The following is a 115,343-nucleotide window of genomic DNA, read 5'->3' as shown; positions in this document are numbered from 1 at the left end:
ATAAGCTGTTAATTCATTTGCTAAAAATGGTTTTGCATTCAAAAGTGTTACAAAGGCATCATACTTAGCACGTTGTTGTGCGCTCGGTTTTTTGCCAGTATAATACGCGCGAATTAGAATGTTTTTCGGTGTGTTCTCCATATCTATAAATTCCAACAACTGTGCTTCATAACCAACAAGTGATAAAATCTCAGCGCGAATTGAATCAGTCGCGAGAGCTGCAAAACGTTCTCGGACAAGACCGTGCTGTAACATGACATCGAGTGCCGGTGTATCAAGTTGACGGTTTAGCTCATGTTGACAACAAGGGACACTTAAAATAACACTTGCGCCCCATTTCACTGCGCGCGATAATGCCATATCTGTTGCAACATCACACGCATGTAGAGTTACGACCATGTCTACATTCGATTCATCGTTATAGTCATTAATATCCCCAACTAAAAATTCAAGTTGCTCGTAGCCTAAATCTTGTGCAATACGAGAGCATTCCTCGATTACCTCTTTTTTCAAATCTAAGCCAGTAACGCGAATATCCAACCCTTTTTCAATTTTTAAGTAATGATACAAGGCAAACGTCAAATAGGATTTTCCTGAACCAAAATCTAAAATACGGACTTGGCGATTTTTTGGTAAATAGGCTAAGGCATCGTCGATAAATTCAATGAAGCGATTAATTTGCTTGAATTTATCGTATTTTTGTTTTTTTACTTTTCCTTCTTCGCTTTGTACACCTAAACGAATTAAAAAAGGATAAGGCGTGGACTCATCAAGTAAATAGTTTTTCTTACGATTATGTGATAAGTTTACTTGCTTCGGAGTAGCGGCTTTATCTGATTTCCATAAAACTTTATTTTTTTTCGATAGTTGCACGTGTACTTTTTCTTCTTTAAAGTCGATATGTGCTTGACGGAAGTCAGTAAAAAATAGGTCAAGTTTAGGCGGGAAATCGGCTAATAGGACATTCTCATGTTTTAAAATACGCTCATATTGGTATTCAATTTGTATATGATAAGCTTCTTTCAACATGATGGGCTTTAGTTTAATACGCTTTATTTCATTGGACTTCATTCGTGGTTGACTAATTGTAGCCGCAACGAGTTGTTGTTGCGAAATCTGGTCTAGAAGCAGTGTTTTCATTTCTTCAAATGTCATTTGTTTCGCCTTCTTTGTTGTGTAATAGATGGCATTAGTGTAACACAATTTTCTTCACGTTGTTTCCATTTCAAATATTCGGTAAATCGAATATTCAGAAAATGGATTTTCGTTTTTGAACATTTTACGGTATATTAATAGTGAAAAGTATTCTATGTAAAAAAAGTGGTGAAAAGGAGGAATGCTTATGTCAGATAATACTTATCAGCTTATTGCTATTATCATTTATATGATTGTCATGCTCGGAATCGGGTGGTATGCATTCGTTAAAACTTCAAATTTAACAGATTATATGCTAGGTGGTCGATCATTAGGGCCTGCTGTTACAGCGTTGAGTGCAGGTGCTGCAGATATGTCAGGTTGGCTTTTAATGGGGCTTCCAGGGGCAATTTATGCTTCAGGACTTGTTGAAGCATGGATCGCCATTGGGTTAACAATAGGAGCTTATTTAAATTGGATGTTTGTCGCACCAAGATTACGGGTTTATACGCAAGTTTCAAATGACTCGATTACAATACCGAGTTATTTAGATAATCGCTTACGTGATCATACAAGATTAATCAGAATTGCTTCAGGACTCATTATTTTATTGTTTTTCACATTCTATGTTTCCTCAGGTATGGTAGCTGGCGGTAAGTTTTTTGACAGCTCATTTGGCTACGAATATCATACTGGTTTATTGATTGTATCAGGCGTAGTTGTTGCCTATACATTGTTTGGTGGTTTCCTAGCGGTGAGTTATACGGACTTTTTACAAGGTCTTATTATGTTTTTAGCACTGATTACAGTACCTTTATTTGGGTTATTTTTAACGGGTGGTCTTAGTGAAACAGTAGAATCCATTAAAACGGTAAACCCAGAACATTTAAGTTTATTACCAGCATCAGCGACAGCTGCAGCGATTATTTCATCGCTTGCATGGGGGTTAGGATACTTTGGGCAACCCCATATAATCGTGCGTTTTATGGCGATTAGTTCTGTAAAGGAAACGAAACAGGCTCGTCGCATCGGTATTGGTTGGATGATTTTAAGTCTTGCTGGTGCCCTTGCAACGGCATTAGTAGGTGTAGCGTACTATCAACAAAATGCAGGGGAATTAAAAGACGCTGAAACGGTCTTTATTGTACTTGGTCAAATTTTATTCCATCCATTTATCGCAGGTATTATGTTGGCTGCTATTCTTGCTGCAATTATGAGTACCATTTCATCGCAATTAATTGTCACTTCTTCAGCACTTGTTGAAGATATTTACAAGGCGTTATTTAATAAAACAGCAAACGATAAACATTATGTGTTTATTGGGCGTATGGCAGTTTTAGTAGTAGCCATTATTGCAGCAATTTTAGCTTGGAACCCTGAAAACTCCATTTTAAATTTAGTAGGGTTTGCTTGGGCTGGCTTTGGGGCTGCGTTTGGTCCAATAATTTTATTATCATTATATTGGAAGAAATTGACGAATTACGGAGCGCTTAGTGGAATGGTGACAGGTGCGGCAACAGCCTTTATATGGGGCAAAATAAAGCTGCTTTCAACTACTTTATACGAAATCGTTCCAGGATTCTTTGTTTGTTTAATAGTAGCCGTTGTTGTAAGTATGGTGACATATAAGAGAAATGCTGAAATTGAGGAAGAATTCGATCGTACCGAAACATTGTTAAAAAAAGAGCAAGGATAAGTCGATAAGAGTAAGCGAATGTTCGTTTACTCATTTCTAAATAAACATAGTTTATTTACATTAAAGCATGCGCCCAATTTTCTAGTCTAGGGCGCATTTGTTTTTTTATAATGAGCAGACTATTTTTGATGATTCGACTTTGAAGTATGTGCTATATAAATAACGCTGCGGTGGAAGGAATCCTTGCCGACTAAAAGACACAGTTTCGGGTATTATATGGTAAGATGAAGAAAATTTGTTATAGCAACACCAAGGCGTTGGTGGGAGGATTGTGAATGGATAAATTGAAAGAAGTAGATGTATTGTTAGAAAAGGCCATATTAGTTGGTGTTAATTTACGTAATGATAAACATTTTGAGTATTCGATGGAGGAGCTTACTAATTTAGCTGAAGCTTTAAATGTGGAAGTGATGGGTATCGTCACGCAAAATTTAGAGCGAGTCACACCATCTCATTATGTCGGGACAGGTAAAATCGAAGAGATAAAAAGTTTTTATGAAGAAGCACAAGCTAATCTTGTGATTTTTAATGATGAATTATCACCTTCACAAATCCGTAATTTAGAGCGCGATTTAGAGACAAAAGTCATTGATCGGACGATGTTAATTTTAGATATTTTTGGACGCCGTGCCAAAACACGTGAAGCACAAATGCAAGTTGAGCTGGCGCAACTTCAATATATGCTTCCGCGTTTAGTCGGTTTACATGCTTCCCTAAGCCGCCAAGGTGGTGGTACTGGTGGCGGTTTTAAAAACCGTGGAGCAGGTGAGACCAAACTTGAGTTAGATCGACGAAAAATTGAAGATCAAATTTCTAAAATAAAAAAAGAGCTCGAGCAAGTAAAGGAGCAACGAGAAACTCAACGAAAACAAAGAAGAAAAAATGCTGTACCCGTTGTGTCCATTGTGGGCTATACGAATGCTGGCAAATCAACGATCATGAACCAGCTGCTTGCTAAAATTGGACAAGAGGATCATAAACAAGTATTTGAGAAGGATATGCTATTTGCTACACTCGAAACGTCTGTCCGTTATATTGAATTACATGATAAGAAATCGTTTTTATTAACAGATACAGTTGGCTTTGTTAGTAAGTTACCGCATCATCTAGTAAAAGCGTTTCGTTCAACATTAGAAGAAGCGCGGGATGCAGATTTATTGCTCCACGTTGTAGATGTTTCAAATGCGGAGCATGGCTTTATGATGGATGTTACAAATGAAACGTTAAAAGCGGTTGGAGTGGAGGGAATCCCTACTATTTATGTATATAATAAGGCGGACTTAGCAAATGTGCCGTATCCTGTTATCAGTGGGGACAATATTTGGATTTCTGCAAAGCAAGGCAATGGTTTAGACGAACTTTTACAAATTATACGTCAGCATATTTTTTCCGATTATGTAACTTGTAAAATGCTTATTCCATATGAGCAAGGAAATGTTGTTTCTTATTTAAATGAAAATGCGACGATTTATGAAACGGCATATGAAGAAGCAGGCACATTATTAAAGCTTGAAGCAAAAGAAGCCGATTACGCAAAATATCAACATTTTGTAGTTAAATAACATAGAATTAAATGTAAGTGAGCTAACACGTAGCTAGAAAAGGGGCTTAGCTTATTTCTATGGAAGTGACACAGATAACGGAATAAAGCTTGTGCGTTGAGATAAAGTCGCAAAGCACTTGTTATAACTTCTATTAATTGGTAATAATGCATTTTGAAATAATGAACAATCAATGGTGATTATCGCCATTGATTTTTTATTTGCATAAAAAAATATTTTCTGATTATATAATATTTTGAAATATTATATTAATATTTTATTCTTTTATAAAGCAAAAAGTGCGAAAACGTAGATATTTCAATATATTTAAGAAAATATCTTCTAATCAATCTGAATATAGAGAAAACTGATAAATTTTCAACATTTTTTAAAACTCTTGATAAAGTGACTAAAACGCTTTAGTATGGTGAAACATAGTTTTTTATCCTTACTAATGGGTAATAATATTTTTAAGGAATAATAAAATGGGAGAGGATATTGTTATGTCTACTAAAGATGAAATTGTAAAATCCGTCCCTCAAAATGGTTTTGTCGGACACCCTAAGGGGCTCTTTACATTATTTTTCACAGAATTTTGGGAACGTTTTTCATACTATGGGATGCGAGCGATTCTAATTTTCTTCATGTATTATGAATTAAATGAAGGTGGATTAGGTCTTGATCGCGGTACAGCGAACTCCATTATGGCCATATATGGTTCCCTTGTTTATATGTCGGGTATTATTGGTGGCTGGATAGCCGATCGACTTTTAGGTACACGTAAAACGATTTTTTATGGTGGCGTGTTAATTATGATAGGTCACTTCCTGCTAGCATTCCCTGGCGGTGTGACAATGTTATTTGCGTCGATGGCGTTTATTGTTATCGGTACTGGTTTATTAAAACCGAATGTCTCAAGTATTGTAGGGGATATTTATGCTGAAACAGATAGTCGTCGTGATGCAGGGTTCTCGATTTTCTATATGGGCATTAATATGGGTGCATTCATTGCGCCGTTTATTGTCGGAACAATTGGACAAAAGTATAGTTTCCATTTAGGCTTTAGTTTAGCAGCCGTTGGTATGTTAATTGGTTTAATTGTTTTTAAAGTAACAGAGAAAAAATATCTAGGATTAGCGGGCTTACAAGTAAATAACCCGTTACAACCAGAAGAACGTAAAAAAGTCTTTACACAATTCGCTATTGTAGCGCTAATTATTCTTGTCTTAGGTGGCATCGGTATTAAAACTGGTATGCTAACGATGAATGTCTTTAGTTTACTTATTACTATTCTTGGGGTGCTTATTCCAACAGCTTTCTTTATTTATATGTACCGTAGTAAGAAAACAACGAAAGATGAGAAATCTCGTCTTCTTGCATACATTCCGCTGTTTTTAGCGGCAGTTATGTTTTGGGCTATTCAAGAGCAAGGTGCAACAATCCTTGCGACGTATGCAGATGAGCGTACACAGTTAAATCTTGGTGGCTTCCAGTTGGAATCATCTTGGTTCCAATCACTAAATCCTTTATTTGTTATTACATTATCACCACTATTTGCGATGTTGTGGCTAAAATGGGGCGATAAGCAACCATCCACACCACGTAAATTTTCTTATTCACTATTCTTTGCAGGATTATCATTTTTAGTGATGATGATTCCGGCACATCTATCTGGTGGACAAGCTTTAGTTAGTCCGTTGTGGTTAGTATTATCATTCTTTTTAGTAGTAGTTGGGGAATTATTATTATCTCCTGTAGGTCTGTCTGCAACAACGAAATTAGCTCCACAAGCTTTTGCTGCACAAACAATGTCACTGTGGTTTTTAACTAGTGCTGCGGCTCAAGCGATTAACGCTCAACTAGTTAAGGTATATGAGGTTGTAAGTGAATTCACATATTTCGGATTTTTAGGATCATTGTCAATTCTTATTGGCATACTCTTATTAGTACTTTCACCGATTATTTCTAAAGCGATGCGAGGCATTAATTAGTTGAATATGCTGGGATAATAGAGAAAAGTGTTAGATTGACTGTCATCAATCTAGCACTTTTTTGCTATGGCGTTTTGTCCGCTACGGTGGTGCTTTCCGCGGGCACACACGTAAGCCGCAACCCTCGCTAGCGCGCGGTTCGTTGCGTCTTACGCTACGTGCATTCCCACAGGAGTCACCGCCTCCGCTCCCAACAACTAGTACACGATTCTATTTATTGTTTACTGCAAAAGAATAAACAGCTAAGGTTTCGTTTATTTTGCATAATAGAGAAAAGTGTTGTTGTCCGCTAAAATGGTGTTTTCCGCGGATGCATCGTCAGTCGCAACAAAACTAAAAGACATTGCTACGCATCTTTTTTGTCTTTTGTGTAGTCTATTAGCTAGAAGATAATTTAATTCTCTGTAGAATAGCACTATTTTTCGTTATAATAATCTTACTAGTAACAATTTTAAGGGGGTGGTTGTCATGAAAGAAGCATTGGATCGTTTGAGGCCAAGATTAATGGAGATTTTCACGTATTTACATGCACACCCAGAAATAAGCTGGAAAGAGGTAGAGACAACAAATTATATTGTTGATTTGTTGACACGTGAAGGATTTTCCCCACAACGCTTTAAAAATTGTACAGGGCTTTATGTTGATATCGGCAAGGGAAATCCCAAAGTGGGCTTACGTACGGATATTGATGCATTATGGCAAGAAGTAGATGGTGAGTTTAGAGCGAATCATTCCTGTGGACATGATGGTCATATGACAATGGCAATTGGTGCACTCTTACTATTGAAAGAGCAATCTCAATTATTAAAAGGAACAGTACGTGTTATTTTTCAACCAGCTGAAGAAAAAGGAACGGGCGCATTAGCTGTTCTAGAAGAAGGTATTATTGATGATTTAGATTATTTATTTGGTGTCCATTTAAGACCTGTCCATGAGCTTGAAGATGGTACATACTGTGCAGCGTTGTATCACGGCGCATCCCGTTTGCTGGAAGGGGAAATCATAGGCGAGGACGCCCATGCAGCAAGGCCGCATCTCGGTGTAAATGCAATTGAAGTAGGGGCAACGATAATAGAGGATTTACGTACAATTCATACAGATCCAATGGTGCCTGTCTCCGTTAAGATGACAAAATTTCAAGCAGGAGGAGCTTCAGGCAATATAATTCCGGGAAAAGCCGCCTTTACTATTGATATACGAGCACAACGCAACGATGTTATGGAGACACTCGCTCTAGGTGTAAAGCGCGTAATTGATTCTTCAAAAATATTGCATAAAGTGCAAATTGAATTACGAACAGTTGCTAATATTGTTGCTGCTGAGGTAGATACGACGGCTCAATATATTATGGAGCAAGCTATTGTAAAGGCTGCTGGATTGTCTAATTTACGTAAGCCTGTACATACCCCAGGAGGAGAGGATTTTCATCATTATGCGGTGCAACGTCCGCACTTAAAATCAACTATGCTTGGTCTAGGTTGCGGATTAACACCAGGGCTACATCATCCAAAAATGAAATTTAAACAGGCAAGACTTGTAACAGGAGTCGAAATTCTGACAAACGCTGTGTTAGGAGCATTAGAACTAGAACCATAAAGGAGGCATCAGAACATGTTAAAAAACGTTGTTATTAAAAAAATGATGACACCTGCGGAGATTGCTGAGGTGCAATGCTTAAATGCTGAAATTTGGGGGAGTCAGGCAATTCCATCGCATCAAATTTTAGCGGCTGTACAAAACGGTGGATTATTGTTGGGTGCTTTTCTTGAAAGTCGGCTAATTGGTTTTAATTACTGCTTTGTAGGCTATTTGGACGGAAAAATGTATTTACACTCACACATGATTGGTGTTGACAAAACATATCGTGAACAAGGTGTGGGAGAACTATTGAAGCATGCCCAACAAGAGTATGCAAGAGAGAACGGATTTCAACTTGTTCGCTGGTTAATTGATCCATTAGAAGCGCGTTTAGCAAATTTAACGTTCTTAAAGCTTAGTGCTTTTAGTAATCAGTATGAGGTGGATTATTACGGTCCACTGCAAGATGATTTTAATGATGGACTACCTTCGGATAGGATTGCAGTCGAATGGTGGATTGAGCGCAATCATGCAGACGATTGTTTAGATGAGCTAGAAGAAGTGGCAGAACAAATAGCATCGTGGTCGCTGACAGTCGACGGATTACCTGTGCTCGATCAAGATGGTGAATTCGATAGTAAGCAACAATTTTATAAGGATGCTTATTTAGTGCCAATTCCACAGCATTTGCAAAAGATGAAAGTGGAGAGTCCTAAATTAGCGGAGGACTGGCGTTATAAGATTCGTACGATTTTAACAACCTTTTTTGAGCAAGAATATGCAATTGTTCGTGTGAAAAAGCACAAAGAATACGTTCATTTTTATCTGTTGGTCAGACGCTCTTTATTGGCTTTATAATATGGATAAGGAGTGACGTTTGTGAGAATAGAAGAAATTACGATTAGGCATTTAAAAATGCCAATGAAGGCACCGTTTACAACGAGCTTTGGTACTGTTGCCGAAAAAGAGCTATTGCTTTTAGAGGTGAAGGATGCAAGTGGCACAATTGGATGGGGTGAGACAGTTGCTTTTGTAGCACCTTGGTATACAGAGGAAACACTAAAAACGACGTGGCATATGTTAGAGGACTTTTTAATGCCTGCTTTGCTACATAAAGACATTGCACATCCAGATGAGGTTAGTACCTTGTTCGCCTCTATTCGGCGTAATGGCATGGCTAAAGCCTCGATTGAAGGTGCAGTGTGGGACATTTATGCTCAGCAAACAAAGCAATCTCTCGCCCATGCATTAGGTGGAAGCAAGGACCTTATTGATGTAGGCATTAGTGTAGGCATTCAATCTAGTACTGAAAAGCTATTAGAGCTAATAAAGGACTATGTGGAAAAAGGCTATAAACGAGTAAAGGTAAAAATAAAACCGGGCTACGATGTCGAAGTCATTAGGGCTATTCGTGCCGCATTTCCTAATTTGCCGTTAATGGCGGATGCAAACTCAGCGTATACATTAAATGATATCGAAGTGCTACAGCAGCTGGATGCATTTAATCTGCTAATGATTGAGCAACCACTTGCAGCAGACGATATTATCGATCATGCCAAGCTTCAAAAGCAGTTGAAAACACCAATCTGCTTAGATGAAAGCATTACATCACTAGAAGATGCTAGGAAAGCAATTGAGCTAGGTAGCTGTGGTGTAATCAACATAAAAATTGGGCGTGTAGGCGGCTTAACAGAAGCCAAAAAAATACATGACTATTGCCAACAACATGCTATTCCTGTTTGGTGTGGGGGTATGTTAGAAGCGGGCATCGGACGAGCACATAATATCGCTTTAACAGCGCTTTCTAATTTTGTACTGCCTGGTGATACCGCAGGTTCTAGCCATTATTGGTACGAGGATATTGTTACACCAGAAATCATAGTAGAAGATGGGCATATTCGTGTGCCACAGAGCATCGGTATCGGCTATAAGCCGAATTTAGATATTATTGAAAAATTAACAATTAGCAAAAAAGTCTATAAAGGGTAATAGAGCTTGGCATATTTTCCATCATGATTGTTAGTATTGCATAAATAGTCGAGGAGAGAAGTGATTGAAAAAGAGCTTACAAATCGGCGGTGCTTATGTAGGAATTATCGTCGGTGCGGGGTTTGCATCAGGACAAGAAATCATTCAATATTTCACGAGTTATGGCAATAAGGGGATTTTAGGTGCTCTTTTGGCGACACTGTGGTTTGCCTTTGTAGGAATGTGTACAGCACAAATAAGTTCGAGATTGCAGACAACGTCTCATAAGGATTTGATTTATCAAATTTCAGGTAATACGATCGGCTTTTTAATGGACTTTGTGTTATCGCTATTTTTGTTTGGTGTATCAGTCATTATGTTTGCTGGTGCTGGCGCTACCTTTGAGCAAATGTTTGGACTACCTGTATGGCTAGGGAGCATTTGTATGATTGCCCTTACCATGATGACAGTAATGATGAATGTAAAAAGCATTATTAATATTATTGCAATTGCAACGCCTTATTTATTAGCTGTTGTAACGATTATTGCAGTCTATTCAATAGCTACGATGGATTTATCGTTTGCGGAGCAAGCAACAATAGCAGAACAGCAGTTACAAACATCCTCTAAAAGCTGGTGGGTAACGGCTTTGCTCTATATGTCTTTTAATATCGGCGTATGCTTCTCGCTCCTTACAGTGATGTGTGGTGCAATCCGTAATGAACGAATTGCAGGTATGGGTGGCATTATTGGTGGACTGTTGTTAGGCGCGCTCATTCTACTTATTCATTTTTCTCTTCTTGCTAAAATGAACGTTATTGTCGGGGTAGATATTCCAATGTTAGCGTTGGCAAATGAAATTCATCCAATCGTAGGGTTATTAATGTCATTTTCATTATTAGGAATGATTTACAATACAGCGGTAGGAATGTTTTATTCATTTACGGTACGATTTTTTAAACCGACAAAGCCTAGCTTTAAGGTTGCTGTAATTTTTATGGGTGGTTTAGGATTTTTGGCAAGCTTAGTGGGCTTTACGACACTTGTATCAAAACTATATGCAGTGATGGGCTATGTAGGGTTTATTTTGGTGGGGTCTATTATTTTTGCATGGCTAAGAGGTATAAGACGAGTAGTGTAATTAAAAGGTAATTGAGAAGGAAAAGCTACACCATTCTCAATTACCTTTTTATTTTGGAAGAACTTGCGGGTTTGGGAGCGCATTGAAATGCAATAAAAAATAAGTCGTTTAGCCAATATTATTGTTGAAAAATCAAAGTTTTCAAGTATTTCCACTTAAAACGAGAACAATTCTCAATAGTTGGTTGACTGATAATAGAAAGATGCTTATAATGAGAATCGTGAGTAATGATAATCATTTTCATCCGATAATTAATTACAAGCAAAAATGAATCTACCGGGGATTACAATGAAAATAAGATATCTTTTAACAGCAACTGTTGTGTTGTCTATTGTGTCGCTATTCATTGGTGTAGTAAATATTAAGCCAAGTGACTTATTAGACTTCGGTTCAGAAGAAACTAGACTATTTATTATTAGTCGTGTACCAAGACTTGTAGCAATTTTGCTAGCAGGTGCAGGTATGAGTATTGCTGGTTTAATTATGCAAAGCTTAAGTAGGAATAAGTTCGTGTCACCAACTACAGCAGGAACTTTAGATGCTACGAAATTAGGCGTCCTAATTTCAATGATGTTATTTACAAATGTCACGTACTTCCAAAAAATTTCCTTCGCTTTCATATTTGCTTTAGCCGGCACATTATTGTTTATGCAAATATTAAATCGAATAAAGTTTAAAGATGCGATTTTTATACCGCTTATTGGCTTAATGTTCGGAAATATTCTTTCGTCGATTACAACATTCTTTGCGTATAAGGCAGATATAATCCAAAACATTACTGCATGGTTACAAGGAGATTTCTCTTTAATAATGAAAGGTCGTTATGAGCTTTTATACATAAGTGTACCTGTTCTAATTTTAGCTTACATTTATGCGAATCGTTTCACAGTGGCTGGCATGGGTGAAGATTTTGCAAAAAATCTTGGTCTTTCCTATAAATTCGTTGTGAATTTAGGTCTAGTGTTAGTAGCACTCGTAACAACTACAGTGGTATTAACTGTTGGTGTGATTCCTTTCCTTGGATTAATTATTCCAAATATCATATCGCTATTCAAAGGGGATAACCTTGCAAAGACATTACCACATACAGCATTACTCGGAATGTCATTCCTATTATTATGTGATATTTTAGGACGCGTCTTGATTTTCCCTTATGAAATTCCGATTAGTATGACGGTCGGCGTCATCGGAAGTGCCATCTTCCTATTTATGTTGTTTAGGGGGAGAGCATATGCGTAACCGTACCAAAATGTTGATATTACTAGGTTTAGCAGTAATTGCTATGTTACTGTATGTCTTTTATGAACTAAATGGGAACTATCATTATGCGTTCCCTCGTCGCCTCATTAAAGTGGTGGCGATGGCATTAACGGGAATTGCCATTGCATATTCTACAGTGGTATTCCAAACGATTACACATAATCGTATATTAACACCAAGTGTTATGGGACTTGATGCGTTATATATGATGGTGCAAACAATTATTTATTACTTCTTTGGTTCTATGTCCATATTCGTTATTAACGCGCAATATAATTTCTTGTTAGCTGTTACAGCTATGGTAATTTTTGCACTGATTTTCTATCGGGTATTGTTCAAAGAAGGGAAACGACCGATTTACTTCCTGCTGCTAGTCGGAATGATTGTCGGAACGTTTTTAGGAAGTGTCACAACATTCTTCCAAGTATTAATTGATCCTAACGAGTTCTTAAGCTTACAAAGTAAAATGTTCGCTAGCTTTAATAATGTGAATTCAGATTTAGTATGGTTAGCAGGTTTTGTAATTGTCGGAACTTTTGTATACGGATGGCGTCATATGAGCCAACTTGATGTGATGTCCCTTGGTCGTGATACAGCGATAAATCTAGGAGTACCTTATGATAAGCTTGTACAGCGCATGCTTATTCTATCTTCTATATTAATTGCCGTTTCTACAGCTCTTGTTGGGCCTATTACATTCTTTGGCTTAATCGTAGCGAATTTATCGTATCAGTTTTTCAAGACGTACAAGCACTCTGTGTTAATCGCAGGCTCTTGTGTGATGAGTATTGTTGCTTTAGTCGGTGGACAGTGGATGGTCGAACGTATTTTTAACTTCGATACAACACTTAGCGTCATTATCAACTTTGTAGGTGGTGTGTACTTCATCTACTTATTATTGAAGGAAAGTAGGTCAGCAGGATGATCCAAGTAAAAGAAATTTCTAAGTTTTTTGGGAAAAAGCCTGTCATTCAAGATGTTAGTGTAGACGTTGCGCCAGGGAAAATTACGTCTTTTATCGGACCGAATGGTGCAGGTAAATCAACATTGCTTTCAATGGTAAGCCGTTTACTGAATGCAGACACTGGAGAAGTACTACTGGATAAGTCGGATGTGCGTCGCTGGAAATCCGATGACTTTGCAAAACGCGTATCGATTTTAAAGCAGTCAAACTACATGAATGTACGTCTAACCATACGCGAACTCGTATCATTTGGTCGTTTTCCTTATTCAAAAGGGAATCTAAAACCAGAGGATGAGCAAAAAGTAGATGAGGCAATACAATATATGAATTTAGACGATATTCAGCATAACTACTTGGATGAATTATCGGGTGGTCAGCGTCAACGGGCATTTATTGCAATGGTCATTGCACAGGACACCGACTATATTCTATTAGATGAGCCACTTAACAATTTGGACATGAAGCATTCCGTGCAAATCATGAAAATATTGCGTAAGTTGGTCGATGAGTTAGGAAAAACGGTTGTCATTGTTTTACATGATATTAACTTTGCCTCTGTCTATTCTGATTATATCGTCGCTTTAAAAAATGGACGTGTTGTAAAAGATGGTCCAACGAATGACATTATTAACTCAGATGCGCTAAAGGAAATCTATGATATGGATATCCCTGTTCAAGAGCAGAATGGCTGTCGCATTTGTGTGTATTTTAACTCATAGTAATAATAGATAGTCATACCTATCTAAAAATATAAAAACCATTAAAGGAGCATTTCACAATGAAGAATTGGAAATTACTTACTGTACTAATGGCAATGATGCTTTTAGTATTAGCTGCTTGTAGTTCGAAAGAAGAATCAAAAGAAGACGATAAAGGTTCAACAGATAATAAACCCGCTGAAGAGCAAAGTGAAGCGGCTGCTGCTTACCCAATCACAATCCCAGGTAGTACAATGGGCGAAGATACATTTGAAGAAGTAACACTTAAAGAACAACCAAAAAATATTGTTGTATTTGACTATGGTTTCCTTGATACTTTAGATGCTTTAGGCGTTGAAGTTGCAGGTGTGCCACAACAAGCAGTACCAAGTTATTTAAGCAAATATGCTGACACTACGTATGTAAATGTTGGTTCTTTAAAAGAGCCTGATTTTGAAGCAATTTCTTCTATGAGCCCAGACATTATTTTTATTTCTGGTCGTCAAGCGGCTGCTTACGCAGAATTATCTAAAATTGCGCCAACTGTATTCGTTGGTGTAGATAACACGAATTTCATGGAATCATTCAAAACAAACACTGAATTAGCTGGTAAAATTTTCGGTAAAGAAAAAGAAGCGGCTGATGCATTTGCTGCATATGAAGCGAAAGTAGAAGAGATCAAAGCAAAAACTGCTTCATCTGAAGACAAAGCTTTAATCGTTTTAGGTAGTGAAGGTTCATTATCTGCATATGGTCCTGGTTCACGTTTTGGTGTTATTCATGATGTATTTGGTGTAAAAGCTGTTGATGACACAATTAAAGTTGATACACATGGTGATAACGTAAGCTTTGAGTACGTACGTGAGAAAAACCCAGATATGTTATTCGTAGTTGACCGTGATGCAGCAGTTAACCCTGAAGGTGAGTCTGGTACGAAAGCTGCTATTGAAAATGAAATCGTTAGTGCTACTAACGCTGCTAAGAACGGTAAAATTTTCTATCTAAATCCAGAATATTGGTACCTATCAGGTGGCGGTTTATTATCAGAAACTGCAAAAGCTGATGATATTTTAAAGGCGTTTAACTAATATGTTTGTTCAAATTAAACGTATGGTCGTTACAGAAGGCAATGCCAATAAGGTTGTAGAGCGTTTTGGAGCAAAAAAGGATGGTCCATCACTACTTGAACAACAACCAGGTTTTATCGACAAGCAAGTCCTTGTAAAAAAAGTACGTCGTGGCGATGAAGAAGTGCTTATTATGGTTCGTTGGGAATCAGAAGAAGCATGGAAAAATTGGGAGAAGAGCCCTGAGCATATTGCTGGTCATAAAGCAAATGCAGGTAAGCCTAAACCTGACTTTATCATTGAAAGCGGACAAGATGTTTATTATGTAAAAGGTTAAAACAATGGGAGGTGTCACAAGTCATTTGTGGCACCTCTTTTTGCTTTATATATCAATATTGGGTGCGAAGGAGAGGTAGGCAAGAGGGTGATTCTGTTTGTGTCACACCACACCTCGCCGTTTTTTAATTGAAGGGTGAAATGATAAGGTAAGCAATAAAAATCGATTCATTATGAAGCCTAATGAAGGTTGTAATTACTAGAAATAGCCGTTTAATGTTTGATGGAGGTTTTATTCCAGCTGTTGAAAGCCGAAGTAATATTAAAAGAAATACCGCTCTCATTAATGCATAATCCAGTAAAATTAGTTGGGCAGTAATAATAAGCTTCACTTGCCTTCGTAACAGAATTGAAAGTCTTTGTAGAGGCAATATAATCTGTATTTTGAACATCAGTTGGTAAGTCTGCATTTTTCACGGTATTACTGCCGATGCTATGGCTATTAAGAGATTGTATTTGCTTTCCTCGAGCATACATAATGCTACAATGAGGAGCTTTATATATCATTGGTGTATGAAGATTCAAACCAGAAGTTAAAGGGCTCACTAAAGACAATAATAACAAATCGTCATCTGATACTTTTACAATCTTATATTGCGCCATATAAGCATCCATTTTTTGCTGAAAAGTATCTTCAAAACCAGATGTATCACAAATGGAGTCGTATAGAGTGGATTTAAGTTTGTATACTGCTAAAGTTTCTTGATAAGCTCGTTGCTCTGCTTGAATAATTAGTTGTTCAATAGATTGTTGTTCGTGTGAAGGTTTTTTAATAGTGATTTCTTCTGCTGATACATAAATTGTGCAGGAAAAAGTTTCTGTAAGTATTAGTATAGTGTTATTTACTCCATTAGCCATTTCAATCACTCCTAATTTGGAGAATTTAAATTTTACCTAACTTAAGCGTAACATCAGTCTGGACGCCATTTCAATGGTCAGTTAACGCCAAAAAAATGGCGGTCTCTGTAAATATACCGCCATTTTTTTTACTACTTTTTAACAAAAAACTGGCGTGCTATTCTCAAATACCGCCATTATTTGGCGGTATTTTTGTTTTTATTATTAGTGATAAGTAGAAAAGGTGACATTAATTCATTTAACTTGTAAATACTAGAATTAATTACCAATAATATATATAATATTTGATAATATAATTAAGGAGGAAGAGGGCTATTGAAGGATATAGATGGACGCATTAATGAATCTTTAGACATGCTTATTGAAAATGATGCAATGCTTGGTGATGAATTAAAGACAATGCTTAAAAGATTTAAAGCAGAAAAAGTAGATACAGGCTATTCGTTTGGCAAACTATGTTTTTGGCATTATGAAGCATTTGTAGATTGTTTGAATGATGATATTTATAAAGTCGCTGCAGCTATTGAACTTCTAATTTTGTCCTATGATATTATTGATGATTTACAGGATAAGGATTCTGATTATATTTGGAGCAAAACACCCGAACTTGCATTAAATGTTGCATTAGCCATGCTCGTTATGTCATCTAAGGCTATACATAACACTACGTTTGAACATAAAAATATGGCCCTTCGATTATTACAAGAATATGCTTTGCGAAGTATTAGTGGCCAGCAGTTAGATGTACTCAATGATTGCCAAGATGAGCAATCCTATTTACAAATGATTGATCAAAAATCAGGTTCCCTAACAGCAATGAGTTGTGTTATCGGCGAAGCACTTGCCAAAGGAGAAATGACCACTGAAGTAGAAGAGTATGGAAAATATATAGGTATTATTCAACAAATAAAAAATGATATTCAAGGTTTAAAAACATGGGGTCCTAAGAATGACCTTTTAAATAAAAAATATTCGTTACCAATTATTTATCTAATGTCACAAAATAATAGTGTTTCAAAATATGTGATAAACTATTATAATAAAGATATAGTTACATTTTTGGATAAAAATGCTATAGAAAATGAGTTGCAAAATGGTGGCGCAATACGTTATGCCATTACGATTAAAAACCTCTATAAGCTAAAAGCATTGAATAATCTCGAAAATGTTGCTATAAACAAAGTAGGTAAAGAATACCTAATAAAACTAATGAGATGAGGAGAGATTTTTATGATTAATGTAATTCAGTATCTAGAACAAAACCCAGCACTAGTATCACTGTTAAAAGAACAGAAAGTCGCATTAATTGGTTTTTCAGCAACTGAACAACAGGCTATACTTGACTCATTCGAAGAAGAACTATGTCTACAACATACAATCTGGAACTAAATATAATTATACGAAAATGGTTTATGCTTGCTATAAGTGTATACATTCTGCTAGGTTTCTACCTGCTATATGTTACTTATAGCAAGCCTTATTTGGGTATAGATATTAAAGAAATAAATGGAAACTGGGTAGTAGAAAATTCATATGGACCATTATTGAATGGGCAAGAGATTTCGACGAATGATATGATTTTAAAAATAGATAATGTTCCAATCGACGCAATTCCTTATGTCAAAGATGATTTTGTTATTAGGGCTGCAAATACGTTAACTATTTTGAAGCCTGATGGTCAAACAATCGACGTAGAAGTAAGTAGTTTAGATTTTACTGAGCATTTTTATTTTGTATTGGTAATTCCAGGGTGTTACTATTTTTTAACATTTTTTATTGTCCTTTATTTGTATTGTAAACAAAAAAACACTTCGCTATTAAGATTGCTTATTTTATTTATGCTATCTGTCTCCATAGCTTATCTTAGTAGCGGCGCATCAGGCAGTCTAAACAGTATAGGCATTATCGTCAATCGAGGAAGTATGTTATTATGTTTAGTATTGTTTTTACATTTTTTGAGAGATTATTTTGTTTTTTTAAAGGCAAATTGGATACTTTCTAACAATATCAAACTATTTTATCTACTACCTATTATAGCGATGCTATTTGGCTACATTGGCATTATTTATTATGACTTGCATGGTTTCCTTTCAAATATTGTGTTAACTGTTTTCTTACTTTTTCTTATTACTATACTTGGCATTTTATTGCTAAGCTATTTTAAATATAAATCACCTCAGTTAAAAATTTTGTTAAATGGCGTAATGATTCCTTTTCTTCCATTCTTGTTTCTTTATGCATTTCCACTTATATTTTTTAATCAATATATACTTTCCGCTGAAATCAGTGCTTTATTTTTACTGTTGATCCCATTTAGCTTTATTTTTACTCAACTAGCGGAACGATTATTTGATATTGAATATCACATTACAAGACTTCGGTACTATGTAATATTTTCTTTAATATTTACTTTGTGGTTTGCTTTTGGTTTGTATTGGATCGCTGGAAAATTTTTAACGATGACTGTGATATCAGGTATTTCATTGTTTACTTTTTTATCGTTAGTTGTTCTTTTCTACATAAAAGAGAAGGTAGATTATCGCAAGCGCAAAATATTATTTTCTACTAAAGGTGATTATATACATCAGTTATATATTGCTGTAGATAGAATTGGTAAAACGATTAAATTAGATGAGCTTTTAGAAAGGTTTGCACAGGAAGTTTCACTGCACCTTGAGCTTGAGCATGTATTTGTATTAACCTATGACTATGACACAAATCAATTTACTTCAATGGTTGAGGGAAAGATTCCTATAAATCCTATGTTAATGGAAGATTTAAAACTAGGAGAAATACGGAAACTTGACAAAGTCTATCTAGCTTTCCTCCATCAAGATGCTCATTACAAAAGAGCCTTAGTATTGGGGCATAATAATTCAATTCATTTAAAAGAAGAAGAGCTACTATGGCTCGAGTTGCTTCTGTTATATGTAAATAATTTTATAGAAAATACAAAAATGGTGGAAGAACTGTTAGAGGAACTAAAGCATATGAAGCAAGCAGATGATGGTCAATTACCTTGGCTAAACAAACTACTGTGGTTAAGGTTTGAAGAGGAAAAATATCAATTAGCTCAAGAATTGCATGATACGAATTTACAAGAGCAACTCCATATTGCTCGAGAAATAGATGTCTTAATAAATGCAAAAGATACATTAGAAATTCAACAAAAACTTGTAAAGATTCATCAACAAATGGTTACATCTTTACATGATTTAAGAGCTTATTGTGAAAATCTAAAACCCCCACTATTAGACACACTAGGGCTAAATGCTGCCTTAGAAAAACTCATTCGAAAAGTAACAGAAAGAGCTAGCTTTTTGTTAATCTATACAATTGATCGTCTCTATCTAGAGGATGAGCGAATGAACTTAATGATTTACCGTCTATTTCAAGAATTACTTAACAATGCGCTGAAACATTCCTACGCGACAACAGTTGAGATTCACCTTAAGGAAATGGACAATGGATTTGAAATCATTTATCAGGATGATGGGGTAGGCTGTAATGTAAATGATATTATAGTAGCAGAGTCGATGGGGATTCGTGGTATGCAAGAGCGTGTCAAAGCCTTTAATGGACACTTTTACATGGATACCCATATTAATAAAGGGATGTTTATTAGAATTACAGTAAAAGAAGGAAGTGACACACTTGATAACGATGCTCATAGTGGATGATCACCCTATTGTGTTAGAGGGAACAAAAAATTTATTTAAAGAAAATGAAGATATTTTAGTTGATACGGAAAGTGATGCAACTTCTGTCATTCCAAAAATAAAAAATAAGCCATATGATATTTATCTTATTGATATTAATATGCCTTTGGAAAATGGCATTCATTTAGCTCGAAATATTAAAGCTATACAGGTTGACGCGTCGATTATCCTTTATACAGGGGATGATATTACGGATTATTATCCACTCATTTTGGAAAGAAAGATAGAGGGGATTTTAGCGAAGACAGCATCTAAAGAACAAATATTACGGACGGTCCGAGCCATTGCCAATGGTGAAATTGTGTTACCCAAAAATTTCTTAGATTTTCTTGATAATCGCTTTAAATTGCAGGATGCAAAGCTCGATATACATTTAAATGAAAAAGAAAAGAAAATTTTAAGGTTGATTGCTAAAGGGCATACAAATAAAGCAATAGCGATCGAATTAAATATTCCTCAACGAACAACTGAAAGATATTTAACACAGTTGTTTTCCCTACTCAATGTAGATTCACGTACAGAAGCAGTAAACCTTGCGGAACGAATGAATTTACTCTAGTTTTAGAATATGCTACAATTGATAAAAATTGTTATATTTTACTGCAAAAGGATGTATTTTAGGGTGTCTTAAGACACCTATAGTATACTTAGGGTAATTTACTATATTTATAATTCTATATACCTATTAGGTGTATTAAACACCGCCATATTTTGGCGGTGTTTTTTTGTATTACCGCCAAATCACGCCAAAAAATCAGTGAAGTCCGCCAAAAAAGTGGCGTAAACACAACATTGAAATGGTGGTATAAGTACTGGTACGCTTAACTTAATCGTAGTTAAGTTTATTTGCCATAGTGAGTATTAATGTAAGTGTAGGATTTATTAATTAGTAAATTTCTATTTTATTTATATAGTAGAATGTGGATTTTTTTGTAATGTTACTAGCTAGACAGCATATTCATGATAAAACTTTAATAAAGGTAGGCGTATAATTTGAAAGTAGAACTTGAAAATTTAATCTCTATAGATGAATCTAATAAAGATCAAGTCATTAAAGTTTATAATCGCTATGGTATTGTGGTAGGTGCGCCTGAAATCAGAAAAAGAAATTTGAAGGCATCTTTTAATCCTATTTTTACTTTAAATGAAGATGTGACGTATGAGCAGGTGGCAGCATTATATAAATCATTGGAACATGAATTAGGGATTGTCTCTATTGGAGAACGTTTTTACTTTGATTTTTCGGATAGCGAATATCAACAAGCGCCATTATTTACTTTAAATTCTACGGGTAACTCCCCAGAGATGTTTGTAGATGATAAAGGCACTTTATTTTCTATCAGTACGTATTGTAAGAAGTGTGGTCTTATGGAAAAAGAGCAACTATCACCATTAGTCATTGATACATCGCAAATGAAGGATCGTCATTTAGTCCATGTAAGTGGGTATTGGGTAGCCTCCGAAGAATTAGTGGCACTAATGGAGCAAGCTAAAATTGAAGGCTATGAACTATTAGAAGTAATTCATAGCGGATCAGAAGTTGGGAAACAGCCGGCATATCAAATAATCCCAACACAGATTATGCCTGTAAGTAGTGCAGAAAGAATTAAACTGTATTTTGCTACTGAACAACCGCCTTGCAAATGTGGGTTAAGCGGTGTCATTAATGGTCCTGATATTTATGATCGTAACGATATAATAAAATTAAATGGTGATGTATTTTATTCTTCTGAATGGAGCCATGATGGCAGATATCTGTACAGAAAAACATTGTTTAGTAGAAAGTTCAGAGAGTTAATTATTAATAATCGTATTTCTAGAGAAGTGAGAGGGGAAAAAGACCAAAACTTTGGACCGAAGGATTGGTTATTTGATCCTGTATTATTAAAATAGTCTGAAGAATTAAATATCAGAGGTTAGGAGAGTGCTGGTGTTGTTTAGAAAAATACTACCTATAATAGCTATTTTATTTATTGTTGCATTAGCACTTTCAAATTACTTCAATAAACCGAATGAAGCATCTATTCGGCTAGCTTATGATATTAAGTGCTTACTAATGCTATAAATGCCGAAATATATGCATATACTCCTCTATTTCACGTAATTATGGTATGATGTGAAAAAACAAATCGTGAATGTATTTTTGAGGTGAAATTTTGATAAAAAAATGGGCATTTCCATTAGCAATAGTAACACTAATAGCTTTTTTTATGTTGCGGTTAACATACCAAGGTGAGACGATTTTCAATTTTGATTCAAAAGTGGCAGACGTATTATTTGGCAATCCGTTTATCGAAGCTTTTCATTATATTGGTGAGCCGAGTTTTGTAATTACAGTTGCACTTATATTGATGGTGTATTTAGCATGGAGGGTAAAAAATTACCGAGGCATGCTATTTGTTTTGTTAACATTTGCTGGAGGTAATGTACTGAATCAATTGCTAAAAAAATGGATTCAACGACCTCGACCAGAAATAGAAGATCAATTAACATCGTTTAGTTTCCCATCAGGACATGCCATGTCAGGAATTTTATATTTGTTTACGGTTGCTTATTTGTTATCTGAAAATAACAGCAAAGCACGTCAAATACAGCTGTGGGTAGGGGCAATTGTACTAACAATACTGATTGGTCTATCACGTATAGCAGGTGCGCGTCATTTTGCTTCCGATGTACTGGCTGGCTGGTGCGTCGGTTACACATGGTTTATCATTTGTGTACTTTGGTATGAGCGACGTAAACGATTATATAAAAAGAATACTATAAAACAATAGTGCTAATGTGAGGCTGGGACATAACTAAAAAAATTTAAGAAACAGACGAAAGATGTTCATAATTTTTTGCTATATGGAGACCTTAGCTATTCTTGCTTTTGCAATTAAAAAAATTAGAAGTGTTCACTAGTTGTTGGTAGCGAAGGCGGTGACTCCAGCTCAGAACAGCACACAATGTTAGACGCAACAGACCGCGCGTTAGCGAGGGTTGCGGCTTACGGTGTGCCCGCGGAAAGCACCGCCGTAGCGGACAACAACGGCATAGCAAAAAAGTGTTAGATTGATTGGGTTCAATCTAACACTTTTTCTCTTTTGTCCCAGCCTCTTTTTAGTAGTGCCAGTCGAAAGACGTGCCCATGGAAAGTGAAGTGGATTTTACGTAATAGAATAGCGCATGATGGTATGCACTTTTTCAGACAGTCCTTTATATGAGCTACTTCCTTTAAATGAAAATTTTATTAAGTTTTTGTATAGAATATTTACCTAGTAAAAAAGAATTGCTTCTAGGAAACTTTTAAGCTAAGATGAGTACAATAAGAAAAAGAGAAAAGGAAGAAGGACTTGGAAGGATCAATATTATTCGCCTTAGGGTTAACCCTTTTTGCTGGACTTGCAACAGGAGTAGGGAGCTTAATAGCATTTTTTACATCACGCACAAATACAAAATTTTTATCAATAGCCCTTGGATTTTCCGCTGGTGTTATGATTTATGTATCACTTGTGGAAATATTCGTAAAAGCAAAAGATGCTTTAACGAATGCTTTAGGTACAACTAACGGTTATTGGTTAACGATTGCAGGTTTCTTTGGCGGAATGTTATTTATAGCATTGATTGATAAATTTATTCCTAAATCGACTAATCCACATGAGGTTAAGCTTGTTGAAGATGTTAATGCCGTAAAACCACAGGTAGATGAAAACCATCTGATGAAGATGGGCGTTTTCACGGCTCTTGCCATTGGGATTCATAATTTCCCTGAAGGTATTGCGACATTTATGTCCGCCATAAACGATCCGAATGTTGGTATTGCTATTGCAATTGCTGTAGCCATTCATAATATTCCAGAGGGAATTGCTGTATCAGTACCTATTTTTTTTGCTACAGGGAATCGTAGAAAAGCGTTTAAACTATCATTTTTATCCGGGTTAGCAGAGCCTGTTGGTGCGCTAGTAGCGTATTTGCTATTAATGCCTTTTTTAACAGACGTCATGTTTGGGATTGTATTTGCCGGTGTTGCCGGAATTATGGTCTTTATATCATTAGATGAGCTACTCCCCGCTGCACAGCGCTACGATGAAACACATTTATCGATGTATGGATTAGTTGCAGGAATGGCTGTAATGGCTATGAGTCTAGTATTATTAGCATAATTAAATGAAAAAGGAATCTAGTCAATGGATATCGGCTAGATTCCTTTTTTTATACTTCTATTAATTTTTTAACTGTTTCCAAGCAATCATAAAAAGTGTTAAATGGCTCGTAAGGAACTTGTAAATCTTTACAGCGGTCGATTAACTGTTCTCTAGCTAATACTAAATCCGCTTGTTTAGCAGCTTCAAAATCAGAAATAGAGTCACCAATAACAATTTTGAAATGATCGGGCTGTGCCATTTGACGCATAACAGTTGGTTTACAGCATCCGCAACTTTGTGTTGTAAACTTTGCGCATTGTGCATCGCAGCTATTTGGATAAACTATAGTAATTTGCTCTCCAGAAAAGTCAGCACTATTGCAATAAACCCCTGAAAATGGACCAAACTTTTCAAGCATTGGTTGTATGAAAAAATCCACCCCTCCACTGACAATGTAAAAGGGAATATGGTGTTCCTGGGCATAGTGAACGAATTCTCTAAAGCCTTCACGAATAACAGCGGTCTCCAATAAATATTGAATGATGTCGTCTTTTTGGTTAGTTGATAATAGTTCAAACATAGCTGTAATACCGTCTTTAAAGCTTATTGTTTGGGCCATCATCGCCTTTGCAATTTTCTCAGATTGTTCAGGGACAAAATGCGTCATAAGTGAGACGATATTATCCGTTTCAGTTATAGTGCCGTCAAAGTCGCAAAATATAATTGGTTTCAAGTTACAGCCTCCTTCAAGAAAAAACGCCTACTTTGAAGTAGACGTTGTAAATTTATATTACTTGTACACCATGCTCATCGGCCTTCGTTAGAATGATATGATGTTCTGGGAATTTTGCTTGCATTGTTGCAACAAAGTCTTCGGCAATAGCAGTAGGAATGATGGAAATTAGGGTCGGACCAGCGCCACTTAACGCTGTACCATATGCACCATTTGCTTTAGCAGCTTCTTTAATCTCCGCATACTGTGGTATTAATGTTGAACGGAAAGGCTCATGGAACAAATCAGCTTCCATATAGTGCCCAGCACGTTCAAAATCTCGAACCATTAATGATGCAGCTAGCATATTTGCATTTGCAGAAGCACGTACTGCATACGCCCGATCAAATTGTTTTGGTAATACCGAGCGAGACTCACTCGTTTTCAACTCCACATCAGGGACATAAACAACAAATGAAGCATTGATATCATTGACATGGAAAGTATCTACAATACCGTTTTCATCCATTGAAGATATAGTTAAGCCTCCAAGTACTGAGGCAGTAGCATTATCAGGATGCCCTTCAATCTGAGAAGATAGATTTAACTTATCTTGCACAGTTAACTTCAAATCACATAATTGGTTGGCTAGTTCAATACCCGCAACAATAACGGCTGCACTACTGCCCAAACCACGAGCTAAAGGAAGTTCGCTTGCCATTTCAACACGGCAAGTAGGTAAATTCTTCTTATACTGATCAGCGATTTTTTTGGCAATAATGTATAGTAAATGTTGTTCAAGCTCAAATTCACTAGGACCGTTGTCATCGAGATGTATAATCTCCCAACTATCCTGTAGGGAAACATCTAATTTCAAGTAAAGAGACAAGCCGAGTCCAATAGAATCAAAGCCAGGACCTAAATTGGCTGTGCTCCCAGGAACGGTGATTTGCCACTTTTTACTCATAGTACGCCCTCAATGTATTTACGGATTTCTTCTTCATCATTTTTTAGAGCAACAACGTCTACTGTTGAAACGTTCATTGCCGTGTCAGGATCTTTTAAGCCGTTACCTGTAAAGACTGTCACGACTTTTGAGCCTTTGGCAATTTTACCGTTTTCAACAGATTTAATAACACCTGCTAATGATGCAGCTGAACCAGGCTCAACAAAAATGCCTTCAGTTCCTGCAATTAGCTTATAAGCTGCTAAAATTTCTTCGTCTGTTACAGAGTCAATAATGCCGCCAGACTCATCTCGTGCTGCTTCAGCATACTGCCAGCTAGCAGGGTTACCGATACGGATAGCTGTTGCAACTGTTTCTGGGTTAGCGATTGGTTCACCTTTTACAATTGCTGCGGCACCTTCTGCTTCAAAGCCGTACATTTTTGGTAAACCTGAAGCTTTGACATCATTATATTCTTTAAAGCCTTTCCAGTAAGCAGTAATATTACCTGCGTTACCAACTGGAATGCATAAATAGTCTGGAGCAGATCCCAAAGCATCTACAATTTCAAAAGAAGCTGTTTTTTGCCCTTCGATGCGATATGGGTTAACTGAGTTAACAAGTGCTACAGGTGTTGTTTCACTCACTTGACGCACGATGTTTAAAGCATCATCGAAATTACCATCAATTTCAATAATTTTTGCACCATACATTGTCGCTTGTGCTAATTTACCAAGGGCTACTTTCCCTTTAGGAATAACAACAATAGATTGAATACCTGCACGTGTTGCATAAGCTGCAGCTGCAGCTGAAGTATTGCCTGTTGAGGCACAAATAACACATTTACTACCGTCTTCAATAGCTTTTGCTACGGCAAATACCATACCACGATCTTTGAAAGAACCAGTTGGATTTGCACCTTCTATTTTACCATACAGCTCAATACCAAGCTGTTTAGAAAGATTAACTAAATGTATAAGAGGCGTATTGCCTTCGTTTAATGTTAGAGCAGGTGTATTTTCTGTTACGGGTAAAAATTGTTTATATTCTTCAATAAGGCCTTTCCACATAACGTAACGATCTCCTTTTGTTCTTATAGAAAGAACAGTTGTTTTTGTATAAGAGACATTTTAACGCAAATGACCATATATTTTCAATAGCAATTAATAAATTGTCTAAACAATTCGGTCATTTGAATTTTACTTGTCACTTTCTTGAAACAACTGTATAGTAAACTTGAAATGTAAAGTCAAGTGTAAAGACAGGTGGTTAAGATGACAATAATTAAGCAAGAACAATCTATATCACGTAACAAGCTTTTGGGTGTAGCAGGTGTTGGCTGGCTCTTTGATGCAATGGACGTCGGTATTTTATCTTTCGTTATTACAGCGCTCGCGGTAGATTGGGATTTAACTAAGAGCCAGATGGGCTGGATTGGTAGTATCAATTCTATAGGAATGGCAGTTGGTGCACTCCTCTTTGGTATTTTTGCAGATAAAGTTGGTCGTAAGCAAGTGTTTATGTGGACGCTTATATTATTTTCTGTGGCAAGTGGTATTTCGGCATTTACAACAACTTTAATCGCATTTATGGCATTACGTTTTTTAGTAGGGATGGGACTCGGTGGAGAGCTACCGGTAGCATCTACGCTTGTTTCTGAAAGTGTGGAGGCAAAGGAACGTGGAAGAGTAGTGGTATTACTAGAGAGCTTTTGGGCAGCAGGCTGGCTTATTGCCGCACTGATTTCTTATTTTGTTATCCCGACATGGGGCTGGCGTGTCGCTTTGTTGTTAACAGCAATTCCAGCAGTGTACGCTATATACCTGCGTTGGCATTTACCAGATTCACCACAGTTTACTGCGAAGGCTGAATCTAAAAAACGTAGCATCTTTCTCAACATACGTGATGTATGGTCGAAAAAATATGCCCGCTCGACACTTATGTTATGGGTGCTATGGTTTACAGTAGTATTCTCGTATTACGGTATGTTTTTATGGTTACCGAGTGTAATGGTCGGCAAAGGTTTTGATATGATTACTAGCTTTAAGTATGTGTTGATTATGACTTTAGCACAGCTTCCGGGTTACTTTACAGCGGCATGGTTTATTGAAAAATTTGGACGTAAATTTGTACTTGTTTCCTATTTAATTGGAACCGCTGTAAGTGCTTTCATTTTTGGTAATGCAGAAACAATGGCAGTGCTATTAACATCAGGAATGCTACTATCATTCTTTAATTTAGGCGCATGGGGAGCACTCTATGCATATACACCAGAACAGTACCCAGCCGTTATTCGTGGTACAGGTGCAGGAATGGCTGCCGCAGTTGGGCGAATTGGCGGTATTTTTGGCCCATTATTGGTTGGATCATTGCTAACGGCAGGCTATGATATCGGTTTTATTTTTGCAATTTTTTGTGGTGCCATCATTATAGGGGTTATTGGTGTCATATTTTTAGGTACAGAAACGAAACAAATGGAACTGGAATAGTAAACATAAGGAAAGTCTTGGGTTCAATTTGAATCCAAGACTTTTTTAAAATCTCCTTTATTAAATACATAAAAATTATGTTTTATTTATTTTTATGCACTTTTTTCTAAAATATGTTAAAATTTCAATTCGTAGATTACTTGTTATCCAGCTACTAAGTTGATAAAGATACTTTGGATATGATAAATATAGAGATTTTATGTCATTTTATTATGAACTAGCGCGTTAGTGTGTTAATACATTAAAGATTTTTCTGAAAAGTCATTGTATTCAAATTGCAATCATGATACTGTATTTTTAATCGAATTTAGAGTCAGTAGGGAATAATCTCCATTCGTGATAATTTCTTTGAAAGAAAGGTTGTTAGGAATGAGTATAAATGAAAATATAAAGAAAAGATTTGTAAGACTGTCAAAAGGACAACGTAAAGTTGCGCAATTTGTTATGAGTAATCCAACGGTTGTTATTGCCAATGGGGCAGCTGAAGTGGGTAGACAGGCAAATGTTAGTGAATCAACCGTTATTCGTTTTTGTTATGCAATGGATTTGTCAGGTTATGTGGAGCTACAAGAAGAGATTAGAAGTTATTTAAACTCACAACATGAAAGTGTTCCTCCTCAACAAACATATACAGCGAGCAAGCAAAGAACTTCAAGCTTTGCTAAAATCATGCAACGTGATATGCAAAACATTCAAGATACAATACATCTGGTGAACGATAAGGTGCTTCAAAAAAGCTCTAAATGGATGCATGAAGCGGATACAATTTATATTTTGGGTACAAGACAAGCAGCCTCTATTGCTAATTGGTTATCGTATACGTTGAAAACTTTACGACCAAATGTAAAGCAACTACGTACAGATTCAGATGATCTTGTTCAACAAATCAACAGCATGGGCGAACGTACTACATTAATTGTTTTTTCGTGTGATAAACACTCCAATGATGTGAAAACGATTGTTGAAATAGCGAAAATGAAAAAAGTGAAAATTATTGCTATTACAGGATCGGCGTTGTCATCAATAAGAGACTATGCAAGTGCCTTATTTGCATTAGGTTTAAAAAATCAATCCTCTTTAGATATGGTACCTGTCCTATTTTCATTTATGCATGCTCTTATTGAGGAAATGGTTAGTCATGATAAAGAGCGATATGCTCAATATCAACAATCTTATGAACAAGTAGAAAATAATTTATTATTTTTAGATGTAGCAAGAGAAAAGCAAGTATTTTGATAAAGTATAGCGTATAGATGGAGTAATATGCTCATCTATACGTTTTTAGTTCTCAAGGTAGAGAAAAGTAAAAAGATGTCCAACTAAAATATTAGACATCCTTGAAAAACAATTTATAAAATTTTACTTAAACTATATTCGGCCTTGAATGTATCATTTAGTTTAATAGCATTGACGCGAGTTCCTTCGTGTTCGTAACCAAGTTTTTTAAATAACTGTAATGCGGCATCATTATGCTCCATAACGGATAATTCGAGGCGAGAGATATTTCTTTGGCTAGCCCAATCTTCCACTGCTTTCATAAGTGCTGAGCCGATACCTTTTCGTTGGTGCTCTTCTTTCACAGCCAAGTGGATTGAGGCAACATGTTTGGCTTTAGAGTGCTTATAACCATGAATTACTGCATAACCTGCAAACGTGCCATTTAAAATGCAAAGCAAAATTGTACGGTTTTTTAATTGCTTCCAATAAGCTAGGTTTTTTCTAAGTTGTTGTACAGTTAGCTCTAACTCATTTTCGACATTATACAAAAAGTCAGTTTGTTGAAGGATTTCTTCCTGTAAAAGAATAAATGCTCTAGCATCTGATGCTTCAATCGCTCGGATTATGTACGCAGAAGTATTTTCGTTATTTTCAGAAATATGATCCGTCGATTTTTTCTCCTGTGTGCGAGAAAATGTGACACTTGTACCTAATTTGACATCTATGACATAATAACCTGCATTTGTCCAAGATAAAAAATGCGTAAGAGGGGGCTTAGTTTTTTTCCACCAGCTCTTATTTAAATAAGCAGCATTGGGTAAGGCTTGTCCCATAATGTTTTCTAATGCGCTAAAGGATAAAGTAATTTCACTTTGCGAAGCCACGTCAAAATAGCTTGCCAAAGGAATATACTTTTTTTCCATCTTCTTTGTCATCACAATCCCCATTCCTGTAATTCCTAAAAATTTTGACTACATGATAATAGCATAAAATTATCGTTTCTTGTATAAAAATCACAACTATCTATCTATCTAAAATAAGGAAATTTATGTTTAACATAGGAAATCAAAAAAATCCATGGTAAAAAATAGATAAACTATTAAATGGAGTGAAATACTTTTATTATAGTATAGTGTAGCGTGAATGAACAACAACATAGTTTTCAAAAGACGCGTATGATGAAAGTTTTACTTTATATCATGTTCTTTCATAAATTATGTTAAAATAAATGAAAATGTAGAAGTCATTTAGGAGGAAAAGTATTAATGAGCAAAGTTTTAGTTTTCGGACATAAAAACCCTGATACAGATACAATTACATCTGCAATTGTATACGCATATTTAAAGCAACAAATTGGAGTAGAAGCTGAAGCAGTACGTCTTGGCGAATTAAACAATGAAACAAAATATGCACTAGACAAATTTGGCTTTGAGGCACCGCGTTTTATTTCTTCTGTAGTAGGAGAAGCGGAAAAGGTGATCCTTGTAGACCATAATGAATTCCAACAATCGGCTGATGGGATTGAGGAAGTACAAATTACAGAGGTAATTGATCACCATCGTATTGCAAACTTCCAAACAGCTGACCCATTGTATTACCGTGCAGAGCCAGTTGGTTGTACAGCGACTATTTTAAATAAAATTTTCAAAGAAAATGATGTTGTAATACCAGCAAATATTGCAGGGTTAATGTTATCAGCTATTATTTCTGACACATTACTGTTCAAATCACCAACTTGTACACAACAGGATGTAAAAGCTGCGGAGGAACTTGCAAAAATCGCCGGTGTTGATGCTGCGGACTATGGACTAGCCATGTTAAAAGCAGGTGCTGATCTTTCAGATAAATCTTTAGAGGATCTTTTGTCTTTAGATGCAAAAGAGTTCCAGTTTGGTGAATATAAATCTGTTGTTGCCCAAGTGAATGCTGTTGATATTAACGATGTGCTTGGTCGACAAGAGGAATTAGAAATTCTTTTAAATAAAAATGTTGCTGACAATGGTTTAGATTTATTCTTCTTCGTTGTAACAGATATTTTAAATAATGATTCAACAGCTGTTGCAATAGGACAAGTAGCAGAAGCGGCAGCAAAAGCATTTGGTGCAGAGCTGACAAACAACCGTGTTGTTTTACCAGGTGTTGTATCTCGTAAAAAACAAATCGTTCCAGTATTAACGGATGCATTAAAATAAAATCGTGTAGTATTGCCCAAACTGAAGAATTAGGTTGGGCTAAAATGGGAAAAAGTGTTAGATTGACTACCATCAATCTAACACTTTTTTTGCTATGTCATTTCATTGATGTTTGCGTCTTGTGCGTTCCTGCTTGCATCACTAGTTACGCTATCATCAACCAGTGCCTTATTAATCAAGCTTTAATGGTTGAACTGCTGGACCTTCTAACACTTCACCTTGGGCATTAAAACGGGAACCGTGGCAGGGGCAATCCCATGTCTCATCCGCTTCATTCCACTTTGTTTTACAGCCTAAATGCGTACAAGTCGGGGCGTTTCCATTTTTAATATAGCCTGTGACTAGTTCCTTTGCCACGAAGCCTCCGACTTTCAGCATTTGCATAAACTGCGCACCAAATTTTGTGCGTGCAGGCGAATAAAGCATACTTGCATCGTTGTTCTTCGCAGTACCTGTAATAAGTGAAGACAGTAAATCTCCAGCGACGAATGAATTAGAAATCCCCCATTTGCGATATCCTGTTGCGATAAAGACATTTGGTAAGGACTGCGTAATTTTGCCGACATAAGGCACCATATCGGGTGTTTCGATATCTTGAGCCGACCATCTATAAAGTGGTTCCTGCCCAAAATGTACTTTCATTTCATTTTGAATGGCATCGTAAAAGGGCTTCGTATTGGCCGTTTCACCTGCGATATGATTAGCCCCTCCAAGAAGTAAATAGTGCTCATCGTTTATAGTAGTCGTTCGAATAGAACGTGAAGGAAAATCAACTGATAAATACTGTCCTTGGTATGTTTCCGTTATTTTACTGGCAACCATATAAGAACGGTTATTAGAAAGTTTGATAAGTTGTAAACCTTTGAATGCTTCAATTGGGTAATGTGTGCACAAAATTAGCTTATTATATTGAACCGATATATTTTTTTCGGTATGTAAGTCATTTTGTGCTATCCGTAATTGCTGGACACGTGTGTTTGCATATAGTTTCGCGCCCATTGATAATGCCTCTTTTATAAGAAAGTTACTTACAATTACAGGGTTTATTTGAGCTTGCTGCGATATGCTAAGTGCCTTTGTAATAGGGAAAGGGAGCTCCGTTTCAGAAGTAATCTTTGCCTTTACATTTAATACTTTATAGGCATTCCACTCTTTTAATAATTGTGAGTAGCCTTCTTTTGTTTGACAATACAGGTATGAGTCAACTGGCTGAATGGACTCTTTAGGCAGGAATTGTAAAGCTTTCTCTACAGCATGTTGATTTAAATGATAGTAGAGCCTAGCATCATTTACAGAAAGCTTTTCGAGAAGATTTGCGTAGACTAAGCCATGCTGTGCAGTTAATTTACCTGTTGAATGACCAGTCGTACCATGACTTAGCTTTGAATTGGCCTCTAGTAGTACAACATCGACACCTGCTTTTGCTAATACATAAGCGGTATATAATCCAGTCAATCCTCCTCCAATAATACAAACATCACATTTAGTCGAAGCTGTTAAAGATGGCAAGGAAACCGAGTCGGTTGTTGCAAGCCAAAGAGATTGTGTCATACATAACCCTCACAGTGTTTTTACGTTCAGTATGGAGATAGCTTTGAAAATTTATGCAATGAAGCATAAAAATTGCTTGAAGAGAGGATGTGTCGTTACAATGTAGCAAAAGGAGCGTGTTTTTATGAAAATTGAAATTTGGTCAGATTATGTTTGTCCTTTTTGCTACATTGGCAAAAAACAATTGGAAAAGGCAATACAGGATACAGGCTTTGAAGGCCAAGTGGAGCTTGTTTATAAAAGCTATCAACTTGACCCGACAACACCAGAAGATACGAATGAGTCGATCTATGAATCTTTGTCTCAGAAATATAGTATGACATTAGAAAAAGCGAAAGAAATGACACAAGGTGTGACAGCTCGCGCAAAAGAAGTAGGCTTACATTATAATTTTGATCAGATGATGGCAGAAAACACATTAAAGGCACATCGACTTGTGAAATGGGCTGAACAACAAGGTGACGCTAGTGAATTAGTTGAAGCGCTGTTACATGGCTATTTTATCGATGGAAAGCGCATAAGTCATGATGAGGTATTAGTGGCAATCGCAGAACAAGTTGGTTTTAAGCGTGCAGATATTGAAAAAGTTCTTGCTAGTGATGAATTTAAAGGTGATGTCGAAGTAGATATACAAGAAGGGCTTCAACTTGGTGTACGAGGCGTTCCATTCTTTGTACTAAATCGTAAATATGGTATTTCTGGAGCACAACCGCAAGAAGTGTTTGAAAATACTTTGCGTAAAGTAGCGGAGGAAGAAGGCTTACAACCAGGGTTAAAGATGGAAGGCTCTGGAGACGCAGGCGTTTGTACAGATGATAGCTGTCAGATTTAACTTGCTTCTGTAACCTTTATAAATGTTGAATTGGCACAATCAAGTTAAATAGCTCCGGCGGATGTTCAAGATTTGAAAGATGAGCGATTCGAGCAAGTGTGAAAAAAATTTGGACGCAATTACGCCGAGGCGTAATTGCGTTTGTGCATTTTACTTACAATGATTCAGTCAAAAGTCTGAGGCTCCTAACATTGACTTTTTATCGGAATTTTTTTATTATAAGGATATATCTTGAATTCGAGATATTAATTTAGGAAACTCAAGGGAGAAATTATATAATGAACGTATTAGTAGTAAAAGCTAACAACCGCCCAGACGGAATTTCAACAAAAATGTACGACACTTTCATGGAAAACGTACAAAATGTAAACGTAACAACATTCGATGTATTTGCTGAAGATATGCCTTATTTCGGTCAAGATCTTTTCAATGCATTCGGTAAAGTTCAAAATGGTGAAGAATTATCTGACATTGAATCTCGTCTATTAGCTGCAAAACAAAAAGCGATGGATGCACTAACTGCAGCAGATGTAGTTGTATTTGCTTTCCCATTATGGAACTTAACAATTCCAGCGACATTACAAACTTTCATTGACTATGTATATCAAGCTGGTTTCACGTTTAAATATGATGAAAACGGTCAATTAGTTAGCCTAATGACTGATAAAAAAGCTGTAATTTTAAACGCTCGTGGTGGTTACTATTCTGCACCAGAAGCACAACCTATGGAAATGTCTGTAAACTACATTAAAAATGTAGTAGGTGGCGTATTCGGTATGGAAATTATTGAAGAAGTTATAATTGAAGGTCATAATGCTTCACAAGATAAAGCAGGAGAGATTATTGCAAACGGCCTAGAAGCAGTAAAAAAAGTAGCAAAATCTCTACAAACTGTAACTGCGTAAGTAATTATTTTTTATTAAAAGTCCTCTCTTAATAGAGAGGACTTTTTTATTGGTCTTTTAGAGGTATGGCAGATGTATGAAGGTCTGACATATTGGTGTTACACGCTTATTAAGAATTTACATAAAATAACATACTGTGAAAAATTAAGTTTAAAATGGTAAGAATATATGAATTGGTTGTAAAGTGTTCAGCTATTAGTTTAAAAGTACATGCAATTAGGTCTAAATGTTCAGTGAAATTAATGATTAGTATAATATAATAGAAATCGTAGGAAAATATTAGATTTATAAGGAGGTTGTTACATGAATAAGAAAATAATTACTACAGTATTTGCCTTGTTATTTGTTCTTTTTACGGTTATTCCATTTAACGTTTCCGCTAGTGCTGCATCCAATGATGTAACGCGTGGAGATTATGTAAAAGAACTAGTAGACAGCTTGAACATCGAGCTTGGTGACGGGTCATCACTTGCTTTTACGGATGTTCCTAAGGATTTAGCACCTTATGTGGAAAAAGCGGTAGAACTAAAGCTAATTAAAGGTAAAACTGCGACATTATTTGGCCCGAACGATAAATTAACACGCCAACAAGCTTTTGTAATTTCTGCCCGTGGATTAGTAACAAACAATGCGCCACTTAGTGACTTAGATAAATTCAAGGACGCAGATCAAGTAGCTGAAACACATAAGCAAGATTTAGCCAATGCTGTAGCAGCAAATCTATTACAAGGCTTCGAAGATAATACCATTCGTCCTCGTGACTATGTAACAACTGAACAGATGCAAAGTATTGTTGACCGTTTTGTAGCTGAATACAAAGCACCTGCAACTTCAACAACGGTAGCTCTTCAAATTTTAGGTACAACAGATATTCATACTAACTTAGCAAACTATAACTACTACTTAGATGCTGAATCTGCTGACGTCGGTTTAGCGAACACGGCTTCACTAATAGAACAAGCACGTACAGAAAATCCGAATACATTATTATTTGATAATGGTGATTTAATTCAAGGTACGCCTCTAGGTTCTTATAAAGCATTAGAAAATGTGTTAAAGCCAGGTGAGGTTCATCCAGCTATTGCCGCTTTAAATGCACTAAAATATGATGGTGGTACTTTAGGTAATCACGAATTCAACTATGGCTTAGATTTTTTAACAGAAGTATTAAATGATGCGCAATATCCAGTAGTGAATGCCAACACGTATGATGCAAAAACAAAAAAACATATGTTCACACCATTTGTTCTGCTTGATAAAGAAGTTGTAGACAATACAGGTAAAAAACATACACTTAAAGTGGGTGTAACGGGTATTGTACCAACGAAAATTATTGAATGGGATGCTATTCATCTAGAAGGTAAAGTAGAAATGCAGGAGCCTGTAGAGGCAATAAAAGAAGTTGTTCCTGAAATGCAAAAAGCAGGTGCAGATGTCATTGTAGTCCTTTCTCATTCCGGTATCGGTGAAGATACGAATGTGCAAGGTGCTGAAAATGTAGGATACCAAATTTCTGAAATCGAAGGTATTGATGCTTTAATTACAGGTCACTCTCATTTGACATTCCCAGGCGACTACAAGGACCTTAAAAATGTCGATCAAGAAAAAGGGTCCATTAATGGTGTGCCTACTGTTATGGCAGGTAGTTATGGTAGTCACCTTGGCGTGATTGATTTAACACTAGAACAACAAGGTTCGAAGTGGGTTGTGACAGATGGACAAGGTTCCATTCGCTCTATTAAACAAGAAGGATTGAAACCATCGCAAACAGTGTTAAACGCTATTAATGAAGCGCATGAAGGGACATTAACTTACATTCGTCAAGCTGTTGGTGAAACAACTGCACCAATTCACAGTTATTTCTCAATGGTTCAAGATGATCCTTCTATTCAAATCGTAACACAAGCTCAAAAGTGGTTTATTGAAAAAGAATTAAAAGGGACTGCAGATGAAAATACACCAATCCTATCTGCGGGCGCTCCTTTCAAAGCGGGCTCTCGCAATAACCCTGCGGACTTCACCAATATTCCTGTAGGCCCACTTGCTATTAAAAACATGGCGGATATCTATCATTACGATAACACTGTTGCAACAATTAAGGTAACTGGTGCGCAAGCTATTGAATGGTTAGAAATGGCTGCTGGTATTTTTGCAACAATTGATCCGAAGAAAACGGAAGAACAAAATATTATTGATGCTGAGGCACGTTCTTACAACTTTGATGTATTAGATGGTTTAACATATCAAATTGATGTAACATCACCAGCAAAATACGATCGTCGTGGTAATGTTGTAGACAGCAAAGCAAACCGTATTAAAAATGTACAATATAATGGCAAGCCAATTGATTTAGAGCAAGAATTCATTATCATCACAAATAATTATCGTGTTGGCGGCTCTTATGGGGCAACATTTAAAAATGCAGAAGGCACAAATGTGACAAACTATGCTTATGAAAACCGTCAAGCAGTAGTGGACTATATTATGGCAAACAAAACGATTAACCCTGCTGCTGATAATAATTGGTCATTTGTACCATTCCCAGCTAATACGAAGATTATTTATCATTCAGCGAAGGAAGCCCAAAAAGTTATTCCAGCAGGTAGCAACATTGAGTACCTTGGTGATACAGAAGGCGGCTTTGGTAAATATTTAATTAAATAATGCTGCATACCAAAAGGAGAGCACGATTATTCATCGTAGCTCTCCCTTTTTTGGCGTTCAAATGCTTTGAAGCGAGTACCTTGGAACGGTAGTATGCCAAAGTCATGTTCAGCTAGCTGTCCATAGTTCCGACCATTGAGCTTTAACTCTAAACGTTCCCCACTTTGAACTTCAAAAGTTACATAGTAGGAGGTGTGAGCACTAGTATAACCTGAACCGCCACGTGTGTCTGTCCTTTTTGTAACAATTTTGTATGGTACTGTTAATTCAGGTGAATTATTATTTTTGCCCATTGTCTAATGCCGTTAAGTATAACGAAGGCAAATGTACCGAAGACGATGAAAAAAATTAAGGAAAACGAATAGTGGTTGTCGTGTCATTGATGTGCAGCATGCTAATTTTGAAAGTATTTTAAGTAGTATTTACCGTCTAACTGCTTATGACATGGCAATCTAAAAAGGACTTTAAACATCTAAGTAAACATCAGAATTTGGCTCAAAACGCTGTTATATCAACGTCGAATGTAGAGGTGTCTCACGCGCGATTAGAAGTGATTATGTATCAATTATTAGATGCAGCGATTTCAGTGAGCAGTCAATACATCAAAACGAATCGTCTAGCGTTGTTAAGTAGAGATAAAGAAAGCTTATTTTGCAAAAGAACGATTATAGACCTCCTGCAAATAGTGTTTTCTACTAATATTCTGTAACAAAATCTTTACAAAATATTATTACTTTTTTAATATTCTCATGTTACCTTTTTAAAAAAAGGAGATTCAATAAAAAGGGAGGTAGTAATGATAAGAAAGATTTGGTCTTTAATTATTGCGACAACTTTGATATTCACTGTATTTGGATCACTTAATATTGCTAAAGCAGAAACAAATTTCATGGATAACAAAATTCCAGATAATGAAATTGAGTTTCTGACAGGAAGCACTCTAGATGGTTATAACTATATTGAACTTTCGGAACCCGTAACAGAAAACTATGATGGAGTTTACGAAGTATTAATTGGATACTACATAGAAGAGAACTTAGATGAAATCAAAAAACTCGACAATTATAGGGAATATGACACGTATTTAGTTTATGATCAGGGTATAACTCAAAGCTGGTCTTGGTTATCAAGACCATATTTTATTATGAGTGTTGCAAGAGGTATGTCTTATGAAAGTTCAATAGAGGTATCAGCTACTATTTCAGGCACATTTAGTAGTGATATTCCGAGTAAGGCTTTACCAACAGTTAAATCTTCTTTCGGTTTCAGTGCATCGGGCAGCAAAAAAATAACTGAAAAAGTTGTTTTATCGGGTCCTAACGCAGGTTATTCTAGTAGAGATTTTTACTATAAGCAAGGAAGACACACACATAGAGTAAAAATTGTACAAGAACGCAGATCCAATTGGGATGGTGTGTTATGGACTAAAACATACTACGGTAGTGTAGGAAAACCAGCTATAAAACATTATTCAGTTGATAGAAAGTAGGTTCTTAAAGTGATTCAACAGATTGTTAAATGGTTTTTGCTTACTATACTCATAATTTCATCGATCAGTTTTATAATTGTTATTCAATCAAATTATATAGCAGATGCATTAGCCGCTCGTTCGATTCCAATAGCTATTGTAGTAGGTTTATCTTCATTAGCTGTTGCTATCATGTTTCGAAAATAATATTTACTAGAGTGTCGACAAACTAAATTTCAAGTAGAAAATGAGTAAGGTCTGACACTCTTTTATTTTCTTAAAAGCATTTCTTAATGTAAAACACCTCAAGAAACACGGATATTAAAGAGTTTTTAAAATGACCGTTCAATGGCTGTATATTTGATTCAAACCAAAGAAGTAGACAAAGTCAATTTTTTCGACTTTGTTTACATAAGAAATGAACCCCTATCAAAACAAAAAGAGAGCGGCTTTTGCTACTCTCAATCTTTTTTTATTTACTTAATTTTTTACTGGCGCTTTTTCCAAAACGCCTATAATTCTTTTATATCGTTTTCCTGTGTTTTCTAATTCTTCCTGAAAAACTTCTGCTACTAAAAAGGGTGACTTCACTTTTCCAACAACAACAATATCACCAGGTTAAATATTAAATTCACGTAAATGTTTAGGGATATGCCACGTATATTTCTTTGGATATAATTTCAATGCCTCTGATATGAAATCCAGAAAGTGTATTATTCTCCATCTACATTCTCTCCAATCATCAACTTTTATTGATTTTCCTAACGCATGTGCTGATTATACGAACTATCTTTTTTTATTGGCGGTACTTCTGTTGATCGAATGAAGTCAATCATATTTTGAGATACTTTTTTATATTTCATTAATCGATTTCAACCTTGTGCCATTGCTTTCAAACGCTTCTCCAATGTTTCACCATCAAATACGTTTTGTACAAGCTAGCTTTTAGTTTTTGACGAATCATTATATAAAAAGCGCTACTCTTTTTTTTCGTGAAATGGGTGCATTTCACGGAGAAAAGTAATAGTATTATTAGTTAACTAATATATTATCACCTATTAGGAGAGTGAATAGTATGTTAGAGCTTACAAAAAAACGGCAATATTTCTGAGCTTATTGCAAGTAAAAAGTCGTTAAAAGAGCTTAGGAAACTTTTAAATACACGTGATACATCCATATGAGAAGTATTTAATTCATTAGGGTACTTCTATAATAAATCGCAACATGACGCCAATTTTCCTAATAAAGATATGACTTTTAATGAAAATCTTTCGTTTTATTATAATTTGAAATCATTAACGAACGTAGAAAATCATTGCATCTTCATTGTTATCTACAACGACTAACTGTTCATTTTCAAATGTATAGGGGATTTGTTTGTCATTCAAATTAGCCAGTAGCTTCTGTAATTCATCTTGTGAAGAAAGAGATAATGTATAGCTAAGCAAACCCGTTGTTTTTTTTGCTGGTACTGGTGCACCGACACCTTGCCAGATGTTTACCGCAATATGATGGTGATAACCTCCAGCAGACATGAATAGTGCGCTATCATGGAAGTTAGTCATAATATCAAAACCAAGTGCATCTATATAGAAGTAAGTTGTTGCATCATTAATATTGCTCACATTTAAATGCATATGACCTAATACAGTTCCTTTAGGGAAACCTGTCCAAGGACGCTGACGGTCATATAATGCCATCAAACCTTCTATATCAACAGCCTCTGTTCCGGTTATCAGTCCACCATGACCATCACTTAGCCATTCAGCACGAGGGCGATCATGATAGATTTCTATACCGTTACCTTCCGGATCATTTAAGTAAAACGCTTCTGAATAAATATGATCACCAGCCCCTGTTATAGGTATACCTGTATTCAATAAGTTGCCAATCACATAAGCTAAGTCTTGTCGAGAAGGAACTAAAATAGCAAAATGGAATAGACCAGTCGTACGAGGTGGACGAATCTTCACTCCTTCTCCTGTTGACAATACTAAAATAGGTTTTGTATTACCTGGGATAGAAAATGACACTTGTGTTGGTGTGTGATGAAGTATTTGAAGCCCTAGTTTTTTATAGAAATCAGTCATTGTCTCTAATGATTGTACAAGTAAATGTAAATGCTCTAACTCTAATTGTGCATCAATTTTATAGGTCATTGTCAATAAATCCTCCAATTTTAAGTTACTTTTTGTAATTAAATATAAAATAGTAAATATGTTACGTCAAGTAAATAAGTTACTTTAAATTTACTTTTGCTAAATTAATCGTTACAATAGAATACATAAGAGGTGAAAAAATATGAATGAGACAACTTTATGTCCTCGTTTAGCTAAGGCAATGGATTTAATCGGAAAACGCTGGACTGGGCTAATTTTATATCAACTATTAGACGGATCACAGCGCTTTAATGAGATTGAATCGGCATTGCCTGTAAGTGGTCGTTTATTATCTGAGCGTTTAAAGGAACTTGAAAAAGAGGGGCTTGTTGAACGAAAAGTATATTCAGAGGTGCCTGTACGTGTAGAATATTCTTTAACAGATAAAGGCCGAGCGTTAGAAGGCGCTATACGAAATATTGAGTCATGGGCAACTAACTGGCTATAGTAATGGAAAGATTATTTACAAAGTTAATTTTTGTGCAGTGATTTCAGTGTGAAAGCGTCATAAGATGCAGCTCCATCCTATGAAAGTCGTATCTTTCATAGATGATTTTATTGAAATAATCGGGTAGCTAGAAGGTTCTGGATATACTGATTATTGCAGCGTATAACTGAATAGGACATGATGCTGCCCGAAAATGCGCAAAAAATACCCTTCATTTTACTTGTCAAAACGAGGTTCTAAATCCATACTAGTGTAGAGTAAGAAGGACGGTAGAAAGGAATTAGCTCTCATGACAAAAGAACAATGGGCTGCGGATTTAGCACAAAATATAAATCCAGCCAATATTAAGCTAGATGAATCATTACAGCATTATACAATGACAAAATTAGGTGGTAAAGCGGATGTTTTTGTTCTCCCTGAAACAGAGGAAGAAGCAATTGCAGTTATTCGCTATGCACATATAAATAATATTCCATTATTGATGTTAGGGAATGGATCCAACATGGTTGTCCGGGATGGAGGCATGCGCGGGATTGTTGTGACATTTGCACATTTAGATGAAATTCATATAAATGGTGATCATGTTTACGCACAAAGCGGAGCACTAATTAAGGACGTATCAAAACTAGCCGCTGCTGCATCTCTAACCGGTTTTGAATTTGCGTGTGGTATCCCAGGCTCCATTGGTGGAGCGATGGCGATGAATGCAGGCGCTTATGGTGGCGAAATAAAGGATATTATTATTTCTTCTAAAGTACTAACTAAAGAGGGAAATATTTTAATACTATCAAAAGAAGAGCTTGAATTAGGTTACCGTCAAAGTAGCATTGCCAAAAAAGGTTATTATGTACTGTCTTCAGAGTTCCAATTAGCTCAAGGTGTACAGGAAGAAATTGATGCAAAGATTGCTGATTTAACGTTTCAACGTGAATCAAAGCAACCATTAGAGTACCCTTCAGCAGGCAGTGTTTTTAAACGCCCGCCAGGACACTTTGCAGGCAAGCTTATTCAGGATAGCGGTCTACAAGGTAAAGGGGTCGGTGATGCAGAAGTGTCCACAAAACATGCCGGCTTCATTGTCAATAAAGGAAATGCTACAGCTTCTGACTATATCGCAACGATTGAAATGGTACAACGAGTGGTAAAAGAAAAGTTCGGTATTGATTTAGAAACAGAAGTGAAAATTGTCGGTGACGACTTATAAAAAATAATGCCGCTCTTCGCTAATGGCGAAGGGCGTTTTTTTGAGGAGTGTGAACAAATGAAATTTATATCTTGGAATGTTAATGGTATACGTGCTTGTTTAGGGAAAGGTTTTTTAGATTTTTTTAAAAGCATGGATGCGGATTTTTTCTGTATTCAAGAAACAAAATGCCAAGCAGGGCAGGTTGAACTAGCACTCGAAGGGTATGAGCAATATTGGAATTACGCGCAAAAGAAAGGCTATTCTGGTACTGCAATTTTTACAAAGCATACTCCACTAGCTGTGCACTACGGTGTGGGTGAGGATGAATCGCAGGACGAGGGGCGAATTATTACATTGGAGTATGACAACTTTTATGTAGTAAATGTTTATACACCAAATGCTCAACGCGATTTAGCAAGATTACCGCTTCGGCTAGAGTGGGAGGAGCGATTAGCGCTGTATTTAAAAGAACTTGATGCCAAAAAACCAATTATTTATGGCGGTGATTTAAATGTCGCACATGCTGAGATTGATTTGAAAAATGCCAAGTCGAATGTAGGCAATTCTGGATTTACATATGAGGAACGTGCCAAAATGTCTGAGTTATTAGCAAGTGGCTTTGTTGATTCTTTCCGTTATAAGCATCCTGAAGTGACTGATCATTATACATGGTGGTCCTATATGAATAAAGTCCGTGAACGAAATATTGGATGGCGCATTGACTATTTTATTGTATCAGCCCGTTTAAAGGACCAAATTGAAGTAGCTACTATTCATCCGCATATAATGGGTAGTGATCATTGCCCAATCGAGCTTCAACTAACTATTTAATTGTTTGCGTGCCTGACACCGAACTATGTGAGCCGTATGTCTATTAGGACATACGGTTTTTACTGTTGTCCAAAAGGTTTATATGTAGAAAAATGATGTGTAATACAGCAAAATTCGCAAAAAAATGGAGGTTATTCAGATGTGAGGAAAGGATTTGATGCGTCAAATAAAGAATATATTGCATAAGAGGGGGTTGTAAGGTGAGAAAGTTTAAGTGGAAAAAGTGGTTAATGATAATCGCTAGTGTGTTGGCTGTAGTCGCCATAACATCTTTCATTGTCTTTACATGGTTTATGAATAAATCAAAACCGATTATTGATGGAGAGCTCACGGTTAACATGCTTGATAAAGATGTGACGGTGACAAGGGATGACAAAGGAGTTCCACATATATTTGCCGAGACAGATGCAGATTTATATCGTGCTCAAGGCTATGTACAGGCGCAGGATCGGCTGTTTCAAATGGATTTAGCGCGTAGGCAGGCAAGTGGCCGTCTGTCAGAAATTATTGGTGAGGCAACGATTAATACAGATAAGTATTTCCGTACCTTTAGTTTACGAAATGCGGCTGAAAAATCATTGGCAGCGTACGATGCCGAAAGCAAGCAAGTGCTTGAATGGTTTGCAGAGGGCGTGAACACCTTTATTGAACAGGCAAAGAGCACGAATACGTTAAGTTATGAATTTGCGTTACTAGGTTACGAGCCAGAAGAGTGGACGGTTGTAGACTCTTTAACCATCGGAAAATATATGGCATACGATTTAGGGGGCAATTGGAATACACTCGCTTTCCGACATTGGGCTTTACAAAACTTCGATGAAGAAAAGGCGAAGGAATTATTTATTACGTATCCTGAAAATGCGTCATCGATTATAGAAGCAAATAAAGAAAATCCTGTTTCAGTGGCAGGGCAATTTAATCCTGCATTATTGCCAAATGAATTTAATGGCAGTAATAACTGGGTTGTATCTGGCGATAAAACGAAATCAGGTAAGCCGATACTAGCAGATGATCCGCATTTGGGGCTAAGTACACCATCTATTTGGTATCAAATGCATTTACAATCGCCAGAGCAAAATGTAAGCGGTGTTATATTTGCAGGTATTCCAGGAATTATTTTAGGTCATAACGATGAAATTGCATGGGGTGTAACGAATGTAGGCCCTGATGTACAAGATTTATATATTGAAATGCCAAACCCAGATAATCCAACGCAATTCCGTTATGACGGTGAGTGGGAACAAGCAGAGGTGCGCAAAGAACCGATAAAGGTAAAGGATGGCGAAACGATAGATTTTGAAGTCCTTGTTACACGGCATGGCCCGATTATAACAGACCTAGTATTTAAAGAAACGAAGCCTTCAGCCCAGTTTTCAATGCAGTGGACAGCACTACAGCCAACCGCTGAATTACGAGCAGTGCTCGGTTTTAATAAGTCTTCCTCTTGGCATGAGTTTGAGCAAGCATTAGAAGATTTTAAAGCGCCTGCCCAAAATTTTGTTTTTGCATCTAAGGATGGCACAATCGCTTATAAAGCTAATGGGCAAATTCCATTAAGAAAGCAAGGGGATGGACAATTACCTGTGCCAGGTGATTCAAGTGACTATGGTTGGGAAGGCTTTATTCCGTGGGATGAGTTACCGACTGTTGTTAATCCAGAGGAGGGCTTTATTGCTACCGCCAATAATGAAGTAATTGGTGAGGAATATCCGTATCATATTACGGATTTTTGGGCGCAGCCATATCGCTTTGAACGAATTAAGGAAGTGCTAGAGGCTAATGATTCATTAACGGTTAAAGATATGATGAACTTACAAATGGATCAACATAATTTATATGCTCGTGAATTTTTACCGGATTTATTAGCATCTATCAAAACGATGGATAAGAACGGAAAATATGCAAAGGTCATTGCGTTATTAGAAGATTGGAATATGGTAGATGCAAAAGAGTTGGGAGCCCCGTTAGTCTTCCATACGTTAATGGTACAAATACAAGAGGTATTGTTTAAGGAACAGATGCCAGAGGATATGTATAACATGATGTACGGGAAATTCAATATTACGGATCAACTTCTACGTAAAGCATATGCAGGCGAGAAAAGTGTTTGGATTGAAGAGCAAGGCGGTGTTGATGCCACAGTCTTTGAGGCGTTTGAGCGTACTGTTGCAAAAATTGAGGGACAGTTCGGAAAAAATGTGTCGAAGTGGCAATGGGGTGACTTCCACCAATTAACGTTTGATCACACATTAGGTAGTGCTTCTCCGATATTTGCCGCATACTTTAATGCGAAGAAGGTGCCAATTGGTGGCTCGAAGGTGACGGTACAGGCTGCCGATAATGATTTAGCCGGCAACGTAAATCATGGAGCATCGTGGCGTTTTGTTGCGGATGTCGGTAATTTGAGCTCTGCTTACCATATTGTCGGACCGGGTCAAAGCGGTCATGTCAAATCGGACTGGTATCAAGATCAGGTGATGGACTGGGCAAATGGAAATTATCACGAAACCTTTGTTAACAAGGAAGCGATTAAAGGTAAAACAGTATTATTAAAGGCACAATAAAATGCCAGCGCAAGAAAAGCTTGCGCTGGTTTTTTATTGTGCCAGTCACCCAAACAATTTAAAACATATTTAAATTATATTTTCGTGATAGTAATCATATACATTCAAATGCCTGTTTGAATATGATGGAATAATATGCTATATTAAAAACAGTCAAACGAGTATTTGAATGAGGTGAGGGAATGGCAAAAGAAGTCTGTGAAGTGACGCATATTAATGAGCAAGCGGTGACAAGGGTTCAACAGCAAATGCCTGACTTATCAGGTGTAGCAAAATTCTTGAAGGCATTATCTGATGAAACAAGACTCAAAATAGCGTATGCCTTAACTGTAGAGAATGAATTATGTGTTTGTGATGTGGCGACAATAATTGGGTCATCTGTAGCGACTGCATCACACCATTTACGTTATTTAAAAGATCATAGTTTAGCGAAATCGCATCGTAAGGGAAAGCAAATGTATTACGCTTTAGCTGACGAACACGTATACCAAATTGTAACGATTGCTTATGAACATGCGAAAGAAGGGATTTCGAATGGCAGTAACACCGATTAAGCAAGAATACCGATTGCAAAACTTGTCCTGTGCTAGTTGTGCAGCTAAATTCGAAAAAAATGTCAAAGCGATACCTGACGTACAAGATGCACAAGTCAATTTTGGAGCTTCCAAAATCACGATTGTAGGAGCAGTTAGCGTCGATCAAATTGAAGAAGCAGGAGCATTTGACGGCATTAAAGTTTCACAATCTACGGCTAAAGCAAGTGAAGCAAGCATTCCTTTTTATAAAAAAACCGAGAACATATTAGCTAGCGTATCCCTGCTATTCGTTGTAGTTGGCTATCTATTATCTTCTGTTCGTGGAGAAGAAGACTTGTGGACGATTGCTATGTTTATCATTGCGATTTTTGTTGGGGGCGTAAAGATATTTAAAACAGGCTTACGCAATCTTGCACGATTTGAGTTTGATATGAAGACGCTTATGACCATTGCAATAATTGGTGCTGCGATTATTGGGGAGTGGGAAGAAGCGGCTGTTGTAGTCTTTCTATTTGCAGTAAGTGAAGCGCTTGAAGCGTATTCAATGGATAAAGCACGACAATCAATTCGTCAATTGATGGATATTGCTCCGCCAACTGCCACGATTAAACGAGCGCATGGCGAGCATTACCATGAGATGGAATTAGCAACGGACCAGATTGAAATTGGCGATATTTTAGTCGTGAAACCAGGCCAAAAAATTGCAATGGATGGCATTGTGCTCACTGGGCTATCTGCAGTCAATCAAGCTGCTATTACAGGAGAATCGATTCCAGTCAATAAATCAGTAGGTGATGAGGTATTTGCTGGAACGTTAAATGAAGAAGGCGCATTAGAAGTACGTGTGACGAAACGTGTAGAGGATACAACGATTGCGAAAATCATTCATTTAGTAGAAGAGGCGCAAGCTGAAAAGGCACCTTCGCAACAATTTGTCGATCGTTTTGCGAAATACTATACACCAATCATTATGCTAGTAGCGTTGCTAGTAGCGATTATGCCACCTTTATTTGTAGGGGATTGGCAACATTGGATTTACCAAGGATTAGCAGTGCTTGTGGTTGGTTGTCCTTGTGCGCTTGTTGTGTCAACTCCCGTAGCTATCGTAACCGCTATTGGGAATGCTGCAAGACAAGGCGTTCTAATAAAAGGTGGTATTCATTTAGAGCAATTAGGCCATATAGATGCTATTGCCTTTGATAAAACAGGTACATTAACAAAGGGCACACCTGCCGTAACAGATATTTTTACTCCGACGGAAATGCTAGAGGAAGATGTATTGCAATTGGTGGCTGCTGTTGAAAAACAATCGCAACATCCATTAGCTAAAGCTATTTTAAAGGCATTACATGACAAACAACTGCCAGAGCTTATACCTACAGATTTTCAATCCGTAACAGGTAAGGGTGCTTATGCAACAGTGGATGGTCAAAAGGTCTATGTCGGTAGCATGAATTGGATTACTTCATTAGCTCCAGTTGATGAAATGATGAAAGAACAGGTTCAAAAACTGCAAAAACAGGGTAAGACCGTAGTAGCGGCTGTTCAAGATGGACACTTTATTGGCATTATAGCGATTGCCGATCAATTACGGACTGAAAGTAAAGAAGTACTGCAAAAGTTGAGTGCTTTAAAGGTGAAACATACTGTGATGTTAACGGGTGATGCAAAATCAACTGCTGAAGCAATTGCCACTACTTTAAGTATGAGTGATGTGCGAGCAGGCTTACTGCCCGCTGAAAAATTATCTGCTATTAAAGACTTACGCACGCAGTACGGAGCAGTTGCGATGGTCGGGGATGGTGTTAATGATGCGCCAGCATTAGCTTCCGCGAATGTAGGTATCGCTATGGGTGGTGCGGGTACAGATGCTGCGTTGGAGACAGCTGATATTGCATTAATGGGCGATGATTTAACAAAACTACCTTATACAATGGCATTAAGCAGAAAAACATTACGAATTATTAAAGAAAATATTATTTTTGCACTAGCCTTAAAATTAATTGCCTTATTGCTTGTGATTCCAGGATGGTTAACATTATGGATTGCCATTTTTGCCGATATGGGCGCAACATTACTCGTTGTCTTTAATTCTTTAAGGCTTATAAAACAAAAGAAATAATAGGTATAATGATGTGATTGCTGTAATTTTGTAGGTAAATAATCGTTGCAATGTATATTTATAATTGTTGTATAGATGCTACTAGCGATTCTTGAAAAGGGCTAAATTTCACGCTATTATTAATTGTGTAAAAATGTAACAATACATTATAAATGAGGCGAAAGTTTTATATGTCAGAACCTATTTTAGTAAATGTTACAGAGGAAATTGTGCGTGGTTTAGTAAGTTTTCTACTGCGAGGACCAGAATACCAAACATTTTGTAAATGTCAAATCTGTGAATTTCAAACAGTGGCTTATGCATTAAATGCATTGCCTAGTAAGTATGTTACATCTAAAGAAGAGCGAGATGAAGCATTTAAAGCCATGAATACTCCTGAGAATATTGAACTGATTAACAGAGAAATTATTCGTGCATTACATGTGGTAAATAAGCATCCTCGACATTAGATAGAGCCCACTTCTACATTGAAGTAGGCTCTATTTATGTTTCAAGGAAGTGTTTATCTTGGTTATGTATTTTCAGTTAACTTTTAAGGCAAGCTTGTAGTAAACTAAAGAGTAAGAATAGGAAAGAGAGGGAATTAGATATGCCAACACCTAGTATGGAGGACCATATCGAACAAATATATTTATTGATTGCTAATAAAGGTTATGCTCGTGTGTCTGACATTGCTGAAGCATTATCTGTTCTTCCTTCTTCTGTTACTAAGATGGTTCAAAAATTAGATAAAGATGGTTATTTAGTTTATGAAAAATATCGTGGGCTTACATTGACGCCAAGAGGAGAAAAACTTGGGAAACGTCTTGTGCAGCGACATGAACTGCTAGAGCAATTTTTGCGAATCATTGGTGTAGATGAAGAGCGTATTTACAATGATGTAGAAGGAATTGAGCATCATTTGAGTTGGAATTCAATTGATCGTATTGCAGATCTTGTGCAGGTAATGGAAGAAAATCCAGATATCGCAAAAAAATTAGAAGCATCTAGAACACAACACAATCTATAGAGGGAATAGCTTATTCATAAGGATGTAAAGACGATAATCTCTTCGTTTCGTTGTGTGAACCCGCGCTAAGCTATGACGATTGTATACGGGGCTTTTATATTTGCGAAATTGATGGTAAAAGGAAAGGAAGACATTATGAACGAATTAAAATCAGGTGAAGTTGTTACTTTAACTGTATTAGAGCAACAAGCATCGAAATGGGTCTTAACAAATGGCGTAGTTGAACTGCCATTAAATGCTTCAGAAGTTACAGAACCACTAGCTGTTGGGGATCGTATTGAAGTATTTTTATTTGCGGATCGCCGTGGTGATTTAGCTGCCACTACTGCTATTCCGGCATTTGCCCAAGGCGAATACGGCTGGGCACGTGTTCTTCGCGTTGTAGAGCGCGAAGGTGCTTTTGTTGATATTGGTACTTCACGAGAAGTGCTGGTTAAAGCGGAGGACCTACCTGCGATAAAAGAAGTATGGCCTGAGCCAGGTGACCATTTATATATGACATTGCGAACAGATCGCAATGGAGATTTATTTGGTCGTTTAGTAACAGAAGAAAAGATTTCAGAGTTATACGAAGGTGCATTTGATGATATGCATAATAAAAATATTACTGCCCGTCCTTATCGTTTATTGCCAGTAGGATCATTTTTACTAGGTGTAGAAAAACCATATCGTATTTTCGTCCATGAATCAGAACGCTATGCAGAACCACGCCTTGGACAAGATGTTGAAGTACGGATTATTGATGTTAAAGAAGATGGCTCAATGAATGGCTCTCTGTTACCTCGTAAACATGAACGTATCACAGGAGACGCACAGCAAATTTTAAGCTATTTGCAGGATGTTGGTGGTAAAATGCCATTTAGCGATAAGTCTTCGCCAGATGAAATTAAAGAAATGTTTAATATGAGTAAAGCGTCATTTAAACGTGCACTCGGTACACTTATGAAGGCTGGTAAAGTGAAACAACAAGATGGCTGGACAGAAGAAATTTAACTTGTAGCTTTTATAAATACTAAGGAAATGACGAGAGATAAGCAAAGAAACCTTCTCGTCATTTTTTCGTACTAATAACTGTATGATGACATACATTATACAGGCTAAATGATTTCTAGCGAAAGGGGTCACACAAATTGAAAAAAACATGGGGGAAAATACTAGTAGCTACGATGCTAGTATTTGGTGTGCTGGCACCAACAACGGGATTTGCAGCAGACAATACGACACCTGACAATACGACGCCAAATGCAATAGATGAAAAGCTAGGTGTACCAATTGTGGTGTATGGTGCAAACCTATCCGAAGCCGAAAAAGATTCTGTGAAAAAATCGTTAAAAGTAAATGAAAATCCTGAAGTTGAGGAAATAACAGTATCAGGGAACGACTTAGCTAAATACATTAAAGACAGTAATGCAAGCTCGCGTATGTATTCTTCTGCCAAAATTACACGGAAGGATGCCGGTAAAGGCTTAGTTATTGAAATCGTCACACCGTCAAATATTACACAAGTAACGTCAGAAATGTATGCAAATGCCATGTTGACTGCGGGGATTGAAGATGCGACCGTGCAAGTAGCCGCTCCAAAGGCTGTAACAGGTCATTCTGCGCTTGTTGGTATTTATAAGGCCTATGAGGTAACAACGGGTAAAACGTTAGATATAGAGCGTACGGACGTTGCCAATGAAGAACTATCTGTCGCAACTACAATTGCTGATTCTGCAGGAGTAGATGATGCGAAGGTAGCGGAGTTACTAACAGAAATCAAAAAGCAAATTGCTGAACGAAAACCGGCAACGCGTGAAGACGTGGAAAAAATCGTCCAAGAGCAGTTAGATAAATTAGAGATTAATTTAAGTGAACAAGATCGTCAGTTATTAGTTGATTTGATGGACAAAATTAGTAATCTAGATATTGATTTTAGTAAATGGTCCGAGCAATTAGATGATATTAGTAATACAATACAAGAAAAATTTGGCGCGCTGATGGAAGATGAAGGCTTCTGGACGAGTGTGAAAAATTTCTTTGCAGATTTAAAAGATACAATTTCAACATGGTTTAACTAATTGAAAAGCTCTCTGTCCTAGATGGCAGTGGAGCTTTTTTGTTTTATACGGATGAACTATTAAACGATACGTCGTCTACTATTTTTGTAAAAATGCAAAAAGCTATGGTACTATGAAAAAAAGGAGTGGTGAGAAATGGAATTCCAATTACAAAATGTAACGGAAAACAAACTAGCTTTTGTTTATAAGCAAGATGGGGAACAGTTAGCGGAAATTACATGGAAACAGGAAGGCCAAGTAATGGTCATGGATCACACTTATGTATCAGATAAGCTCCGTGGGCAAGGAGTTGCCAAAAAATTATTAGATCGTGCAGCAGATTATGCGCGTGAAAATAATTACAAAATGGTAGCAGTTTGTTCGTATGTAGTTGCAGCATTTGAAAAATCTGATGCTTATGACGATGTAAAACAATAAAAATAAAGCAATCTGCTAAATAGCTTAGAGCTACTATGCGGATTGCTTTTTAGGTTTTAATATAGAACTTTTCCATCTTCGCCATTATAGAAAAACAATACCGTAAATAAGGAATGTTAAAAAGCCTGCGCCACCTACTAAAGAAGCCATGTCTACCCAATCATATACTAAATCTAAATCTTTCATAAAGAACATCCTCCTATCGTTTGTACTATTTCATTATTTCCCTCATATTGTCAGTGCTAATCATAAATAAGTACAAAATAATAAAGAATTACGTAAAAATATTCGAATTATGCGATAATATCGACTAGGAGAGTGATTGTGAATGTCTTGGAAAATACAGACGTACGATGAATTAACGACGGAAGAACTGTATAAAATAATTCAGCTAAGAGTAAATGTTTTTATTGTTGAACAACAAACCTGTTATGAGGATTTGGATAACCATGATCAAAACTCTATACATTTATCATATGTTAAAAATGATAAATTATGCGCTTATGCTCGTATATTACCCCCAGGTGAAAAATTTACAATGGCATCCATTGGTAGAGTGATAACAAGTCAGGAAATGCGGGGTACTGGACTTGGGAAAGACATGATTCGCTTAGCTCTAGAGATAATTGAAGACAGATGGTCAGGTTCAGAAGTATTTATTCAAGCACAGGAATATTTAAAAAAATTTTATAGTTCTTTTGGCTTTCAACAAGTTTCTGCGCCGTATATTTACGATAGCCTGCCGCATATAGATATGCTATATCAAGCAAAAAAATAATGTTTAGTCCTCTAAGAATAGGGAAAAGCTATAGTATAAGGCCAATTTCTATATTTTTAGGAGGGATTTATGATGGCAAAGAATAAAGGGACAGGTGTTGTGCTTGCGGGATTAGCAGGATTTGCAGCATCTTATTTAAGCAAAAAAGAAAACCGTGATAAAGCAATGGATATGTTTAACAGTATGAAAGCTAAACTAGGATCTTTTGTGAATACATCGAATGTGGATATGGATGATCGAGTTGCGGAGCGTATCACAGCCGAAGTAGTAACTGAAGCGGGTACAGCGCCTACAAAGCTAGCTTCCAATGAAATGGTTTCTGAAGGTGGAGGACATACAGGCGTTCATTTCTACAATGAAGAAATACAAGAAAAAGAAAAGTAAGGTGCCAGGCACTCAAACAATTTTAAAGTAAAAATCCACGAAGACTCCAGCGGGAAAGCACGCAATGTAAGACGCAACAAGCCGCGCGTTAGCGAGGGTTGCGGCTTACGGTGTGCCCGCCGGAAAGCGCAGTGGATTTTTACGCTTTAAAAGATAGCACAATACAAAGTGCCAGTATTAGTTAGAAGAAATAGTCCTGCTACTATACGTTTTTAAAAAATAGGAAGTCCAATACTCTACTTAAAGTGATGTATGGGATTGCCTCTTTTTATGTGGAATAAGTGTTATACCAGCAAAGGTGATTAAGATAATGCCTGTAAATATAAACCCACTGACTACACCGAGCGATAACCATCCGAGCAATGAGGAGCCTAGTACAACTCCCAATGAGAAAAATGCATAAAAATAGCCGTATGCTTTCCCACGGATTTCAACTGTCGTAGAATCAATTAATAGCGAATTCACAGATGGGAATAACAAACCGAAGCCAATACCGTAACAAGCCATAGCTATATAAAGGAGAGTACTCGAATCAGCCTGACTAATCAGTATTTGACTGACGCCCATTAAACCAATACCGAGGGATAATGTTTTTATCGGAGCTACTTTATCAAAAATGCGATTTGTCGGCAATATAAAGACTAGTACAGCGACAATACCGAATGCACTCATTAATGTACCACTTAAGCGTGAGTCGAAGCCTAAAGTTTGGACTTTTAAAGGCAGTAAATAAGCAATAACACCTTGGGAAAACATTAAAAAGAATGCTCCTGAAAATGCCTTTAACGTACCTATATTATGAAAAAATACACTTATCGGGATATATGTTTTAGAAGATGTTTTGTCCTTTTTGGCATGATTAGCCTGTAGTAAAAAGAAAGAAAGGATACCTAACACTAGCATAAAACTTGCAGTGATATTAAAGACAAAAGGTACACTAGTACGACTTGCTAAAATACCACTAAATGCTGGACCCACAATGGCCGCAATACCTACAAATGCACCTGAAATGGCACTACCTTTGCCCCGTTTTTCTTGGTCGGTGGCATTAGCTAGAAATGTAAAAGCCGCAGGAACAATAAAGCCGGCAACCAAGCCATGTATAAAACGAACGATAAGGAGGGCAAACGGTGCATCTACTAAATTATATAAAGTCAATGATAGACCCGTTGTCAGTAGACCGACAATTAAAATAACAAAGGGTCCTTTACGGTCTGTTAAAAAACCCGAAATAATATTCCCGAATGTATTAGAAAGAGAATACATACCAACTGCAAGTCCGGTTAAAAAAGCAGAGGCACCGAGAGATTCTGCATATGTACTCATAACAGGAAGCTGAGTAAATAGGTCAAAAAATGAAAAGAATATAATTATATAAATAAATTTCTTCATAACTCCTCCGACTGCTAATTACGACATAGTGAGTTTATTATACCATTTTCGACAAAAAAGAACGCCTAATAAGTTGTTTTAAACTTATTAGGCGTTCTAGAATTGCTACTATTAAGCTTTAGCAATTTCTTTTTTCATTGTTTTGTTTTTAGCAAGGTTTACGTGCCAAGAAAGAGCCTCTTCTAAAATATGAGGTGTTTGTTGGTTACCTGTTGCTTCTACAGCACGGTTGTAGTAATCCCATAATTGCTCTTTGTAATCAGGGTGTGCACAGTTCTCGATAATTAAAGGTACACGTTCTTTTGGTGCAAGACCACGTAAATCAGCAATACCTTGCTCAGTAACGATTACGTCAACATCGTGTTCTGTATGGTCTACGTGAGAAACCATTGGTACGATTGACGAAATTGCGCCACCTTTTGCATAAGATTTTGTTACAAAAATACCCAGACGAGCGTTACGAGCGAAGTCACCAGAACCGCCGATTCCGTTCATCATTTTTGTACCTGAAACGTGAGTAGAGTTTACGTTACCATAGATATCTAACTCAAGAGCAGTGTTGATTGAGATTAAGCCCAAACGACGGATAAGCTCTGGGTGGTTAGAAATTTCTTGTGGACGTAAGCATAATTTATCTGCATAGTGTTCCATGTTGCCGAATACACGTTTTTGTAGTTCTTCTGAAAGTGTGATAGAAGCTGCAGATGCGAAGTCTACTTTACCAGCATCAATTAAATTAAATACTGCATCTTGTAGTACTTCAGAGTAAACAAATAAGTGTTCGAATTCAGAATCTGCAAAACCATCAAGTACAGCGTTTGCAACAGAACCTACACCAGATTGAATTGGTGCTAGCGTATTTGTTAAGCGACCAGCTTTGATTTCAGAACGGAAGAAATCAAGTAAAATGTTAGCCATTGTTTGAGTTTCTTCATCTGGAGGCACGATCATTGAAGGTGCATCTGGCTCTTCTGAAATAACAATTGCTTTAATTTTAGCAGGGTCTACTTTAATACCAATTTCACCAAGACGTTGGTTTGGTTTTGTCATTGGAATGACATCACGTTTACCTTGTTCGCCTGGAACGTAAATATCGTGAATACCAATTAATGATTCTGGGTGAGAAATATTTAATTCAATAATAATATTTTCAGCGTATTGAGCGAAGATTGGTGAGTTACCAACTGAAGTAGTTGGGATAATATAGCCATCTTCAGTAATTGCAGCTGCTTCAATAATTGCATATTTAATTGGTCCGATAATACCTTGACGAACTAACTCTGCGTTGTGAGAAAGGTGAGCGTCAACGTACATTACGTTACCAGCGTTGATTTGATTACGAATACCAGCGTCAGCTTGGAATGGTCCGCGTTTACGGATAACGCCAGCTTCAGCTAAATACTTATCTACTTCTGGCCCTAAAGAAGCACCAGTATATACATCAATTTGGAATTTTTCGTTTTTAGCACGTTCCACTAATGCCATAGGAACAACTTTTGCATCCCCAGCACGAGTGAATCCGCTCATACCTACTACATCACCGTCAGAAAGAAGTGCTGCAGCTACATCAGCAGATACGACTTTGCTTTCAAGCTCCTTATTACCTAAGCGTTTTTGAATGATTGCATCCATTAAAAAATCCTCCCCTAAATTTGATGGAAACCGATAACAAAACTAGAAAAAACGTGTAAGAATTTTCTGTTTATTTAGTTGTAGTATGACTCCAACCATTTGATTAATACTATCACCAATTTGTCACAAAAACTTTATAAATAGCATTAAATTAAGTAAACGAAGGAAAATCGAGCGGAAGAATGCTTTTTCGACAGAGAAAACGTTTTAATGTAGCGCTATGTATTATGTAAGCGTTAAATTTAAAAAAGTACAGCAAGTTCCCTTAAGAGGATACCTGCTGTACTTAAGAAATTAGAAGCCTAAAGAACGACGGAAGTAACTTGCGTAGCGTTGACTAACAGGGATACGCGTTCCATCTTTCATAATTAATAAGAAAGTTGAATGTGAATCTGGTTGAATTTCATCAATATAATCGATGTTTACAATGTATGAACGGTGACATCTAATAAATGAATCTGGCGCTAAAAATAGCTCTAAATCACTTAAGTTTAAACGGTGATAACCTTCGCGCCCCATTGTTTTCACAAATGTTTTACGTAGCTGTGTTTCAAGATAAATCACTTGATCATGTTTAATCGGATACCAACAGTCATCGATTTTAATCGTGATGTAGTTTGTTAAAAATGCTGATGGCTTTTGCGGGAAGATTGCTGTAATTGCACCTTTTGTTTCGCCTTCTTCCATTAAAGGAATACTCATGCCATAGTATGCAACACCAAATACATCAGGTTCGATATAGGTGCTGATTTTTTGCCCATAGCTTAAAGCTTTGTGTGCAGCTGAGCCTTCTTTGATAGGGTCACCTGGCTTAATTTTTAAATCAACTTTTTTGCTCGGTTGGTAGTACAAGTATTCATTTGTATCAGAAATTGCGATTGAAGTATTCTCAGGGAAAAACTCCTTTATAATCTCCATGATTTCTTCTATTTGCTTTGGATCCACTATTAGCACCTCATTTTACTTTTAAAAATAGTATTATCATCTATTTTACTACATATTCGTATAAATTATATAGAGAAGATTTCGGAATAAAATAGAGATATGTCGATTGCTACATTAAAAAGATGAAAATTGACTTACATAAAATTCAAGGTATTATAATTAATTACTAATTATTTTTAATATGTATATGGTAAAATTTAAATGTCTATTAATAAGTTTACAAGGTTTCTACTGTATTTATATGATAAATTAGAACTAGGACGATGTACAAAATGTGGTTGAAAGGAAATCGCAGAATATGGTAAAATTCACTTTAAAGTATATTTTTTTTAATACTAGAGTTTAAGTTAGGTTATTTTTAAGCTATATTCAAGATATAATTGTGTAATAGGACTCAATTCATATGATAAATAAGTAAATACTTTTTTCTTATTTAGAAATTGTAATTTGATGTCAAATATTGTAATGTAATTCGTGCACTCTGAGGAAAGATGGGGAAGATTATGCAACTACATCAACATTCTATGTCAGAAACGATATCAAAAAGATACTTCCAAGAAATCGATAATATTAACCAATACATCGGTGTAGAAGAATTTTTTAATATTGAGTCAAAATTAATATTTGAAATTTACCATTTAGAATCTGCAAAGGCTAAAAAATCTTTGCATGAATTAATTGATATTCTTTCTATACGTTTTGGCAAGCAGGTCATTAAAATAGTGCGAGGTTATTTTTCCGTTTTGTCGTCGATTGTTGCTCGTAAATTGCTAGACAATCAAGTACCTTCGAAGAAAGCCTTTGCTTTTAATATTGCTTGTAATGATATGATTGAAAATCAGATGAAAGACGCAGAATTTTTGCAATTTGCTGATGATTTAATTGATTTCTTTGTGTATTTTATCGCAGATAGAAAGCAACCGACTTTCCGTCATCAGACAGTTAATAAAGTGATTATGTATATTAATGATGAGCTAGAGAATGATTTAACAGTGGAGAGTATCGCGAATAACTTCCATATTAGTACAAGTCACTTGTCGCGTATTTTCAGAGAACATGTGGGCATTACATTGGTCGAGTATTTAAATGTTCGTCGCGTAGAGGAATCGCAATATTACCTACGACATACGAATAAGAGTATTACATCCATTTCAGACCAATTCCATTTTTGTAATCAGAGTTACTTCACGCGTATTTTTAAGAAATATACAGGAGTAACACCTAAACATTTTCGTGATGAGCTGCATCATGAATTTTACCGTTTTGAAATGAACGAGGCGGAGATGCAAAACGCTTAATCTTGTGGGACAATAAATGGCACTCAATGAATAAGAACATACTGTAAGATGCGATTGTATTAGCGATGCTAAAGCGCGCATCTTTTTTATGTGAACAAACTACCATTGTGTCACGCTTCCTTTAACGCCTAAGCGTATTTGATAAGTAGCGCTTGCTATTTGATAAAGGTAGTCTTAATAAGGTATACTTCACATTAGTTGAAAAATAATAGTAGGTGGAAAAATGAAAAATTTGAAGCTTTTATCAATGCTTGGGCTTGTTGTTTTTGTATTAAGTGGCTGTAAAGCAGTTGAGAACAAAGAAGGCTTTTTCTATAGTGTTTTTGTAAAACCTATGGAATTTTTACTGGAGTTTTTCGGAAATGATATTTTTTCAGGTAGCTATGGTTTAGCAATCATCGCTATCACGGTTCTTATCCGTTTAGTCTTAATGCCGATTATGTTGAAAAACTATCGTCAGCAACAATTGATGAAAACGAAAATGGATGCCTTCAAACCTGAAATGGAAGCCGTTCAGAAAAAAATGAAGGAAGCAAAGACAAAAGAAGAACAAATGCAATATCAGCAAGAGATGATGGCGTTGTACCAAAAACATGGTGTTAATCCTTTAAATATGGGCTGTTTACCAATGTTAATTCAAATGCCAATCATTATGGGTCTTTACTTCTCAATTTTATATTCTGCCGATGTGAAATCACATATGTTCTTATGGTTTAGCTTAGGTTCACCAGACATTGTGATGACAATAATTGCGGGGATTGTTTATTTGGTACAAGCACGAGTTTCTTTATGGACTGTACCAGAGCAACAAAAAAAGCAAATGAAGATGTTTATTTACATTTCGCCAATTATGATTGTCTTTATTTCTATGTCTTCTATGGCAGCACTACCTCTTTACTGGTCTGTCAGTGGTGCATTACTAATTCTTCAAACGTATATTGGTCGAAAATACTATTCGGAGCATCCCGAAAAAGCAGAATCATAAATGAATTAATGTCGAGGCGCGTTGTAGCCTCGATTTTTTTTAGGAGGAAAACAGCATGAATATAAAATGGATATCTTCAATTTTAGTTGCAGTATTTAGTATTGCGGCCATTGTATGCATTATTATCGGGCATTTTAATTTAGCGGTGCTAGCAATGACTATAATGTTTGCCTTGTCAAACGGCTTTAGAGCGAAGAGTTTTAAGGAACAAGGATATGTTAAAGAGGCGAAATGGATGAAGTATATGGCAATCTTTTTCTCTATTGCTTCAATCGCGGTGCTTATTATTATTTTTACAGAATAATGGGGAAAAGCTACACTTAAAAATGTGAACAGTGATAAAATAAAACTATCAAAATATAGTGTATTAACTTGCTTTGGCAGAAGCCTTTCCAACTACAATAAGTGCCATGTATGTACTCGCAAACGGTGAGGGCAAACCTTGCTGAAACAAGTTAAATACTTGGCGGCTGTCAAAGATGTAGAAAAAGCCTTTCGAGTCGTTTTGAAAAAAATCTTGACGCCATTCCGCCGAGGTGTAATTGATTAAAGGTCTTAGGGTTGCTCAAACTCCCATTGCAACGACCTGATTTTGAAATCTCGTTTTGTTTAGCAACCCTGCATCTACACAAAAGGGGCAAAAAAATGAAAAAAAATCGTCTACCACTTATTATTGGCGCTATTATTTCAGCGGCACTGATCGTATCTATTTTTATAGTGATTAACTATAAGAATAATCAAGTCAATGTAGCGTCAGATGAAAATCAACCAGTAGCAGAACAAGGCAAAAAAGACAATCCTACAAAAGAGCAACCAAAAACACCTGAAAATGTAACTGAACCACAAGAACAGCCAGACGAAAACGGCTATTACCCAAATCAAGCAATGCCGACAGAGCCTACTTATATTGATGGTATTTTACTAGCCAATAAAAAATATCCACTACCATCCACATTTGCACCAGGTGAAAATCCGGAGGCACGTCAAGCGTTAAATAAGATGATAGCAGAAGCTAAACAGCAGGGCTTTAACTTAGTCGCTTTTAGTGGATATCGTTCTTATGAATATCAAACAACATTATACAATAATTATGTTAAGCGCGATGGTCAGGCTGCTGCAGACCGCTATAGTGCACGTCCAGGCTTTTCTGAGCACCAAACAGGCTTAGCGTTTGATATTGGTGAAGTTGGCAAAGAAGATTTATGGCTGACGGAGGAGTTTGGTGAAACACCTGCAGGAAAATGGTTATTCGAGCATGCTGCAGAATATGGTTTCATTTTACGGTTCCCTCAAAATAAGGAGCATTTAACAGGTTACATGTATGAATCTTGGCATTATCGTTATGTTGGAATCGACATTGCTAAGAAAATTAAAAAACAGAATAGCACGTTAGAAGAGTATTTAGGTGCACAATAAAAAAAGAGCTTGGAGACATAACCTAAAGCGAGCGTTAGTAATAAAAAGGCGATGTCTTTAGCTCAAAACGCACGCAACGTTACAGAGTGCAACAGGGAAGTAGTCACTGTAGCGAACCATAGCAAAAAGTGTTAGATTGACTGCAATCAATCTAACACTTTTTCTTTTGTACCCAATTAATAAAGGGATTATTACAATATTGGTGTTAATAAGCGTGAGATGGATTCTTTGAATTTTATCATGCTTGAACGGTTTTGATACATTTCCCAAGTTAATTCTGTGCTATCTAAAATGTCCTTTTCAAATAGCTCAGCTAATTGGTGGGAAATTTTGGAATCGTAGATAAAGGCATTGACTTCGAAGTTTAGACTAAAACTTCGGACATCGATATTTGCTGTTCCTACTGTAGATGCTTCATCGTCAATAATAATAGCTTTAGCATGAATAAATCCTTTTTCATAAATATAAACCTTTGCCCCTGCACGTAATAATTGGCCTACGTAAGAGTATGTTGCCCAATAAACAAACATATGGTCCGGCTTATTAGGAATCATAATACGTACGTCAATGCCTGATAATGTAGCAATTTTTATGGCGTCTAAAAAACTAATATCAGGAATAAAATAAGGGGTTTGAATATAAATATATCTCTTGGCCATATTAATCAGCTTTAAATAGCCGATTTTTATTTGTTCCCAATCAGAGTCAGGTCCACTCGAAACGATTTGTAAACCGACATCACCTTTTTTCGGGATAGCAGGGAAGTAACGATCAGAATAACCCATCTTTTGCTGTGCGCATGCTTGATTCCAATCTAATAAAAAGCGTGTTTGCAGTGGGTGGACAGCGCTTCCCTCAATACGTAAATGCGTATCTCTCCAATAGCCAAATTTCTTTTGAAGGCCAAGGTATTCATCTCCTACATTAAAGCCCCCGATATACCCAATACGACCGTCAATTACTACAATTTTACGGTGATTTCTAAAGTTGAGACGTGGGTTAAGAAGTGGGAATATGGAAGGGAAAAATACTTCCACTTCGCCGCCCGCTTCAAGGAGTTTCTTAAAATGTCTTCTTTTTACATTGCGAGAGCCCATTTCATCATATAAGAGCCTTACTTTGACTCCTTGTTTTGCCTTTTTAATCATTGTGTCAATAAGACGTGTACCTAAATTATCTAAGCGGAAGATGTAATATTGAATATGGATATGATCTTTAGCTGCTTCGATATCTTTTAATAGCTGTTCAAATTTGTCTGCACCATCGTCAAAAATAGCAAGGTGATTGTCTTGGGTTAATACCGCATTATTTGTTTTTAAATGCATATAAATCATTTCTTTATAATTTTCGGCATTTTCAATACGAAACTCAAACGTATTATCTCGTATGGTGTCTATTTGATAGCTAATCAGATTATCAATCCCAATGTCTTTGCGCCCTTCCCAACGAAACAAATGTTTCCTGCGCAGTTGTCTGCCAAGTAGTAAATATAAAATAAATCCAGCTAATGGCAAGAAAAATAGGACAAGAATCCATGCCCATGTAGAACTAGCATCTTTACGCTCTAAAAATATAATTGTCATCGCAGATAAGATATTTACGAATAAAATTAAAGGTACTAGATATTCTACATCTGTAAAAATGCTCATTCCTGCACCCCTTTACTATATTTCACATTATATCTAGTATAGCTTACTTCACAGGTGGAAAGAAAGGACAGTAAGTGATTTGTTATTATCACAAAAAAATACCATCAAAAGTAGAGGCAATCCCTTTGATTTTTTGATTTAAGGGTACAGCTAGAACTGATGATTAAAATCAGACAAGCCCCACCACAAAAAATTAGTGCTGGGGCCTGCTAGTTATCTATTCATTTTAAAAAGAAAGAGGGGAATCGGCTAGGTTATACATAATGTTCCCATTGAAATAGTATATCGCTAAAATCTTGTTGAAGAAGTTTATCACGATTGATAAAGAACTTCCCTACGCCACTATCCGCCCACATAATACCGAACTCGTCATTGGTATCAATTTGTAGTAAAAGTACATCATATCTCTGTAGCAGATGAGATTCGTGCCGAATGTCTTCCTCTAAAAAATATGCGTATCCGCCTATTTTAGCGCCAGCTCCTAAAAAATGCTGTAAGTAAATTTCGTGCAAATTAACATCATGATTTGGTGCACATATTAGACTCGGTAAATAGTGTACAGCTCGATAATCTAAAGCTGAGACAGGTTCCTGTGTAAAGTGGAATTGTAGCGATAACTCTTCTTTAATAGGAAACCAATCATCTGACGTCACAGAAGGTTTTTCTTGCGTTGGCATGGCTGTTTTTGTTTCTAATGTTGGATAAAATCGTACCTTATAGAACTGTTGAAAAATGTCTTCCTTATAATGTGCCGCATTGGTAAAAATATTAGATGAAATAAAAAATTGTAAAATACCTTGTGTAGGAAAATTTTGTATTATTGGTATTTCTGCAAAATTTATTTGAGCTAATAAACGCATCGTTTCACCAGTAATGTCCTTTGGAACTGTTTGATAATAGGGTAAATAAGGTTCACCGGCAAATTTACTCTCTGTTATTGTAGTTGAGCATTTACATAGCGATATAGTAATCACAGACAGTAACGAATCTTCAATTTCAGAACGTAATGGTTCGAGCTCTCTTGGAAGAGAAAAATTTATTGTTTTATTCATGCAGTATCCTCCGAGTTTACGCTTTCAAACATGGATGTCATATAAGTTTAACAAATACATCTGTTGCTATTAGTTACGACATATAGTGCGAAAATTATTCAAGTCTTAAAGTTTTATTTGAAGCCTTATAAATAAAGATCAAAATAATCGAGATAATTGCGATAGTTGCAGCAATATAGTAGCCAAGATTAGATTGCACGGTAAATAACCATGTGAAAAATAGAGGCCCGAGAATACGCCCTAAATTATCCATTGAGTAGGAAAGCCCTGCTGCTGTACCATATTGGCCGCCAGATTCTTTGGAGGATAATGACACGACACATGTTCTTGCAAGGGCATTTCCGGCTGTAAAGATACAAAGTGCAAAACCTGCCATCAATAGATTGCCTGTTAAAGTAAATAAAAGCATACCGATTGCTGTAATGATTTGAGCTCCAATGAGCCAAGATGTTTCTGTGCCATTTTTAATGCGACGAACTACGCCACCTTGTATGGCTGCATCTACAAAGCCACTAAACATAAATAAATAACCGATTTGCAAAGGTGTTATTTGTATACGATCAATTTGAAAAAGTTGGAATGTTGCTTCTACTCCTGCGAGCATAAAAGTCACTAAGAACGAGAACATAAATAAATAACGAACACGATATTGCAGCATTTTGCCAACACCTTTTGGGACAATTGCTCTTTTTGTTATATCTTTTCGTTTTTCTGGTTCTTTTAAGACGAAAGTTGCATAAATAAATAATAGCGCGATTAAAGCTGCTGATGCGATAAATGGTAATTGCAAGCTATAATGACCTAACATGCCGCCAATTGCAGGACCGAAGATAAAACCTAGACCAATGGACATGCCCATAAAACCCATGTACTTATTACGATCTTCCTCGCTCGACATGTCACCAATAAAGCCTGTTACAGCTGTATACAATGCACCTGAGAATAAGCCACCCACGATACGTGATACGTATAACATTGTTAAATGATCAATGAACATTGAAAAAATAATGAAACTAAGACTGAATCCTACCAATCCCGTTAAAATGAGTTGCTTACGACCAACTTTATCAGAAAGCTTTCCCCAAAGTGGTGCGGTAAAAAAACTTGCAAGAGAATACACTGTCAGTAAACCGCCTACATGGATGTTTTGCCAATCGTGTTGGACGATGACCTCTGGTAGGACAGGAATAATAATTCCAAAGCCTAGGTAGACGAGAAATTGCACTGACATTAAGAGTAAAATTGGTTTTATCATTTAATTTCCTGCTTTCTTACAATATTTCAGTATGTATATTCTACCTCTCTTGTTCTTGCTATTACAAGGGAACGGTGGGGAAGCGTTTGAAACCAAGATAAGGATTGATTTAGTCTGTGTTAAGTTATGATTTTGCGTAACGGTTCATCCACTATATTTATTCCTTCTTTCATTCCCTCTTTTAGTAGAAGATTGTTCCTGCTGGCTGGTCAAAAAATAATGAAGAACGACGAATAGAATGGATTTGATGGGCTAATAATGTATTTATCGAATTTTATTCTATAGTGTATTTTGTTTGCCTAAAAAAGTGACCTTTAAACATAATTTACATTGTAACAAAATTGAAAAATATTAAAGGCGAGTTAAATGGTATGATAGATACAGATAAACTTGTCTGACATCTAACACTTAGAAAAAATGAAACTTTTTTGGAAATAAAACGTTATATAAAATCGAGAAAAGATTGAGGTGGAATGTATGACGAAGGAAGTAGATTTGAAAAAGATTGTTTCGAATTTATCGAAGTTGGGTGTGACGGCTACTGTAACGAAGTCTCGACTTGAACTTTTAAAAGTGCTGACACCACCAACGCAAACTCCGCAAGTTCAAGCTTAACTCATTTTACAAAAAAGAATGGATAGTTCTCTTTCGAAAATAGAGAGACTATCCATTCTTTTTTATTTAGTATTCAAACTTTTTAATCCTCTTCATCATACGTTGTAAACATGTAAGTACGATAGTGGAAACGCATGCTAAAGACTAGCCCGATGGCCAGTGCATTCCCCATTAAAGAACTCCCTCCATAACTGATGAATGGAAGTGGAATACCTGTAATCGGTAGGAGCTGAATTGTCATCCCGATATTCTCGAACACATGGAACGTAATCATCGCAATAATACCTGCACAAACATAAGTTGAAAAAGGGTCTTTCAATAATAATGTAGTTTTTGTTAAATGATAGATTAACAAAAAGAAAATACAGATTACTATACTTGCACCAATAAATCCCCATTCCTCGCCGATAACGGTGAAGATGAAGTCCGTATGATTTTCGGCTACGTACACTTCACGACCACGGAAGCCCTTACCGAAGATTTCACCAGAACCAATTGCGTTTAAGGAAGTAATCAAATGGTATCCATCACTCGATGAATACGAATATGGATCTAGCCAAGAGTATATTCTGGCAAACTGGTACGCTTTAAAGCCAAATGTTTTTTCTAAAAATTCCTGCATGTAAAGTGCCATCCACAGGAGGCTTCCTCCGACGACAGCGCCACCTAAAAAAGTAGGTAATAAAATTTTCCAAGAAATACCTGCTACGATAACAAGTGCAGCAGTAATCGCAAAGAAAACAAGTGCTGAACCAAGGTCAGGCTGTTTCATAATAATACCAAGTGGTATAATCAACGTTATAGCGATTTTACCTAGTAAAATGAAGTCCGATTTAATGGATCTTAAAGAGTAGACTTCATGATGTTTACTAATAAGGCGTGCAAGCGCTAAAATGTAAAAAGTTTTCATAAATTCGGAGGGCTGGATATTACCAAGTGGTGTATGGAACCAGCTTTTAGCACCATTCACTGGCTCACCAATTTGACCTTTACCTTCCGGCATGAAAATAAGCAAAACTAAAAGAGCAATTCCAGCTCCGTACATATACCAAGCCATTTTTTTATATTGATCAGGCTCGAAAAACATAATGACACCGATAATAAATGCACCAATTACATACCATCTTAATTGCAAAGGTACGTAATTAATACCGTATTGTCCGGAAGTTTGAGCGGATGCAATTGCTAATAAACTAATGACAAGAAAAGTGAAAAGTATAAAAGCGAGCGTCCAGTCAAAACGGTTCACGAAATTTCGTTTATTTTCCATAAAAGCCACCTAAAATAAAATAGTTTAAAATCTGCGCACAGACGCATGTCGAACATTAACATTATAACGCAAAAAACAATTTTACGCCTGAGTATATTGTTGTGACGACAAATAGCATAAAATGTTTCAAAAAATGATGTTTAGTTTTATAATAAAGTGAAGAATGGGGTGATGGATGTGGCTAAGAAATTAAAGTCAGCTGAAGATTTTATGTATCATATATATGTTCATATGAATGATGTCGATAAATTTGTTATATTTAGCGGGCTTAAATTCTCGCAATTTGTGGCTGCTTTAGATCCACTGCATCACTTACTATTACTAAAGCATTCCTATGAAGATGGATCATTTAATATGCATACACAGTTTGATTATATACCAGATGAGGAAGTTCCTCGTTTTGTAAAGAAAGCTACGGAGTCGAAAGAATTGTGTTGGGTAGATTTTATGGATGAAAAGAGGCTAGATCAGCTGACACCGATGGAACAAGGAGAACTGCTTTACATAAGCCATAAAAAAGAACCGATTACTTCGCCATTTTTTAATAAATTGCAAAATCGGTTTGTTTATTGTTCTTCAGATGTAGAGAAAATGACGAAAATTTATTTTCGCCATTTAAGTGATTCGGATTTGCTTGTCGCTAATGTGTTTAATACGTTAATACGAGAGAAAGAACGAAGCACAGGTTTTTGGCGCCGTAAAGTAAAATCAAGTATTCCTTCTCTTACGCCGGAATTTTTGCGTGCTTATCGCTCCTTTGCTAAAGAGGGTGCATTATTGTCGCTGTACCGCATTGAGAAGCCGAAAGCAGCATATGGTATAGAAATACGTAACTTATCAGATTATTCCTTTCCAGATGAGGTCTGGGATGATTTAAATACAATTTTGAAAAACGAGCACGATGAATTGATTCATATTATTTAACGCTATTTAGCAGGTATTTCACCAGCTAAATAGGAATGGAACTCAAGAAAGTGATAGTCAGTCATTTTACTTGGGTGACCAACTTGAATGAATAAGGCACTCAAATCTCACCGTCCAAATTACGGTGAGATTTTTATGTCATTTGTCAAGCCGTTTCGTGATAAACTAATAATACTCAAGAAGTATGTGGAGGGCACAAAAAATGAAAAAAAGAATCGGTTTATTATACGGCGGAAAGTCAGCGGAGCATGAGGTGTCATTGTCGACGGCGTGTGCAGTCACTGGAGCTTTGAATTTCGAGGAGTATGAGATATATCCGATTTACATTACACCAGATGGGGAATGGCGACGTGGCGAGCGTTTAGAAAAACCCGCAAATTCCATTGAAGAATTGCAATTTGGTGATGATGCCATTATTTTAGAAAATAATATTACAGCGTTTTTAATTGATAAAAGCGGGGCAGCGATCCAATTTGATGTTATTTTCCCTTTACTGCATGGAACAAACGGAGAAGATGGAACTGTGCAGGGTTTACTGGAAGTGTTGAATCTTCCGTATGTCGGTAATGGTGTGTTGGCATCATCTGCAGGTATGGATAAAGTGATTATGAAACAATTGTTTGAAATTGCTGGCTTACCACAAGTGCCATATACGTACTTCATTCGTAGTGAATGGAAGAAAGAGCAAGATGCTATTTTAACGCGTTGTGAACAGAAATTGTCTTGGCCGATGTTTGTAAAGCCAGCAAATTTAGGCTCAAGTGTAGGTATTAGTAAAGCATCGAACCGTGAGGAACTAATTCAAGCAATTGAGGTAGCATTGCAATTCGACCGTAAAATTGTGGTAGAGCAAGGCATTGTAGCACGTGAAATTGAATTAGCTGTACTGGGCAATGATTTTCCAGAAGTATCTGTGCCAGGTGAAATTAAGCCTATGACAGCGTTCTATGATTATGATTCAAAATATAAGGATGGTTCAACAGCATTGATTATTCCTGCTGAACTACCTACAGAAGTTGTGACAAGCTTAAAAGAGTACGCAAAAAGTGCGTTTAAAATTTTAGATGGAAGTGGTTTAGTACGCGCGGATTTCTTTGTCACGGCAGATCATGCCATTTATATTAACGAAGTAAATACAATGCCAGGTTTTACACCTGTTAGTATGTATCCGCTTCTTTGGCAACATACAAACGTAAGTTACCCAGAGCTTATTAATCGACTGATTGCACTAGCACTTGAGCGTTTTGAAGAAAAACAACAGCTTCACTATAAAAAAGACTGAGTGGGATTATTGTGAAAAAGACATTAAAGGAATTAGCAGCATGGTTAAATGATGAAGTGCCAGCTTTCGGAGACACGATTGTATCTGGTATATCGATTGATACAAGAACAATCTGCCAAGGGGATTTATTTGTGCCATTCCGCGGTGAACAGGCAAATGGTCATAAGTTTGTACAACAAGCTTTTGAAAAAGGAGCGGGTGCTTCGCTTTGGCAAAAAGATGAACCAAATCCGCCAAAGAATGTTCCGTTACTATTTGTGGATGATTCAGAGTTGGCGTTACAGCAAATGGCACGTGCTTATCGTAATGAGCATAAGGCGACCTTTATTGGTATTACAGGATCGAATGGTAAAACATCCACAAAGGATATTTTAGCAGGCACACTAGCACCGTTTTTTAAAGTACAAAAAACAATTGGTAATTTTAATAATCAATTAGGCTTACCGATTACGATTTTACAGCTCCAAGAGGATACAGAAGTTGCTGTACTTGAAATGGGCATGAGTGGATTTGGGGAAATTGAGTTTTTAACAAAGTTAGCTCGTCCTCATATAACGGTAATTACTAATATTGGTGAGGCACATATGCAAGACTTAGGCTCGCGTGCCGGTATTGCAAAGGCGAAGTTTGAAATTATACAAGGTATGCAAGAGGACGGTGTGCTCTTTTATGATGGTGATGAGCCATTATTAAATGAGCTTGTTGCAAAAGAACAACATTTAAATGCGCAGGCGTTTGGTTTAGAACCAGGCGATTTGTTATATGCTGAAAATATTGAAGCAACTGCAAGTGGCAGTAGTTTTACAACACATGGTGCTATTGAAGGTGATTTCTTTATTTCTGTTCTTGGGAAGCATCAGGTGAAAAACACTTTAATTGCCATGCTTATCGCGCAAAAACTAGGTTTAACGGATGAGCAAATTCGTACATCTTTAAAAGACGTAACGTTAACGGATATGCGTATGCAACAAGTACAAGGAAATCAAGGTGCATTATTTATTAATGATGCTTACAATGCTGCACCTACGTCGGTAAAGGCGGCGATTCAGTTTATAGCCACAACAACTATTCGCCCTGAAAAGTGGCTGGTCTTAGGTGATATGCTCGAACTAGGGGATAATGAAAAAAGCTTCCATGAAGAGTTATCATTAGCAATTCATGAAAGTGAAATTGATTATGTGTGCTTGTACGGTCCGCGTATGGCTTTCTTGTATGAGGTGCTGAAAGAACGTTTCGACGCTGACCATTTACTATACGATAAGGATGATTTTGCGCCTATCATTGCAAAGCTGCAACAGGCAACAGAGAAATCCATTGTATTATTAAAAGGATCACGTGGTATGAAACTAGAAACAATTTTGCAAGCATTTACTTCATGATTTGCGATTGTTTGACATAATGAATTTGTTACTTGGGGTAAAAATCCGCTCTGGTTTATAGTGCGATGATTTTTACCCTTTATTAAAAAGCATATAGAAAGCGTTTTGTGCGCTATGTTGCTGGTAAAACAGCCACTTTTTGAGGTGAGGGTAATGACGATAGGTGTATTATGCATTCATGGATTTTCGGGTGGTGCTTATGAGATAGAGCCGTTTACAGCTTATTTACGAGCCAATACAGATTGGCTAATCGAGACACCTACCTTATCTGGGCATGGAGAAGAACTAAAGATGAAAGGCTTTACCGCACAACATTGGTTAATGGATGCGGAGTTAGCTTTTCGAGCGCTATCGAAAAAAGTGGATGAAGTGATTGTCGTTGGTTTTTCTATGGGCGGGATTATTGCGTTATATTTAGCGAAACGTTATAAGGTGAAGAAGCTTGTCCTGCTTAGTGCTGCAGCCAAATATATTAGCCCTAAGCAACTTGTAAAAGATTTTAAAATGCTAGCAACCGAGGCGTATCATCGCAACCTTTCGAATAATGAGCTGTTTTTGAGATATCGTCATAAGTTTAACAACGTCCCCTTAGCAGCTACAATTGAGTTCATGAAACTCGTACAAAGGGTAGCGCCATATTATCAAGACATTAAAATTCCAGTGTATATCGTTCAAGGAAAATTAGACGGAATTGTGCCCTATCATACCGCTCAATATTTGTTTGATCAGCTTGCTTCAACAAATAAAAAGTTGTATTTTTCTAACAATGGCAAACATCATATTTGTTATTGTGAAGATTGTTTTGATTGGTTTACGAAGGTTTTAGCGTTTTTAAAGGATATGTAAAGTAGTCAGATTATTACGACTCATGCGTTATCGTTGCATACGTTTGATTCCCGTGATAGACTAGTGTAAGCAATGGATACATTTTGTGCGAAGACTCTTCATAATTTGGTTGAAGAGTACTTTTTTTTGAACACAACGGTTTTATTCTAAGTGAATAATTACGCAGAATCGAACCGCTCGGTAAAGACCGGGCTTTCCTTTTCATATAAGAGAGCTCTACTTGAAGCATTTGTAGAGAGAATTTTTAAGTAACGGAAACGTTCCACAACACAGGCTCGAATTTGCCGACAACTTCATCTGAAAATGTAACCATTTGTCAACTTAAAAGGAAAAAAGGAGATTGAGAAGTTTGACAAATTTTTCAGAATTAAATATTAGTGAATCTACACTACGTTCAGTAAAACGTATGGGATTCGAAGAAGCAACACCAATCCAAGAGGGTACTATTCGTTTTGCCATTGAAGGTCGCGATGTATTAGGTCAAGCGCAAACTGGTACAGGTAAAACTGCCGCTTTTGGTATTCCACTTATCGAGAAAATCGATCCTAAAAACCCTAATATCCAAGCGTTAGTAATTGCTCCAACTCGTGAATTAGCGATTCAAGTTTCAGAAGAACTATATAAAATCGGCTACGACAAGCGTGTAAAATTATTATCAGTTTACGGTGGTCAAGAAATTGGACGTCAAATTCGTGCGCTGAAAAATAAACCACAAATTATTGTAGGTACACCAGGTCGTATTTTAGACCATATTAATCGTCGTACTTTAAAACTAGAAGATGTTCAAACACTTGTACTGGATGAAGCAGATGAAATGTTAAACATGGGCTTCATTGATGATATTAATTCAATTTTAGAAAACGTACCTGCTGAACGTCAAACATTATTATTCTCAGCAACAATGCCACCAGCAATCCGTAAAATCGCTGAGACATTTATGCGTGACCCTGAAATTGTAAAAATTAAAGCAAAAGAATTAACAGTGGATAACATTGATCAATATTTTGTGAAAGCTGCTGAGCGTGAAAAATTTGATGTTTTATCTCGTTTATTAAACGTTCACCAACCAGAATTAGCGATTATCTTTGGACGTACAAAACGTCGTGTTGATGAGCTAGCACAAGCTTTATCAATCCGAGGATATCTTGCTGAAGGAATTCATGGTGATTTAAGCCAAGCAAAACGTATTTCAGTTTTACGTCAATTTAAAGAAAATAAAATTGATATCCTTGTTGCAACAGATGTAGCAGCTCGTGGTCTAGATATTTCAGGCGTTACACACGTGTATAACTTTGATATTCCTCAAGATCCTGAGTCTTACGTTCACCGTATTGGTCGTACTGGCCGTGCCGGAAAATCAGGTCTTGCAGTAACATTTGTAACTCCACGTGAGATGGGCTATTTACGTATTGTTGAAGAAACAACGAAAAAACGTATGACACCACTTCGTCCGCCAACAAATGACGAAGCTTTAGTAGGTCAACAACGTTTAGCTATTGAGACACTTGAAGGTCTTATTGCCAATAATAACTTAGGTGATTATCGCACATTAGCTACAGAAGTCCTTGAAAACCATGATGCTATCGATGTAGTAGCAGCTGCATTACGCTCATTAACGAAAGAGCCGGATGATACGCCTGTTACAATTACAGAAGAACGTCCATTACCAATGCGCCGTGAGCGTTCTGGTGGCGGTGGTGGCCGTGGTGGCGATCGTAATGGCCGTAACAGAAGCGGTGGTGGTCGTAGCTTTGGCGGTAACCGTCGTGAAGGTAGTGGTGGCGATCGTCGCAACAGTGGAGGCCGTCGTGAAGGTGGTCGCCGTGAGGGCGGAGCTCGTCGTGAAGGTGGACAAGGTCGTTCACGTGCACCACGTCGCCATGAAGACTAATGAACTTTCAAACCTTACAGTCAAATTGACTGTAAGGTTTTTTATATTTATATTTGAATTAATTTATTTGGAATGTTTGGAAGAGGGAGTGAGAGTGCGAGCGACGGAAGTGGCTCAGTATAAGTATCTCACTATAGCGTCGTATACCCAAAAGGCGATATACTAGATGTTTAGACGGCGGTTAATTATGATGAAAAGGCTATGGATTTATTTGAAACAAATTGGTATTTACGTACGTATACATAGGTAATGAAAAGAGGAGGAACAATTTTGAGAGCAGAACCAATTCATCGAATTTCCCGAAAAGGGTTAACAGTATGGCGATTATATGGTGTGTTACAAACATTGCTGTTGTTAGTCGTTGCAGCATTGGTTTGTTACGGCACTTATTATTATGAATGGCCTTCATTTATTTATTTTATCGCTATTGCTGTTGTTCTATTAAGTGCATTTTTATCTGCGTATTTATTCCCGAAAATTCGTTGGGAACGCTGGAGATATGAAGTGCGTGAACATGAAATTGAAGTTCAACATGGCTTGTTTGTTGTCAAACGCACATTAATACCAATGGTACGTGTGCAACATGTTGACACGACACAAGGCCCCATTTTAAAAAGATACAGCCTAGGTAATATTTCAATTTCTACAGCCGCTACGGTACATACAATTCCTGCACTGGTCATGGATGAAGCAGATGGACTTCGTGCGCGTATTTCGGAATTAGCAAGGGTGGCGGAAGATGATGTCTAACGAAGTGTATCGTTTACACCCTGTATCGGCGATTATCTCTAGTGTTAAAGCACTAAAGAGTATGATTTTACCTGTAGCCATTATCATTATTAGTAATGGCTTTAACTTTTCTTTGAACTTCCGAAGTGAACATTTTTTTGAAACCGTATTACTGTTTGGTGTATGGGGGGTAGGGGCAATACTAGCGCTTATCGGTGGTATTGTAAAGTGGCGTACCTTTGTTTACTGGTTTGAGGATGGCGAACTTAGAGTGAAGTACGGGTTATTCGTCAAAAAGAAGCGTTATATTCCATTTGAGCGTATTCAAAGTTTAAATTACCATGAAGGTATTTTTCATCGCATATTTGGCTTAGTCAAGGTGCAAGTTGAAACAGCAGGCAATAAAGGTGGCAAGCCAGAGGTAGAGTTAACAGCTATTCAAAAAATAGCAGCTGACGTTATTGAAGAAGAAATGCGCCGAGCAAAAACACAAATCGCCCAATCCTTTGACGTGGAACCATCACATGCGCAAATAGACGAAGGAATGGTGCCTGTTATTTATCGTATGTCGATGCGGGATTTACTTGTATTAGCAACGACTTCCGGTGGGATAGGCGTAGTCTTATCAGGGGTAGCAGCGGTCATCTCACAGTTTTCGGATATTATCCCGTATGAAGAGGTCTTTCATGAAGTGGCGGATTTTGTGAAGATTGGTGCATTCTTAGTTGCTTTAATGGTCATGTTTGTGCTAATTATTGCGTGGCTACTATCGGTTGTTATAACACTTGTGAATTATTACGATTATACGGTTCGTATTGAAGATGATAAGTTAATGATTACTAAAGGGTTACTGGAGAAGAAAAGAATTACATTACCCTTAAATCGAATACAGGCTATCCGTATTGTTGAAAACCCCTTGAGACAAATATTTGGCTTTGCTACGGTTGTAGTAGAAAGTGCGGGGGGGAATGGTGAAAAGGGTGGAGATAAAAAAATTGCCTTGTTCCCACTGATTAAAAAACAAGATTGTGTACAAACGCTAGAACAACTTTTCCCTGAAATGAATTGGCATCCTGAATTTATAAAGGCTCCGAAACGTGCGCGTCCATTTTTTTATCGCATTGATTTCTTTTGGCTCGTACCAATAATAGGGGCAAGTAGTTATTTCTTATATCCTTACGGGTTATTAGCATTCTTACTAATTCCATTAATCGTATTCCTTGGTATGTGGCAACATAGAACAGCGGGCTACATGATTGACGGAAAGCAATTGACAATGCAATATCGGATTTTTAGTCGCATTACATTGTTTATGGAGAAAAAACGGATACAATCTATGGAAAGTAGTCAAACGTATTTCCAAAAGCGTAAACAAGTGATGTCTTTAAAAGCAACGGTAATGTCAGGAATGACTGGTATGACAGGTAATGTACCTAGCCTAGAACAACAAGATGCTGAAACTATATTAACTTGGTATGAACATTAAATAGAAAATGTTAGGCTAATCTTTGCATAAAAAATGTAAAGATTAGCTTTTTTTATATACAAATCTAGAAAAAATCCGTTTATAATAGAATAAATTGACAAAAAGGGGTGGATTTGATGTTTCGATACAGCATAAATGAGCACACCTATTTAAAAATGTTAGATTTAAATGATGTAGAGGAATTATTTGCGCTAACAGACCGTTCAAGAGAAACTTTACGTGAGTGGTTACCCTTTGTAGATAATGTAAAGACGGTCAAAGATACAGAACAATTTGTTCGCAATGCAATGCAACAATATGCTGATCATAACGGCATACAGGCTGGAATTTATTATGATGGTAAGCTAGCGGGGGTCATTGGCTTTCATCAAGTGAATTGGCAACATAAGTGGACAAGTATTGGTTATTGGTTAGGGAATGATTTTGTCGGTAAGGGGCTTGTGACAAATTCGATGAGGGCATTTATTGATTTTGCTTTCAATTATCTAAAGTTAAATCGCATTGAAGTCCGCGTTGCAGTAGGTAATATACGTAGTCGTACAATTCCTAAAGCGCTAGGCTTCAATGAAGAAGGGCGTTTAAGAGATGCTGAATGGCTATACGATCATTATGTAGATCAGGTTGTTTATGGACTAACCGCAGTAGAATGGAAAAAAATAAAAATGGCAAAAGAGGCTACTGTTGTACTATAATTTCAACGATAGTATGTCAATGACCTTAGGAAAAATGGAATGCTAGGGATGTTAAGCTATAAAAAAGAGGAACAGCCCGCAGTGATTAACAGCTCACTGATGGGGTAGCTCCTCTTTTTACAAGCTATTTTCCTGCCATTCTTTGTTTGCGCCAACTTAGAATTCTTGTAGGATGTAGGTAAATAAGTCCGAGTAGGAATCCAGTCACTAAGCCACCTAAATGGGCATAAACATTTACATTAGACTGTAAGAAAGTCATGATGACACTGATGACGATAATCGGCAAAATAAGCTTACGAAGCATTGGCATCGTACGACGCGTGTAGTAGACAAGTGCACCAAACGCACCGAAAATGCCAAAAATTGCGCCGCTTGCGCCAAGGCTGGCATAGCTACTGTCATTAAGCATAAAGGTTGCCATGTTCCCTACGATACCCGATAATAAATAAATCGTAATGAAACGTGCTTTACCTGCAATTTTCTCAAGTTCTGGCCCAAATAAAAACAGGGAGAACATATTAAAGAGCACATGCATAAAGTTCGCATGTAAGAACATCGCAGAGAAAATACGCCACCATTCACCGCTTTGTATAAGGAAATTGACTTGAATCCCATAGTTCCACAGCAGTTCTCCTATGATTGGAAGAAGTGTTAATACATAAAGAATAAGATTCACTGCTATTAATGTTGAAACAACAGGATAATAACTTGTATATTGCTTAAAATTTTCTGTTCTACTAAACATAGCTCCACCTCAATTTACAATTATTATACATGGCTTTTTGGAAATAAGAAAAGGAGAAGTTCATATGATTAAAGGAATTGGTCTCGATATTGTAGAAACTGAGCGTATTGTGAAAGCAATGACACGCACAGATAAATTTATAGACCGCATTTTATCAGTTAACGAACGTGCACTATTTGCAGCGCATTCTGAATCTCGCAAAATAGAATTTTTAGCAGGGCGATTTGCGGCAAAAGAGGCCTTTTCAAAAGCGCTAGGTACCGGAATAGGGAAAGATTGTGCGCTACAAGATGTTGAAATATTAAGAGGGGAAGCGGGTAACCCTGTTTTATGTTTTAAAGGAGAGCTTGTAAAGGGCTTTGTCAGTATCACACATTCTAAGCAATATGCAGCCGCGCAAGTAATATTACTTATGGAATAAAATATATTGCCTTTTTATCAAATGACATAACTGACAAATATGGTTCATATATTGTCGTAGTGGATTTGAAAGAAGAAAGGGTGAAAGCGTGGGCAACCGTTTAGTTACTTGGCTCGTCTTAATTTGTGCGATATTACTTCTGTCGGCGTGTGGTACAGCCTCACAGGAAAAAGTGTTGAAGAAAGTTAATGGTAAGTGGTCAGAGACGAATGGTTATGAGTTAGACGCTAAGATGGAGATTAAATCAGGTGGAGAACCTAGAACATATGATGTTACTGTGTGGCATACTAAACCTGATTTCTATCGAGTGGAAGTAGTTGAAAGTGGAAAAGATGTTTCGCAAATGATTGTGCGTAATGCAGATGGAGTTTTTGTGGTTACACCAACATTAAACAAAATGTATAAATTCCAAAGTGATTGGCCAAAGAAAAATAGTCAGGCGTATTTAATCGGTGCATTAGCAGAAGATTTAGCAGAAGATAAAAATTTAGTCATGAAAGAAGAGGACAAAGCATATATATTTGAAGCGGCTACTAGAAATAGCTATAAAAATAGTATGCCTCACCAAGTTATTACGGTAGATAAGAAAACGATGCTTCCTACATCTGTAGTAATTATGAATGATGTCAAAGAAGAGCAAATTCGTATTACATTTAATAATATTAAGCTAGGTGTACAACATGCTGCGAAAGAGTATGCTGTTGAACAATTTACGGAAACAGAAGATTCAAAAGGCGAACAAGCTGCACCTGCAAACAAAGATGCAAAAGATGATAAAGATGCTAAAGGTGAAACGGATGCTAAAGGTCAAGCGGATGCAGATGGTGCAAAAGAAGCAGTCGGTGCAGAGGTTGAATATCAAGAATTCCAAACTCATTATCCAGTTGTAAATTTTGAGAACACGAAAATGACAGGTGAAAAAGCCATTAGTGATAGTGGTATGGAACGAGTTATTTTAACGTTTGAAGGTGATAAAGCGTTTACAGTTATGCAACAACCAGTTTTGAAAGAGTCCTCTATGTTACCAGTTACTTCACCAGGTGATCCTGTTGACTTAGGGTTTACAATTGGCGCGATTACAGATACGTCCATTAGCTGGGAAAAAGACGGCGTCGCATTCTTCGTAGCTTCTAGTAAATTAACACGTGAAGAAATGGTGGAAGTTGCGACTTCCATGACGATAAGTAGTATGAAGTAATTTTTCTAGCTACAGCTTTCTGAAAAGAGAGCTGTAGCTTATTAGGCAATAAAAGTAAATTATTTCTAGCAGTTTATGTATAGTAATGTGAAACCGTGGAGATTATTTATAGAAACGTGTTGTATGGTTTGCAAAAGAAAAACTAGTTTTGATAGGAATAAAAAGGGAAAAATTAACATGCTGTCGAATTTATATAATGGTATGTACAAGCAGAACAATGTATTATCCGAATGGCGGGCAAGTAGTAGGCTAGGATTTAATGTTATATGGAGTTTTTTCCTATACATAACGGTTTAATAACTAAAAAAGAGGGTATTCTAATGGAGACACAGCAGCATTTCAGACCAACCAAAGCAATTGTAGATTTACAAGCAATCCAACAAAATATAAAAAATTTAAAAGCTCTACTCCAACCAAGTGTACAAGTTATCGCAGTCGTAAAAGCAAATGCCTATGGACATGGGGATATTGCAGTTGCTAAAGCAGCTTTGGAAGCGGGTGCTACAATGCTTGCAGTGGCTACACCAGATGAAGCATTACATATTCGAGCACATTTCGAAGAACCAGACATACTCATATTAGGAGCCTCGCCAGTATCATTTGCATCCTATGCAGCACAACAACGCATTACGCTTACAGTATTTTCAAGTGATTGGGTACAGCAAGCTGCAACAATGGTAGCAGGGGAAGAAAACCCTTTACAACTACATATTAAGGTAGATAGCGGAATGGGCAGAATTGGTATACGCACCGAAAGCGAATTATTAGAGCTATACCATACCATCCATTCAACAGATAATGTAGAATTGGATGGCATTTTTACTCATTTTGCAACAGCGGATGAGGAAGACACAGCCTATTTCGATAGCCAAGTAGCGTTATTTGAAAAGCTCATTGCTATATTGCCTGACAAACCTAGACTAGTCCATGCATCCAATACAGCAACGGCTTTGGTAAAAGATACTCGTTTACAATATGATGCTGTACGTTATGGTATTTCAATGTATGGTTTAGCACCATCATCTTATGTAGAGGGCATTTTACCATTTCCATTGAAGCCTGCCTTTTCACTTGAAAGTGAGCTTGTCCATGTCAAACAGTTAAAAGCAGGAGATTCAGTAGGTTATGGAGCAACATTCATTGCACAAACAGATATGTGGATTGGAACAATTCCAGTAGGTTATGCAGATGGGGTAATTCGTAAATTAGCAGGACAAGAGGTACTAATAGACGGACAAAGAATGCCTATTGTTGGACGAATTTGCATGGACCAATGTATGGTTGCGCTGCCAAAAGCATATGCTATAGGTAAGGAAGTAACGCTCATTGGTCGTCAAGGGCAAGAAGAGGTTTCAATAGATGAATGGGCAACAAAGCTAGAAACGATTAATTATGAAGTACCATGCATTATTACAGCAAGAGTTCCTCGTATTTACATTTAACTTTGTTTAACCAAGTAGCCCTTCGCTTCATAAAATGAGGGTGAATAGTAATTATTCAATTTTGGTCAAGTTAAATAAGGGGTATGACAAATTTTGGGTGAAACGCGTAAGGGATTTTATTACAAGTAGTTTTTAATGAAAATAATTTTGCAATACATTTAGACAAATCGTGTTAAAGAATATTTGTCGAAATTAATCAGTGAATAGGAAACCCAATTCTGTTCGGATTAGTGGATTATGTATAGTGAAATTAAATAACAGGCACCAAGTCAATATGACGTATGGTACCAGCACATATTTTCGACAACCTACAAAATTTTACAACTTGTCCTTCAAATTGTCAGATATTTTGTCATTTCATGTCTTTTCAACAATATCTTTCAATGGTAGAATGGGTAGTAATGAAAAAGTGTATGGTTCCGTTGGAGGTGCTTGCTGTGTACGAGAAAAAGTTAAGAGAAGCTACAATTGCTATTCAAGATAGACTGATTCTACAAACAAAGGAAGTAATTGAAGGTGAATCTTTTGTGCGTATTTTGTCGCGCAAAAATTTAATGCAGGAGCAACCAAATCAAATACGGGAAGCTATGATGAAAGGATATGTTGAGATGTCTCATATTAATCTGATGATTGCAAGTGAATGCTTGCACGCGGAATATGAAGCACAACATACAGTGGAGCGTCTCGTTAGCGGGGGATGACACTTTGAATGTAAAACGTGGTGACGTTTTTTTTGCAGATTTATCGCCGGTAGTAGGATCCGAACAAGGTGGCACTAGACCGGTATTAATTATTCAAAATGATATTGGAAATCGATTTAGTCCGACTGTCATCATCGCTGCAATTACTGCACAGATTCAAAAAGCAAAATTACCGACACATGTTGAAATAAATGCTGAAAAGTACGGTTTTGAACGTGATTCGGTCATTTTGCTTGAGCAAGTGCGTACAATTGATAAGTCTAGATTGACTGATCGTATTACGCAGCTAGATCATGCAGTAATGGAAAAAGTAGATGGAGCATTGATGATTAGTTTGGGGCTTGTTAAATTTTGATATACATATGTGTATAGAGCATCAGGGATTTTATTATCCTGATGTTTTTTTAATTTTTTACATTAAATCAATTAATAATAGTAGCCGTTGTTTCATAAAAGGATGCAAGCATTATTGAATTTTAAGTTTGTAGAAAAATGTCGTTGTTTTTTGTAACTCAAAAAAATAAAATTTATGCTAAGAAAAAAGTTAATCATGTTTAACATCCGATAGATGCGGGTAAAGAAGAAAAGTCTAATAAATCTGGTGGAGGTGGGCTGTATGGACATGGTAGTGAATTTTAAAAAAGATGGCACAAAATTATATGGTTATGTTGAAGGTGAAATAGATACCTATACGGCTTCTGGTCTGCGTGAGGAACTAGAGGCGGTTAAGATTACAGAAGGTATGGAGATTAAATTAGATTTATCAAAAGTGAATTATATGGATAGTACAGGTCTTGGTATTTTAGTAGCTTTTTATAAAAGAGCTTTACGTGAAGAAGGTAAAGTGAAAATTGTAGGTCTATCTAAACGATTACAAAGATTATTTGAAATTACTGGCTTAAGTGAACTGATGGATATTGAAACTGATAAGAAGGTGGAATTAAGTAATGAAGGAATTTGATTATATTGAAATAAGGGTTCCTGCAAAGCCGCAGTTTGTCAGTGTTATTCGTTTAACGGTTTCTGGATTAGCTAACCGTATAGGATTTAGCTACGATGATATTGAAGATTTGAAAATCGCCGTTAGTGAAGCGGTGACAAATGTTGTGCATCATGCGTATAAAGATGTTGAAGAAGGCGAAATTGTCATAGGTTGCGCCCTCTATGAAAATAAGTTGGAAATGATGATTGCAGACTATGGGAATAGTTTTAACTTTGAGGAGATTAAAACGAAAATTGGGCCTTATCATCCGGGAGACAGTATTGCGGGGCTAAGAGAGGGCGGTTTAGGGCTTTATTTAATGGAAACTTTAATGGATGAGGTGATGATTAATAACGATGGTGGCGTAACTGTCTTCATGACAAAGTACGTCGCTAGGGAGCAGGTGGAAAAAAATGTCGAAAGAATCACTACATAAATCTTCTACTAAGGAAGATGTATTAAAGTGGATAGAATTGTACCAAGCAACAGAAGATGAAGAAGCACAAACCAATTTGGTTATTCATTATCGTAATTTAGTAGAGTCCATTGCAAGGAAATATTCATATGGTAAATCTTATTACGATGATATTGTGCAAGTTGGGATGTTGGGGTTACTAGGTGCAATAAGACGTTTTGATGCTACATTTGGTCGCAGTTTTGAGGCCTTTGCTGTACCTACTATTATTGGGGAGATTAAACGATTCTTACGTGATAAAACGTGGGATGTTCATGTGCCGAGACGAATTAAAGAAATAGGACCACGTATTAAAACGACTGTAGAATCGTTAACGATAGAGTTACAACGTTCACCTTCCATTAAAGAAATTGCCGAGCGTTTAGAGGTACCGGAGGAAGAAGTATTAGAGGCAATGGAGATGAGCCGAAGCTATCAAGCACTGTCAATGGATCATTCAATCGAATCAGATAATGACGGAAGTACTGTCACGTTATCTGATATTATGGGCAAAGAAGATATAGGTTATGAAATGACCAACAGAAGAATGATTGTTGCAGACGCAATGGAAGTTTTGAATGAGCGAGAAAAACAAATTATTCAGCTTACTTATTTAGAGCAACTGAGCCAAAAAGAAGCAGGAGAACTATTAGGTATTTCTCAAATGCATGTATCGAGAATTCAAAGAAAAGCAATTAAGAAATTACAGGAGGTCATTCTTGCAAGTGGAAGTGTGCCACTGTAATACCTATCATTAGGGCGTTTATTACTAGAGGGTTTCATAATCCAATAGCAATAAGCGCCTTTTATTTTTGGCTGTCCTTCTTGGTGGATAGACTATCTTTGGTTTTTTATTGAAGTGTAGTGGTAAAATGAAAAGAAAAAAGGTAGTGATAATGTGGAACAAAAACAAATGTACCAGCTTATTGCAAAGGATGTAGCAATTAAACCAAATCAAGCAGAGGCAGTAATAAAATTACTGGATGAAGGTAACACCGTCCCGTTTATTGCGCGCTATCGAAAAGAAGCTACTGGCTCTTTGGACGAGGTACAAATAAAAGCTGTAGAAGATCGTTATCATTACATACAGCAACTTGAACAACGCAAAGAAGAGGTTCTTCGTTTAATTCAAGAACAAGATAAGCTTACCCCAGAGCTGGAACATGCCATCCAAGTGGCGACGGTATTACAACGTGTTGAAGATTTATATCGCCCATATAAGCAAAAACGACGTACGAAAGCGACAATCGCAAAGGAAAAAGGATTGGAGCCTCTAGCTGATTTACTACTAGAGTATCGTAGTGAAGCGTTAGTCCAATTAGCTCAAGATTTTGTTGATATAGAGAATGTTGCAACAGTGGAAGATGCAATTGCTGGAGCACGTGACATTTTAGCAGAGCGCTTTGCTGATGATGCAAGTATACGGCAGAAAATCCGTACTTTTTCTTGGAAAGAGGGCATACTGACTACCGCTTTAAAAAATGCGGAACTAGATGAAAAAAAGGTTTTTGAAATGTATTACGAATATGAAGAGCCTGTTAACCGCATTGTTCCTCATCGTATTTTAGCTGTAAATCGTGGGGAGAAGGAGGATGTCATAAAGGTTGCTATCCAAGTACCGATAGATCGAGTACTGATGATTATGTGGAAAGAGTGGATACCAGCAACAGGTTTCTCACCTGCCATTGCAGAGGTGAAACTTGCAATAGAGGATTCCTACAAACGATTAATTCAACCATCGATTGAGAGAGAGTTACGTAATGAATTAACGGAAAAAGCAGAGGCGCAAGCGATTCATATTTTCTCGGAAAATCTCCGCAATCTTTTACTACAGCCACCTTTAAAAGGTAAGTATGTACTAGGAGTGGATCCTGCCTATCGTACGGGTTGTAAATTAGCTGTTGTTGATGAGACGGGGAAAATGCTAGAAGTTACGGCGATTTACCCACATCCACCAAAGCCAGATGTAGCAAAATCAAAAGCAGTTGTGAAAGAGATTTTAGCGAAATATCCTATTACAATCATTGCGATTGGTAATGGGACAGCCTCACGCGAAACTGAGCAATTTATTGCCGATGTTTTAAGTGAAGTGAACACAGATGTAGCTTATGTTATTGTCAACGAAGCCGGTGCATCCGTTTATTCGGCGTCGGAGGTTGCGCGTGCTGAGTTTCCTGATTTGCAAGTAGAGCAACGGAGCGCGGTGTCAATTGCACGACGTTTGCAGGACCCATTGTCGGAATTAGTGAAAATTGAGCCAAAGGCAGTAGGTGTTGGACAATATCAGCATGATGTTTCTCAAAAGAAATTATCAGAGTCATTAACATTTATAGTAGAAACAGCGGTCAATCAAGTCGGTGTCGATGTCAATACAGCATCAGCCTCTTTATTGCAATATGTTTCAGGGCTATCGAAAACCGTTGCCGAAAACATTGTAAAAGTACGAGAAGAGAATGGGCAATTCACAACTCGAGCGCAACTGAAGAAAATTCCACGCCTTGGTGCAAAAACGTACGAGCAAGCAATAGGGTTTTTACGTGTACCTGAAGCGAAAAATCCATTTGATGCGACAGGTATTCACCCAGAAAGCTACAATATTGCAGAGCAAATTTTAGAAGCGGCCCACATAAATAAAAAAGAACTAGGAACACAAAAAGCAGAGGAAGCAATTGCAGCTCTTAATGTTCAAGCGTTAAGTGAAAAGCTAGGGATTGGCGTTGTTACTGTTCAGGATATTGTAGATACTTTAATGAAACCAAGTCGTGACCCGCGTGATGCTTTCCCACAACCATTACTTAAAACGGATGTTTTAAAAATGGAAGATTTACAAGTAGGAATGGAATTACAAGGTACTGTACGGAATGTCGTCGATTTTGGTGCATTCGTTGATATTGGTGTAAAACAAGATGGGCTTGTGCATATTTCCAAGTTGCAAAAAAAACGTATTAAGCATCCATTAGAGGTTGTGGCATTAGGTGATATTGTCACAGTATGGGTGGAACAAATAGAAGTAAACAAAGGCCGTATTTCATTAACGATGCTTCCTCCAGAAAAACAAATGGTTGAAGTGTAATAATTTCTTGCCACACTGTCTATACTGCGCAGTGTGGTATTCTTATTGTTAGAGGTGATGAAATTGAACAATGAGGAACTGCAACAGCTTGTAAGTCGAATTTCATTAGAAAGTTTTCATAAACCCTTTATGCATCGTGCATACTTTAATCCAAGGCTGCGTACAACAGGTGGGCGTTATCTTTTGCAATCCCACCATATTGAAATCAATCCAAAGGCGTTTGAAATGTATGGTGTTAGAGAGGTAGAGGGGATCATTCTTCATGAATTATGTCATTACCACTTGCACCTTGAAGGAAAGGGCTATCAACATCGAGATAAAGATTTTCGAGAGTTGTTAAAAAAAGTGAATGCCCCTCGATTTTGTTCAGCGTTGCAAAGACCTAAATCTCATAGCAAAAAACAGCGCCCTCACTATACATATGAATGTATACAATGTCACCAAAGGTATGTTAGAAAAATTAGATTCAATGTGAACAGATACTGTTGTGGCAAGTGTTCAGGGCAATTAATGATAGTTGAGTAAAAAAACTTTTAAAAAAGGGTTGACGTTTATTCAGCTAATCCCTATAATAGTAAAAGTCGACAAGATAAAGCCGACAACACAATATGATTATTCCGAAGTAGCTCAGTTGGTAGTAGCACCTGACTGTTAATCAGGTTGTCGCAGGTTCGAGTCCTGCCTTCGGAGCCATGGCCCCTTGGTCAAGCGGTTAAGACACCGCCCTTTCACGGCGGTAACACGGGTTCGAATCCCGTAGGGGTCATTTTCATAAATAGATAATTGTAACATTGGTCCCGTGGTGTAGCGGTTAACATGCCTGCCTGTCACGCAGGAGATCGCCGGTTCGATCCCGGTCGGGACCGCCACTTATTGGGGTATAGCCAAGCGGTAAGGCAACGGATTTTGATTCCGTCATGCCTAGGTTCGAATCCTAGTACCCCAGCCATTCATTTCTTAATATGAGCCATTAGCTCAGTTGGTAGAGCATCTGACTTTTAATCAGAGGGTCGAAGGTTCGAGTCCTTCATGGCTCATCTTTTTTAAGAAAAAGGTTGAAAATTCGAATTATCATTGTATAATAAGAAGGTTCCTATTTTTTGAATGCGGTCGTGGCGGAACGGCAGACGCGCTAGGTTGAGGGCCTAGTGGGGGCAACCCCGTGGAGGTTCAAGTCCTCTCGGCCGCACCAAGTCAGTTCAGTTATTTAACACATGCGCCCGTAGCTCAATTGGATAGAGCGTCTGACTACGGATCAGAAGGTTGTGGGTTCGACTCCTGCCGGGCGCGCCATAATACATTTTAATAATTGCGGGTGTAGTTTAATGGTAAAACCTCAGCCTTCCAAGCTGATGTCGTGAGTTCGATTCTCATCACCCGCTCCAAAAAAACATTTTAAAAAAGTGTTGACATCATTAATGAAAGATGTTAAGATATAAAAGTTGCTGAAACAAACGGTAACAAAATGAACCTTGAAAACTGAACAAGCAAAACGTAATCAATATAGTTTTTACTAGCTAACTTTGTTAGTGAACGAAACAAAATTTTGGACATCAAAATTGATGCCAGCAAAACAATTTGAGCTAATCAAATTTCTTTTATGGAGAGTTTGATCCTGGCTCAGGACGAACGCTGGCGGCGTGCCTAATACATGCAAGTCGAGCGAACAGAGAAGGAGCTTGCTCCTTTGACGTTAGCGGCGGACGGGTGAGTAACACGTGGGCAACCTACCTTATAGTTTGGGATAACTCCGGGAAACCGGGGCTAATACCGAATAATCTATTGTCCCTCATGGGACAATACTGAAAGACGGTTTCGGCTGTCGCTATAGGATGGGCCCGCGGCGCATTAGCTAGTTGGTGAGGTAACGGCTCACCAAGGCGACGATGCGTAGCCGACCTGAGAGGGTGATCGGCCACACTGGGACTGAGACACGGCCCAGACTCCTACGGGAGGCAGCAGTAGGGAATCTTCCACAATGGGCGAAAGCCTGATGGAGCAACGCCGCGTGAGTGAAGAAGGATTTCGGTTCGTAAAACTCTGTTGTAAGGGAAGAACAAGTACAGTAGTAACTGGCTGTACCTTGACGGTACCTTATTAGAAAGCCACGGCTAACTACGTGCCAGCAGCCGCGGTAATACGTAGGTGGCAAGCGTTGTCCGGAATTATTGGGCGTAAAGCGCGCGCAGGTGGTTTCTTAAGTCTGATGTGAAAGCCCACGGCTCAACCGTGGAGGGTCATTGGAAACTGGGAGACTTGAGTGCAGAAGAGGATAGTGGAATTCCAAGTGTAGCGGTGAAATGCGTAGAGATTTGGAGGAACACCAGTGGCGAAGGCGACTATCTGGTCTGTAACTGACACTGAGGCGCGAAAGCGTGGGGAGCAAACAGGATTAGATACCCTGGTAGTCCACGCCGTAAACGATGAGTGCTAAGTGTTAGGGGGTTTCCGCCCCTTAGTGCTGCAGCTAACGCATTAAGCACTCCGCCTGGGGAGTACGGTCGCAAGACTGAAACTCAAAGGAATTGACGGGGGCCCGCACAAGCGGTGGAGCATGTGGTTTAATTCGAAGCAACGCGAAGAACCTTACCAGGTCTTGACATCCCGTTGACCACTGTAGAGATATGGTTTTCCCTTCGGGGACAACGGTGACAGGTGGTGCATGGTTGTCGTCAGCTCGTGTCGTGAGATGTTGGGTTAAGTCCCGCAACGAGCGCAACCCTTGATCTTAGTTGCCATCATTTAGTTGGGCACTCTAAGGTGACTGCCGGTGACAAACCGGAGGAAGGTGGGGATGACGTCAAATCATCATGCCCCTTATGACCTGGGCTACACACGTGCTACAATGGACGATACAAACGGTTGCCAACTCGCGAGAGGGAGCTAATCCGATAAAGTCGTTCTCAGTTCGGATTGTAGGCTGCAACTCGCCTACATGAAGCCGGAATCGCTAGTAATCGCGGATCAGCATGCCGCGGTGAATACGTTCCCGGGCCTTGTACACACCGCCCGTCACACCACGAGAGTTTGTAACACCCGAAGTCGGTGAGGTAACCTTTTGGAGCCAGCCGCCGAAGGTGGGATAGATGATTGGGGTGAAGTCGTAACAAGGTAGCCGTATCGGAAGGTGCGGCTGGATCACCTCCTTTCTAAGGATATTTTCGGAATACAAACCTTGGGTTTGTAAGATTACGTTTTGCGTTCAGTTTTGAAGGTTCATTCTTCTGAATGACTTCAAAATTTGTTCTTTGAAAACTGGATAAAACGACATTGAAATTGTAACAAACACATTTATTTTTTAAATTAAGTTTTTAGGCTTAATAACTAATAATAGGGTTTCAAGACACAAGCAGTTCTAGGAAGCGAACGAGTGAATGAAGGAGCGTACTTACGTACGTGACTGATTGAACGAGAGAAGCTGACAACGAAATGCGCAGTGGATTGGAAGCCGATAGGTTAAGTTATTAAGGGCGCACGGCGAATGCCTTGGCACTAGGAGCCGAAGAAGGACGGCACTAACACCGATATGCTTCGGGGAGCTGTAAGTGAGCTTTGATCCGGAGATTTCCGAATGGGGGAACCCACTACGTTTAATCGCGTAGTATCTTGACGTGAATACATAGCGTCTTGAAGGCAGACCCAGGGAACTGAAACATCTAAGTACCTGGAGGAAGAGAAAGAAAAATCGATTCCCTGAGTAGCGGCGAGCGAAACGGGAAGAGCCCAAACCAAGAGGCTTGCCTCTTGGGGTTGTAGGACACTCTATACGGAGTTACAAAGGAATGAGTTAGATGAAGCGACTTGGAAAGGTCCGCCAGAGCAGGTAAAAGCCCTGTAGTCGAAAGTTCATTCCCTCCAGAGTGGATCCTGAGTACGGCGGAACACGTGAAATTCCGTCGGAATCCGGGAGGACCATCTCCCAAGGCTAAATACTACCTAGTGACCGATAGTGAACCAGTACCGTGAGGGAAAGGTGAAAAGCACCCCGGGAGGGGAGTGAAAGAGATCCTGAAACCGTGTGCCTACAAGTAGTTAGAGCCCGTTAATGGGTGATAGCGTGCCTTTTGTAGAATGAACCGGCGAGTTACGATTACGTGCGAGGTTAAGCTTTAGAAGGCGGAGCCGCAGCGAAAGCGAGTCTGAATAGGGCGAATTAGTACGTGGTCGTAGACCCGAAACCAGGTGATCTACCCATGTCCAGGGTGAAGGTGAGGTAACACTTACTGGAGGCCCGAACCCACGCACGTTGAAAAGTGCGGGGATGAGGTGTGGGTAGCGGAGAAATTCCAATCGAACTTGGAGATAGCTGGTTCTCTCCGAAATAGCTTTAGGGCTAGCCTCGTGATGAGAATACTGGAGGTAGAGCACTGTTTGGACTAGGGGGCCATCCCGGTTTACCGAATTCAGACAAACTCCGAATGCCAGATATTTATACACGGGAGTCAGACTGCGAGTGATAAGATCCGTAGTCAAAAGGGAAACAGCCCAGACCACCAGCTAAGGTCCCAAAGTAATCGTTAAGTGGAAAAGGATGTGGCGTTGCACAGACAACCAGGATGTTGGCTTAGAAGCAGCCATCATTTAAAGAGTGCGTAATAGCTCACTGGTCGAGTGACGCTGCGCCGAAAATGTATCGGGGCTAAACGATTCACCGAAGCTGTGGATTGACATCTACGATGTCAGTGGTAGGAGAGCGTTCTAAGTGCGTTGAAGTCAGACCGGAAGGACTGGTGGAGCGCTTAGAAGTGAGAATGCCGGTATGAGTAGCGAAAGACGGGTGAGAATCCCGTCCACCGTATGACTAAGGTTTCCTGAGGAAGGCTCGTCCGCTCAGGGTTAGTCGGGACCTAAGCCGAGGCCGATAGGCGTAGGCGATGGACAACAGGTTGATATTCCTGTACCACCTCCTCACCGTTTGAGAAATGGGGGGACGCAGTAGGATAGGGTAAGCGCGCCGTTGGTTGTGCGCGTCCAAGCAGTAAGGCGTGTGTGTAGGCAAATCCGCACACTGTAACGTTGAGCTGTGATGGCGAGTCCGTATGGACGAAGTTCCTGATTTCACACTGCCAAGAAAAGCCTCTATCGAGGTGAGAGGTGCCCGTACCGCAAACCGACACAGGTAGTCGAGGAGAGAATCCTAAGGTGTGCGAGAGAACTCTCGTTAAGGAACTCGGCAAAATGACCCCGTAACTTCGGGAGAAGGGGTGCTCTTGAGCGTGCAAGCGCATGAGAGCCGCAGTGAATAGGCCCAGGCGACTGTTTAGCAAAAACACAGGTCTCTGCAAAACCGTAAGGTGACGTATAGGGGCTGACGCCTGCCCGGTGCTGGAAGGTTAAGAGGAGTGGTTAGCGCAAGCGAAGCTGCGAATTGAAGCCCCAGTAAACGGCGGCCGTAACTATAACGGTCCTAAGGTAGCGAAATTCCTTGTCGGGTAAGTTCCGACCCGCACGAAAGGCGTAACGATCTGGGCACTGTCTCAACGAGAGACTCGGTGAAATTATAGTACCTGTGAAGATGCAGGTTACCCGCGACAGGACGGAAAGACCCCGTGGAGCTTTACTGTAGCCTGATATTGAATTTTGGTACAACTTGTACAGGATAGGTAGGAGCCAGAGATCTCGGAGCGCCAGCTTCGAAGGAGGCGTCGGTGGGATACTACCCTGGTTGTATTGAAATTCTAACCCATGCCCCTTAGCGGGGCAGGAGACAGTGTCAGGCGGACAGTTTGACTGGGGCGGTCGCCTCCTAAAAGGTAACGGAGGCGCCCAAAGGTTCCCTCAGAATGGTTGGAAATCATTCGTAGAGTGTAAAGGCACAAGGGAGCTTGACTGCGAGACCTACAAGTCGAGCAGGGTCGAAAGACGGGCTTAGTGATCCGGTGGTTCCGCATGGAAGGGCCATCGCTCAACGGATAAAAGCTACCCCGGGGATAACAGGCTTATCTCCCCCAAGAGTCCACATCGACGGGGAGGTTTGGCACCTCGATGTCGGCTCATCGCATCCTGGGGCTGTAGTCGGTCCCAAGGGTTGGGCTGTTCGCCCATTAAAGCGGTACGCGAGCTGGGTTCAGAACGTCGTGAGACAGTTCGGTCCCTATCCGTCGTGGGCGTAGGAAATTTGAGAGGAGCTGTCCTTAGTACGAGAGGACCGGGATGGACACACCGCTGGTGTACCAGTTGTCTTGCCAAAGGCATCGCTGGGTAGCTATGTGTGGACGGGATAAGTGCTGAAAGCATCTAAGCATGAAGCCCCCCTCAAGATGAGATTTCCCATTACGCAAGTAAGTAAGATCCCTCAAAGACGATGAGGTAGATAGGTTCGAGGTGGAAGTGTGGTGACACATGGAGCTGACGAATACTAATCGATCGAGGACTTAACCAAAAAAGTTTGAAACATTCAATGTACCGTTTATCCAGTTTTGAAAGAATAATCTTTCAATTAAATACTGTCTAGTGATGATGGCAAAGAGGTCACACCCGTTCCCATACCGAACACGGAAGTTAAGCTCTTTAGCGCCGATGGTAGTTGGGGGCTTCCCCCTGTGAGAGTAGGACGTCGCTAGGCAATTCAAACAGTTAGCCGTGTGCTGGCTGTTTTTTATTGCCATATTAGAGGTATTTTTTACTATTTTTTAATAAATAATAAAAATAGTATTGTAGTTTTATATTTTTTGTGTTATATTTATAAATGTCTTAAAGAGGTCCCGTGGTGTAGCGGTTAACATGCCTGCCTGTCACGCAGGAGATCGCCGGTTCGATCCCGGTCGGGACCGCCATTTATATGAAATTACAGTTCTTATGATTATTATTAATCATAAGGACTTTTTTTATTTGCGTGCGTAGGAAATCGCCACTAGACTGAGAGAAAACGCCAATAGCCCAATGAAAATAGAGGATACTAACAGATGTGCACTAAATCATCGCCCGTTGCATATGTATAGACAGTATGATTTTTTGCAAGGACGGAGGTATGCCTATAGCATTTCGTTTCGGTATCTATTGGTTAATCTTTATACTTAAGGTTGCTTGTGGAGTGCACATTATTGATATCGAGGAATCGAATTCGTATCATTGGCAAAAAAATATGAATGAAAATGAATTTGGGCAGCTAAAGCAAGGTATGACTTATATGGACGTAGTTAAAATTGCTGGTGGGGACGCTAGTGAGATGATTGAAAATGATTATTATCGTTGGAATGATGAAATTCTTATGACACAAGCATACATAGTTCAATTTAAAGATGATAAGTTAGTAAATAAAGAGGTTATTGCTGTAAAGGGATATTCAACAAGAGAGTAGGCACGTCTTCAATCAGGAAGACGTGTTTATTTTTTTTGAAAATCACTGGATGCTTTGAACATTTGCTTGTGTTTCGGTAAACTAGAAGTAATGAGCTAGGAGAGGAAATAGAGATGATATTTGAAAAAATAATGAATTCACTAGAGGATACAGAGCGCTTTGCCATTAAGTTAGCAAATTTACTGATGGCTCAAGATACAATTACATTAGAAGGGGATTTAGGGGCTGGGAAAACCACCTTTACAAAAGCATTAGCAAAAGGGCTAGGAGTAACAAGAACGGTTAATAGCCCTACTTTTACTATTGTAAAACAATATGAGGGACGTTTACCTTTTAATCATTTAGATGTATATCGCTTGGCAGAGAGCGATGAGGACCTCGGCTGGGATGAGCTATTTTACGGTGATGCGGTATCTGTTGTTGAGTGGGCCCATTTAATTGAACAGGATTTACCAAAGGAACGTTTAGGAATTGAAATATATCGTATCGGTGAAAACGAAAGACGATTTGTGTTAATGCCTTATGGAAAGAGATACGAGGCACTATGTGAGGAGCTAATGAGATGATTTGGTTAGGAATTGAAACAGCTAATGCGCCACTTTCTGTTGCAGTTGTAAAGGACGGAAAAGTGATGGCCGAGGTTGTACAAAATATAAAATTAACGCATTCTGCAGGAGCCATGCCAGCAATTGAAACGATACTAGCAAATGTAGGTGTAAAGCCAAATGAACTAGATGCAATTGCTGTATCAGAAGGACCTGGATCTTATACAGGTGTGCGCATTGGTGTAACACTTGCTAAAACATTAGCGTGGACGCTTCAAAAGCCATTAGTCGGTGTTTCAAGTTTAAAAGTTTTAGCAGCAAATGCAGCACTTTTTGATGGACTAATTTGTCCTATCTTTGATGCACGTCGGGGAAATGTATATACAGCTGTTTATAAAGGGACAAAACTGGATGTTGTTATAGAAGACTATCATGATCATATAGAGGGACTGTTAGCCCGTTTGAAGGCTTTAAATGCGCCTATATTATTTGTAGGGACTGATGTCGATGTATTTTGGGATAAAATTGTTGAAGTACTTGGAGTAAATGCGCATCGTGCAGCTCTTCATGAAGACTTGCCACGAGCTAGTGCAGCCATTCTTTTAGCGAGCGCTGAAGAGCTACCGAGTATTGAGGCAGTTCACCATTTTATACCGCAATATAAACGCATTGCTGAGGCTGAAGCGAATTGGTTAAAGGAGCAAAAGGAGAAATAAAACTGTTATCAAAAACATTATCATAAGTAATCATTCGTGATAAATTACATTCATGGAAAAGATGTATAAACCAAAAGAATTTGCCTCTATGTTAGGGGTAGCTGTTATTACGCTTCAACGTTGGGATAGAGAAGGCAAATTAATCGCTTATCGAAAACCTAAAGGAAGGAGATATTACATACATGCTCAGTACGAGCAATATATGGGTATTAGTGAAAATAAAGTAGGTAAGACGATGATTTATGCCAGAGTTTCAAATCGAGGGCAAAAAGATGATTTAGATAATCAAATTGAATTTTTGAAAACATTCGCGAATTCAAGAGGGATTATTGTTGATGAGGTTATAACAGACATTGCAAGCGGTTTGAATGACAATCGAAAAAAGTGGAATGAGTTAATTGAGCTGGCACAACAAAAAGAACTAAGTCAGATTATTATTTCACATAAAGACCGATTTGTGCGCTTTGGTTATGATTGGTTTGAAGCATTTTTGAAAAAATGTGGTGTTGGAATTGTTGTTGTGAATAATGAAAAGTTATCTCCACAAGAAGAACTTGTGCAAGATTTAATTTCAATCATTCATGTATTTTCTTGTCGAATTTATGGTTTAAGAAAATATAAGAAGATTAAGGATGATGAGCTATGAAAAAAGCTTTTAAGACAGAAATCATTCTTTCTAAAGCACAGCAACAAAAAATGAATCAAACCATCGGTACATGTCGTTATGTATATAATCTATATCTTTCTAAAGCACAAAATCACTACAAACAAACAGGTAAGCATTTGTCAGGCTATGATTTTTCAAAATGGCTAAACAATGTGTATGTGAAAGAACAAGATTGTTGGATTAAAGATGTGTCGAGCAAAGCCGTTAAACAAGCCATTATGAATGGTGATCGTGCCTTTAAAAATTTCTTTAAAGGCATTGCAAAGTTCCCACGTTTTAAGAAAAAGAAAGACCAGCAGGTGAAAGCATACTTCCCGAAAAACAACCAAACGGATTTGTTAGTAGAACGTCATCGCATTAAAGTACCCACAATCGGGTGGGTGCGCTTAAAGGAGTACGGCTACATTCCAACAGATAGGGTTGTGAAAAGCTGCACGATTTCACAGCAAGGGAATCGATATTGTATTTCAGTGTTATGTGAAATGGATACACCACAAACTATTCTTATTTCAGAACATGACGGAATCGGTGTAGATGTAGGACTGAAAGAATTTGCGGTGTGCAGTCATCATGAAATATTTTCAAATATTAACAAAACACCTAAAATAAAAAAGCTTGAAAAACAGTTGAAACGACAACAGCGAAAGCTTAGTCGTAGCTATGAACAAAATAAAAATAGAAAGGTAGGTGAAATCTGCTACAAAAACAGGCAAAAGCAATTAATCAGATTGCAAAAATTGCATGTTAGATTGACGAATATTCGTAGAGAATACACTCGTTTTGTCGTGAATCAACTGGTGAAAGCCAAGCCAGCGTATATCACAATTGAAGATTTAAACGTCAAAGGTATGATGAAAAATCGTCATTTATCAAAAGCAGTAGCACAACAAAATTTTCATTATTTCAAGGAATGGTTGCTCGCAAAATGCAAAGAGTATGGTATTGAATTGCGACAAGTAAGCCGCTTTTATCCATCGTCTAAGCTATGTTCGTGCTGTGGTGCGAAAAAGGTAAAGCTAAGCTTATCAGATAGAACATACCACTGCAATAACTGTCAAATTGAAATTGACCGAGACTTTAATGCCAGTTTAAATCTGAAATATGCAACAGAATATGAAGTATTAACTTAACTAAACTTCATATATGTACGGTGGGCTACATCGGAATTTACGCTTGTGGAGTGTTACACAAACCGCAGTAGCGAGCAAGTGGCGAGGCGGGACACGGAGAAGCAAGAAATCATCTAGCATTGTCAAATGAATATTTTTGATAATGTTTTTAGTAGCAGAAGGCACATGAGCAGTAATATCGTATATCGTAAAATGGTGTCAGAGGATGTTCCAGCAGTATATGCGATTGAGCTTGCTACATTCCCTACACCATGGACATTGGATTCTTTTTACTATGAGATGCATGAAAATCAATATGCACACTATGTTTTAGCAGTAGATGAAAACAATACTATAATTGGTTTTTGTGGCATGTGGATGGTTATAGATGCGGCGCAAATAACCAATGTGGCTGTGTTAGAGACGGCTCGTGGACAAGGAATCGGAGAAGGCTTAATGCGGGAAGCGATGCGTATTGCACGTGAGCATGGAATGGACGTGATGAGTCTAGAGGTACGTGAAACCAATACTGTGGCGCAAAACCTTTACCGCAAGCTTGCATTTCAAGATGGTGGCATACGCAAAGGATACTATACAGATAACGGGGAGGATGCCCTAGTCATGTGGGTGAATTTATAATGGAAAATCGAGTTATTTTAGCAATTGAATCGAGCTGTGATGAAACAGCAGCCGCGATTATTCGTAATGGTTCTGAAATTGTTTCAAATGTGGTAGCTTCACAAATTGAAAGTCATAAGCGATTTGGTGGTGTTGTACCGGAAATTGCATCACGCCATCATGTTGAACAAATTACTATTGTTATTGAAGAGGCGTTAAAACAAGCGAATATGAAACCCTCTGACTTAGATGCAGTAGCTGTTACAGAAGGGCCTGGTCTTGTAGGAGCACTTTTAATTGGCATTAATGCTGCAAAGGCGTTTGCCTTTGCCAATAATATACCGATTTTAGGTGTGCATCATATTGCTGGACATATTTATGCTAACGCACTTGTTCAACCGATGGAATTTCCACTTCTAGCCCTTGTTGTGTCAGGGGGACATACAGAGCTTGTTTATATGAAAGAGCATGGTTCATTTGAAGTGATTGGCGAAACGCGAGATGATGCAGCAGGTGAAGCATACGACAAAGTTGCACGCGTGCTAGGCTTACCATATCCTGGAGGACCTCGTATAGACCAGTTAGCACATGAAGGGCAAGAAGCCGTTGCTTTTCCTCGTGTATGGCTTGAAGAAGGCTCGTATGATTTTAGCTTTAGTGGTTTAAAATCGGCAGTTATTAACTATAAGCACAATATGGATCAACGTGGTGAAGAAATATCTCCAACTGCAGTTGCAAAGGGCTTTCAGGAAAGTGTAGTGGAAGTTCTAACAGCTAAAACATTGCGTGCAGCGCGGGAGTATAATGTTAAACAAGTTATCGCAGCTGGTGGCGTAGCTGCGAATAAAGGACTGCGCACATCCCTTGAAACGGTTTTCGCAAAAGAGGGAATTCCATTTTTTGTACCGCCATTGAAATTGTGTACAGACAATGCAGCAATGATTGGAGCAGCCGCAACACCAATGTTTGAAGCTGGTATTCGTGGAAATATGATGATGAATGGTCGCCCAGGTATGGAATTAAAATCGTGGGTTGACTAAGAGATTGAAAAGAGGAGGCTCAAGTTATTATTCGGGCATCCTCTTTTTTTACGTATAAAATCTTGAATATTGTAAGAAAATATATACTTATAATAGAAAAAGAGTAATTGACAAATTTTTCAGAAAATTATCCACAGAACCTGTGAAAAAAACATGTGAAAAAACTGCGAACATTCGTACTTATGCACAAAATGTGGATAACTTGTGCATAAGTTGTGATTATTCTATATATAGTAGCGTATTTTACACAAAACTATGTGGATTAAATAATTTGAAATTGTGGACAGTGTGGAAAAGTCTGTTGATATGTTGATATTACTAGTTTTATAGTGTGTATAAAGTTGTGGGCATTTTTTGTCGAAAAATAGCACTTGACCAATATATATGAAAAATAAAGGCGAGTAAAGAAAAAAGCCAAGGTGACAGGTACTAAAACAATTCTGAAAATTGTAAGGAAAAATCCACGAAGACTCCGCGGCTTACGTGTGTGCCCGCGGAAAGCAAAGTGGATTTTTATGATTTGGAGCGTATATTATGCAAGGTATTTATGTTTAGTGCCAAGTACTAAAAAGATTATACTGTTGCTTTACGATTTACAAAATAATATTTTCTAACTCTTCATTTAGCTCAAGCCATTCCATTTCAATGACTTCGTGCTGTTCTTTAACAGTAGCTAACTCATTTTGTAGTTGTGTAATTTTCTCATGGTCTGTGAAAATTTCGGAATCGCAAAGTGCTTCTTCTAAACGAGCAATTTCTATTGAAGCCTTTTGCATGGTAACTTCTAGCTCTTCAATAGTTCTTCTAATTTGGCGTTCACGTTTTTTTGCCTCTTTATCAATTGTTGAAGTAGAGGTCTTTTCAGATGCTGTTGATTGTAGTTGTGACTGAGAAGCTGCTTTCATTTGAGCAATTTCGTAAAGCTCCTGTTTTTTCTCAAGATAATAATCATAATCACCTAAATACTCAAAAGAACCTTCTCCAGATAGCTCAACAACTTTTGTAGCAATTCGGTTAATGAAATAACGGTCATGTGATACGAAAAGGAGTGTTCCAGGATAATCAATTAGGGCATTTTCTAGCACCTCTTTACTATCCAAATCTAAATGGTTGGTAGGCTCATCGAGAATTAAGAAATTCGCTTTTTGCATCATTAACTTTGCCAATGCCAGTCGAGCTTTCTCACCACCAGATAAAGAGTTTACCGTTTTATCCACATCTTCGCCGCTGAATAAAAAGCGACCAAGTACAGTGCGAATATCTTTTTCATTCATTAATGGCCATTCATCCCATAGTTCCTTTAAAACGCTTTTATTGCTAGATAGTTTCGCCTGTTCTTGATCGTAATAGCCAATTTGCACATTGGTACCATAGCGGATTTCCCCTGCAAGTGGGGACAAATCTTTTACTATGGTTTTTAATAATGTGGATTTGCCCACACCGTTTGGTCCGACTAATGCGATGCGGTCTTCACGAAAAGTTCGTAGTGTTATGCCGCTAGAAATTTGCTTGTCACCGTAGCCAACAGCTAAGGCATCAATAGAAAGCACATCATTACCACTTTGGCGTTCAATTGTAAAACCGAAGCTAGCGGATTTTTCATCTCCTTCAGGGGAGTCCATCCATTCTGTGCGTTCAAGCATTTTGCGTCGGCTTTGTGCCATTTTGGTCGTTGAGGCACGGGCAATATTTTTTTGAATAAAATCCTCAAGCTTGGCTTTCTCATCTTGCTGACGTTCAAACATTTTCATATCGCGCTCATAGTTTTTTGCTTTCTCATCTAAATAGGCACTATAGTTGCCTGTATATTTTGTGACGCGATGGCGAGATACTTCATAAACAATAGAAACGACTTGATCTAAGAAGTAACGGTCATGGGAAACAATTAAAATAGCGCCTTCATAGCCTTTTAAATAATTTTCTAACCAAGATAGCGTTTCAATATCTAAATGGTTGGTAGGCTCATCGAGAATTAATAAATCGGGCTTGCTTAGTAGCAGCTTAGCAAGAGCTAGACGAGTTCGCTGGCCCCCTGACAAGGAGCTAATTGGTTTTTCATAATCCTCTGGGTAAAATTGCATACCATGAAGAACAGAGCGTGTATCAGACTCGTACTGATAGCCACCTGCATCTTTAAAATCATGTTGTAATTGGTCATATTCGGACATTATCTTTGAATACATGTCAGAGTTATCGTAAACGGCCGGATCAGCCATTTGTTGTTCAAGGGAACGTAATGCTTTTTCTTGTGAAAGAAGCGGTTCGAAAATTGTCATCATTTCGTCCCAAATTGACAACGTAGAATTTAGTCCAGCATGTTGTTCCAAATAGCCGACTTGTACACCTTTTGGAATGATAATATCGCCAGCATCATATGACAATTGACCAGCAATGATTTTTAGTAAAGTGGATTTACCAGCACCGTTACGTCCTACTAATGCGACACGATCACGGTGTTGAACTTCTAGTTTTACGCCACTTAAAATTTCATCGGCAATAAAGGATTTATATAGTTGATTGACTTGTAATACAATCATTCTTGACACCTCAATTCATTCTTAGTGTAAATGATGAGGGATTTGCTTGCAATGTCAGTGCTTTACTTATTCCAAGCTGTCATGTAAGATTGAAACGATTTCTCTTTAGTTAGTGGCGTAAAAAACGCCGTTAACTAAAGGGAAATCCACCAGTGGATGTCACAGATTACCGCATAAGCTTGGAAAGAATCTGGACGCAATTACACTGCGGTGTAATTGATTTGTATAAGCATGTTTCAAAAGAATATTCAAATGCACTTCGGTGGATTTGATGTGTTTATAAGGAGGAAAAAGTTTGAAACAAGAAGTGAAAATTCCACAAGCCACAACTAAAAGACTTCCTCTTTACTATCGATTTATCCAAAACTTTGCACAAGAAGGAATGGAACGTATTTCATCGAAGGAATTGAGCGAAGCGATGAAAATCGACTCTGCAACGATTCGTCGTGATTTCTCTTATTTTGGTGCGCTTGGGAAAAAGGGATATGGCTACGATGTACAACATCTATTGACATTTTTTAGTCAAACACTAGATCAGCATGAAACAACAAAAGTAGCATTAATCGGTGTGGGGAACTTAGGTAATGCCTTTTTAAAGTATAATTTCCAGAAAAATCATAATACACACATTGTGGTGGCATTTGACTCGAAGGCGCCAAAGGAAGGGAAAATGATCAGCAATATTCCTGTGTATCATCCCGATTTACTAGAAGAAAAGTATGCTGAATACGGGGCAGACCTAGCTATTTTAACAGTATCTTCACGCTCTGCTCAGAAGATGGCGGATCGCTTAGCAGCAATGGACGCAAAAGGTATTTTAAACTTTACACCAGAGCGAATTACTGTACCCGATTCTATGAAATTATTAACAATAGATTTATCAGTTGAATTGCAAGCGCTTATATATTTAATAAGAAATAGCGATAAATAAGTGCATTCACAATTTTGTAAACAGTTACAATTGATGGCGTTCAAACTATCTAAATAAATTCGCCAAACCTAAAAATTTAAGTTAAAATGATATATATAAGAGGAGGTGGCTGTAATGGTTGTGCACTTAAGTGCTATTTCACCAGTTGGCCTAGTTATTATCGGTGTGGTTGCTATTTTAATTTTCGGACCAAAGAAATTACCAGAGCTAGGTAAAGCTATGGGTTCTACACTTCGCGAATTTAAAAATGCAACAAAAGGTCTAGCTGATGACGATGATGATGCAAAAAAGAAAGTAATTGAACATAAAGAAAATGATAACGTTAAGTAAGTTAAGGATGTCAATTTAATATGAATCCAAGAGAATTAACTGTTACAGAGCATTTAGTAGAACTTAGAAAACGGCTCTTAATTTGTGCTGTTTTCTTTGTTATTGCACTTATAGTTGGCTTTTATCTAGCCGAACCAATTATTAAATATATTCAATATAGTAAAGAAGCAGAGCAACTAACTTTAAACGCGTTTAAAGTGACCGACCCACTTGTTGTCTACTTGCAAGTGACGGTTATTATAGCATTTGTTTTAAGTTCACCATTGCTTCTTCATCAAATCTGGCTGTTTATTACACCAGGTTTACATGAGACAGAACGTAAGGCTACTTTAAAATATATTCCATACTCGTTTATTCTATTTATAGCAGGTGCATCATTTTCTTATTATGTGCTATTCCCATATGTTATGCACTTTATGATGGGCTTATCTGCGGATTTAGAAATACAACAAACAATTGGTATTAACGAATATTTTTCATTTTTGTTTCGCCTAGTTATGCCTTTCGGAATCGTTTTTCAGTTACCTGTTGTAACGTTATTTTTAGCGCGTTTAGGTATATTAAATCCTGAATTAATGGTGAAATTCAGAAAATATGCATATTTCGTGTTAGTTGTGATAGCGGTATTTCTTGCACCACCCGACTTTATTTCAAACGTTATTGTAGCAATTCCGCTATTTTTAATTTATGAGATTAGTATTATTATAGCGCGCAGGGGCTATCGTAAATTTTTACAAGCCGAAGCAATGCAGTTAGAGGAAGAACGGATAGCAGCAGAACGCGAGCAAGTGGAGCGTTTGTTAGCTGAGCAAAAACGACAAATAGAAGAAATGAATGACTAATAAAAAAGCTGGATGTGATGACTACATCCAGCTTTTTTTATTGCATTTTTTGCAGTTCTTCTAAAAACTTTTGCAACGGTTCAGCATTTAATTGGACAAGTGTCACAAAGCCATTTAGCATGATGTGCGCAATAATTGATGTCCATATCCGTTTTGTTTTGTGGTATAGGAAAGCAAAGATCAAACCACAAATGGTATACAACAGGATGTGTGAAAAATCAAAATGAATCAGTGCGAAGAAAATGGCACTAACAATGGCTGCCACCCAGAAATTCGTCGTTTGAACAAGTGAGCCGAAAATAACGCGACGGAAGACGAATTCCTCTAAAATTGGACCAAAGACAACAATCGCTAAAATGGCAATGGGTGCACCTTTAGCTATCGCTACGATATCAGCAGTGTTTTGTGAGCCCCCCTCGATTCCAAAAACGGCCATTTCAATAGCCGCTCCAATCATTTGTCCGAAGAATACAAGGAAGAAACCTAAAACGCCCCACATAATTGTAAGTGGGATAGACTCTTTTTTACCTTGATAGACATCCCAAAACGTTTTATCGCGAGTGGTTAAAATTAAACTTAAAATCAATGCAATCGCGAAGCTAAGTGCGATATACCAGCCTTGTGTGATAGGAGCTGCTTGTTCATGAGATAAGCCTGTTGTATTCATCACAAATTTATGGAACGGTAAAAGCAACCATCTACCTGATACTTGCATGATAATGTAAACGATTAAAACATACAGAGCAGTTTTTTTATGCTGAACGCTTTTTAGAGAATTATTCACAGTCAAAATCCTTTCCATTCATAAGCTTCCTTTCTATTGTAGAGGAATATGGAAAGAAAACAAAATTTTTCGAAGTTCTCGCTTGCAAAAAAAGAATTGATTGATTATCATAATAAATGTATTAGCACTCGTTGATATAGAGTGCTAATAAACTTTCAACTAATATTTAAATTAATAGGAGGTTGTTTTACTTGTTAAGACCACTAGGAGATCGTATTGTCATCGAACTAATCGAGGTAGAAGAAAAATCTGCATTTGGGATTGTACTACCAGACTCTGCAAAAGAAAAACCGCAAGAAGGTAAAGTAGTAGCAGTTGGGACAGGTCGTGTTTTAGAAAACGGACAACGTGTAGAGCTTGACGTTAAAGTTGACGACCACATTATTTTCTCTAAATACGCAGGTACAGAAGTTAAATATGAAGGCAATGAATACTTAATCTTACGCGAAAGCGATATTCTTGCAATTATTGGATAATTATTATTATATGAATCAAGCTTAACGAATATTCCATTTCAGGAGGGTAAATTCAAATGGCAAAAGATATTAAATTCTCAGAAGAAGCGCGTTCATTAATGCTTCAAGGTGTAGATAAATTAGCAAACGCAGTGAAAGTGACATTAGGTCCTAAAGGTCGTAATGTCGTGTTAGAAAAAAAATTCGGCTCACCATTAATTACAAATGATGGTGTAACAATTGCAAAAGAAATTGAACTTGAAAATCCATATGAAAATATGGGGGCAAAATTAGTTGCAGAAGTTGCTTCTAAAACAAATGAAATTGCTGGTGATGGTACAACGACTGCAACAGTTCTTGCACAAGCGATTATCCGTGAAGGTCTGAAAAACGTAACGGCTGGTGCAAACCCTGTAGGCATCCGTAAAGGGATTGACAAAGCGGTAGCAGCTGCACTGACAGAATTACATGCTATTTCTCGTCCGGTAAGCAACAAAGAAGAAATTGCACAAGTTGCGGCCATTTCAGCAGCAGACGACGAAGTAGGCCAACTAATTGCAGAAGCAATGGAACGTGTTGGTAATGATGGTGTTATCACAATCGAAGAATCTAAAGGATTCACAACGGAGTTAGATGTAGTGGAAGGTATGCAATTTGATCGTGGTTATGCATCACACTATATGGTAACAGATACAGATAAAATGGAAGCCGTTCTTGAGAACCCATACATTTTAATTACAGATAAGAAAATTACAAATATCCAAGAAGTTTTACCACTATTAGAACAAGTGGTACAACAAGGTCGTCCACTTTTAATGATCGCTGAAGACGTTGAAGGTGAAGCTCTTGCAACGCTTGTTGTAAACAAACTACGCGGTACATTCAACGCTGTAGCAGTAAAAGCGCCTGGTTTCGGTGACCGTCGTAAAGCAATGCTAGAAGATATTGCAATCTTAACAGGTGGTCAAGTAATTACAGAAGAATTAGGCTTAGACCTTAAAACAGCTGATATTACATCACTAGGCCGTGCAGCGAAAGTTGTTGTAACAAAAGACAATACAACAATCGTAGAAGGTGTTGGCGGCGCAGATGCAATCGAAAGTCGCGTAGGCCAAATCCGTGCACAACTTGCTGAAACAACTTCAGAGTTCGATAAAGAAAAATTACAAGAGCGCTTAGCGAAATTAGCTGGTGGTGTAGCAGTGATTAAAGTTGGTGCTGCAACAGAAACAGAACTAAAAGAGCGTAAACTTCGCATTGAAGATGCACTGAACTCAACACGTGCAGCAGTTGAAGAAGGTATTGTATCAGGTGGTGGTACGGCACTTCTAAACGTCTATGCAGCAGTTGAAAAAGCAGCTGACGCAGTTGATGGTGATGTAGCAACTGGTGTGAAAATCGTGCTTCGTGCGTTAGAAGAGCCAGTTCGTCAAATCGCAAACAATGCAGGTCTTGAAGGTTCTATCATTGTAGACCGTTTAAAACGCGAAGAAATCGGTGTTGGCTTCAACGCAGCAACAGGCGAATGGGTAAACATGATGGAAGCAGGCGTAGTAGACCCAGCGAAAGTAACACGTTCAGCACTACAAAACGCAGCATCTGTAGCAGCTTTATTCTTAACAACAGAAGCGGTTGTAGCAGATATTCCAGAACCAGCAGCACCAGGCATGCCTGATATGGGCGGCATGGGTGGCATGGGCGGCATGATGTAATAAGCCGCAGCCCCTTACTAGAAGGGTTTGTATAGGTGAAATGCTAGGATTTTAACGAAGCCTCTCATAAGTTCATGGAACTTGTGAGAGGCTTCTTTTTTTGTATTTTCATGAAAACAGCTTCTTTTTTTCTGGACAATGATCGTACATAGGTAACAATAAGAAAATCTTAAGAATTGGTGCATGGGTTTGTTAAGATTTAGTTAGTATTATATTTTTATACGAATCCACTAGGAGTGATTACAGGAACCTAAAGAGATGGAGGATTGAATGTAGTTGAACATTTTGATTTGTGATGATGATAAAGAAATTGTAAGGGCAATAAGCGTTTATTTAGAAAATGAGGGATATAAAGTATTTAAAGCGTACAATGGTGTGGAGGCAATTGATCTTATTCAAGAGCAAGTGATTCACCTAATTATTATGGATATTATGATGCCAAAAATGGATGGCATTACAGCGACAATGAAGATTCGACAAGATAATATGATTCCATTAATTATGCTTTCTGCTAAGTCGGAGGATTATGATAAAATACTCGGCTTAAATATTGGTGCAGATGATTATATGGCAAAGCCGTTTAATCCATTAGAACTTGTCGCTCGAGTGAAATCACAGTTAAGAAGGTATACGGCATTTGGCAGTCTGGAAGTAAGTAGCCATATTTTCCAAACGGGTGGTCTTATGATTGATGATGAAAAGAAAGTCATTACGGTTGATAAACAAGCTGTTCATTTGACCCCAGTACAGTATAAAATTTTAAAGCTACTTACAGCCAATACTGGAAGAGTATTTACGATTGAAGAGATTTATGAAAAGGTGTGGAATGAAAGCGCCGTTAACCCAGAAAATACGGTGGCAGTCCATATTCGGAAAATTCGAGAAAAAATTGAAATTAATCCGAAAGAGCCGAAGTATTTAAAAGTTGTGTGGGGAGTTGGGTATAAAGTTGAGAAATATTAGTCATGCACTGATTACAAAAGTGATTGTGTTTCTAATTGCTATCGCTTGTTTAACGGGTACAGCGAAGGCTATTATGGGCATGGAATTAAATGATGTTCATCTTAGTAGTATCAATCAAGATAACTATTTTGAAAGTCAAGTATTCGCTGATGAAAGTTATAGTCTTATCAGCTCCTTAGCACAATTAATCGGACAATATAAAAGTGAAGAATATATTTTAAGTGGTAAGGCACTTACAAATGAAGAAACAACTGCAATCGAAGAAGAACTATATAATAATTTTCAATATTCATCAAAGTATAATCCGAATTTGACTGAATTGGAATATAGACGCATATTTCAAGAAGAATATGCGGATGAATTGAACAGTAAAAAAGAAGAAAGTATGAGACAACAAGTACGGGTTTTTTATCGTTTACTCAACACTTTAGAAGCATCTGAAGGAATCGTCTATTATGCAAGTGACGGTGAACATATCTTCTCCAATAGTGAACTAAATAAAAAAGAACAATTTACATCATTTGGCGCCTATATGCTATTTGATGATTATCAACAGAAGCTGTATCCAACAGAAGTAGGAAAAAGTAAGTACGTAGATTATGTTACACAAGAAGTGGAACAGTTAAATCCACAAACAGATGTTATTTATGTGGCGTTTGAAGAATCTTTCTTACAGCAAAAAATGCAGGAATGGCAAAAAGATAAAGCAATTGCCAAACGTTTACTGAACGAGTTTATGTTATATCTAGCAGGATTTATTGTATCTTTTGTTTATTTAATAATTGTTATTGGCAGAACGTCTTTCAAAGATAAAGAACTGCATTTACATGTTATGGACAAATTATATAATGATTTAAATATTGTGATCGTCGTATGTTTAATCTCTATGTGGATGGCTATGATTATTGAAGTGTTACGTAAGATGAACTTGCTTCTGACGGTGCCTATTTTTATAATTGCTTTGCTGCTAGTCTTATCACTCGTAAAGCATATTAAAAATCGAACATTACTGCAGCATACACTTATCTATCAAATTATTAAAAAATGTTTTATTGTGGTGAAAAACATATTTGATAATGGGAGTACAGCGGTAAAAATTGTGTTACTTGTTATCGGCTATCCTTTAGTAGTAGTGGCTACGTTTTTTATGTTTCCTATTACACTAGGCGTAGCAGCCTGGTTGGCAATGAAAAAGGTGAAATCGTTTAATCGCATTAAAGAGGGCGTAGAGCAAATTAAAAATGGTGACCTTCATCATCGAATTGAAGTAGATGGAAAAGGGGAGTTTAGCCAACTTGCCATGAATATTAATAGCATTACCGATGGTTTAAAAAAGTCGGTGGATAGTGAAATCAAGAGTGAGCGTTTAAAAACGGAGCTTATTACGAATGTTTCGCACGATATCAGAACGCCATTAACGTCTATTATTACGTATGTCGATTTATTAAGAATCGAAAAAGACCCGGAATTAATTGCTGAATATATTGATGTATTAGATCAAAAATCGAAAAGGCTTAAGCTTTTAACGGACGATTTGTTTGAAGCGGCTAAAGCGTCGAGTGGCAGTATGCCTGTTCAATTAGAACGGATTGATATCGTTTCGTTACTAAAACAAGGTATAGGGGAGATGGATGAGAAAATCGAAGCGGCATCCTTAGATTTTAAGTTAGCCCACCCAACGGAAAAAGTCTATGTGAAGGCTGATGGTAAACTTCTATGGCGCGCCATTGAAAACTTATTTTCGAATATTTTTAAATACGCACTGCCTGCATCCAGAGTATATATTGATGTTGAAGACTTAGGTAATGAACTACTAGTAACATTTAAAAATATTTCAGCGTATGAATTAAATATTTCAGTCGATGAGCTTATGGAACGTTTTACACGCGGGGATGAATCTAGATCGAGTCAAGGTAGCGGATTAGGGTTATCCATAGCTGAAAGCCTTATTCAAATCCAAGATGGAAAGTTCTTCATTCAAGTAGATGGCGATTTATTTAAAGCGATGATTTACCTACCGAAATTTCAAAATGAATTGAAATAGTGAAGGAATAGGATGCATAAAGTGTGTCCTATTCTTTTGCAGTTGTTCTCCAATAACAACTGTAATAATTTTTTCTTGTTCTTGAAATCTTTGACTTCTGTTAATAAGTTCGTTATAATTCGTGATGTATTATAAAATGCGTAAAGGAGGACTATTAAATATGACACTACGATTCCAAACTTTGAACCAATAATTGAATATGGTCAAAGGCTCTGTTTGTGTATGCAGAGTAAACGGAATTAGTCTGTCTTTTTTTAATATACCTCATTTCATATTTGTGAAAATACAATTCCATCAGTTTATGGATCTTTCCCATATATCACACTTCGAAATATAGGAACGATTGTTTAACCGATGGGAAAATATGCAATGTTAGAAAGGCGACTTTGTTCAACCTTTCTTTTATTTTTGTCTAATTACACCTTTTTTGATGGAATCAAAGTAGGTGTTTTATGCCCTATGGCTAACTTCATAAAATTAGGACGGTTTTTTTCCTTTACTTTTGAGATCACAGGCAGATGTTTGTGATCTTTTTGTTTTCTACAGTGGGTATTAAGGAAATGCTCTGACTCTATACAAGGTGGTGAATTCCCCAATGGTATATGAACTAGGAATGATTGGGTAGGATTTGTTTTGAATATACAAATTTTTAAGCATAGGTTACTTATCATAATGAAATCTATGAAGCATTTTTTAATATGACTATTCGTAAGGAGTAAATAAATGAATCAAAATCAAACGGTGAAATATGAATTCCTATCACAGGATCCCAATGTTAAAACATTACCAATCATGTTGTCATTAATAATCGGTGCGTTCTTTGCTGTTTTAAACGAAACATTGTTAAACATAGCTTTAACTACATTAATGCATGAATTCCATATTACGTTACCAACCGTTCAGTGGATGGCAACAGGGTTTATGCTTGTCATGGGTATAGTCATTCCAGTCTCTGCATTGATGTTGCAGTGGTTTACAACAAGGCAATTATTTCTTGGTGTGATGGTCACGTTCACAATTGGAACGATTATTTGTGCCATTGCACCTAGTTTTCCGGTTTTATTGGTAGGGCGTTTAATACAAGCAGTTGGAACAGGGTTGTTAATGCCTATTATATTTAATGTTTTCCTTTTATTATATCCACCAGAAAAACGCGGGAAAGTTATGGGCATTGTAGGTTTAACGTTTACGTTTGCACCGGCAATTGGACCAACTTTATCCGGGGTTATCGTAGAATATTTAGGCTGGCGCTATCTATTTATTATTGTTATTCCTTTTGCCATATTTTCAATTGTTTTTGCCTTTAAGTATTTAACAAATGTTTCGGAAGTAACAAAACCTAAAATAGATTTTCTATCATTGCTTTTTTCAACGATTGGGTTTGGAGCAATTATTTACGGGTTTAGTGCTGCTGGTGAAAAAGGTTTCCTTAGTTCTAGCGTTTTTCTGACGATTATCATCGGAGTCATAGGTGTTGTGTTGTTCTCTTTAAGACAATTTAAGCTAAAAGAGCCTGTTATGGATTTACGGGTGTTCAAATATCCAATGTATACACACGCTGTATTTATGTTTGTGATTATTATTATGGCGATGTTTGCATCAGAAATTATATTACCTATATTTATGCAGGGACCATTAGCTTTGACGGCTGCAACAGCGGGACTCGTATTACTACCAGGGAGTTTACTCAATGGGCTCATGTCTCCAATTATGGGGCAAATGTTCGATAAATTTGGTCCTCGCATATTAATGATTCCAGCAACACTTGTTTTAAGCGGAACAGTATTTACTTTGAGCAGATTAACGGCTGAAACGCCCATTTGGATAATTGTAGTATGCTATATTTTATTAATGTTAAGTGTCTCGGCTATTATGATGCCAGCTCAGACAAATGGTTTAAACCAACTGCCTAAATCTTTATATCCACATGGAACGGCAGTGATGACTACTTTACAGCCTGTTGTAGGCGCTATTGGTGTTGCTGTTTTTATTAGTATTATGAATGCCAAACAAAATCATTTTCTACAAAAGGCAACAAATCCGAGTGATCCGGCTACAATTAGTCACGCAATGGTTGCTGGTGTGGAACTTGTTTATCTCATTGCTTTTATTATCACGATAGTAGCGATTATATTGGCATTTACTGTTTATCGTGCGGTGCCCAAAGAAATAGTAGAAACACAATCTGAAACGAAATCTTAGCATAGTACCGGATGCAATACCGAGCAATACTATAGCTAACGTTAAAAATAAAAGCTTCTCATCAGTTTCATCAACTTTTTGAGAAGCTTTTCATTTACGCTAATTAAAGAGAAAACGGTAATCTAGCAATCATTTTTCTAGCTTATTGTGATGCTGAAGTATCGGCTAAAGACAGCTAGTTATTGACCTTCAACTTTTAAAACTTCATATTGGAAACCCCGATAAATATAATGTTGTTTTTGATACATGTCTCTCGGTGTATCTTCACCATCTGCTACTAAAATAACGGTTTTTTGCTGAAAATGTTGCATTACATATTGCTGAAGTTGCGTACCTATTCCTTTCCGTTGAAAAGCCTCTAGTACAAATAAATTATCAATTTCAACTGTCGTATCTTCTTCAATTAGCTCTGTAGAACCAACTGGGATGCCTTCATAGTAAGCAAGGAGTTGATGTTTCTTCGAATCATGAAAACGATGTTTTAGTAAAGCTTGTTTTTCAGTGGCAAAAGTTTCACCATATCTTAAATCTTCTTTGTACTGCAGTGTTAAAAATTCCTCTAAATTGTCGTCAGTCACAGGTCGAACTTCAACATGCTCGTTTACTTTTGCAGGGAAATGGCTAGGTTCAATTGTATATAACTCTAAAAATCCAATATCATAGTTTTCATCCGTTAAATAACTGTGAATATCGCTCGGAATTTTTTCGTTAGACGGGAAAATAAATTTTAAATGTTGCTGATTATGTTGTTGATGATAGGAGCGTAGTAAATGCTCTAATTTCTTAAATGTCGTTAATGCAGGCATTGTTTTAAATAAAATAAAATTACTATCATAACGGGTTAGCATTTCTGGATAATGCACATGCCGATACATTTCGTCTTCATAAATGATATGGCCAATTTTTTCTATATGCTCAAAAGTAATATCGTTCATTGTAAATCTCCTTATTATAGAATGACTTGAGAATGGGTAACGATTGAAACTTTGTTGCTATTAGTGTGAATGCTATGGCACTTGATAGCAAGGGAATTCTAAATGATGCGCACCTTCGCTCCAAGCTAAGTGACTGGCATCTAAAAAGTCAAAAGGCATCAAGAGAGAAAAAATCTTGATGCCTTTTGCCGTAGGTTTACGCAAAAGTATAGCTGTTGCTATCTTTATTAAATTCCTACGTTATCGTACTGTAACGAGCGTTGGCTTAGGGAAATACCCTAATTGAATGCCATGGGCAATCATTGTACGGATAAAGGCTGGATTAGGCTCTGCACATGTAATATCCGTATGCTTTAAAAAGTCCTGTGTTTTTTCACTATTTATGATAAATGGTGAATCGCTTGGGCCATCACCGTCAAGCTGTGCAATGGCTAATGATAAATAATCTTGTAGTTCTTCTGGATGCTCCGAATGTAATAGCCAATCTTCGTATTCATTTGTCGTAACAATTTCTAGCGCATATCCCATGTCTTTGATGGCCTCAACAAAATCGAGATAGAGTAGCGGTACTGGGTTACATAGGTGGAATATGTGCCCATTTGATTTTGGCTGACGGGCTAGTGCTACAAGTGCTTGGCTTGCATAATTAATTGGCGTAAAATCGACATGCCAATGAGCTGACGGTGTTTTTCCTAAATAAAGCATTGATTTTATCATACGATAAAAAGCATTATCATCTATATTGCGTTGGAATTTCCCTGTCTGCGAATGACATGTTAAATTGCCAATACGGTAAATTGAAACAGGAATATTATCATTCACTGCATTTCTAACAAGATTTTCAGCATCTAACTTACTTTGGTTATAGACATTAGAAAGTGCAACATTGTAATCGAAATCACCCTGTGCTTGAGTGTCTCCCCATTGCGTTGTCGCTAGCTCCTCGGGGATACCTATTGTTGAAACATAATGGAAATGTACACCCACTTTACATTTAGCAAGCTCTAGCAAATATTTAGTACCTTGCACATTGACATCGTTAAAATGACTTGCTGCTCCGAAATGTCTTACATCTGCACCGCAATGAATAATTGCGTCGATTTTTTCAGTAAGAAGCGCGTGGTCTTTAACAGATAAATCAAGTCTTGCCTTACTTAAATCGCCTTGGATGACCGTCACTCGTTTTTGCAGCATCGGGATAATAGCATGTCCAAAATAAAATAACATACTATCTTTTAATTTATCATCAGGCGTTGTCTGTGCACTTTGTCTAATTAAACAATAGACATGTGCGTTCGTATTCATTAAAAGTTCATATAACACATGACTACCTAAATAACCTGTTGCCCCAGTTAACAGCACCGTTTTCATCGCTAAAGGTGTGACATTATGAATAGTGGTAAGACGGCTTGGCTCCATTAAATCTTTCCGTACAAAGTCAGTTGTTTGCTGGGATACCTCATTTGTTTCAGGCTGATACGTACTAATATAATTATCCAATTCAGCAATCGTATGGTATTGGAAAAAGTCTTGAATTTTTAAAAATGGAATATGCTTTTTCACATGTACTAAAATCTCAAGTACTTTTAAAGAATGTCCACCGATATGAAAGAAGTTATCGTGAATGCCAACACGTTCAACATCTAGTACTTGCTCCCAAGCACTGGCTAGTAGCTGCTGTATTGTGTTTTCAGGTGCGTCATAATGACTTGGTAGCGGTGTTGTTACCTCAAGTGTCGCTAATTGCTTTCGATCAATTTTACCGGTAGGAGATAATGGCATTTCCTGCACTTCAATTAAACGTTCAGGGACCATATAGTCTGGTAAAAGACCTGCTAAATAATGTCGAAGTGCTTCCTGTTCTACCTTCATACCACCGAATACCGTGTAATAGGCAAACAAGCTAGTATTACCATTATCCCTTTTTTTGGCAAGTATTACGGCTTCTTGGATGTTAGGGTGATTACTTAACACCGTTTCAATTTCCCCAAGCTCAATGCGGAACCCTCGCACTTTAATTTGAGAATCTTTGCGTCCCACAAATTCAATTACACCATTTGGCAATAAACGAGCTAAATCACCTGTTCGATACATCAACTTCCCACATTCATTTGACAGATGTGGGACAAACGCTTCAGCAGTTTTTTCAGGCTTATTTAAATAGCCAGCAGCTAGTCCTGCACCAGCTATATAAAGTTCACCTGCTTCATTGGCAGGACATAGCTGCCCGTCGTTATTAATAATATACATCTCGTAATTGGCAATCGGTCTGCCAATGGGAATACTTGCATGATGCTCGATGATAGTATCTGGCACTCTGTAATATGAAGACAGCACTGTACATTCTGTCGGTCCATATACATTAATAATTGCAGTTGTTGTTCCGAATTTTTCACGCCACTTTTGTATAACCGCAGGCATAAGGGCTTCTCCACCTACAGACAAATATTTAAGAGATGATAATTGATATTGGTAATCGCTGGAGAGATGCGTTGCAAGCTGCGTAAAGAATGCATTTGGAATAGTGGCTGTTGTCACTTTTTCCCTTGCAATCATCTCAGCGAATGCTTCAATCGATATGCGCTCAATACTTGTGAGCATATGTAATCGAGCGCCAGAAAAGAAAGCAGTAAATGTTTCTGTGACGGATGGATCAAAACTATAGGAGATAAATTGCGAAAAGACATCATATTTACTTACTTGGTAGATTCTTTGATTATCAGTAATTAAGTTAATCACAGATTCATGCTTTAGCATTACGCCTTTTGGCTTGCCTGTCGAGCCAGATGTATAAATAATATAGGCTAAATCGGCAGGGCTGAGATCGATATAAACATTGTCTTTTGGAAACGTGATTTCCATGCAATTCAGTGTAAACACTGTACGACATTGAGAATTGCTATGTAATAAATTGGTAAGTACCGCTGTATGTTCTTCTTTTATTAAAATGAATGGTGCACCTGAATCATTTAAAAGGTACTGACAGCGTTCTTTTGGATAGCTGGGATCTATTGGAACGTAAATACCTCCTGCTTTTAGAACGCCAAGTAAACTGATAATAGTTTCCTGACTACGTTCCATAACAATTGCTACTTTGTCACCTTTTTGGAGACCATTGTCTAGTAACATATGGGCAACTTGATTGGAGCGTTCATTGAGCTGACGATAGGTGATCCGATCATCATTAAAAGACAGGGCAATTCTTTCAGCGAATCGTTCCGCTGATTGATAAAATACACTAGGGATTGTTTGATCTTTCGCATAAAAGGCTTTTGTTTGATTTAAAGCTTGATATAATACTTTATCTTGTTCTGTTAACAGTTGTGTACAATTGGTTGGTAACGTCTGTTGTTCTTGGGTGTTTGTTTGATAATGTGCTGTAAATAAATCAAGGTCTCGTTTTAAATTCAATCATAACAACTCCTATTTTTGAAAGTAGGGGACTGTGCCCCTTTAGTGCAATTAGAAGTAACTTTATTATTGATAGGATTAGACATTGCTACTTTTTCTTAACAAACAGCCTTGCCGATGTTTTCGCATCGACAAGGTTGTAGGATTACTTGCTCTTTATTTATTTTCGCCGTGCTTTAGTACATCATTATTTTACAATAAATGTATTTACAACAGTTAATAATTCACTTGATAAATCAGATAGTACTTGTGCTTCCTCTGAAACTCTTTGCACGGTATTCAGCTGACTAGCTGATGTTTCGGCTACTGCTCTTGTGTTGTCTCGAGAACTTACTGAGAAGTGTTCCATATCTTGAACAGCTGAAGTAACTTCTTCCATACCTGCTGCCATTTCTTCAATCGTTGCTGATAGTTCTTGAATTTGCCCTGTAACATGGTGAATTGAAGTTAAAATTTGGCTAAATGATTTTTCGGAATCATTAATCATAATTAAGCCATTGTCCACTTCTTCTACAGCATGGATCATGACCTTTACAGATTCATTTGTATCCTGTTGAATACGAGTAATAAGCGTAGAAATTTCTCTTGCCGAAGCTTCTGATTGTTCGGCTAGCTTCCGCACTTCATCGGCAACAACAGCAAAGCCACTTCCTGCTTCGCCTGCGCGAGCAGCTTCAATCGCAGCATTTAATGCAAGCAGATTTGTTTGGGAAGCAATCCCTGTGATAATGCCGACGATTTCTTCGATTTTGCCGGAATGTTCACCGAGCATTTTTACAGATGATGCGGAATGATTAACTGCCTTACTAATTGCATTCATTTGTGCAACAGATTTGCTTGTTGAATCATTACCTTTTTCAGCTTCTTCCGATGCTAAAATAGAAGATTCAGAAATTTGA

At 37.6% G+C, this 115,343-nt stretch carries 100 protein-coding genes, 9 tRNA genes and 3 rRNA genes (2 of these 112 running past the window's edge); 89 read left to right on the top strand and 23 right to left on the bottom strand.

Annotation, left to right across the window (positions count from 1 at the left end):
* On the bottom strand, positions 1 to 1,155 hold the 5' portion of the coding sequence (locus MHH88_RS20440; RefSeq protein WP_339260331.1) for an SAM-dependent methyltransferase. 6 nt of this gene lie to the left of the window's left edge; 1,155 of the gene's 1,161 nt are visible here — the first part of the coding sequence; it begins with the start codon at positions 1,153 to 1,155; the stop codon falls past the left edge of the window.
* Positions 1,156 to 1,342: 187 nt separating this feature from the next.
* On the opposite strand from MHH88_RS20440, the gene putP reads away from it, so the two are divergent.
* The 12 genes from putP (at position 1,343) to MHH88_RS20380 (ending at position 15,375) form a co-directional block, all read left to right on the top strand.
* The gene (putP, locus tag MHH88_RS20435; RefSeq protein WP_069507987.1) at positions 1,343 to 2,830 is read left to right on the top strand and encodes a sodium/proline symporter PutP; all 1,488 of its coding nucleotides are present in this window, start codon (positions 1,343 to 1,345) and stop codon (positions 2,828 to 2,830) included.
* Between the two features lie 275 nt (positions 2,831 to 3,105).
* Positions 3,106 to 4,392 carry a GTPase HflX gene (gene hflX / locus MHH88_RS20430; RefSeq protein WP_103977842.1) on the top strand — a complete coding sequence of 429 codons (1,287 nt, stop codon included), beginning with the start codon at positions 3,106 to 3,108 and terminating at the stop codon, positions 4,390 to 4,392.
* Positions 4,393 to 4,874: 482 nt separating this feature from the next.
* The gene (locus MHH88_RS20425) at positions 4,875 to 6,362 is read left to right on the top strand and encodes a peptide MFS transporter (protein ID WP_103977873.1); all 1,488 of its coding nucleotides are present in this window, start codon (positions 4,875 to 4,877) and stop codon (positions 6,360 to 6,362) included.
* A 468-nt stretch (positions 6,363 to 6,830) separates the two neighbouring features.
* Positions 6,831 to 7,958, top strand: a complete 1,128-nt coding sequence (locus tag MHH88_RS20420) for a M20 peptidase aminoacylase family protein (protein WP_339260327.1) — start codon at positions 6,831 to 6,833, stop codon at positions 7,956 to 7,958.
* A 15-nt stretch (positions 7,959 to 7,973) separates the two neighbouring features.
* Positions 7,974 to 8,798, top strand: coding sequence for a GNAT family N-acetyltransferase (locus MHH88_RS20415; protein ID WP_339260325.1), 825 nt, complete (start codon positions 7,974 to 7,976; stop codon positions 8,796 to 8,798).
* Between the two features lie 21 nt (positions 8,799 to 8,819).
* Entirely contained in the window at positions 8,820 to 9,929 is a 1,110-nt protein-coding gene (gene menC, locus MHH88_RS20410; protein ID WP_339260324.1) for an o-succinylbenzoate synthase, read from the top strand.
* 64 nt (positions 9,930 to 9,993) lie between these two features.
* The gene (locus MHH88_RS20405; protein ID WP_339260322.1) at positions 9,994 to 11,049 is read left to right on the top strand and encodes a hypothetical protein; all 1,056 of its coding nucleotides are present in this window, start codon (positions 9,994 to 9,996) and stop codon (positions 11,047 to 11,049) included.
* Between the two features lie 288 nt (positions 11,050 to 11,337).
* Positions 11,338 to 12,288 (top strand): ABC transporter permease, encoded by a 951-nt coding sequence (locus MHH88_RS20400; RefSeq protein WP_069508862.1) that lies wholly within the window; start codon positions 11,338 to 11,340, stop codon positions 12,286 to 12,288.
* Positions 12,281 to 13,234, top strand: coding sequence for an iron chelate uptake ABC transporter family permease subunit (locus MHH88_RS20395; RefSeq protein WP_069508864.1), 954 nt, complete (start codon positions 12,281 to 12,283; stop codon positions 13,232 to 13,234). Before MHH88_RS20400 ends, MHH88_RS20395 begins: the two co-directional genes overlap by 8 nt.
* Positions 13,231 to 13,992, top strand: a complete 762-nt coding sequence (locus MHH88_RS20390) for an ABC transporter ATP-binding protein (RefSeq protein WP_069508866.1) — start codon at positions 13,231 to 13,233, stop codon at positions 13,990 to 13,992. Before MHH88_RS20395 ends, MHH88_RS20390 begins: the two co-directional genes overlap by 4 nt.
* Positions 13,993 to 14,051: 59 nt before the next feature.
* Positions 14,052 to 15,059: a siderophore ABC transporter substrate-binding protein gene (locus tag MHH88_RS20385; protein ID WP_069508868.1), complete on the top strand. Its 1,008-nt coding sequence runs from the start codon at positions 14,052 to 14,054 to the stop codon at positions 15,057 to 15,059.
* A 1-nt stretch (position 15,060) separates the two neighbouring features.
* Complete coding sequence (locus tag MHH88_RS20380; RefSeq protein ID WP_024361366.1) at positions 15,061 to 15,375, top strand: antibiotic biosynthesis monooxygenase; 315 nt, start codon at positions 15,061 to 15,063, stop codon at positions 15,373 to 15,375.
* A 212-nt stretch (positions 15,376 to 15,587) separates the two neighbouring features.
* Here the strand turns inward: MHH88_RS20380 and MHH88_RS20375 are convergent, their stop codons facing one another.
* Positions 15,588 to 16,232 carry a hypothetical protein gene (locus MHH88_RS20375; protein WP_103977845.1) on the bottom strand — a complete coding sequence of 215 codons (645 nt, stop codon included), beginning with the start codon at positions 16,230 to 16,232 and terminating at the stop codon, positions 15,588 to 15,590.
* Positions 16,233 to 16,547: 315 nt separating this feature from the next.
* On the opposite strand from MHH88_RS20375, the gene MHH88_RS20370 reads away from it, so the two are divergent.
* The 7 genes from MHH88_RS20370 (at position 16,548) to zupT (ending at position 24,096) form a co-directional block, all read left to right on the top strand.
* Entirely contained in the window at positions 16,548 to 17,450 is a 903-nt protein-coding gene (locus MHH88_RS20370; protein WP_339260317.1) for a polyprenyl synthetase family protein, read from the top strand.
* Between the two features lie 12 nt (positions 17,451 to 17,462).
* Positions 17,463 to 17,621, top strand: coding sequence for a competence pheromone ComX (gene comX, locus MHH88_RS20365; protein ID WP_069508875.1), 159 nt, complete (start codon positions 17,463 to 17,465; stop codon positions 17,619 to 17,621).
* 23 nt (positions 17,622 to 17,644) lie between these two features.
* A complete protein-coding gene (locus MHH88_RS20360) occupies positions 17,645 to 19,912 on the top strand; it encodes an ATP-binding protein (protein WP_339260314.1) in 2,268 nt (755 codons plus the stop codon).
* Positions 19,896 to 20,510, top strand: coding sequence for a response regulator transcription factor (locus MHH88_RS20355; protein WP_256093115.1), 615 nt, complete (start codon positions 19,896 to 19,898; stop codon positions 20,508 to 20,510). The genes MHH88_RS20360 and MHH88_RS20355 overlap by 17 nt, the downstream gene beginning before the upstream one ends.
* 434 nt (positions 20,511 to 20,944) lie before the next feature.
* Positions 20,945 to 21,844 carry a hypothetical protein gene (locus tag MHH88_RS20350; protein ID WP_339260311.1) on the top strand — a complete coding sequence of 300 codons (900 nt, stop codon included), beginning with the start codon at positions 20,945 to 20,947 and terminating at the stop codon, positions 21,842 to 21,844.
* A gap of 266 nt (positions 21,845 to 22,110) precedes the next feature.
* Complete coding sequence (locus tag MHH88_RS20345) at positions 22,111 to 22,725, top strand: phosphatase PAP2 family protein (RefSeq protein ID WP_069509013.1); 615 nt, start codon at positions 22,111 to 22,113, stop codon at positions 22,723 to 22,725.
* Between the two features lie 561 nt (positions 22,726 to 23,286).
* Entirely contained in the window at positions 23,287 to 24,096 is an 810-nt protein-coding gene (gene zupT / locus MHH88_RS20340; protein WP_339260309.1) for a zinc transporter ZupT, read from the top strand.
* 49 nt (positions 24,097 to 24,145) lie between these two features.
* Here the strand turns inward: zupT and MHH88_RS20335 are convergent, their stop codons facing one another.
* The 3 genes from MHH88_RS20335 to thrC are packed head-to-tail and all read right to left on the bottom strand — an operon-like array spanning position 24,146 to position 26,806.
* Positions 24,146 to 24,811 (bottom strand): 2-hydroxy-3-keto-5-methylthiopentenyl-1-phosphate phosphatase, encoded by a 666-nt coding sequence (locus MHH88_RS20335; protein WP_069508882.1) that lies wholly within the window; start codon positions 24,809 to 24,811, stop codon positions 24,146 to 24,148.
* Positions 24,812 to 24,863: 52 nt separating this feature from the next.
* Entirely contained in the window at positions 24,864 to 25,757 is an 894-nt protein-coding gene (gene thrB / locus MHH88_RS20330) for a homoserine kinase (protein WP_069508884.1), read from the bottom strand.
* Positions 25,754 to 26,806 carry a threonine synthase gene (thrC, locus tag MHH88_RS20325; protein ID WP_069508886.1) on the bottom strand — a complete coding sequence of 351 codons (1,053 nt, stop codon included), beginning with the start codon at positions 26,804 to 26,806 and terminating at the stop codon, positions 25,754 to 25,756. The genes thrB and thrC overlap by 4 nt, the downstream gene beginning before the upstream one ends.
* 204 nt (positions 26,807 to 27,010) lie before the next feature.
* Between thrC and MHH88_RS20320 the strand changes: the two genes are divergently transcribed.
* Together MHH88_RS20320 and MHH88_RS20315 are read left to right on the top strand one after the other, a co-directional pair.
* The gene (locus MHH88_RS20320) at positions 27,011 to 28,225 is read left to right on the top strand and encodes an MFS transporter (protein WP_339260305.1); all 1,215 of its coding nucleotides are present in this window, start codon (positions 27,011 to 27,013) and stop codon (positions 28,223 to 28,225) included.
* A gap of 369 nt (positions 28,226 to 28,594) precedes the next feature.
* Positions 28,595 to 29,461, top strand: coding sequence for a MurR/RpiR family transcriptional regulator (locus tag MHH88_RS20315; RefSeq protein ID WP_339260303.1), 867 nt, complete (start codon positions 28,595 to 28,597; stop codon positions 29,459 to 29,461).
* Positions 29,462 to 29,574: 113 nt separating this feature from the next.
* On the opposite strand, the gene MHH88_RS20310 is transcribed toward MHH88_RS20315, so the two are convergent.
* The gene (locus MHH88_RS20310) at positions 29,575 to 30,378 is read right to left on the bottom strand and encodes a GNAT family N-acetyltransferase (protein ID WP_339260301.1); all 804 of its coding nucleotides are present in this window, start codon (positions 30,376 to 30,378) and stop codon (positions 29,575 to 29,577) included.
* A gap of 330 nt (positions 30,379 to 30,708) precedes the next feature.
* Here MHH88_RS20310 and MHH88_RS20305 point away from each other — a divergent pair, with 330 nt between their 5' ends.
* A complete protein-coding gene (locus tag MHH88_RS20305; protein WP_069508892.1) occupies positions 30,709 to 31,635 on the top strand; it encodes a manganese-dependent inorganic pyrophosphatase in 927 nt (308 codons plus the stop codon).
* A 171-nt stretch (positions 31,636 to 31,806) separates the two neighbouring features.
* Here the strand turns inward: MHH88_RS20305 and MHH88_RS20300 are convergent, their stop codons facing one another.
* Positions 31,807 to 33,186, bottom strand: a complete 1,380-nt coding sequence (locus MHH88_RS20300) for an FAD-dependent oxidoreductase (RefSeq protein ID WP_339260299.1) — start codon at positions 33,184 to 33,186, stop codon at positions 31,807 to 31,809.
* A 124-nt stretch (positions 33,187 to 33,310) separates the two neighbouring features.
* Here MHH88_RS20300 and MHH88_RS20295 point away from each other — a divergent pair, with 124 nt between their 5' ends.
* The 3 genes from MHH88_RS20295 to MHH88_RS20285 all read left to right on the top strand — a co-directional run bounded on the left by MHH88_RS20295 (position 33,311) and on the right by MHH88_RS20285 (position 37,587).
* Complete coding sequence (locus MHH88_RS20295) at positions 33,311 to 34,018, top strand: DsbA family oxidoreductase (RefSeq protein WP_069508899.1); 708 nt, start codon at positions 33,311 to 33,313, stop codon at positions 34,016 to 34,018.
* Positions 34,019 to 34,296: 278 nt separating this feature from the next.
* Complete coding sequence (locus MHH88_RS20290) at positions 34,297 to 34,923, top strand: FMN-dependent NADH-azoreductase (RefSeq protein WP_339260297.1); 627 nt, start codon at positions 34,297 to 34,299, stop codon at positions 34,921 to 34,923.
* A 303-nt stretch (positions 34,924 to 35,226) separates the two neighbouring features.
* Positions 35,227 to 37,587 carry a bifunctional 2',3'-cyclic-nucleotide 2'-phosphodiesterase/3'-nucleotidase gene (locus tag MHH88_RS20285; protein ID WP_339260295.1) on the top strand — a complete coding sequence of 787 codons (2,361 nt, stop codon included), beginning with the start codon at positions 35,227 to 35,229 and terminating at the stop codon, positions 37,585 to 37,587.
* A gap of 26 nt (positions 37,588 to 37,613) precedes the next feature.
* Here the strand turns inward: MHH88_RS20285 and MHH88_RS20280 are convergent, their stop codons facing one another.
* Positions 37,614 to 37,880, bottom strand: coding sequence for a DUF2500 domain-containing protein (locus MHH88_RS20280; RefSeq protein WP_339260293.1), 267 nt, complete (start codon positions 37,878 to 37,880; stop codon positions 37,614 to 37,616).
* Positions 37,881 to 38,383: 503 nt separating this feature from the next.
* Here MHH88_RS20280 and MHH88_RS20275 point away from each other — a divergent pair.
* Entirely contained in the window at positions 38,384 to 39,076 is a 693-nt protein-coding gene (locus MHH88_RS20275; protein ID WP_339260291.1) for a hypothetical protein, read from the top strand.
* Between the two features lie 459 nt (positions 39,077 to 39,535).
* On the opposite strand, the gene MHH88_RS20270 is transcribed toward MHH88_RS20275, so the two are convergent.
* Both MHH88_RS20270 and MHH88_RS20265 read right to left on the bottom strand, forming a co-directional pair.
* Positions 39,536 to 39,646, bottom strand: a complete 111-nt coding sequence (locus MHH88_RS20270; protein WP_339260289.1) for a DUF5839 family protein — start codon at positions 39,644 to 39,646, stop codon at positions 39,536 to 39,538.
* 704 nt (positions 39,647 to 40,350) lie between these two features.
* On the bottom strand, positions 40,351 to 41,214 hold the full coding sequence (locus tag MHH88_RS20265) for a VOC family protein (RefSeq protein WP_339260287.1): 864 nt from the start codon (positions 41,212 to 41,214) through the stop codon (positions 40,351 to 40,353).
* Between the two features lie 142 nt (positions 41,215 to 41,356).
* Here MHH88_RS20265 and MHH88_RS20260 point away from each other — a divergent pair, with 142 nt between their 5' ends.
* From MHH88_RS20260 to MHH88_RS20200, 13 genes are all read left to right on the top strand, one after another.
* Positions 41,357 to 41,662, top strand: coding sequence for a winged helix-turn-helix transcriptional regulator (locus MHH88_RS20260; protein WP_069508913.1), 306 nt, complete (start codon positions 41,357 to 41,359; stop codon positions 41,660 to 41,662).
* 289 nt (positions 41,663 to 41,951) lie between these two features.
* Positions 41,952 to 42,866, top strand: coding sequence for a UDP-N-acetylmuramate dehydrogenase (gene murB / locus MHH88_RS20255; protein ID WP_069508916.1), 915 nt, complete (start codon positions 41,952 to 41,954; stop codon positions 42,864 to 42,866).
* A gap of 57 nt (positions 42,867 to 42,923) precedes the next feature.
* Positions 42,924 to 43,679, top strand: a complete 756-nt coding sequence (locus MHH88_RS20250; protein ID WP_339260285.1) for an exodeoxyribonuclease III — start codon at positions 42,924 to 42,926, stop codon at positions 43,677 to 43,679.
* A 230-nt stretch (positions 43,680 to 43,909) separates the two neighbouring features.
* Complete coding sequence (locus tag MHH88_RS20245; RefSeq protein WP_339263140.1) at positions 43,910 to 46,243, top strand: penicillin acylase family protein; 2,334 nt, start codon at positions 43,910 to 43,912, stop codon at positions 46,241 to 46,243.
* Positions 46,244 to 46,425: 182 nt separating this feature from the next.
* Entirely contained in the window at positions 46,426 to 46,797 is a 372-nt protein-coding gene (locus MHH88_RS20240) for a metalloregulator ArsR/SmtB family transcription factor (RefSeq protein WP_069508922.1), read from the top strand.
* Positions 46,778 to 48,901, top strand: coding sequence for a heavy metal translocating P-type ATPase (locus tag MHH88_RS20235; RefSeq protein ID WP_339260283.1), 2,124 nt, complete (start codon positions 46,778 to 46,780; stop codon positions 48,899 to 48,901). Before MHH88_RS20240 ends, MHH88_RS20235 begins: the two co-directional genes overlap by 20 nt.
* A 170-nt stretch (positions 48,902 to 49,071) precedes the next feature.
* Complete coding sequence (locus MHH88_RS20230) at positions 49,072 to 49,350, top strand: late competence development ComFB family protein (RefSeq protein ID WP_024361338.1); 279 nt, start codon at positions 49,072 to 49,074, stop codon at positions 49,348 to 49,350.
* A gap of 140 nt (positions 49,351 to 49,490) precedes the next feature.
* Complete coding sequence (gene mntR, locus MHH88_RS20225) at positions 49,491 to 49,910, top strand: transcriptional regulator MntR (protein ID WP_024361337.1); 420 nt, start codon at positions 49,491 to 49,493, stop codon at positions 49,908 to 49,910.
* Positions 49,911 to 50,045: 135 nt separating this feature from the next.
* A complete protein-coding gene (locus tag MHH88_RS20220; protein WP_339260280.1) occupies positions 50,046 to 50,903 on the top strand; it encodes a S1-like domain-containing RNA-binding protein in 858 nt (285 codons plus the stop codon).
* A 137-nt stretch (positions 50,904 to 51,040) separates the two neighbouring features.
* Positions 51,041 to 51,970, top strand: coding sequence for a DUF1002 domain-containing protein (locus MHH88_RS20215; RefSeq protein ID WP_339260278.1), 930 nt, complete (start codon positions 51,041 to 51,043; stop codon positions 51,968 to 51,970).
* 135 nt (positions 51,971 to 52,105) lie between these two features.
* Complete coding sequence (locus MHH88_RS20210) at positions 52,106 to 52,387, top strand: GNAT family N-acetyltransferase (protein WP_069508933.1); 282 nt, start codon at positions 52,106 to 52,108, stop codon at positions 52,385 to 52,387.
* 328 nt (positions 52,388 to 52,715) lie between these two features.
* Complete coding sequence (locus tag MHH88_RS20205; protein ID WP_339260277.1) at positions 52,716 to 53,165, top strand: GNAT family N-acetyltransferase; 450 nt, start codon at positions 52,716 to 52,718, stop codon at positions 53,163 to 53,165.
* 69 nt (positions 53,166 to 53,234) lie between these two features.
* Entirely contained in the window at positions 53,235 to 53,549 is a 315-nt protein-coding gene (locus tag MHH88_RS20200; RefSeq protein ID WP_258041160.1) for a hypothetical protein, read from the top strand.
* A gap of 240 nt (positions 53,550 to 53,789) precedes the next feature.
* On the opposite strand, the gene MHH88_RS20195 is transcribed toward MHH88_RS20200, so the two are convergent.
* The 3 genes from MHH88_RS20195 to MHH88_RS20185 form a co-directional block, all read right to left on the bottom strand.
* Positions 53,790 to 54,941 (bottom strand): MFS transporter, encoded by a 1,152-nt coding sequence (locus MHH88_RS20195; RefSeq protein WP_339260275.1) that lies wholly within the window; start codon positions 54,939 to 54,941, stop codon positions 53,790 to 53,792.
* Positions 54,942 to 55,052: 111 nt separating this feature from the next.
* Positions 55,053 to 56,573, bottom strand: a complete 1,521-nt coding sequence (locus MHH88_RS20190) for a succinate CoA transferase (protein WP_024361330.1) — start codon at positions 56,571 to 56,573, stop codon at positions 55,053 to 55,055.
* A gap of 294 nt (positions 56,574 to 56,867) precedes the next feature.
* Complete coding sequence (locus tag MHH88_RS20185) at positions 56,868 to 57,518, bottom strand: LytTR family DNA-binding domain-containing protein (RefSeq protein ID WP_024361329.1); 651 nt, start codon at positions 57,516 to 57,518, stop codon at positions 56,868 to 56,870.
* Positions 57,519 to 58,021: 503 nt separating this feature from the next.
* Here MHH88_RS20185 and MHH88_RS20180 point away from each other — a divergent pair.
* The 4 genes from MHH88_RS20180 to MHH88_RS20165 all read left to right on the top strand — a co-directional run bounded on the left by MHH88_RS20180 (position 58,022) and on the right by MHH88_RS20165 (position 61,217).
* Positions 58,022 to 58,816 carry a helix-turn-helix transcriptional regulator gene (locus MHH88_RS20180; RefSeq protein WP_069508948.1) on the top strand — a complete coding sequence of 265 codons (795 nt, stop codon included), beginning with the start codon at positions 58,022 to 58,024 and terminating at the stop codon, positions 58,814 to 58,816.
* 223 nt (positions 58,817 to 59,039) lie between these two features.
* Positions 59,040 to 59,801 (top strand): membrane protein insertase YidC, encoded by a 762-nt coding sequence (yidC, locus tag MHH88_RS20175; protein WP_025220710.1) that lies wholly within the window; start codon positions 59,040 to 59,042, stop codon positions 59,799 to 59,801.
* 55 nt (positions 59,802 to 59,856) lie between these two features.
* A complete protein-coding gene (locus MHH88_RS20170; RefSeq protein ID WP_069508951.1) occupies positions 59,857 to 60,105 on the top strand; it encodes a hypothetical protein in 249 nt (82 codons plus the stop codon).
* A gap of 341 nt (positions 60,106 to 60,446) precedes the next feature.
* Positions 60,447 to 61,217 (top strand): M15 family metallopeptidase, encoded by a 771-nt coding sequence (locus MHH88_RS20165; RefSeq protein WP_339260270.1) that lies wholly within the window; start codon positions 60,447 to 60,449, stop codon positions 61,215 to 61,217.
* A gap of 191 nt (positions 61,218 to 61,408) precedes the next feature.
* Here the strand turns inward: MHH88_RS20165 and cls are convergent, their stop codons facing one another.
* The 3 genes from cls to MHH88_RS20150 form a co-directional block, all read right to left on the bottom strand.
* Entirely contained in the window at positions 61,409 to 62,866 is a 1,458-nt protein-coding gene (gene cls / locus MHH88_RS20160) for a cardiolipin synthase (protein WP_069508957.1), read from the bottom strand.
* A gap of 254 nt (positions 62,867 to 63,120) precedes the next feature.
* Positions 63,121 to 63,918 (bottom strand): YwqG family protein, encoded by a 798-nt coding sequence (locus tag MHH88_RS20155; RefSeq protein WP_339260268.1) that lies wholly within the window; start codon positions 63,916 to 63,918, stop codon positions 63,121 to 63,123.
* 94 nt (positions 63,919 to 64,012) lie between these two features.
* A complete protein-coding gene (locus tag MHH88_RS20150) occupies positions 64,013 to 65,173 on the bottom strand; it encodes an MFS transporter (protein ID WP_339260266.1) in 1,161 nt (386 codons plus the stop codon).
* Between the two features lie 477 nt (positions 65,174 to 65,650).
* On the opposite strand from MHH88_RS20150, the gene MHH88_RS20145 reads away from it, so the two are divergent.
* Positions 65,651 to 65,788 carry an Lmo0850 family protein gene (locus MHH88_RS20145; RefSeq protein ID WP_004232019.1) on the top strand — a complete coding sequence of 46 codons (138 nt, stop codon included), beginning with the start codon at positions 65,651 to 65,653 and terminating at the stop codon, positions 65,786 to 65,788.
* 82 nt (positions 65,789 to 65,870) lie between these two features.
* On the opposite strand, the gene MHH88_RS20140 is transcribed toward MHH88_RS20145, so the two are convergent.
* A complete protein-coding gene (locus MHH88_RS20140) occupies positions 65,871 to 67,058 on the bottom strand; it encodes an FtsW/RodA/SpoVE family cell cycle protein (RefSeq protein ID WP_069508965.1) in 1,188 nt (395 codons plus the stop codon).
* 171 nt (positions 67,059 to 67,229) lie between these two features.
* On the opposite strand from MHH88_RS20140, the gene MHH88_RS20135 reads away from it, so the two are divergent.
* The 8 genes from MHH88_RS20135 to MHH88_RS20100 all read left to right on the top strand — a co-directional run bounded on the left by MHH88_RS20135 (position 67,230) and on the right by MHH88_RS20100 (position 76,287).
* Positions 67,230 to 67,982: a hypothetical protein gene (locus MHH88_RS20135; RefSeq protein ID WP_081327861.1), complete on the top strand. Its 753-nt coding sequence runs from the start codon at positions 67,230 to 67,232 to the stop codon at positions 67,980 to 67,982.
* Positions 67,983 to 68,184: 202 nt separating this feature from the next.
* A complete protein-coding gene (locus tag MHH88_RS20130; RefSeq protein ID WP_339260264.1) occupies positions 68,185 to 69,264 on the top strand; it encodes a D-alanine--D-alanine ligase in 1,080 nt (359 codons plus the stop codon).
* Positions 69,265 to 69,275: 11 nt separating this feature from the next.
* The gene (gene murF / locus MHH88_RS20125; RefSeq protein ID WP_103977859.1) at positions 69,276 to 70,643 is read left to right on the top strand and encodes a UDP-N-acetylmuramoyl-tripeptide--D-alanyl-D-alanine ligase; all 1,368 of its coding nucleotides are present in this window, start codon (positions 69,276 to 69,278) and stop codon (positions 70,641 to 70,643) included.
* 153 nt (positions 70,644 to 70,796) lie between these two features.
* Positions 70,797 to 71,489, top strand: a complete 693-nt coding sequence (locus tag MHH88_RS20120; protein WP_339260262.1) for an alpha/beta fold hydrolase — start codon at positions 70,797 to 70,799, stop codon at positions 71,487 to 71,489.
* A 349-nt stretch (positions 71,490 to 71,838) separates the two neighbouring features.
* Positions 71,839 to 73,380: a DEAD/DEAH box helicase gene (locus MHH88_RS20115; protein ID WP_069508980.1), complete on the top strand. Its 1,542-nt coding sequence runs from the start codon at positions 71,839 to 71,841 to the stop codon at positions 73,378 to 73,380.
* 270 nt (positions 73,381 to 73,650) lie between these two features.
* Positions 73,651 to 74,130 (top strand): PH domain-containing protein, encoded by a 480-nt coding sequence (locus tag MHH88_RS20110; protein ID WP_339260260.1) that lies wholly within the window; start codon positions 73,651 to 73,653, stop codon positions 74,128 to 74,130.
* Positions 74,123 to 75,595 (top strand): PH domain-containing protein, encoded by a 1,473-nt coding sequence (locus MHH88_RS20105; RefSeq protein WP_339263138.1) that lies wholly within the window; start codon positions 74,123 to 74,125, stop codon positions 75,593 to 75,595. The genes MHH88_RS20110 and MHH88_RS20105 overlap by 8 nt, the downstream gene beginning before the upstream one ends.
* A 116-nt stretch (positions 75,596 to 75,711) precedes the next feature.
* The gene (locus tag MHH88_RS20100; RefSeq protein WP_339260258.1) at positions 75,712 to 76,287 is read left to right on the top strand and encodes a GNAT family protein; all 576 of its coding nucleotides are present in this window, start codon (positions 75,712 to 75,714) and stop codon (positions 76,285 to 76,287) included.
* A 124-nt stretch (positions 76,288 to 76,411) separates the two neighbouring features.
* Here the strand turns inward: MHH88_RS20100 and MHH88_RS20095 are convergent, their stop codons facing one another.
* Positions 76,412 to 77,032, bottom strand: coding sequence for a rhomboid family intramembrane serine protease (locus MHH88_RS20095; protein WP_339260256.1), 621 nt, complete (start codon positions 77,030 to 77,032; stop codon positions 76,412 to 76,414).
* Between the two features lie 64 nt (positions 77,033 to 77,096).
* Here MHH88_RS20095 and acpS point away from each other — a divergent pair, with 64 nt between their 5' ends.
* From acpS to tsaD, 29 genes are all read left to right on the top strand, one after another.
* A complete protein-coding gene (gene acpS / locus MHH88_RS20090; protein ID WP_339260254.1) occupies positions 77,097 to 77,453 on the top strand; it encodes a holo-ACP synthase in 357 nt (118 codons plus the stop codon).
* Between the two features lie 88 nt (positions 77,454 to 77,541).
* The gene (locus MHH88_RS20085; protein WP_339260253.1) at positions 77,542 to 78,651 is read left to right on the top strand and encodes an outer membrane lipoprotein carrier protein LolA; all 1,110 of its coding nucleotides are present in this window, start codon (positions 77,542 to 77,544) and stop codon (positions 78,649 to 78,651) included.
* Between the two features lie 320 nt (positions 78,652 to 78,971).
* Entirely contained in the window at positions 78,972 to 80,093 is a 1,122-nt protein-coding gene (alr, locus tag MHH88_RS20080; protein WP_339260251.1) for an alanine racemase, read from the top strand.
* Between the two features lie 437 nt (positions 80,094 to 80,530).
* A complete protein-coding gene (locus MHH88_RS20075; protein ID WP_080653282.1) occupies positions 80,531 to 80,794 on the top strand; it encodes a hypothetical protein in 264 nt (87 codons plus the stop codon).
* A 4-nt stretch (positions 80,795 to 80,798) separates the two neighbouring features.
* Positions 80,799 to 81,149, top strand: a complete 351-nt coding sequence (locus MHH88_RS20070) for a type II toxin-antitoxin system PemK/MazF family toxin (RefSeq protein ID WP_008177055.1) — start codon at positions 80,799 to 80,801, stop codon at positions 81,147 to 81,149.
* 261 nt (positions 81,150 to 81,410) lie between these two features.
* Entirely contained in the window at positions 81,411 to 81,755 is a 345-nt protein-coding gene (locus MHH88_RS20065) for an STAS domain-containing protein (RefSeq protein WP_103977864.1), read from the top strand.
* On the top strand, positions 81,742 to 82,212 hold the full coding sequence (gene rsbW, locus MHH88_RS20060; RefSeq protein WP_024361306.1) for an anti-sigma B factor RsbW: 471 nt from the start codon (positions 81,742 to 81,744) through the stop codon (positions 82,210 to 82,212). Before MHH88_RS20065 ends, rsbW begins: the two co-directional genes overlap by 14 nt.
* Positions 82,190 to 82,975, top strand: a complete 786-nt coding sequence (gene sigB / locus MHH88_RS20055) for an RNA polymerase sigma factor SigB (protein ID WP_339260242.1) — start codon at positions 82,190 to 82,192, stop codon at positions 82,973 to 82,975. The genes rsbW and sigB overlap by 23 nt, the downstream gene beginning before the upstream one ends.
* 153 nt (positions 82,976 to 83,128) lie before the next feature.
* Positions 83,129 to 85,303, top strand: coding sequence for a Tex family protein (locus tag MHH88_RS20050; protein ID WP_069509001.1), 2,175 nt, complete (start codon positions 83,129 to 83,131; stop codon positions 85,301 to 85,303).
* A gap of 63 nt (positions 85,304 to 85,366) precedes the next feature.
* On the top strand, positions 85,367 to 85,828 hold the full coding sequence (locus MHH88_RS20045) for a SprT family protein (RefSeq protein ID WP_339263136.1): 462 nt from the start codon (positions 85,367 to 85,369) through the stop codon (positions 85,826 to 85,828).
* Between the two features lie 91 nt (positions 85,829 to 85,919).
* Positions 85,920 to 85,996: transfer RNA gene (locus MHH88_RS20040), tRNA-Asn, on the top strand.
* Position 85,997: 1 nt separating this feature from the next.
* Positions 85,998 to 86,069 (top strand) — tRNA-Glu (locus tag MHH88_RS20035).
* 27 nt (positions 86,070 to 86,096) lie between these two features.
* Positions 86,097 to 86,172 (top strand) — tRNA-Asp (locus MHH88_RS20030).
* Between the two features lie 5 nt (positions 86,173 to 86,177).
* Positions 86,178 to 86,252, top strand: a tRNA-Gln gene (locus MHH88_RS20025).
* A gap of 15 nt (positions 86,253 to 86,267) precedes the next feature.
* Positions 86,268 to 86,340 (top strand) — tRNA-Lys (locus MHH88_RS20020).
* Positions 86,341 to 86,409: 69 nt separating this feature from the next.
* Positions 86,410 to 86,495 (top strand) — tRNA-Leu (locus MHH88_RS20015).
* A 24-nt stretch (positions 86,496 to 86,519) separates the two neighbouring features.
* Positions 86,520 to 86,596 (top strand) — tRNA-Arg (locus MHH88_RS20010).
* Between the two features lie 18 nt (positions 86,597 to 86,614).
* Positions 86,615 to 86,688 (top strand) — tRNA-Gly (locus MHH88_RS20005).
* A gap of 212 nt (positions 86,689 to 86,900) precedes the next feature.
* A 16S ribosomal RNA gene (locus MHH88_RS20000) occupies positions 86,901 to 88,452 on the top strand.
* A gap of 305 nt (positions 88,453 to 88,757) precedes the next feature.
* A 23S ribosomal RNA gene (locus tag MHH88_RS19995) occupies positions 88,758 to 91,685 on the top strand.
* 67 nt (positions 91,686 to 91,752) lie between these two features.
* Positions 91,753 to 91,868, top strand: a 5S ribosomal RNA gene (gene rrf / locus MHH88_RS19990).
* The 16S, 23S and 5S rRNA genes sit together here with 9 tRNA genes alongside, the layout of an rRNA operon.
* Positions 91,869 to 92,003: 135 nt before the next feature.
* Positions 92,004 to 92,079 (top strand) — tRNA-Asp (locus MHH88_RS19985).
* A 194-nt stretch (positions 92,080 to 92,273) separates the two neighbouring features.
* Positions 92,274 to 92,603 carry a hypothetical protein gene (locus tag MHH88_RS19980; RefSeq protein WP_339260239.1) on the top strand — a complete coding sequence of 110 codons (330 nt, stop codon included), beginning with the start codon at positions 92,274 to 92,276 and terminating at the stop codon, positions 92,601 to 92,603.
* Between the two features lie 113 nt (positions 92,604 to 92,716).
* Positions 92,717 to 93,169 carry a tRNA (adenosine(37)-N6)-threonylcarbamoyltransferase complex ATPase subunit type 1 TsaE gene (gene tsaE, locus MHH88_RS19975; protein ID WP_024363924.1) on the top strand — a complete coding sequence of 151 codons (453 nt, stop codon included), beginning with the start codon at positions 92,717 to 92,719 and terminating at the stop codon, positions 93,167 to 93,169.
* On the top strand, positions 93,166 to 93,864 hold the full coding sequence (tsaB, locus tag MHH88_RS19970; RefSeq protein WP_339260237.1) for a tRNA (adenosine(37)-N6)-threonylcarbamoyltransferase complex dimerization subunit type 1 TsaB: 699 nt from the start codon (positions 93,166 to 93,168) through the stop codon (positions 93,862 to 93,864). Before tsaE ends, tsaB begins: the two co-directional genes overlap by 4 nt.
* A gap of 61 nt (positions 93,865 to 93,925) precedes the next feature.
* Complete coding sequence (locus MHH88_RS19965) at positions 93,926 to 94,510, top strand: IS607 family transposase (protein WP_339260235.1); 585 nt, start codon at positions 93,926 to 93,928, stop codon at positions 94,508 to 94,510.
* Positions 94,507 to 95,661, top strand: coding sequence for a transposase (locus tag MHH88_RS19960; protein WP_339260234.1), 1,155 nt, complete (start codon positions 94,507 to 94,509; stop codon positions 95,659 to 95,661). Before MHH88_RS19965 ends, MHH88_RS19960 begins: the two co-directional genes overlap by 4 nt.
* A 165-nt stretch (positions 95,662 to 95,826) precedes the next feature.
* Positions 95,827 to 96,279, top strand: coding sequence for a ribosomal protein S18-alanine N-acetyltransferase (rimI, locus tag MHH88_RS19955; RefSeq protein ID WP_024363926.1), 453 nt, complete (start codon positions 95,827 to 95,829; stop codon positions 96,277 to 96,279).
* Positions 96,279 to 97,298 carry a tRNA (adenosine(37)-N6)-threonylcarbamoyltransferase complex transferase subunit TsaD gene (gene tsaD, locus MHH88_RS19950; RefSeq protein ID WP_029747360.1) on the top strand — a complete coding sequence of 340 codons (1,020 nt, stop codon included), beginning with the start codon at positions 96,279 to 96,281 and terminating at the stop codon, positions 97,296 to 97,298. Before rimI ends, tsaD begins: the two co-directional genes overlap by 1 nt.
* A 593-nt stretch (positions 97,299 to 97,891) precedes the next feature.
* On the opposite strand, the gene MHH88_RS19945 is transcribed toward tsaD, so the two are convergent.
* Positions 97,892 to 99,835: an ATP-binding cassette domain-containing protein gene (locus MHH88_RS19945; protein ID WP_339260231.1), complete on the bottom strand. Its 1,944-nt coding sequence runs from the start codon at positions 99,833 to 99,835 to the stop codon at positions 97,892 to 97,894.
* Between the two features lie 295 nt (positions 99,836 to 100,130).
* On the opposite strand from MHH88_RS19945, the gene MHH88_RS19940 reads away from it, so the two are divergent.
* The 3 genes from MHH88_RS19940 (at position 100,131) to tatC (ending at position 101,938) form a co-directional block, all read left to right on the top strand.
* Positions 100,131 to 100,766: a redox-sensing transcriptional repressor Rex gene (locus MHH88_RS19940; protein WP_024363929.1), complete on the top strand. Its 636-nt coding sequence runs from the start codon at positions 100,131 to 100,133 to the stop codon at positions 100,764 to 100,766.
* Positions 100,767 to 100,880: 114 nt separating this feature from the next.
* Positions 100,881 to 101,096 carry a twin-arginine translocase TatA/TatE family subunit gene (locus tag MHH88_RS19935; protein ID WP_069510999.1) on the top strand — a complete coding sequence of 72 codons (216 nt, stop codon included), beginning with the start codon at positions 100,881 to 100,883 and terminating at the stop codon, positions 101,094 to 101,096.
* Positions 101,097 to 101,116: 20 nt separating this feature from the next.
* Positions 101,117 to 101,938: a twin-arginine translocase subunit TatC gene (gene tatC / locus MHH88_RS19930; protein ID WP_069510997.1), complete on the top strand. Its 822-nt coding sequence runs from the start codon at positions 101,117 to 101,119 to the stop codon at positions 101,936 to 101,938.
* Positions 101,939 to 101,975: 37 nt separating this feature from the next.
* Here tatC and MHH88_RS19925 read toward each other — a convergent pair whose 3' ends face one another.
* Entirely contained in the window at positions 101,976 to 102,740 is a 765-nt protein-coding gene (locus MHH88_RS19925; protein ID WP_339260227.1) for a CPBP family intramembrane glutamic endopeptidase, read from the bottom strand.
* A gap of 173 nt (positions 102,741 to 102,913) precedes the next feature.
* Here MHH88_RS19925 and groES point away from each other — a divergent pair, with 173 nt between their 5' ends.
* The 5 genes from groES (at position 102,914) to MHH88_RS19900 (ending at position 110,098) form a co-directional block, all read left to right on the top strand.
* Positions 102,914 to 103,198 carry a co-chaperone GroES gene (groES, locus tag MHH88_RS19920; RefSeq protein ID WP_024363933.1) on the top strand — a complete coding sequence of 95 codons (285 nt, stop codon included), beginning with the start codon at positions 102,914 to 102,916 and terminating at the stop codon, positions 103,196 to 103,198.
* Between the two features lie 56 nt (positions 103,199 to 103,254).
* The gene (groL, locus tag MHH88_RS19915; protein ID WP_069510993.1) at positions 103,255 to 104,889 is read left to right on the top strand and encodes a chaperonin GroEL; all 1,635 of its coding nucleotides are present in this window, start codon (positions 103,255 to 103,257) and stop codon (positions 104,887 to 104,889) included.
* A 276-nt stretch (positions 104,890 to 105,165) separates the two neighbouring features.
* Positions 105,166 to 105,852: a response regulator transcription factor gene (locus MHH88_RS19910; RefSeq protein WP_024363935.1), complete on the top strand. Its 687-nt coding sequence runs from the start codon at positions 105,166 to 105,168 to the stop codon at positions 105,850 to 105,852.
* Complete coding sequence (locus tag MHH88_RS19905) at positions 105,839 to 107,896, top strand: HAMP domain-containing sensor histidine kinase (protein ID WP_339260224.1); 2,058 nt, start codon at positions 105,839 to 105,841, stop codon at positions 107,894 to 107,896. Before MHH88_RS19910 ends, MHH88_RS19905 begins: the two co-directional genes overlap by 14 nt.
* A 723-nt stretch (positions 107,897 to 108,619) precedes the next feature.
* Entirely contained in the window at positions 108,620 to 110,098 is a 1,479-nt protein-coding gene (locus MHH88_RS19900; protein ID WP_339260223.1) for an MDR family MFS transporter, read from the top strand.
* Positions 110,099 to 110,277: 179 nt separating this feature from the next.
* Here MHH88_RS19900 and MHH88_RS19895 read toward each other — a convergent pair whose 3' ends face one another.
* From MHH88_RS19895 to MHH88_RS19885, 3 genes are all read right to left on the bottom strand, one after another.
* Positions 110,278 to 111,033 carry a GNAT family N-acetyltransferase gene (locus MHH88_RS19895; RefSeq protein WP_339260221.1) on the bottom strand — a complete coding sequence of 252 codons (756 nt, stop codon included), beginning with the start codon at positions 111,031 to 111,033 and terminating at the stop codon, positions 110,278 to 110,280.
* 240 nt (positions 111,034 to 111,273) lie between these two features.
* On the bottom strand, positions 111,274 to 114,444 hold the full coding sequence (locus MHH88_RS19890) for a non-ribosomal peptide synthetase (RefSeq protein ID WP_339260219.1): 3,171 nt from the start codon (positions 114,442 to 114,444) through the stop codon (positions 111,274 to 111,276).
* A 187-nt stretch (positions 114,445 to 114,631) separates the two neighbouring features.
* Positions 114,632 to 115,343, bottom strand: partial view of a methyl-accepting chemotaxis protein gene (locus MHH88_RS19885; RefSeq protein ID WP_339260217.1) — the 3' end only. It continues 1,037 nt past the right edge of the window; 712 of the gene's 1,749 nt are visible here — the last part of the coding sequence; its start codon lies off the right edge, out of view; its stop codon occupies positions 114,632 to 114,634.

Source organism: Lysinibacillus sp. FSL K6-3209 (assembly GCF_037976175.1).
Classification (GTDB): domain Bacteria; phylum Bacillota; class Bacilli; order Bacillales_A; family Planococcaceae; genus Lysinibacillus; species Lysinibacillus sphaericus_D.
Note: the sequence above shows the minus strand (reverse complement) of the source record. Positions and strands in the feature narration are given on the sequence as shown.

Excerpts from the sequence above, each read along its gene's own strand:
- tsaB (WP_339260237.1), top strand. The coding sequence starts at position 93,166 with ATGATTTGGTTAGGAATTGAAACAGCTAATGCGCCACTTTCTGTTGCA.
- MHH88_RS20150 (WP_339260266.1), bottom strand. The coding sequence starts at position 65,173 with ATGATAAAACCAATTTTACTCTTAATGTCAGTGCAATTTCTCGTCTAC.
- MHH88_RS20250 (WP_339260285.1), top strand. The coding sequence starts at position 42,924 with ATGAAATTTATATCTTGGAATGTTAATGGTATACGTGCTTGTTTAGGG.
- MHH88_RS20195 (WP_339260275.1), bottom strand. The coding sequence starts at position 54,941 with ATGAAGAAATTTATTTATATAATTATATTCTTTTCATTTTTTGACCTA.
- tsaD (WP_029747360.1), top strand. The coding sequence starts at position 96,279 with ATGGAAAATCGAGTTATTTTAGCAATTGAATCGAGCTGTGATGAAACA.
- MHH88_RS19980 (WP_339260239.1), top strand. The coding sequence starts at position 92,274 with ATGCCTATAGCATTTCGTTTCGGTATCTATTGGTTAATCTTTATACTT.
- MHH88_RS20245 (WP_339263140.1), top strand. The coding sequence starts at position 43,910 with ATGATAATCGCTAGTGTGTTGGCTGTAGTCGCCATAACATCTTTCATT.
- MHH88_RS20400 (WP_069508862.1), top strand. The coding sequence starts at position 11,338 with ATGAAAATAAGATATCTTTTAACAGCAACTGTTGTGTTGTCTATTGTG.
- rsbW (WP_024361306.1), top strand. The coding sequence starts at position 81,742 with ATGAAGGAATTTGATTATATTGAAATAAGGGTTCCTGCAAAGCCGCAG.
- MHH88_RS20065 (WP_103977864.1), top strand. The coding sequence starts at position 81,411 with ATGGACATGGTAGTGAATTTTAAAAAAGATGGCACAAAATTATATGGT.
- MHH88_RS20320 (WP_339260305.1), top strand. The coding sequence starts at position 27,011 with ATGACAATAATTAAGCAAGAACAATCTATATCACGTAACAAGCTTTTG.
- MHH88_RS20120 (WP_339260262.1), top strand. The coding sequence starts at position 70,797 with ATGACGATAGGTGTATTATGCATTCATGGATTTTCGGGTGGTGCTTAT.
- MHH88_RS20220 (WP_339260280.1), top strand. The coding sequence starts at position 50,046 with ATGAACGAATTAAAATCAGGTGAAGTTGTTACTTTAACTGTATTAGAG.
- acpS (WP_339260254.1), top strand. The coding sequence starts at position 77,097 with ATGATTAAAGGAATTGGTCTCGATATTGTAGAAACTGAGCGTATTGTG.
- MHH88_RS20170 (WP_069508951.1), top strand. The coding sequence starts at position 59,857 with ATGAATATAAAATGGATATCTTCAATTTTAGTTGCAGTATTTAGTATT.
- MHH88_RS20180 (WP_069508948.1), top strand. The coding sequence starts at position 58,022 with ATGCAACTACATCAACATTCTATGTCAGAAACGATATCAAAAAGATAC.
- sigB (WP_339260242.1), top strand. The coding sequence starts at position 82,190 with ATGTCGAAAGAATCACTACATAAATCTTCTACTAAGGAAGATGTATTA.
- MHH88_RS20290 (WP_339260297.1), top strand. The coding sequence starts at position 34,297 with ATGAACGTATTAGTAGTAAAAGCTAACAACCGCCCAGACGGAATTTCA.
- MHH88_RS20265 (WP_339260287.1), bottom strand. The coding sequence starts at position 41,214 with ATGACCTATAAAATTGATGCACAATTAGAGTTAGAGCATTTACATTTA.
- rimI (WP_024363926.1), top strand. The coding sequence starts at position 95,827 with ATGAGCAGTAATATCGTATATCGTAAAATGGTGTCAGAGGATGTTCCA.
- MHH88_RS20375 (WP_103977845.1), bottom strand. The coding sequence starts at position 16,232 with ATGGCTAATGGAGTAAATAACACTATACTAATACTTACAGAAACTTTT.
- MHH88_RS20130 (WP_339260264.1), top strand. The coding sequence starts at position 68,185 with ATGAAAAAAAGAATCGGTTTATTATACGGCGGAAAGTCAGCGGAGCAT.
- alr (WP_339260251.1), top strand. The coding sequence starts at position 78,972 with ATGGAGACACAGCAGCATTTCAGACCAACCAAAGCAATTGTAGATTTA.
- MHH88_RS20305 (WP_069508892.1), top strand. The coding sequence starts at position 30,709 with ATGAGCAAAGTTTTAGTTTTCGGACATAAAAACCCTGATACAGATACA.
- MHH88_RS20240 (WP_069508922.1), top strand. The coding sequence starts at position 46,426 with ATGGCAAAAGAAGTCTGTGAAGTGACGCATATTAATGAGCAAGCGGTG.
- murB (WP_069508916.1), top strand. The coding sequence starts at position 41,952 with ATGACAAAAGAACAATGGGCTGCGGATTTAGCACAAAATATAAATCCA.
- MHH88_RS20315 (WP_339260303.1), top strand. The coding sequence starts at position 28,595 with ATGAGTATAAATGAAAATATAAAGAAAAGATTTGTAAGACTGTCAAAA.
- MHH88_RS20295 (WP_069508899.1), top strand. The coding sequence starts at position 33,311 with ATGAAAATTGAAATTTGGTCAGATTATGTTTGTCCTTTTTGCTACATT.
- MHH88_RS20200 (WP_258041160.1), top strand. The coding sequence starts at position 53,235 with ATGATGGCAAAGAATAAAGGGACAGGTGTTGTGCTTGCGGGATTAGCA.
- MHH88_RS20145 (WP_004232019.1), top strand. The coding sequence starts at position 65,651 with ATGACGAAGGAAGTAGATTTGAAAAAGATTGTTTCGAATTTATCGAAG.
- MHH88_RS19895 (WP_339260221.1), bottom strand. The coding sequence starts at position 111,033 with ATGAACGATATTACTTTTGAGCATATAGAAAAAATTGGCCATATCATT.
- MHH88_RS20415 (WP_339260325.1), top strand. The coding sequence starts at position 7,974 with ATGTTAAAAAACGTTGTTATTAAAAAAATGATGACACCTGCGGAGATT.
- MHH88_RS20095 (WP_339260256.1), bottom strand. The coding sequence starts at position 77,032 with ATGTTTAGTAGAACAGAAAATTTTAAGCAATATACAAGTTATTATCCT.
- tsaE (WP_024363924.1), top strand. The coding sequence starts at position 92,717 with ATGATATTTGAAAAAATAATGAATTCACTAGAGGATACAGAGCGCTTT.
- MHH88_RS20310 (WP_339260301.1), bottom strand. The coding sequence starts at position 30,378 with ATGACAAAGAAGATGGAAAAAAAGTATATTCCTTTGGCAAGCTATTTT.
- hflX (WP_103977842.1), top strand. The coding sequence starts at position 3,106 with ATGGATAAATTGAAAGAAGTAGATGTATTGTTAGAAAAGGCCATATTA.
- thrB (WP_069508884.1), bottom strand. The coding sequence starts at position 25,757 with ATGAGTAAAAAGTGGCAAATCACCGTTCCTGGGAGCACAGCCAATTTA.
- comX (WP_069508875.1), top strand. The coding sequence starts at position 17,463 with ATGATTAATGTAATTCAGTATCTAGAACAAAACCCAGCACTAGTATCA.
- MHH88_RS20280 (WP_339260293.1), bottom strand. The coding sequence starts at position 37,880 with ATGGGCAAAAATAATAATTCACCTGAATTAACAGTACCATACAAAATT.
- putP (WP_069507987.1), top strand. The coding sequence starts at position 1,343 with ATGTCAGATAATACTTATCAGCTTATTGCTATTATCATTTATATGATT.
- MHH88_RS20425 (WP_103977873.1), top strand. The coding sequence starts at position 4,875 with ATGTCTACTAAAGATGAAATTGTAAAATCCGTCCCTCAAAATGGTTTT.
- MHH88_RS20300 (WP_339260299.1), bottom strand. The coding sequence starts at position 33,186 with ATGACACAATCTCTTTGGCTTGCAACAACCGACTCGGTTTCCTTGCCA.
- MHH88_RS20230 (WP_024361338.1), top strand. The coding sequence starts at position 49,072 with ATGTCAGAACCTATTTTAGTAAATGTTACAGAGGAAATTGTGCGTGGT.
- MHH88_RS20260 (WP_069508913.1), top strand. The coding sequence starts at position 41,357 with ATGAATGAGACAACTTTATGTCCTCGTTTAGCTAAGGCAATGGATTTA.
- MHH88_RS19925 (WP_339260227.1), bottom strand. The coding sequence starts at position 102,740 with ATGGAAAGGATTTTGACTGTGAATAATTCTCTAAAAAGCGTTCAGCAT.
- MHH88_RS20100 (WP_339260258.1), top strand. The coding sequence starts at position 75,712 with ATGTTTCGATACAGCATAAATGAGCACACCTATTTAAAAATGTTAGAT.
- MHH88_RS19965 (WP_339260235.1), top strand. The coding sequence starts at position 93,926 with ATGTATAAACCAAAAGAATTTGCCTCTATGTTAGGGGTAGCTGTTATT.
- MHH88_RS20385 (WP_069508868.1), top strand. The coding sequence starts at position 14,052 with ATGAAGAATTGGAAATTACTTACTGTACTAATGGCAATGATGCTTTTA.
- MHH88_RS20140 (WP_069508965.1), bottom strand. The coding sequence starts at position 67,058 with ATGGAAAATAAACGAAATTTCGTGAACCGTTTTGACTGGACGCTCGCT.
- MHH88_RS20155 (WP_339260268.1), bottom strand. The coding sequence starts at position 63,918 with ATGAATAAAACAATAAATTTTTCTCTTCCAAGAGAGCTCGAACCATTA.
- mntR (WP_024361337.1), top strand. The coding sequence starts at position 49,491 with ATGCCAACACCTAGTATGGAGGACCATATCGAACAAATATATTTATTG.
- MHH88_RS20190 (WP_024361330.1), bottom strand. The coding sequence starts at position 56,573 with ATGGATGCAATCATTCAAAAACGCTTAGGTAATAAGGAGCTTGAAAGC.
- MHH88_RS20210 (WP_069508933.1), top strand. The coding sequence starts at position 52,106 with ATGGAATTCCAATTACAAAATGTAACGGAAAACAAACTAGCTTTTGTT.
- MHH88_RS20285 (WP_339260295.1), top strand. The coding sequence starts at position 35,227 with ATGAATAAGAAAATAATTACTACAGTATTTGCCTTGTTATTTGTTCTT.
- cls (WP_069508957.1), bottom strand. The coding sequence starts at position 62,866 with ATGAGCATTTTTACAGATGTAGAATATCTAGTACCTTTAATTTTATTC.
- MHH88_RS20360 (WP_339260314.1), top strand. The coding sequence starts at position 17,645 with ATGCTTGCTATAAGTGTATACATTCTGCTAGGTTTCTACCTGCTATAT.
- MHH88_RS20135 (WP_081327861.1), top strand. The coding sequence starts at position 67,230 with ATGGATGTGGCTAAGAAATTAAAGTCAGCTGAAGATTTTATGTATCAT.
- MHH88_RS20165 (WP_339260270.1), top strand. The coding sequence starts at position 60,447 with ATGAAAAAAAATCGTCTACCACTTATTATTGGCGCTATTATTTCAGCG.
- groL (WP_069510993.1), top strand. The coding sequence starts at position 103,255 with ATGGCAAAAGATATTAAATTCTCAGAAGAAGCGCGTTCATTAATGCTT.
- tatC (WP_069510997.1), top strand. The coding sequence starts at position 101,117 with ATGAATCCAAGAGAATTAACTGTTACAGAGCATTTAGTAGAACTTAGA.
- MHH88_RS20420 (WP_339260327.1), top strand. The coding sequence starts at position 6,831 with ATGAAAGAAGCATTGGATCGTTTGAGGCCAAGATTAATGGAGATTTTC.
- MHH88_RS20395 (WP_069508864.1), top strand. The coding sequence starts at position 12,281 with ATGCGTAACCGTACCAAAATGTTGATATTACTAGGTTTAGCAGTAATT.
- thrC (WP_069508886.1), bottom strand. The coding sequence starts at position 26,806 with ATGTGGAAAGGCCTTATTGAAGAATATAAACAATTTTTACCCGTAACA.
- MHH88_RS20390 (WP_069508866.1), top strand. The coding sequence starts at position 13,231 with ATGATCCAAGTAAAAGAAATTTCTAAGTTTTTTGGGAAAAAGCCTGTC.
- yidC (WP_025220710.1), top strand. The coding sequence starts at position 59,040 with ATGAAAAATTTGAAGCTTTTATCAATGCTTGGGCTTGTTGTTTTTGTA.
- MHH88_RS20380 (WP_024361366.1), top strand. The coding sequence starts at position 15,061 with ATGTTTGTTCAAATTAAACGTATGGTCGTTACAGAAGGCAATGCCAAT.
- MHH88_RS19960 (WP_339260234.1), top strand. The coding sequence starts at position 94,507 with ATGAAAAAAGCTTTTAAGACAGAAATCATTCTTTCTAAAGCACAGCAA.
- MHH88_RS20275 (WP_339260291.1), top strand. The coding sequence starts at position 38,384 with ATGATAAGAAAGATTTGGTCTTTAATTATTGCGACAACTTTGATATTC.
- MHH88_RS19945 (WP_339260231.1), bottom strand. The coding sequence starts at position 99,835 with ATGATTGTATTACAAGTCAATCAACTATATAAATCCTTTATTGCCGAT.
- MHH88_RS19935 (WP_069510999.1), top strand. The coding sequence starts at position 100,881 with ATGGTTGTGCACTTAAGTGCTATTTCACCAGTTGGCCTAGTTATTATC.
- MHH88_RS20205 (WP_339260277.1), top strand. The coding sequence starts at position 52,716 with ATGTCTTGGAAAATACAGACGTACGATGAATTAACGACGGAAGAACTG.
- MHH88_RS20355 (WP_256093115.1), top strand. The coding sequence starts at position 19,896 with ATGCTCATAGTGGATGATCACCCTATTGTGTTAGAGGGAACAAAAAAT.
- MHH88_RS20235 (WP_339260283.1), top strand. The coding sequence starts at position 46,778 with ATGGCAGTAACACCGATTAAGCAAGAATACCGATTGCAAAACTTGTCC.
- MHH88_RS19900 (WP_339260223.1), top strand. The coding sequence starts at position 108,620 with ATGAATCAAAATCAAACGGTGAAATATGAATTCCTATCACAGGATCCC.
- MHH88_RS20105 (WP_339263138.1), top strand. The coding sequence starts at position 74,123 with ATGTCTAACGAAGTGTATCGTTTACACCCTGTATCGGCGATTATCTCT.